Source organism: Arthrobacter sp. 10T419, from assembly GCF_056394105.1.
On the sequence record NZ_JBFTHF010000005.1, the window covers coordinates 171163 to 273255 of the forward strand.

At 67.6% G+C, this 102093-nt stretch carries 99 protein-coding genes, 1 tRNA gene, 1 other RNA gene and 1 riboswitch (1 of these 102 only partly in view); of the genes, 69 read left to right on the forward strand and 32 right to left on the reverse strand.

The features are described 5' to 3' along the window. From AC1DBD_RS10830 to ssrA, 12 genes are all read left to right on the forward strand, one after another. Positions 1 to 288, forward strand: the final stretch of a protein-coding gene (locus tag AC1DBD_RS10830; RefSeq protein ID WP_441417294.1) for a type II secretion system F family protein. Its footprint begins 567 nt before the window's first position; only the last 288 of its 855 coding nucleotides appear in the window; its start codon lies off the left edge, out of view; the stop codon is at positions 286 to 288. Between the two features lie 5 nt (positions 289 to 293). Continuing rightward, positions 294 to 1226 (forward strand): type II secretion system F family protein, encoded by a 933-nt coding sequence (locus AC1DBD_RS10835; RefSeq protein WP_441417853.1) that lies wholly within the window; start codon positions 294 to 296, stop codon positions 1224 to 1226. Between the two features lie 169 nt (positions 1227 to 1395). Further along, positions 1396 to 1644 (forward strand): hypothetical protein, encoded by a 249-nt coding sequence (locus AC1DBD_RS10840; protein ID WP_441417854.1) that lies wholly within the window; start codon positions 1396 to 1398, stop codon positions 1642 to 1644. Positions 1645 to 1740: 96 nt separating this feature from the next. Then, entirely contained in the window at positions 1741 to 2151 is a 411-nt protein-coding gene (locus tag AC1DBD_RS10845) for a TadE family protein (RefSeq protein ID WP_476982121.1), read from the forward strand. After that, positions 2132 to 2572, forward strand: coding sequence for a hypothetical protein (locus AC1DBD_RS10850; protein ID WP_476982082.1), 441 nt, complete (start codon positions 2132 to 2134; stop codon positions 2570 to 2572). Before AC1DBD_RS10845 ends, AC1DBD_RS10850 begins: the two co-directional genes overlap by 20 nt. A 56-nt stretch (positions 2573 to 2628) precedes the next feature. Then, positions 2629 to 3039: a pilus assembly protein TadG-related protein gene (locus AC1DBD_RS10855; protein WP_476917219.1), complete on the forward strand. Its 411-nt coding sequence runs from the start codon at positions 2629 to 2631 to the stop codon at positions 3037 to 3039. An 89-nt stretch (positions 3040 to 3128) separates the two neighbouring features. Then, entirely contained in the window at positions 3129 to 4244 is a 1116-nt protein-coding gene (gene prfB / locus AC1DBD_RS10860) for a peptide chain release factor 2 (RefSeq protein ID WP_441417296.1), read from the forward strand. 197 nt (positions 4245 to 4441) lie between these two features. After that, positions 4442 to 5236, forward strand: a complete 795-nt coding sequence (gene ftsE / locus AC1DBD_RS10865; protein ID WP_441417297.1) for a cell division ATP-binding protein FtsE — start codon at positions 4442 to 4444, stop codon at positions 5234 to 5236. Beyond that, entirely contained in the window at positions 5233 to 6147 is a 915-nt protein-coding gene (ftsX, locus tag AC1DBD_RS10870) for a permease-like cell division protein FtsX (RefSeq protein WP_441417298.1), read from the forward strand. Before ftsE ends, ftsX begins: the two co-directional genes overlap by 4 nt. Positions 6148 to 6172: 25 nt before the next feature. Continuing rightward, complete coding sequence (locus AC1DBD_RS10875; RefSeq protein ID WP_476908569.1) at positions 6173 to 7579, forward strand: peptidoglycan DD-metalloendopeptidase family protein; 1407 nt, start codon at positions 6173 to 6175, stop codon at positions 7577 to 7579. Between the two features lie 39 nt (positions 7580 to 7618). Next, the gene (gene smpB / locus AC1DBD_RS10880) at positions 7619 to 8089 is read left to right on the forward strand and encodes an SsrA-binding protein SmpB (RefSeq protein WP_441417300.1); all 471 of its coding nucleotides are present in this window, start codon (positions 7619 to 7621) and stop codon (positions 8087 to 8089) included. 128 nt (positions 8090 to 8217) lie between these two features. Then, positions 8218 to 8586, forward strand: a transfer-messenger RNA (tmRNA) gene (gene ssrA / locus AC1DBD_RS10885). 100 nt (positions 8587 to 8686) lie between these two features. Here the strand turns inward: ssrA and AC1DBD_RS10890 are convergent. Together AC1DBD_RS10890 and AC1DBD_RS10895 are read right to left on the reverse strand one after the other, a co-directional pair. Next, the gene (locus AC1DBD_RS10890; RefSeq protein ID WP_261375082.1) at positions 8687 to 8821 is read right to left on the reverse strand and encodes a hypothetical protein; all 135 of its coding nucleotides are present in this window, start codon (positions 8819 to 8821) and stop codon (positions 8687 to 8689) included. Positions 8822 to 8872: 51 nt separating this feature from the next. Next, the gene (locus tag AC1DBD_RS10895) at positions 8873 to 9244 is read right to left on the reverse strand and encodes a hypothetical protein (protein ID WP_476982083.1); all 372 of its coding nucleotides are present in this window, start codon (positions 9242 to 9244) and stop codon (positions 8873 to 8875) included. A 110-nt stretch (positions 9245 to 9354) separates the two neighbouring features. On the opposite strand from AC1DBD_RS10895, the gene AC1DBD_RS10900 reads away from it, so the two are divergent. Then, positions 9355 to 10773, forward strand: a complete 1419-nt coding sequence (locus AC1DBD_RS10900; RefSeq protein ID WP_476982084.1) for an MFS transporter — start codon at positions 9355 to 9357, stop codon at positions 10771 to 10773. Here AC1DBD_RS10900 and AC1DBD_RS10905 read toward each other — a convergent pair. The 10 genes from AC1DBD_RS10905 to AC1DBD_RS10950 all read right to left on the reverse strand — a co-directional run bounded on the left by AC1DBD_RS10905 (position 10770) and on the right by AC1DBD_RS10950 (position 20156). Next, on the reverse strand, positions 10770 to 11141 hold the full coding sequence (locus AC1DBD_RS10905; RefSeq protein ID WP_476925240.1) for a fluoride efflux transporter FluC: 372 nt from the start codon (positions 11139 to 11141) through the stop codon (positions 10770 to 10772). The genes AC1DBD_RS10900 and AC1DBD_RS10905 overlap by 4 nt on opposite strands. Beyond that, entirely contained in the window at positions 11138 to 11587 is a 450-nt protein-coding gene (locus tag AC1DBD_RS10910) for a fluoride efflux transporter FluC (RefSeq protein WP_476925239.1), read from the reverse strand. The genes AC1DBD_RS10905 and AC1DBD_RS10910 overlap by 4 nt, the downstream gene beginning before the upstream one ends. Beyond that, on the reverse strand, positions 11588 to 12301 hold the full coding sequence (locus AC1DBD_RS10915; protein ID WP_175321885.1) for a metal-dependent transcriptional regulator: 714 nt from the start codon (positions 12299 to 12301) through the stop codon (positions 11588 to 11590). A gap of 10 nt (positions 12302 to 12311) precedes the next feature. Beyond that, entirely contained in the window at positions 12312 to 13607 is a 1296-nt protein-coding gene (locus AC1DBD_RS10920) for an Nramp family divalent metal transporter (protein ID WP_476982085.1), read from the reverse strand. A gap of 95 nt (positions 13608 to 13702) precedes the next feature. Continuing rightward, positions 13703 to 14494: a class I SAM-dependent methyltransferase gene (locus tag AC1DBD_RS10925; RefSeq protein ID WP_476925236.1), complete on the reverse strand. Its 792-nt coding sequence runs from the start codon at positions 14492 to 14494 to the stop codon at positions 13703 to 13705. 72 nt (positions 14495 to 14566) lie between these two features. Next, positions 14567 to 15994, reverse strand: coding sequence for an aminotransferase class V-fold PLP-dependent enzyme (locus AC1DBD_RS10930; RefSeq protein WP_441417308.1), 1428 nt, complete (start codon positions 15992 to 15994; stop codon positions 14567 to 14569). A gap of 34 nt (positions 15995 to 16028) precedes the next feature. Then, positions 16029 to 16142, reverse strand: a riboswitch (SAM riboswitch). 89 nt (positions 16143 to 16231) lie between these two features. Then, a complete protein-coding gene (gene hisN, locus AC1DBD_RS10935) occupies positions 16232 to 17044 on the reverse strand; it encodes a histidinol-phosphatase (RefSeq protein WP_175321887.1) in 813 nt (270 codons plus the stop codon). 68 nt (positions 17045 to 17112) lie between these two features. Continuing rightward, on the reverse strand, positions 17113 to 18228 hold the full coding sequence (gene rsgA, locus AC1DBD_RS10940) for a ribosome small subunit-dependent GTPase A (RefSeq protein ID WP_441417309.1): 1116 nt from the start codon (positions 18226 to 18228) through the stop codon (positions 17113 to 17115). Continuing rightward, a complete protein-coding gene (aroA, locus tag AC1DBD_RS10945; protein ID WP_476982086.1) occupies positions 18212 to 19600 on the reverse strand; it encodes a 3-phosphoshikimate 1-carboxyvinyltransferase in 1389 nt (462 codons plus the stop codon). Before aroA ends, rsgA begins: the two co-directional genes overlap by 17 nt. 7 nt (positions 19601 to 19607) lie before the next feature. Beyond that, positions 19608 to 20156: a DoxX family protein gene (locus tag AC1DBD_RS10950; RefSeq protein WP_441417311.1), complete on the reverse strand. Its 549-nt coding sequence runs from the start codon at positions 20154 to 20156 to the stop codon at positions 19608 to 19610. Between the two features lie 190 nt (positions 20157 to 20346). Here AC1DBD_RS10950 and AC1DBD_RS10955 point away from each other — a divergent pair, with 190 nt between their 5' ends. Continuing rightward, positions 20347 to 21264, forward strand: a complete 918-nt coding sequence (locus tag AC1DBD_RS10955; protein WP_476982087.1) for a sigma-70 family RNA polymerase sigma factor — start codon at positions 20347 to 20349, stop codon at positions 21262 to 21264. Then, entirely contained in the window at positions 21261 to 21533 is a 273-nt protein-coding gene (gene rsrA / locus AC1DBD_RS10960; RefSeq protein ID WP_441417313.1) for a mycothiol system anti-sigma-R factor, read from the forward strand. Before AC1DBD_RS10955 ends, rsrA begins: the two co-directional genes overlap by 4 nt. Before the next feature lie 101 nt (positions 21534 to 21634). On the opposite strand, the gene AC1DBD_RS10965 is transcribed toward rsrA, so the two are convergent. The 5 genes from AC1DBD_RS10965 to AC1DBD_RS10985 all read right to left on the reverse strand — a co-directional run bounded on the left by AC1DBD_RS10965 (position 21635) and on the right by AC1DBD_RS10985 (position 27910). Then, positions 21635 to 21709, reverse strand: coding sequence for a 50S ribosomal protein bL37 (locus tag AC1DBD_RS10965; RefSeq protein ID WP_104061284.1), 75 nt, complete (start codon positions 21707 to 21709; stop codon positions 21635 to 21637). A gap of 95 nt (positions 21710 to 21804) precedes the next feature. Continuing rightward, entirely contained in the window at positions 21805 to 22416 is a 612-nt protein-coding gene (locus tag AC1DBD_RS10970; RefSeq protein WP_476982122.1) for a PadR family transcriptional regulator, read from the reverse strand. Then, positions 22416 to 23243 carry a DUF4097 family beta strand repeat-containing protein gene (locus tag AC1DBD_RS10975; protein WP_441417314.1) on the reverse strand — a complete coding sequence of 276 codons (828 nt, stop codon included), beginning with the start codon at positions 23241 to 23243 and terminating at the stop codon, positions 22416 to 22418. The genes AC1DBD_RS10970 and AC1DBD_RS10975 overlap by 1 nt, the downstream gene beginning before the upstream one ends. 157 nt (positions 23244 to 23400) lie before the next feature. After that, positions 23401 to 24000, reverse strand: a complete 600-nt coding sequence (locus AC1DBD_RS10980; protein ID WP_441417315.1) for a GDSL-type esterase/lipase family protein — start codon at positions 23998 to 24000, stop codon at positions 23401 to 23403. A 94-nt stretch (positions 24001 to 24094) separates the two neighbouring features. Beyond that, positions 24095 to 27910 (reverse strand): multifunctional oxoglutarate decarboxylase/oxoglutarate dehydrogenase thiamine pyrophosphate-binding subunit/dihydrolipoyllysine-residue succinyltransferase subunit, encoded by a 3816-nt coding sequence (locus AC1DBD_RS10985; RefSeq protein ID WP_476982088.1) that lies wholly within the window; start codon positions 27908 to 27910, stop codon positions 24095 to 24097. Between the two features lie 268 nt (positions 27911 to 28178). Here AC1DBD_RS10985 and AC1DBD_RS10990 point away from each other — a divergent pair, with 268 nt between their 5' ends. The 6 genes from AC1DBD_RS10990 to AC1DBD_RS11015 all read left to right on the forward strand — a co-directional run bounded on the left by AC1DBD_RS10990 (position 28179) and on the right by AC1DBD_RS11015 (position 35119). Then, a complete protein-coding gene (locus tag AC1DBD_RS10990; protein ID WP_476982089.1) occupies positions 28179 to 29651 on the forward strand; it encodes a GuaB1 family IMP dehydrogenase-related protein in 1473 nt (490 codons plus the stop codon). A gap of 266 nt (positions 29652 to 29917) precedes the next feature. After that, entirely contained in the window at positions 29918 to 31279 is a 1362-nt protein-coding gene (locus AC1DBD_RS10995; protein ID WP_441417318.1) for a hemolysin family protein, read from the forward strand. Continuing rightward, a complete protein-coding gene (locus AC1DBD_RS11000; RefSeq protein ID WP_441417319.1) occupies positions 31276 to 32337 on the forward strand; it encodes a hemolysin family protein in 1062 nt (353 codons plus the stop codon). The genes AC1DBD_RS10995 and AC1DBD_RS11000 overlap by 4 nt, the downstream gene beginning before the upstream one ends. Positions 32338 to 32442: 105 nt before the next feature. Further along, positions 32443 to 33360 (forward strand): metal ABC transporter solute-binding protein, Zn/Mn family, encoded by a 918-nt coding sequence (locus tag AC1DBD_RS11005; protein ID WP_441417320.1) that lies wholly within the window; start codon positions 32443 to 32445, stop codon positions 33358 to 33360. A gap of 64 nt (positions 33361 to 33424) precedes the next feature. Beyond that, positions 33425 to 34240, forward strand: a complete 816-nt coding sequence (locus AC1DBD_RS11010) for a metal ABC transporter ATP-binding protein (RefSeq protein WP_441417321.1) — start codon at positions 33425 to 33427, stop codon at positions 34238 to 34240. Beyond that, positions 34241 to 35119, forward strand: coding sequence for a metal ABC transporter permease (locus tag AC1DBD_RS11015; protein ID WP_476908575.1), 879 nt, complete (start codon positions 34241 to 34243; stop codon positions 35117 to 35119). It begins immediately after the preceding gene. A 70-nt stretch (positions 35120 to 35189) separates the two neighbouring features. Here AC1DBD_RS11015 and AC1DBD_RS11020 read toward each other — a convergent pair whose 3' ends face one another. Further along, complete coding sequence (locus AC1DBD_RS11020; RefSeq protein ID WP_476982123.1) at positions 35190 to 35747, reverse strand: Fur family transcriptional regulator; 558 nt, start codon at positions 35745 to 35747, stop codon at positions 35190 to 35192. Positions 35748 to 35793: 46 nt separating this feature from the next. On the opposite strand from AC1DBD_RS11020, the gene AC1DBD_RS11025 reads away from it, so the two are divergent. After that, on the forward strand, positions 35794 to 36450 hold the full coding sequence (locus tag AC1DBD_RS11025) for an MBL fold metallo-hydrolase (protein ID WP_476982090.1): 657 nt from the start codon (positions 35794 to 35796) through the stop codon (positions 36448 to 36450). Positions 36451 to 36463: 13 nt separating this feature from the next. On the opposite strand, the gene cds1 is transcribed toward AC1DBD_RS11025, so the two are convergent. Further along, a complete protein-coding gene (cds1, locus tag AC1DBD_RS11030; RefSeq protein ID WP_441417324.1) occupies positions 36464 to 37558 on the reverse strand; it encodes an L-cysteine desulfhydrase Cds1 in 1095 nt (364 codons plus the stop codon). 48 nt (positions 37559 to 37606) lie between these two features. On the opposite strand from cds1, the gene AC1DBD_RS11035 reads away from it, so the two are divergent. The 4 genes from AC1DBD_RS11035 to AC1DBD_RS11050 all read left to right on the forward strand — a co-directional run bounded on the left by AC1DBD_RS11035 (position 37607) and on the right by AC1DBD_RS11050 (position 40575). After that, positions 37607 to 38497, forward strand: a complete 891-nt coding sequence (locus tag AC1DBD_RS11035; protein ID WP_476982091.1) for a sulfurtransferase — start codon at positions 37607 to 37609, stop codon at positions 38495 to 38497. A 208-nt stretch (positions 38498 to 38705) separates the two neighbouring features. Next, positions 38706 to 39017 (forward strand): hypothetical protein, encoded by a 312-nt coding sequence (locus AC1DBD_RS11040; RefSeq protein ID WP_476982092.1) that lies wholly within the window; start codon positions 38706 to 38708, stop codon positions 39015 to 39017. Positions 39018 to 39314: 297 nt separating this feature from the next. Then, positions 39315 to 39980, forward strand: a complete 666-nt coding sequence (locus AC1DBD_RS11045) for an RNA polymerase sigma factor (RefSeq protein WP_476982124.1) — start codon at positions 39315 to 39317, stop codon at positions 39978 to 39980. Then, entirely contained in the window at positions 39907 to 40575 is a 669-nt protein-coding gene (locus AC1DBD_RS11050) for a hypothetical protein (protein WP_476982125.1), read from the forward strand. Before AC1DBD_RS11045 ends, AC1DBD_RS11050 begins: the two co-directional genes overlap by 74 nt. 798 nt (positions 40576 to 41373) lie before the next feature. Here AC1DBD_RS11050 and AC1DBD_RS11055 read toward each other — a convergent pair. Beyond that, positions 41374 to 42765 (reverse strand): HNH endonuclease, encoded by a 1392-nt coding sequence (locus AC1DBD_RS11055; protein WP_476982093.1) that lies wholly within the window; start codon positions 42763 to 42765, stop codon positions 41374 to 41376. 244 nt (positions 42766 to 43009) lie between these two features. Here AC1DBD_RS11055 and AC1DBD_RS11060 point away from each other — a divergent pair, with 244 nt between their 5' ends. From AC1DBD_RS11060 to AC1DBD_RS11075, 4 genes are all read left to right on the forward strand, one after another. After that, positions 43010 to 43501 carry an RNA polymerase sigma factor gene (locus AC1DBD_RS11060; protein WP_476982094.1) on the forward strand — a complete coding sequence of 164 codons (492 nt, stop codon included), beginning with the start codon at positions 43010 to 43012 and terminating at the stop codon, positions 43499 to 43501. Next, complete coding sequence (locus AC1DBD_RS11065) at positions 43498 to 44583, forward strand: CU044_5270 family protein (RefSeq protein WP_476982095.1); 1086 nt, start codon at positions 43498 to 43500, stop codon at positions 44581 to 44583. The genes AC1DBD_RS11060 and AC1DBD_RS11065 overlap by 4 nt, the downstream gene beginning before the upstream one ends. A gap of 85 nt (positions 44584 to 44668) precedes the next feature. Further along, a complete protein-coding gene (locus AC1DBD_RS11070) occupies positions 44669 to 45829 on the forward strand; it encodes an NAD(P)-dependent alcohol dehydrogenase (protein WP_476982096.1) in 1161 nt (386 codons plus the stop codon). Next, positions 45826 to 46254, forward strand: a complete 429-nt coding sequence (locus tag AC1DBD_RS11075; protein WP_441417334.1) for an HIT family protein — start codon at positions 45826 to 45828, stop codon at positions 46252 to 46254. The genes AC1DBD_RS11070 and AC1DBD_RS11075 overlap by 4 nt, the downstream gene beginning before the upstream one ends. 40 nt (positions 46255 to 46294) lie before the next feature. Here the strand turns inward: AC1DBD_RS11075 and hrpA are convergent, their stop codons facing one another. After that, positions 46295 to 50302 (reverse strand): ATP-dependent RNA helicase HrpA, encoded by a 4008-nt coding sequence (gene hrpA / locus AC1DBD_RS11080; RefSeq protein ID WP_476982097.1) that lies wholly within the window; start codon positions 50300 to 50302, stop codon positions 46295 to 46297. A gap of 88 nt (positions 50303 to 50390) precedes the next feature. After that, entirely contained in the window at positions 50391 to 50558 is a 168-nt protein-coding gene (locus AC1DBD_RS11085) for a hypothetical protein (protein WP_175322851.1), read from the reverse strand. 81 nt (positions 50559 to 50639) lie between these two features. Between AC1DBD_RS11085 and AC1DBD_RS11090 the strand changes: the two genes are divergently transcribed. Next, positions 50640 to 51605, forward strand: a complete 966-nt coding sequence (locus AC1DBD_RS11090) for a GlxA family transcriptional regulator (RefSeq protein ID WP_441417336.1) — start codon at positions 50640 to 50642, stop codon at positions 51603 to 51605. Here AC1DBD_RS11090 and AC1DBD_RS11095 read toward each other — a convergent pair. Then, the gene (locus tag AC1DBD_RS11095) at positions 51602 to 51955 is read right to left on the reverse strand and encodes a protealysin inhibitor emfourin (RefSeq protein ID WP_476926303.1); all 354 of its coding nucleotides are present in this window, start codon (positions 51953 to 51955) and stop codon (positions 51602 to 51604) included. The genes AC1DBD_RS11090 and AC1DBD_RS11095 overlap by 4 nt on opposite strands. Before the next feature lie 39 nt (positions 51956 to 51994). Further along, complete coding sequence (locus AC1DBD_RS11100) at positions 51995 to 53041, reverse strand: M4 family metallopeptidase (RefSeq protein ID WP_476926304.1); 1047 nt, start codon at positions 53039 to 53041, stop codon at positions 51995 to 51997. 138 nt (positions 53042 to 53179) lie between these two features. On the opposite strand from AC1DBD_RS11100, the gene AC1DBD_RS11105 reads away from it, so the two are divergent. Then, positions 53180 to 54157 carry a cation diffusion facilitator family transporter gene (locus AC1DBD_RS11105; protein ID WP_441417339.1) on the forward strand — a complete coding sequence of 326 codons (978 nt, stop codon included), beginning with the start codon at positions 53180 to 53182 and terminating at the stop codon, positions 54155 to 54157. Between the two features lie 111 nt (positions 54158 to 54268). Continuing rightward, on the forward strand, positions 54269 to 54874 hold the full coding sequence (locus AC1DBD_RS11110; RefSeq protein ID WP_476982098.1) for a cysteine hydrolase family protein: 606 nt from the start codon (positions 54269 to 54271) through the stop codon (positions 54872 to 54874). Positions 54875 to 54932: 58 nt separating this feature from the next. Here AC1DBD_RS11110 and AC1DBD_RS11115 read toward each other — a convergent pair. Continuing rightward, positions 54933 to 55005 (reverse strand) — tRNA-Arg (locus AC1DBD_RS11115). Between the two features lie 170 nt (positions 55006 to 55175). Here AC1DBD_RS11115 and argS point away from each other — a divergent pair. The 26 genes from argS (at position 55176) to AC1DBD_RS11245 (ending at position 84388) form a co-directional block, all read left to right on the forward strand. Beyond that, positions 55176 to 56840 carry an arginine--tRNA ligase gene (gene argS, locus AC1DBD_RS11120; protein WP_476926305.1) on the forward strand — a complete coding sequence of 555 codons (1665 nt, stop codon included), beginning with the start codon at positions 55176 to 55178 and terminating at the stop codon, positions 56838 to 56840. Between the two features lie 5 nt (positions 56841 to 56845). Continuing rightward, positions 56846 to 58312 carry a diaminopimelate decarboxylase gene (lysA, locus tag AC1DBD_RS11125; RefSeq protein WP_476982099.1) on the forward strand — a complete coding sequence of 489 codons (1467 nt, stop codon included), beginning with the start codon at positions 56846 to 56848 and terminating at the stop codon, positions 58310 to 58312. Beyond that, on the forward strand, positions 58313 to 59629 hold the full coding sequence (locus tag AC1DBD_RS11130; protein WP_476982100.1) for a homoserine dehydrogenase: 1317 nt from the start codon (positions 58313 to 58315) through the stop codon (positions 59627 to 59629). Next, positions 59630 to 60736, forward strand: a complete 1107-nt coding sequence (gene thrC, locus AC1DBD_RS11135; RefSeq protein ID WP_441417344.1) for a threonine synthase — start codon at positions 59630 to 59632, stop codon at positions 60734 to 60736. Between the two features lie 2 nt (positions 60737 to 60738). Next, positions 60739 to 61725: a homoserine kinase gene (gene thrB / locus AC1DBD_RS11140; RefSeq protein ID WP_476893303.1), complete on the forward strand. Its 987-nt coding sequence runs from the start codon at positions 60739 to 60741 to the stop codon at positions 61723 to 61725. A 309-nt stretch (positions 61726 to 62034) separates the two neighbouring features. Continuing rightward, positions 62035 to 64134, forward strand: coding sequence for a transcription termination factor Rho (gene rho / locus AC1DBD_RS11145; protein ID WP_476982101.1), 2100 nt, complete (start codon positions 62035 to 62037; stop codon positions 64132 to 64134). Between the two features lie 233 nt (positions 64135 to 64367). Beyond that, the gene (gene prfA / locus AC1DBD_RS11150) at positions 64368 to 65441 is read left to right on the forward strand and encodes a peptide chain release factor 1 (protein WP_441417347.1); all 1074 of its coding nucleotides are present in this window, start codon (positions 64368 to 64370) and stop codon (positions 65439 to 65441) included. Positions 65442 to 65475: 34 nt separating this feature from the next. After that, positions 65476 to 66387, forward strand: coding sequence for a peptide chain release factor N(5)-glutamine methyltransferase (gene prmC / locus AC1DBD_RS11155; protein ID WP_476982102.1), 912 nt, complete (start codon positions 65476 to 65478; stop codon positions 66385 to 66387). Further along, positions 66384 to 67169, forward strand: a complete 786-nt coding sequence (locus AC1DBD_RS11160; protein WP_476908582.1) for an L-threonylcarbamoyladenylate synthase — start codon at positions 66384 to 66386, stop codon at positions 67167 to 67169. The genes prmC and AC1DBD_RS11160 overlap by 4 nt, the downstream gene beginning before the upstream one ends. Before the next feature lies 1 nt (position 67170). Further along, positions 67171 to 68079: a glycosyltransferase gene (locus AC1DBD_RS11165; protein WP_476982103.1), complete on the forward strand. Its 909-nt coding sequence runs from the start codon at positions 67171 to 67173 to the stop codon at positions 68077 to 68079. A 6-nt stretch (positions 68080 to 68085) separates the two neighbouring features. Further along, positions 68086 to 69060, forward strand: a complete 975-nt coding sequence (locus tag AC1DBD_RS11170; RefSeq protein ID WP_476982104.1) for a glycosyltransferase — start codon at positions 68086 to 68088, stop codon at positions 69058 to 69060. 101 nt (positions 69061 to 69161) lie between these two features. Continuing rightward, complete coding sequence (locus AC1DBD_RS11175; RefSeq protein ID WP_441417352.1) at positions 69162 to 71030, forward strand: polysaccharide biosynthesis protein; 1869 nt, start codon at positions 69162 to 69164, stop codon at positions 71028 to 71030. Continuing rightward, positions 71027 to 72052 carry an MraY family glycosyltransferase gene (locus AC1DBD_RS11180; RefSeq protein WP_476982105.1) on the forward strand — a complete coding sequence of 342 codons (1026 nt, stop codon included), beginning with the start codon at positions 71027 to 71029 and terminating at the stop codon, positions 72050 to 72052. Before AC1DBD_RS11175 ends, AC1DBD_RS11180 begins: the two co-directional genes overlap by 4 nt. A gap of 80 nt (positions 72053 to 72132) precedes the next feature. Then, positions 72133 to 72627, forward strand: coding sequence for a Cg1360 family ATP-synthase-associated protein (locus AC1DBD_RS11185; protein WP_441417354.1), 495 nt, complete (start codon positions 72133 to 72135; stop codon positions 72625 to 72627). After that, positions 72611 to 72964 carry a hypothetical protein gene (locus tag AC1DBD_RS11190; RefSeq protein WP_476908585.1) on the forward strand — a complete coding sequence of 118 codons (354 nt, stop codon included), beginning with the start codon at positions 72611 to 72613 and terminating at the stop codon, positions 72962 to 72964. Before AC1DBD_RS11185 ends, AC1DBD_RS11190 begins: the two co-directional genes overlap by 17 nt. 91 nt (positions 72965 to 73055) lie before the next feature. After that, positions 73056 to 73856: a F0F1 ATP synthase subunit A gene (atpB, locus tag AC1DBD_RS11195; RefSeq protein WP_175322872.1), complete on the forward strand. Its 801-nt coding sequence runs from the start codon at positions 73056 to 73058 to the stop codon at positions 73854 to 73856. 80 nt (positions 73857 to 73936) lie between these two features. After that, complete coding sequence (atpE, locus tag AC1DBD_RS11200) at positions 73937 to 74155, forward strand: ATP synthase F0 subunit C (protein ID WP_003804776.1); 219 nt, start codon at positions 73937 to 73939, stop codon at positions 74153 to 74155. Between the two features lie 53 nt (positions 74156 to 74208). Further along, positions 74209 to 74760, forward strand: coding sequence for a F0F1 ATP synthase subunit B (locus AC1DBD_RS11205; RefSeq protein WP_175322873.1), 552 nt, complete (start codon positions 74209 to 74211; stop codon positions 74758 to 74760). Next, complete coding sequence (locus AC1DBD_RS11210; RefSeq protein ID WP_441417356.1) at positions 74760 to 75584, forward strand: F0F1 ATP synthase subunit delta; 825 nt, start codon at positions 74760 to 74762, stop codon at positions 75582 to 75584. The genes AC1DBD_RS11205 and AC1DBD_RS11210 overlap by 1 nt, the downstream gene beginning before the upstream one ends. An 87-nt stretch (positions 75585 to 75671) precedes the next feature. Next, positions 75672 to 77309: a F0F1 ATP synthase subunit alpha gene (atpA, locus tag AC1DBD_RS11215; RefSeq protein WP_441417357.1), complete on the forward strand. Its 1638-nt coding sequence runs from the start codon at positions 75672 to 75674 to the stop codon at positions 77307 to 77309. 76 nt (positions 77310 to 77385) lie between these two features. Next, entirely contained in the window at positions 77386 to 78279 is an 894-nt protein-coding gene (locus AC1DBD_RS11220) for a F0F1 ATP synthase subunit gamma (RefSeq protein ID WP_441417358.1), read from the forward strand. 82 nt (positions 78280 to 78361) lie between these two features. After that, positions 78362 to 79816 (forward strand): F0F1 ATP synthase subunit beta, encoded by a 1455-nt coding sequence (atpD, locus tag AC1DBD_RS11225; RefSeq protein ID WP_138768903.1) that lies wholly within the window; start codon positions 78362 to 78364, stop codon positions 79814 to 79816. 1 nt (position 79817) lies between these two features. Further along, the gene (locus AC1DBD_RS11230) at positions 79818 to 80102 is read left to right on the forward strand and encodes a F0F1 ATP synthase subunit epsilon (RefSeq protein WP_104172348.1); all 285 of its coding nucleotides are present in this window, start codon (positions 79818 to 79820) and stop codon (positions 80100 to 80102) included. 10 nt (positions 80103 to 80112) lie between these two features. After that, positions 80113 to 80544 carry a DUF2550 domain-containing protein gene (locus AC1DBD_RS11235; protein WP_441417359.1) on the forward strand — a complete coding sequence of 144 codons (432 nt, stop codon included), beginning with the start codon at positions 80113 to 80115 and terminating at the stop codon, positions 80542 to 80544. Positions 80545 to 80549: 5 nt separating this feature from the next. Beyond that, on the forward strand, positions 80550 to 81899 hold the full coding sequence (locus tag AC1DBD_RS11240; RefSeq protein WP_476982106.1) for an alpha/beta hydrolase: 1350 nt from the start codon (positions 80550 to 80552) through the stop codon (positions 81897 to 81899). Next, positions 81881 to 84388, forward strand: a complete 2508-nt coding sequence (locus AC1DBD_RS11245) for a bifunctional lysylphosphatidylglycerol flippase/synthetase MprF (RefSeq protein WP_476982107.1) — start codon at positions 81881 to 81883, stop codon at positions 84386 to 84388. The genes AC1DBD_RS11240 and AC1DBD_RS11245 overlap by 19 nt, the downstream gene beginning before the upstream one ends. A gap of 154 nt (positions 84389 to 84542) precedes the next feature. On the opposite strand, the gene AC1DBD_RS11250 is transcribed toward AC1DBD_RS11245, so the two are convergent. The 3 genes from AC1DBD_RS11250 to nucS form a co-directional block, all read right to left on the reverse strand. After that, entirely contained in the window at positions 84543 to 84746 is a 204-nt protein-coding gene (locus tag AC1DBD_RS11250) for a cold-shock protein (protein WP_011692441.1), read from the reverse strand. A 303-nt stretch (positions 84747 to 85049) separates the two neighbouring features. After that, a complete protein-coding gene (locus tag AC1DBD_RS11255; RefSeq protein WP_476982108.1) occupies positions 85050 to 86279 on the reverse strand; it encodes an N-acetylglucosamine-6-phosphate deacetylase in 1230 nt (409 codons plus the stop codon). 34 nt (positions 86280 to 86313) lie between these two features. Continuing rightward, a complete protein-coding gene (nucS, locus tag AC1DBD_RS11260; protein WP_175322880.1) occupies positions 86314 to 87009 on the reverse strand; it encodes an endonuclease NucS in 696 nt (231 codons plus the stop codon). A gap of 92 nt (positions 87010 to 87101) precedes the next feature. Between nucS and AC1DBD_RS11265 the strand changes: the two genes are divergently transcribed. Next, positions 87102 to 87476 (forward strand): ATP/GTP-binding protein, encoded by a 375-nt coding sequence (locus AC1DBD_RS11265; RefSeq protein ID WP_476982109.1) that lies wholly within the window; start codon positions 87102 to 87104, stop codon positions 87474 to 87476. 62 nt (positions 87477 to 87538) lie between these two features. Then, positions 87539 to 88333, forward strand: coding sequence for an alpha/beta hydrolase (locus tag AC1DBD_RS11270; RefSeq protein ID WP_476982110.1), 795 nt, complete (start codon positions 87539 to 87541; stop codon positions 88331 to 88333). Between the two features lie 11 nt (positions 88334 to 88344). On the opposite strand, the gene AC1DBD_RS11275 is transcribed toward AC1DBD_RS11270, so the two are convergent. Continuing rightward, entirely contained in the window at positions 88345 to 89520 is a 1176-nt protein-coding gene (locus AC1DBD_RS11275) for an AI-2E family transporter (protein ID WP_441417859.1), read from the reverse strand. Between the two features lie 337 nt (positions 89521 to 89857). Here AC1DBD_RS11275 and AC1DBD_RS11280 point away from each other — a divergent pair, with 337 nt between their 5' ends. The 8 genes from AC1DBD_RS11280 (at position 89858) to AC1DBD_RS11315 (ending at position 99449) form a co-directional block, all read left to right on the forward strand. Beyond that, the gene (locus AC1DBD_RS11280; protein WP_476982111.1) at positions 89858 to 91681 is read left to right on the forward strand and encodes a DUF8094 domain-containing protein; all 1824 of its coding nucleotides are present in this window, start codon (positions 89858 to 89860) and stop codon (positions 91679 to 91681) included. 113 nt (positions 91682 to 91794) lie between these two features. After that, positions 91795 to 92805 carry a co-chaperone YbbN gene (locus AC1DBD_RS11285; RefSeq protein WP_476982112.1) on the forward strand — a complete coding sequence of 337 codons (1011 nt, stop codon included), beginning with the start codon at positions 91795 to 91797 and terminating at the stop codon, positions 92803 to 92805. Further along, complete coding sequence (locus tag AC1DBD_RS11290; RefSeq protein ID WP_441417367.1) at positions 92805 to 93905, forward strand: NADH:flavin oxidoreductase/NADH oxidase; 1101 nt, start codon at positions 92805 to 92807, stop codon at positions 93903 to 93905. Before AC1DBD_RS11285 ends, AC1DBD_RS11290 begins: the two co-directional genes overlap by 1 nt. A gap of 26 nt (positions 93906 to 93931) precedes the next feature. Further along, the gene (locus tag AC1DBD_RS11295; RefSeq protein ID WP_441417368.1) at positions 93932 to 94705 is read left to right on the forward strand and encodes an ABC transporter ATP-binding protein; all 774 of its coding nucleotides are present in this window, start codon (positions 93932 to 93934) and stop codon (positions 94703 to 94705) included. Beyond that, on the forward strand, positions 94687 to 96258 hold the full coding sequence (locus tag AC1DBD_RS11300) for a transporter (protein WP_476982113.1): 1572 nt from the start codon (positions 94687 to 94689) through the stop codon (positions 96256 to 96258). The genes AC1DBD_RS11295 and AC1DBD_RS11300 overlap by 19 nt, the downstream gene beginning before the upstream one ends. 52 nt (positions 96259 to 96310) lie before the next feature. After that, positions 96311 to 97093 (forward strand): glucosamine-6-phosphate deaminase, encoded by a 783-nt coding sequence (nagB, locus tag AC1DBD_RS11305; protein WP_476982114.1) that lies wholly within the window; start codon positions 96311 to 96313, stop codon positions 97091 to 97093. A gap of 71 nt (positions 97094 to 97164) precedes the next feature. Then, on the forward strand, positions 97165 to 97476 hold the full coding sequence (locus AC1DBD_RS11310; RefSeq protein ID WP_441417371.1) for a DUF3039 domain-containing protein: 312 nt from the start codon (positions 97165 to 97167) through the stop codon (positions 97474 to 97476). Between the two features lie 191 nt (positions 97477 to 97667). Beyond that, entirely contained in the window at positions 97668 to 99449 is a 1782-nt protein-coding gene (locus AC1DBD_RS11315; RefSeq protein WP_476893320.1) for a DEAD/DEAH box helicase, read from the forward strand. A gap of 96 nt (positions 99450 to 99545) precedes the next feature. Here the strand turns inward: AC1DBD_RS11315 and AC1DBD_RS11320 are convergent, their stop codons facing one another. The 3 genes from AC1DBD_RS11320 to AC1DBD_RS11330 form a co-directional block, all read right to left on the reverse strand. Continuing rightward, a complete protein-coding gene (locus AC1DBD_RS11320) occupies positions 99546 to 99893 on the reverse strand; it encodes a hypothetical protein (protein ID WP_476982115.1) in 348 nt (115 codons plus the stop codon). A gap of 80 nt (positions 99894 to 99973) precedes the next feature. Then, a complete protein-coding gene (locus AC1DBD_RS11325) occupies positions 99974 to 100633 on the reverse strand; it encodes an isochorismatase family protein (RefSeq protein ID WP_441417374.1) in 660 nt (219 codons plus the stop codon). Next, complete coding sequence (locus AC1DBD_RS11330; RefSeq protein ID WP_441417375.1) at positions 100634 to 101962, reverse strand: nicotinate phosphoribosyltransferase; 1329 nt, start codon at positions 101960 to 101962, stop codon at positions 100634 to 100636. Positions 101963 to 102093 lie beyond the last annotated feature (131 nt).

Sequence of the window (102093 nt, forward strand, 5' to 3'; positions counted from 1 at the left end):
GACCTCGGACGCCTGCTGGGCACGCTCGCCGAATTCCTGCGGGAAACCGCCCGGACCCGCAGCGAGCTGGAAGCCCGGCAATCCTGGACGGTGAACGCCGCCCGCCTCGCCGTGGCCGCTCCATGGATTGTCCTCGTGCTGATGGCGGGCCGGCCCGAGGCCGTGGCGGCCTACAACTCGCCCGTCGGCACAGTGGTTCTGGTCGGCGGCCTGCTGGTCTCGTTGTTCTCCTACACCGTCATGCTGCGAATCGGTGCCCTCCCGCAGGACGAGCGGGTACTCCGGTGAACGGGATGATGGCGAGCGCGGTGGTCTGCGGCGCAGTACTGGGTGCAGGCCTCTGGCTGTTCCTGGTGCGGCTTCCGTTCATGCGGCCCATGACCTTCGCGGAGCGCATCGGGCCGCAGCTGAGATCCCACAACCTGGAATCCCGGCTGCTGCGCACGGCTGCCGGCAACGTCACGCCGTTTGGCCCGCTCGAACGGATCCTGCGCCCGGTGATCCGGGACGGGGTCCGAGCGCTGGGCAGGCTGAACCCGGGTTCATCGGCGCTCAACCGTAGGCTCGCCCGGGCCGGCAGCAGCAAATCGTCGGTGGATTTCCGCGCGGAGCAGTTGCTCTGGGCCGCCGGCGGCTTCGTGGGGGCGGCGGGAATCGTGCTGCTGGGAGGAGCAATGGGTCGTTTCAATCCGCTCTTCGCCGTGCTGATCGTCGTCGGCGCCGGCCTGGCCGGGTTCCTCTTCCGCGACTATGTGCTGGGGGCGCAGGTCAAGAAGCGCGAGGCCCGGATGATGGCGGAGTTCCCCAGCGTGGCCGAACTTATGGCCCTGGCGGTCAGTGCTGGCGAGAGCGCCACCGGCGCCCTGGACCGGGTAGGCCGCCGAACGCAGGGCGAGCTGTCAAAGGAGTTCTCCCGGGTCCTGGCCGATACCCGGGCCGGGAAGCCATTGGCGGATGCCCTGCAGGAGTTCTCGTCACGAACCGAGCTGGGCCCGCTGGTCCGGTTCGTGGACGGCCTGATCGTCGCGGTGGAACGCGGGACACCCCTGGCGGAAGTCCTGCGCGCCCAGGCCCAGGACGTGCGCGACACCGCCAAACGCGAACTGATGGAGTCCGCCGGCCGGAAGGAGATCGGCATGATGGTTCCGCTCGTCTTCGGCGTGTTGCCACTGACCGTGGTGTTCGCCGTCTTCCCGGGGCTGGCGGCCATCAGCCTGGGGCTCTGAGCAAGACCTCTGAGCAAGACATGGAGAGGTCGTACGCAGTAAGCAGTAGGGCAGTAACCGCATCGGAACAGGGGCAAGCAGCGCAGCTCGACTGCGACATTCAAAACACAAAGGGGAAACGGTGAAGAGTATTGGTATCCGCACGTTGTTACTGGCTCACACGGCGGCCATACTGCTGTGGCTTTCCGCGGCCGCAGGAAGACAGCCAGGAATCCAGCCGAGCAAACAGCCAGGCAAACACCCCGGCCGGCAGAGCGGGCGGGCGCACGGTAGCCGGGATCTCGGGGAGCGCGGGGATGTCCCAGGCTGGGTAATGATCACCCTGATGTCGGCCGTGCTGGTCGCCGCACTGCTGGCGCTCGCAGGCCCCGCGCTGGAGGGGCTCTTCAACCAGGCCATGCAAAAAGTCGGGCAGTAGGCGGTGTATGCAGCCGGCGGCCGCGGCCCCGCCGACCAGTGTGTCGGCCCCGCCGACCAGTGTGTCGGTCCCGCCATCCAGTGTGCCGGTCCCGCCATCCAGTGTGCCGGCCCCGTCAACCAGGACGCCGGTCCCGCCGGCCGGGAACGCGGCTCAGCCGTAGTCGACTTCGTCCTGGTCGGCGGACTGCTCACGCTGTTCTTCTTGGGCATCATCCAGCTAGCCCTCGTCCTGCACGTCCGGAATACCCTGATCGACGCCGCGGCTTCGGGCGCCCGGTACGGCACCCTGGCGGACCGCGGCGCCGCCGACGCCAAGGATCGCACCACGCAGCTGATCGGGGTGGCGCTCACGCCGGAGTTCGCCCGGGACGTCAGCACCGCAGAGACCACCTACGCCGGCATCCGCACGCTGGAGGTAACTGTCCGCGCACCGCTTCCTGTCATCGGCTTGATCGGCCCCCGCGAACTACTGGAGGTGAAAGGCCATGCCGCCATCCAGCCGTAGCGGCGACGATGCCGAGCGGGGGAGCGCCGTCGTCGAATTCACCTTCCTGTCCCTCTTGTTGATGGTGCCGGTGGTCTACTTCATTATCACGATCGGTCAGCTCCAGGGCGGCTCCTTCGCGGTGGTCGGCGCAGCGGACCAGGCGGCCAAGGTCTACATTGCCCAGCCCGACGCCGCGAGCGGCCGGGCCGCCGCGGAACAAGCCGTGCAGCTGGCGCTCGCCGACTACGGCCAGCCGGCGGAAAACGCGAGCCTGGAAACCAGCTGCGTTCCCGCCGACTGCGCCGCTGCCGGATCCGCTGTCACCGTCACCGTGCGACTCACGGTGCCGCTGCCGTTCGTGCCGTTCAGCGACACCCTGAGGCTCGACGCCGGCCGGCTCAGTGCCTCCGCCACGCAGATCGTTGGGCGGTTCCGGTGACCACCCGCCCCGCCGTCGGGCCGGCGGGACGCCAGGACGGTGAGGACGGCCAGTTGATGGTGTTGATCATCGGATATGTACTGCTTGCCCTGCTGGTCACCACTGTGGTCGCGGCTGCGTCCAGCGTTTACATCGAACACAAGAAACTGCTGTCGCTGGCGGACGGGGCCTCCGTGGCGGCCGCGGACAGCTTCACCCTGGGGCAGCTGCAAAGCTCCTCCGGAAGCCCCACCGCAGTCCTCAGCGGCAGCCGGGTGCGCAGCACCGCCGCCGACTACCTGAACCGCAACGGCGCCTTCGCCCGGTTCAGCGGCCTGGCCGTCGGCCCCGCGACGGGCAGTCCCGACGGGTCCACCGCCGTCGTGGTCCTCAGCGCCGCCGTCCACCCGCCCATCGTGAACTTCCTGGTCCCGGACGGCATCCGGATCGAGGCGACGTCGACGGCGCGGTCCCGGCTGACGCGCTGACCGCACGCAAGCCCCGGGCCCGGGCGAGGTTCCCGGGCGCGACCACCGGGCCGGGGCGTCCGCGGCGGATAGCGTAGGCTTGAAAAACCATGGCAAACATTGATTTTCCCGCAGAAATCCGCGCGCTGCGCGCCACCTACGCCTCGATCGAGAACGTTTCGAACGTCGATGCGCTGAAGGAAGACATCGCCGAACTGAGCGAGCGCGCCGGCGAGCCGAACCTTTGGGACGACCCCGCGGCCGCGCAGGTCATCACCTCCAAGCTCTCGCACAAGCAGTCCGAACTGGAGCGGCTGAACAAGCTGGCCGCCCGGATCGACGACCTGGAAGTCCTCGTGGAACTGGGCCAGGACGAGGACGACGCCGCCTCGATGGGGGAAGCCGCCGCGGAACTCGAATCGATCCGCAAGGCCCTCAAGGACCTTGAGGTGGTCACGCTGCTCTCCGGCGAGTTCGACGAACGCGAAGCCGTGGTCACCATCCGCGCCGGTGCCGGCGGCGTGGACGCCGCGGACTTTGCCGAGATGCTGCTGCGGATGTACCTGCGCTGGGCCGAACGCCACGGCTACCCGACCACCATCATGGACACCTCTTACGCCGAAGAAGCCGGGCTGAAGTCCGCCACCTTCGAGGTCAAGGCGCCCTACGCCTACGGCACGCTGAGCGTCGAGGCGGGCACCCACCGGCTGGTCCGGATCAGCCCCTTCGACAACCAGGGCCGTCGCCAGACGTCCTTTGCCGCCGTCGAAGTCATCCCGCTGATCGAGCAGACCGACTCCATCGACATCCCGGACAACGAGATCCGCGTCGACGTCTTCCGCTCCTCCGGCCCGGGCGGCCAGTCGGTCAACACCACGGACTCCGCCGTCCGCCTGACCCACATCCCCACCGGCACCGTGGTGTCCATGCAAAACGAGAAGTCGCAGCTGCAGAACCGCGCGGCGGCGCTGCGGGTGCTGCAGTCCCGCCTGCTGCTGCTCAAGAAGGAGCAGGAAAACGCCGAGAAGAAGGCATTCGCCGGCGACGTAAAGGCCTCCTGGGGCGACCAGATGCGCTCCTACGTGCTCAACCCGTACCAGATGGTCAAGGACCTCCGCACCGAGCACGAGGTGGGCAACACCTCGGCGGTGTTCGACGGCGAGATCGACGACTTCATCGACGCCGGCATCCGCTGGCGGACCGACAACCGCAACGCCGAAGACTAGCAAGGCGCCCCGGCGGCCCGTGCCATAACCGGCCCGCCGGGCCCAAATCCCGCGACACGCCCCCGTGCTCCGGCCCCTGTGCTGTTACCCGTGCGTATAGTCGAGGGGCCGGTGCCCTACTTCCCCCAAAAGAAAGCCCGCGCCCCGGCAGCAGAACTGGTCTGAAAGATGCCCGGCTCCTGCAGGGTATTAGGGCCATGATCCGTTTCGAAAATGTCACCAAGGTCTACGACCAGAACGCGCGACCGGCGCTGGATTCGATCAACCTTGAGATCGACCGCGGCGAGTTCGCCTTCCTCGTGGGTGCCTCCGGCTCCGGCAAATCGACCTTCCTGCGCCTGGTGCTGAAAGAGGACCGCGCCTCCTCAGGGGCCGTCTACGTCGCAGGCCAGAACGTGGCGAAGATTTCCAGCTGGCGGGTGCCGCGGCTGCGCCGGGGGATCGGCGTCGTCTTCCAGGACTTCCGCCTGCTGCCCCAAAAAACCGTGTTCGCCAACGTTGCCTTCGCCATGCAGGTCATCGGCCGGAGCCGCAGCGTCATCCGCGAAACCGTCCCCGAAGTCCTCAAGACCGTCGGCCTCGAAGGCAAGGAAAACCGGCTGCCCCACGAACTGTCCGGCGGTGAGCAGCAGCGCGTGGCGATCGCCCGCGCCGTCGTCAACCGTCCCGGCATCCTGCTGGCGGACGAGCCCACCGGCAACCTCGACCCGACGACCTCCATGGGCATCATGGGCGTCCTCGACAAGATCAACCAGAACGGCACCACCGTGGTGATGGCCACCCACGACGACGACATCGTCAACGAGATGCGCAAACGCGTAGTGGAACTGCGCAACGGGGTCGTGATCCGTGACGAGGCCCGGGCCCTGTACACCTCGATGATCCCGGTAGTGGGACAATCCCGCCGGCTGCGGGACGCGAGCGGCCGCGAGCCGTCCGACGTCGGCGCCGCCAACGGCGAGGCCCAGCACGCAGGGGAGGGCAAGCTGTGAGACTCGCTTTTATCCTGGCCGAGATCGGCAGCGGCCTGCGCCGGAACCTGTCCATGGTGGTCTCCGTCATCCTGGTGACCTTCGTATCCCTGACTTTCGTGGGTGCCGCCGGCATGCTGCAGCTTCAGATCAACCAGATGAAGGGGTACTGGTACGACAAGGTCCAGGTCGCCGTCTTCCTCTGCAGCGACGGTTCGACGGCGCCAGGCTGCGCCTCCGGCCCGGCGACGCCGGAGCAGCAGGCCAACCTGCGCAAGCTGCTGCAGTCCCCGTCCGTGGCCCAGTACGTCAACGATTTCCAGTTTGAATCGAAGGACGAGGCCTACAAGCACTTCAAGGAGCAGTTCTCCAACTCGCCGATCGTTGACTCGGTCACCCCGGACCAGCTCCCGGCCTCCTTCCGGATCAACCTGAAGGATCCGGAAAAGTATGAGGTCATCAGCGAGAACTTCTCCTCGCAGGCCGGTGTGGAGTCCGTCATCGACCAGCGGCAGCTGCTGGAACGGCTCTTCTCCGCGATGAACGCCGCCTCCCTGGTGGCGGTCAGCGTTGCCGGTGTGATGATTGTCTGCGCCATCCTGCTGATAGCCACCACCATCCGGCTCTCCGCCTTCAGCCGCCGCCGGGAAACCGGGATCATGCGCCTCGTGGGCGCGTCGAAGATGGTGATCCAGCTGCCCTTCATCCTGGAGGGCGTGATCGCGGCCGTGATTGGCGCGGCCCTCGCCTCCGGCACGCTGTGGGCCGTCGCCCACTTCTTCCTCGGCGGGGTCCTGTCCAAACAGTATCCGGACACTGCCTTCATTTCCCCGGCCCAGACGCTGCTCCTGGCGCCGGCCCTGATCGGCCTTGGTGTGCTGCTGGCCGGCACCTCATCTCTCCTGACCCTCCGCCGCTACCTGAGGGTCTAGCTTTGCGCAACGAAGAGGAATGCTCATGAAACCGATGGTCCGACGCACCGATCCGGCCCGCCGTACCCTCCGCCGCGGCCGCCTGATCAGCGCCGCCGTGGTGCTCGTCCTCGCGGCCAACCTGGGCGCTTCGACCCCGGTGGCGTTCGCCGACACCCTCGAAGACCAGCAGGCTGCGCTCAGGGCTGAGGCCGAGCGGGTCCAGCATTCGTTGGAGTTCGTGGACGCACGCATCGCCAAAGCGGCAGGCGACCTGGTGCTCTACCAGGGCCAGCTTCCCGGTGCCCAGCAGGCGTTGCTTGACGCCCAGGGCCGTGTGGCCGGTGCGGTCAAGGAGGTTGAAGCCCTCGCTGCCCGCGTGGACCTGGCCCAGCAGAACAAAGCCAAAATCACCCAGCAGCTGGCGAATGACCAGAAGAAGATCACCGACACCCGCAAGCTGATCGGGCAGATTGCCACCCAGGCTTACAAGTCCGGCGGCGTGCCGTCCAACCTCTCGCTCTTCTTTGGCTCGAACAACGGCAGCCTGACCGACACCATCGACCTGGCGGACCAGGCGCTGCGCAGCCAGAACACCGCGATGGACAAGTTGACCCAGCAGAACGCCACGAACGTCAACTCCCAGGCGCGACTGCAGGCGGTGGAAGCCGAAATCGCGGACCTCAAGGCCAAGGCTGACGCGGCGCTGGTCCGGGAGCAGGCGGCACGCGACGAGGCGGCGGCCAAAAAGGCCACGGTGGACAAGCTGATCTCCGACACCACCCGGCTGAACAAACAGCTGCAGGCAGCCAAGCCCGCCATCCAAGGCCAGCTCGCGCAGGTCAAAGCCCGGCAGGACGCCGTGGCGGCCGAAATCGTCGAACGCGACCGGAAGCTGCGCGAGGCCTGGGAAGCTGAACAGCGCCGGATCGCGGCGGCCCGCGCCGCTGCGGCCGCCGCGGCGGCCCGGGCCCAGGGCCAGGTCGCGCCCCGGCCGGCGCCTTACGTCCCGGCCCCGCCGGGACCGGTGTCGGCCTTCGGCCTGCGCAGCCCGTTCAACGGCGTCCCGATCACCTCGGGTTTCGGCTGGCGCGCGACGCCGCCGGGCACCATCGACTTCTACGGCCAGGGCGGCTACATGCACACCGGCATCGACTTCGGCGCCGCTTGCGGCACCCCGGTCTACGCCCCGGCGGCCGGCACGGTCTTCTCGGCGGGGTGGGGGAACGACGGCGGCGGCAACCACGTGAAAATCTCGCACGGCGTTGTGCAGGGCAACTCGCTGACCACGATCTTCTACCACAACACCTCTGTGGTGGTCTCTGACGGCCAGCAGGTCAGCCAGGGTCAGCTGATCGCATACTCCGGGACCACCGGCAACTCCACCGGCTGCCACTCGCACTTCGAGACCTGGGTCAACGGCCAGGCAGTCGACCCGATGGGCCTGCTCTAAACTGGAACTGACCCGATCCATCGACTAAGGAGTTTTACCGTGCCTAAAGAAAGTGGCCGGAAGGTAGTGGCCACCAACCGCAAGGCCCGGCACGACTACCACATCATGGATACCTATGAGGCCGGTATCGCGCTCATGGGCACCGAAGTGAAGTCCCTCCGCGAGGGCCATGCCTCCATGGTTGACGGCTTCTGCACCTTCTACAACGACGAGCTGTGGATGGAGGGCATCCACATCCCCGAGTACCACCAGGGGAGCTGGACCAATCATGCCGCGCGCCGGCGTCGCAAGCTGCTGCTGCACCGCGACGAGCTGACCAAAATCTCGCACAAGATCCGCGAATCCGGCTTCACAATCGTGCCGCTGCAGCTGTACTTCGTGGACGGCCGCGCGAAGGTGGAGATCGGCGTCGCCCGGGGCAAGAAGGAATACGACAAGCGCCAGACGCTGCGCGAGCAGCAGGACAAGCGTGAGGCCCTGCGCGTGATGCGCGAGCGGAACAGGCGCTAGGCAAGGTGCACCAAACCCGCGGGAATGAATCCGGCGGGCCTTGCGTTATGATTGGTAGTCCGGGAAGGAACCGGCTGAACCCGCGAAGGCGGATCGGCGGGAACCTGACCGGTTTGATAAAAAAATACGGGGATGATCGGTTTCGACGATGTTAGTCGCGACAGGTGAAGCGGGCCGAGGATGCAGAATTATCTCGTAAACGCTGTCTGCAAACCAATAAGTGCCGAATCAAAACGCACTGACTTCGCTCTCGCTGCCTAAGCAGTAAGACAGTCCGTCAGCCCGAGGTTGCTATTGCCCCGGATCCTGGCGTCATTTAGATAGCCACTGCTGTTTACCTCCGTCATCGGGGTGAACGGGACTCTTTGATGACTGGGCCCGGATCAGCCAGCTGTTTGCAGCATGGCTGGGGCCGAGAAAATCCGACGCAAACTGCGCCCGGAGAAGCCCTGACAACACGACATCGGACGGGGGTTCAATTCCCCCCATCTCCACATAGGGAGCGCCGGCAACGGAGCTCCACCCCGTAGCAAAAGGCCGGAAGCATCAGCTTCCGGCCTTTTTGTTGTGCTCGACTTTGTTGTGCTGGACGGCGGGTTAGCGCTTCTTGATGTGCGCCACCGGATCGGTGTGCTCGTCCACGATGTGCTTGGCCTTCTTCTCGGCCCGTTTTTCCTTGATGGTTTTGACCGGCTTCTTCGTAAGGTGCCGGTGCGGCGACTTGTCAGGCATTTGCGCGCTCCCTAAAGGCGGGGGGCCCGGGATGAGCCCGTGCTTTTAAGGCTACGCCTCGGGCACCGCGACGTCCACGATGCCGATGAAGCGGCTGCCGACGCCCTCATATTCGCTGCGGACCAGCCCGGCCTCCAGGGCGGGCAGCTCGCGCGGGGCATGGTGGGCGCAGCAGACGAAGCTGAACTCCGGCCACCACTTTTTGGGCCGCGCCGTTTCGGAGAAGCCGCACACGGCACAGGTCAGCTGGACCCAGACCGGGCGTTTGCCCGTCCGGTTGGCCCTCGACTGGAGGAGCCAGGCCGGCGGGCTGTCCAGCAGGGCGCCGAGTTCGGCCTCGGACAGGCGGGACGGAATGCCGTGACGGTGTGCCATTTCCGGCGGAATATCAAGGGCCTGGGCAGCTTCACGTCTCGTAACCATCCTTTAACTTTACGGGATCCGGGCACACCGGCAGTCAGCCGGCCGCCGGTGCTAGGCTCATCCCAAACCCGGTGCCCGCCGTCCGGCAGGCAGTGAGGAAGGCAGCAGCCATGTCCGGCACCCCCGCCACAGCCCTGTCCAGCCTTGAGAGGCGCGTGCTGTACGTGGCGATCGTCGCGTCCTTCATCGCCTTCCTCGACGGTTCGGTGGTCAACCTTGCACTCCCGGCGATCAGCCGTGAACTCGGCGGCGGCCTGGTGGTCCAGCAATGGGTGGTGGACGCCTACCTGCTAACGCTGGGGGCGCTGATCCTGGTCGCCGGCTCCCTCTCGGACCAGTTCGGCCGGGTCCGGGTGCTGCAATGGGGCCTCGCCGGCTTCACCGCCACCTCCGTGCTTTGCGGCCTCGCCTGGAGCGGGGAGTCGCTGATTGTGGCGCGCGGCCTGCAGGGCGTCGCCGGAGCACTGCTGGTGCCCAGCTCGCTGGCCCTGATCGTGACGGTGTTCAGTGGCCCGGCCCAGTCCGCCGCGATCGGCAAGTGGTCCGCGTGGACCTCCGGGGCCATCGTGGCGGCCCCGGTGCTTGGCGGCATCTCCGTGGATGTGTTCACCTGGCGGGTCATTTTCTTCCTCAACATCGTCCCGGCGGTTGCCGTGTGGCCGGCCCTGCGCAAGCTGCGCGAACTGGATCTGGGACGCGCGCCCGGCAGCACGATCGACGTCACGGGTACCGTCCTGGCGATCATCGGCCTGAGCGGCGTCGTGTACGCCTTTATCGAACGCGGGAGCCTCGGCTGGGGCGCCCCGCAGGTCTGGCTGCCGCTGGTCCTTGGGATTGCCGGCCTGGCCGGGTTCCTGCTCCACGAGCGGCGGACCCCGGCGCCGATGATGCCGCTGCGGCTTTTCGCCATCCGCAACTTCGGCTGGGGCAACGTCGCCACCACGGTGATCTACGGGGCGTTGAACCTTGGGTTCTTCGTCCTGGGGCTTTTCCTGCAGCAGGTCGCCGCTCTGGGGGCCACCGCAGCCGGCATCGCCCTGCTGCCCTCCACCTTGATCCTGCTCCTGCTCTCCGCAAAGATCGGGGCTCTCTCCGGCCGCTTCGGTCCGCGCTGGTTCATGACGGCCGGGCCGCTGCTGTGCGCGGCGGGCTTTTTGATGATGCTGGGGATCGGCCTGCCGCTGGATTACTTCGGAGAGGTCTTTCCCGGGCTGGTGGTCTTCGGACTCGGTTTGGCCGTGACAGTGGCGCCGCTGACCTCCGCGATCCTGGGTGCCGTGGATCCTGAAGAAGCAGGGATCGGCTCGGCCGTCAACAACGCCGTCGCCCGCATCGCGGGCCTGGTGACCATCGCCTTTGCCGGGCTCATCACCGGACCGGTGATCACGACGTCGGGCCTGCACGGCACGGCGGCGGTCACCGCCGCGCTATTCGTCGCGGGCGCTGCGGCGTCCGCCGTCGGGATCAGGAACCCGCCGAGGGAACCCGCGGACAGTGAGGGAGGGGACGCCCCTACCCAGCCGGCTTAGCCGGCCAGCGCGACGCCGACGGCGGCCGCCGCCAGCCCCGCCGCCAGGTTCGCGGCCACGTTCAGGGCGGCGGCCCGGTAGCGCGCTTCGCTGACCAGCCGGATGGTGGCCGTGGTCCAGGAACTGAACGTGGTCAGGCCTCCGGCCAGACCGCTGGCGACCGCCGTCTGCCACTCGGGGCCGAGCCCAAGGCGCGGCGTCACCCCGAGGGACAGCCCGATGATGAAGGATCCGGCCACGTTGACGGCCAGGGTGGCCCAGGGCCAGTGCGGGTGGGGTCCAGGCCGGTGGGCGAACCAGGAGTCGACGGCGAACCTGGCCAGGGCGCCGGCCACTCCGAAGACACCCACCAGCAGGGCGGCGGTCACTGTGCCCTGCCGCTCAGGTCGGCCAGCGCTTTGCCCGATTTCCAGCCGGCCGCCGCCGCGCCGAGCCCCAGGACCAGCGACAAGCCGAGGTAGGCGAGCCACACGGCGTGGAAGCCGCCGCGAATCTGCTGGTCGACGGCGAGGGCCAGCGCGGAAAAGGTGGTGAAGGAGCCAAGGAGCCCCGGGCCGAGGCCCGCCCGGAGCCAGAAAGCTGTCCGCGGCCGGGCAATCCAGATGGTGGTCAGGGCGGCCAGGACAAAGCTCCCCAGGACGTTGATCGCAAGCGTGGTCCACGGCACGGCGCCTGCCGCCTCGGGGAAGACCAGCCCCGCGCCGTAGCGCAGCTCGGTTCCGATCAGGCCGCCGACGGCGACTGCCGCCCATGCCCGCCAGCCGGGAACCGCCGCGACCGTCGCCGGGCGGCGCTCCGCATCCAACGCTTCCATTCAGCGCCCCTCGACGCTGCAGCCGGAATGGGCCGCGTCGCTGTGCACCCAGAGTGCGGAGGCCACCTCGTCGGCGAGGTCGATTTCGCGCAGCTCGCCGCGGGCGCCGATGCGGACCACGAGCGGGCCGCCGAAGGGCTTCCGGCCCAGGACCTCGACGTCGGAGTCCAGGTCGATCTGTTCGGCGGCGAGGTAGCGCAGCAGCTCGGGGTTTTCGTCGCTGATCCGGGTGATCCGGCCGGTGTGGCCGTCGTCGAGCTCGCTCATCCGGTAGGCCGGCGGCATCAGGACCGAGCCGTCCGCGGCCGGAATGGGGTCGCCGTGCGGGTCGCGGACCGGATTGCCCAGCTTGGCGGACATCCGCTCGATGAAGGTGTCCGAGACGGCGTGTTCAAGCAGCTCGGCCTCGTCGTGGACCTCGTCCCAGCGGTAGCCGAGCTCCTGGACCAGGAATGTCTCGATCAGCCGGTGCCGCCGGACCATGGAGAGGGCCAGACGCACGCCGTCCTCGGTCAGGGTGACGGCACTGTACGGCTTGTGGTCCACCAGGCCCTGGTCCTTGAGCTTGCGGACCATCTCGGAGACCGAGGAATTCGCGACGCCCAGCCGCTGGGCCAGCTGGGTGGAGGTGATGGGCTTGTCCTGCCACTCCGTGAAGGAGTAGATGACCTTGACGTAGTCCTCAATGGAGGAGGAGGGCGGACTGGTCTTCACAGCCCCAAGCCTACCGTCCGGCGGCGCCGGTGAAGGTGAGCCACAGCAGGACCAGGTTCAGCGCCACCACCAGGATCACGCTGACGACGGCGGCCACCCGCAGGGTCATGCCGTCCGCGAACCGGCCCATCAGGGGCTTGCTGCTGGTCAGCACCACGAGCGGGACCAGCACGAACGGAATCCCGAAGCTGAGCACAACCTGGCTGAGCACCAGCCCCCAGGTGGGGTCGAAGCCGACGGCCAGCAGGACGACGGCGGGGACCAGGGTCAGCACCCGTCGCGTCATCAGCGGAATGCGGATCTTGAGCAGGCCCTGCATGATGGTTCCGCCGGCGTAGCAGCCCACCGAGGTGGAGGCCAGGCCGGAAGCAAGCAGGCCGACGGCGAAGACCACGCCGACCACCGGGCCGAGGTTGGCGGTGATGGCGGCGTGGGCACCCTCGATCGTGTCGGTGCCGTCTTCACCGCCCAGCGTGGACGCGGCCAGCAGCAGCATTCCGATGTTGACGATCCCGGCGACGGCCAGCGCTGCGACGACGTCCCAGCGCGTGGCTTTGATCAGCCGGGCAATGGCGTGCGGCGGGACATGCAGATGCGGATCCGGGCGGTGCCGGTCCCGGGAGAGCGCCGAGTGGACGTAGATGGCGTGCGGCATCACCGTGGCACCGAGCATGCTCGCGGCCAGCAGCACCGTGTCCGGGCCCTGGAAGCCAGGCACAAGCCCGGCCACGACCCCGCCCGGATCCGGCGGGCTGATGAACAGTCCGGCCAGGAACCCGACGGTGATGATGCCCAGCAGGAACATGATGACGAACTCGAAGGGGCGCTGCTGGTTGCGGCTCTGCACGGCGAGCAGGGCCATCGAAATGCCGCCCACAATGACGGCGCCGAGGGGGAGCGGAAGGCCGAAGAGCAGGTACAAGGCGACCGCGCCGCCCACCACCTCGGCGAGGTCGGTGGCTGCGGCCACAATCTCGGCCTGGACCCAGAAGGCGCGGCGCCAGGCCGGCCGGAGCCGCTCGCCGAGGATCTCCGGGAGGCTCTTGCCGGTGACGATGCCGAGCTTGGCGGACTGGTACTGGACCAGCACCGCCATGACGTTGGCGGCGACGAGGACCCAGACGAGCAGATAACCGTACTGTGCCCCGGCCGTCAGGTTGGCGGCGACGTTGCCGGGGTCCACATAGGCGATGGCAGCCACGAACGCCGGGCCGAGCAGGCCTAGCAAGGCCCGGCGGCTACCCCTGATCCTGCGGGCAGGCGGTTTCCCCGCGGGCAGGGGTTCGTGTCCGGCTACGTCCAGCACTGGGGGCTCCCAAGAAGTTCCTGAGTGCCTACAAATATAAGTTAGGCACACCGAAATAATAGGCGGCGCGACGTGGTCAGTGCAATGCGGGAACCTCAGGCTTTGACGGCCCGCCAGCTTTGCGTCAGGTAGGGAAGCGGCAGGAGCTGCCCGGCAGTGTGTCCGAGGTGCTCGTGCAGGTACCAGTCGAGGTTAGCGAGCACCTTGGCCCGGGTGCTCTCGCCTGCCCGCAGGTAGTAGCTGCGGGATTTGGTCAGTTCCATGACGTCCTGCGTGGTTACTGGATCCTCCCAGCGGGTGAGATGACTCTCCAGCCCGATGAATTCCGGTCCCAGCGGCGGCGTGAAGTGGGGCTTGTGGACGTCCCCCGCATGCATGATCCGGGACAGCCTGTGCACCCAGGGGACCGAGGTGTCGAGCTGGTTCCAGATCAGGCCGAGAACGCCGTGCGGCCGCAGGATCCGGGCCGCCTCGGTACTGGCCAGCAGGGGATCGCACCAGTGCCAGGCCTGGGCCACCGTGACCAGGTCGAAGGCCCCCGAAGCCAGCCCGGTGTGTTCGGCGGTACCCTCGACGGCGGCGACTCCCGGGAGGGCGCGGCGCAGCTGGTCGAGCATGTCCGGGGACGGATCGACGGCCACGGTCCTGAGCCCCCGTTGGACCAGGAGCGCCGTGAACTTACCGGTCCCGGCGCCCAGGTCGGCGGCGTCGTGGGCCCCGGCCGGGATCAGCCAATCGGCAGAATCCGCCGGATAGCCGGGCCGGACGCGGTCGTAGTGCTCGCCGCCGTCCTGGAAGCTCTGCCCGAGCTCCCGCCGCCGCTGGTGCTGCAGTTTTGGGCCACCCTGCAGTCCGGGGTGGTGCAGTTTGGGGCCGCCGCGTGCCACGTGCGATCTCCTTCGGCAGCTCTGGTGCGTACCTGTCGAATTTACCGCACGCGGCCCGGGCTGCGCTGCCGGTCAGTCGACGGAGCAGGGGGCTGCGCCAGCGGTGCCAGGCGTGTTCGGCGCCCAGTGCGGATAGCTGCGCGTGTCGTTGGCCGGCACCCAGCGTCCGGCGTCCACGACGTAGTCCCAGCCCAGGCCGTTCCGCCGCAGCTCCTGGAGCCCGGCGAGCAGCCGCTGCGCGTCGTTGAGCCGTGAGCCGAGGCCGAAGCTGGCCCGGAGCGAACCGGCGGGCAGGCCGAGCCGTTTTAGCAGCGGGTGGGCGCAGAACCGGCCGTCGCGCAGGCCTATGCCGTGCTCCGCGGACAGGTATGCGGCGACCAGGCCTGCGTCGTAACCGGCGACCGAGAAGTTGACCACGCCGATCGTCCCGGGGCCGCCTTCCCGGCCGGTGTCCTCGAAGATGTGGTGGACCGTTACGCCGTCGATCCGCTCCAGCCCCTCGACCAGGAAGGAACGGATGGCGTCCTCGTGGGCGTGCCACTGCTGCTCGTCCAGCGCCTCGATGACCTGGCTGGCGCGGGCCAGCGCGGCCGCGCCCAGGACATTGGGGGAGCCGCCCTCGTGGCGGGCCGGCCCGGTGGTCCAGCTGACGGCGTCGAGCCGTGCGTCCCGTACTGCGCCGCCGCCGGCCAGGTGCGGGGTGCCGGCGTCCAGCCAGTCCGGCCGGCCCACCAGCACGCCGGCGCCGAACGGGGCGTAGAGCTTGTGGCCGGAGAAGGCGAGGTAGTCGACGTCGTCCGCGGCGATGTTGATGCGGCGGTGCGGGGCCAACTGGGCCGCATCGACGGCGATCCGGGCGCCGAATTCGTGCGCCAGCGCGGCCAGCTCACGGATCGGCAGGATTTCGCCGGTGACGTTGGACGCGCCGGTCACGGCGAGCAGGCTTACTCCGCCGAGGGCGAGTTCCGCCCGGAGCCGCTCCACGGTGCCGGCGAGGGTGGGCGCCGCGACGACGCTGCGGTGCGGGACGTTTTGCCAGGGCAGCAGGTTGGCGTGGTGCTCGATGTCGAGGTAAAGCACCTCGCCGGTGTGTCGGCCGTCGTCGACGGGCAGGCAGCCGGCCAGCAGGTTCAGTGCGTCGGTGGTGTTCCGGGTGAAGATCACGGAGTCATCCGGACGGCCGCCGACGAACCCGCGGACGATGTTCCGGGCGTTTTCGTACACCGAGGTACTCAGTTGGGAGGCGTAGCCGGCGCCGCGGTGCACGCTGGCGTAGTACGGCAGGATCTCGTTCAGGTAGGCGGACACCACGGACAGCGCCGGGGCGGAGGCTCCGTAGTCCAGGTTGGCGTACCGGACCTGGCCGCCCTGGATCAGGGGGGCCAGGATTTCGGCGCCGGAAACCGCGGACAGTGGCCGGCGGGCGGCGTCGAAGCGTGCGTCGGTGAACTCCGGGCCGCCGGCGCTGGTGGTGTGGGTGGGGATGGTGGCAGTCGTCATGGGACCTCGCTCGAAAAGGACCCCGCACACAGGGGATCCGCGCTTGCCGGGTCCGCTCCGGACCGGCCAGGTCGTCACCCGGGGCACCCCGCCGCGAATGGAGGGTTGCCGGCCAGCAAACCGGGGTTTTGCGCTGGCACTCGTGACCTGCTTCGAGCCTAGGACATGGCCGGTCGCACGGAAAAGGGAGGGCGGAATATGAAGCGTAGTGTTACGGGCTGCCTCGGGCGTGGCCGGCTAGAGCAGGTCGTCGAGGCCCGGGTTGAGGCGCTTGAGGACTTCGGAGTGCAGGATCGAGTTGGTCGCCAGCGCGTTGCCGCCGAAGGGGCCGTCCTCTCCCTCGAGCGAGGTGAAGCGGCCGCCGGCCTCCGTCACGATCGGGACCAGCGCCGCCATGTCGTAGAGGTTGAGTTCGGGCTCGCAGGCGATGTCGACGGCGCCTTCGGCCACGAGGCAGTAGGACCAGAAATCGCCGTAGGCGCGGGTACGCCAGACCTCCTCGGTGAGTCCGAGGAACTCGTCGAGGTTGCCGCGCTGCTTCCAGCCGCCGAGGCTCGAATAGGACAGTGACGCATCGGCGAGCCGGGAGACGTTGGAGACCCGCAGCCGGGTCGCGGCGGCCAGTGAGCGGCCCATGTAGGCGCCGGCGCCCTTGGCGGCCCACCAGCGCTTGCCCAGTGCGGGGGCGCTGACGACGCCCACCACGGGTTCGCCTTCGTCGACGAGGGCGATCAGGGTGGCCCAGACCGGGACGCCGCGGACGAAATTCTTGGTGCCGTCGATCGGGTCGATGATCCAGCGGCGCGAACCGTGGCCGGAGCTGCCGAACTCCTCGCCCAGGACGGCGTCGCGCGGGCGGGAGCGGGACAGCTGCCCGCGGATGGCTTCCTCGGCGGACTTGTCCGCGTCGGTGACGGGGGTCAGGTCCGGCTTCGTCTCGATCCGAAGGTCGAGCGCCTTGAAGCGGCTCATGGTCTGGGAATCTACGGAATCTGCCAGTACATGGGCAAGGCGCAGGTCATCGTTGTAGCTCGAAGCTGGTTGGCTCATGCTTCCAAACTACCGTCAAAACGCGCCGCGGGCAGGGAGGCCACGTCGCTGCCGCCAAGTAGACTCGGCTATGAGACGCTGCCGAGTTCCTTGGTGTCCTGCGCTTCCAGCCGCGGATCGGTGCCCAGCAGCCGGCGCAGCGAGGCGAGCCGGGCAGGGCCGGACGGGCCCGCGTGGCCGCCCTGCACCCAGGCGTCCACGCCGCAATTGACGGCGGTGGCGTCGTGCTTGCAGCCCCGCTCGCAGTCATCGGTGCCAGGAGCCAGGTCCGGGAAGGAACGCAGGATCCGGTCCGGGTCCACATGGGCCAGGCCGAAGGAGCGGATGCCCGGGGTGTCGATGATCCAGCTGCCCGCAGGCGCATCACTAACCTTCAGCGCCAGCGCGGAGGAGGAGGTGTGGCGGCCGCGGCCGGTGACCGCGTTGACGCCGCCGGTGGCCCGTTCGGCGCCGGTGAGTGCGTTCACCATGGTGGATTTGCCGACGCCGGAGTGGCCCAGCATGACGGTGACCTTCCCGTCGAGGTAGTCCCGCAGCTGCGACACGGCGGCCTTATCCAGCCGGGCGGACAGGCCGTCATCGGAGCGGGCGTCGATGCCGGAGGCGGCCGAATCCGCGGTCTTGGAGATGATCACCGGGAAATCCAGGTGCTGGTAGTTGGCCAGCAGCTCGGCGGGGTCCTTGACGTCGGCCTTGGTGACGAGCAGCAGCGGTTCGATGCCGGCGTCGTAGGCGGCCACCAGCGCGCGGTCGATGAAGCCGGTGCGGGGTTCCGGGTTGGCTGCGGCCACGACAACGACGAGCTGGTCGGCGTTGGCGACGACGGCGCGTTCGATCGGGTCCGTGTCGTCCGCGCTGCGGCGCAACAGCGTCCTGCGGTCCTGGATCTTGACCAGCCGGGCCAGGGTGTCGGGTTCGCCGCTGACGTCCCCGACGAGCGAGACGAAGTCCCCGGCAACTACCGGGTTGCGGCGCAGCTCCCTGGCCCGCGCCGCGATGATCTTGCGTTCGTCGGCGGTGCCCTCGCCGACGACGGCGGTGTAGCGTCCGCGGTCCACGGTGACGATCCGGCCGGTGACGGCGTCGTCGTAGCTGGGCCGGTCCTTGGTGCGGGGGCGGGAGCCCTTTTTGTTGGGGCGGATCCGGACGTCGGATTCGTCCCAGGAGTCAGTGCTGCGTGCCACCGGCGGCGTCCTTGTCTGCGGTGCTTGCCTGGCTGAGCATGGCCCCCCACAACTGCGGGAAGCCGGGCATGGTCTTGGCCGTGGTGGCGATGTCCTCGACCTCCACGTCCGGGACGGCGAGACCGAGGATTGCGCCCGCGGTGGCCATGCGGTGGTCCGCGTAGCTGTGCACGACGCCGCCGTGCAGCTTCGCCGGCCTAATGATGAGTCCGTCGGCGGTCTCTTCGGCGTCCCCGCCAAGGCGGTTGATTTCCGCGACGAGGGCGGCAAGCCGGTCGGTTTCGTGGCCCCGGAGGTGGGCGATGCCGCTCAGCCGGGAGGGGCCGGTGGCCAGGGCACAGAGGGCCGCCACGGTCGGGGCGAGTTCGCTGGTTTCGTCAAAGTCGCCGCCCTTGATCTCCGGGCCGCCGCTCACGGTCAGGGTGCCGTGCTCCAGCGTCACGGTGGCGCCCATGGTGGCCAAGATGCCGCGCCAGAGATCGCCGACCTGGGTGGTCCCGGCCGGCCAGTTGGGGATCCGCACGGTTCCGCGGGTGGCGAGGGCCGCGGCGAGAAACGGCCCGGCATTGGAGAGGTCCTGTTCGATCCGCTGGTCGAAGGCGCGGATCGGGCCGGGGGAAATAACCCAGTGGTTCGGCACCGAGTCATCGACCGCCACGCCCACGCCGCGCAGCACGGCGACCGTCATGTTGATGTGGTCCAGGCTCGGTACGGGCTTTCCCACGTGTTCGAGGTGGAGTCCCTCGGTAAAGCGGGCTCCCGCGAGCAGCAGGGCGGAAACGAACTGCGACGAGGCGCTGGCGTCGATGACGAGGTGGCCGCCGCGGACTTCTCCCGTGCCCTGGACGGAAAACGGCAACGACGACGCCGGTCCGCCGTCGGGGGCGCTGACGGCGACGCCGAGACCGGTCAGTGCCTCGATGATGGTGCCCATCGGCCGGTTGCGGGCGTGGGGATCGCCGTCGAATGCTGAGCGGCCGCGGTGCAGCGCGGCGACCGGAGGCACGAAGCGCATCACCGTGCCGGCCAGGCCGCAGTCGATTGAGGTGTCAGCGGCAGCGGCATCCGGGGCGATGGGGGTGATGTCCAGGTCCGGGCCGTAGGCGCCGTCGCCGGGCACTTCGGTGATGGTGGCCCCCAGCTGCCGGAGGGCCTCGATCATCAGGGCCGAGTCCCGGGAGTGCAGCGGAGCACGGAGCCTGGACGGACCGTCCGCGAGGGCGGCCAGGATCAGGTACCGGTTAGTCAGGGACTTGGAGCCGGGAACGGTGACGGTGGCGTCGACGGGACGCTCGGCGAAGGGCGCACGCCAATGCGGACCGCCGCCGGCCGGAAGGGAAGGGGCTGCAGCGGTGGGGGTGGTGCCAGTCATTGCCGTCTTAGGCCCCGACAGCGTGGTCGACGGCCTTGCGGACCGCCTTGTCAGCCTTCTTCAGCTTCTTGCCGGTGGTCTTCCGGGCGTCCGCGGCGAGGTGTGCGGTGGTCTTCCGGGCGTCGGCGGCGAGGTGCTCTGCACGCCAGGCCAGGCTCGGCTTGCCCGCGGTGTCCACGGAAGCCAGCAGCACCCCGCCGGTCAGTGAGACGTTCTTCAGCAGCTGCTTGCGCCGGGCGTCGCGACCTTCCTTGGACGAGATGTCCGCGCTGCGCCATTCAACGTAGCCATTGAGCGCCGAGATCACAGCGAGCACGGTGGCGGCCAGGCGGGAGGCCTTGCCGAGGGCCAGGCACACGCCGGCACCCACCTGGGTGCCGCCGATCACGCGGGCCAGGACTTTCTCGTCGGCCTGGAAGGGGAGGGACTCAGCCGCGCGGCGCAGCAGGGGAGACAGCTGTGTCGCAGTGTCATCCGCATTCTTTAGCTTGTCCATGCCTGCGAGCACGAAACTGGAGGCGAGCATGGGGCGGGCGAGAAAGCGGACAAAGGACATGAATTTCCTCCTGGATGGACGAACCGCGGACGCTGTGCGGGAGAACCGGTTCTAGTCTTGCACTTTTGCGGAATATTTGCCCGTTGTGCGGGGTTGTGCATGACAGATTCCAGCCGAAATGGGGGCGGGAAAACCAGCGCAATAACTATGGGCACGGCCGGTCATCCGGCCAGTGCAGGAAGGCGGAGGTTTGGTTCTGGTTAAAGAATCCGGGCTGCTGGATGAAGCCGCCGCGGACCCGTGGGCCGCGGCCCTGACGGGGGCTTTGAGCACCCGCCGGAAGGTGACAGTAGACTTGAACGCAATGAGCACCATGGATCCGGCCGTTGCGGCCATGCACGAGGTTGCCGGAAACGACGACGCCAAGCCCACCAAGGCAGCCACCGCCACTAGTACGGCGCAGGCGACAGCCGCGGACGAGGCCATCGCGGAACGAACAGCCGTGGAAACCGTAGCGGCGGACGGCACCGGCCAGCCGCTGGACACGACTGCCGAGACCACCGACGAGCGCCGCATCCGCTTCGAGCGCGACGCGATGCAGTACGTCGACCAGCTTTACTCCGCGGCCATGCGGATGGCGCGGAATCCCGCCGACGCCGAGGACCTCGTCCAGGAGGCGTACACGAAGGCGTTTTCCGCCTTCCACCAGTACAAGCCCGGAACGAACCTCAAGGCATGGCTGTACCGGATCCTCACCAACACGTACATCAACCTGTACCGCAAGCGCCAGCGTGAACCGCTGCAGTCGAACTCGGACACCATCGAGGACTGGCAGTTGGCCCGCGCCGAGTCGCACACCTCGACCGGCCTGCGCTCGGCGGAGGCTGAAGCGCTGGACCATCTGCCGGACTCGGACGTAAAACGGGCCCTGCAGTCGATTCCGGAGGAGTTCCGGCTCGCCGTCTACTTCGCCGACGTCGAGGGCTTCGCGTACAAGGAAATTTCAGACATCATGAACACCCCGATCGGGACCGTCATGTCCCGGCTGCACCGCGGCCGGAGAATGCTGCGGGACATGCTGGCCGACTACGCGGCCGAGCGGGGATTCAAAGCCGCGGGCGATCCCGCCGCAGCGGCCGAAAGCAACAATCAGGAGAACAGGAAATGAGCGACTGCCAGGGACTGGGCGACTGCGACGACACCCGGATGCAGCGCATCTACGAGTACCTCGACGGGGCCCTGACACACGACGACATCGCTGAGATCAAGGACCACCTCGACGAGTGCCCCGAGTGCCACGAGCAGTATGACCTCGAGTGCGTCATCCGCGTGATGGTGAAGCGCTCCTGCACGGAGGCCGCGCCCGAGAATCTCAAGAATTCCATCCTCGACCGGATCCACTCGATCCGCGCGGTTGAGGCCGACGCGGAGGCCTGAGCGCCGCCGGGCCCCGCGAAGGGCCAAGAAACAGCGAAAGACCCCGGGAACCGTGAGGTTTCCGGGGTCTTTCGCTTAAAGCTTGATATCCAAGCCTTGGCTTAGGCGTTGGGGCGCTTACCGTGGTTCGCGCCGCCACGCTTACGGTCACGACGTTTACGTGCACGTTTGCTCATAGCTGGCCTCCTTAATCTTGGTACTCAAAAGAGCTGCCCTCAAGTCTCCCACATTGGCGGACCGGCCGCGAACCGGGCGGCCGCCGTCGTGCGGCTCAGCCCTCCAGTGAGTTCCGGATGGAGATCCGGGCCTGGTCCAGGACCGTCTTGACGGTTTCAAGGGTGACTGGGGTGACCGGCCGGGCTGCGGCGTGGCGGCGCAGCTCGACCCGCATATCGTCCCGGAAGGACTGCACCAGCATTTCGGCCTCCCGCAGCCTGCGGTCGCTTTCCTTGGAGTAGCGCGCCCCGGCGGGGGAGGCGGCACTGCGGGCCGTGGAGCGGGCCGCCTCGGCCGTGGCGGCAAGGTCCGCGCGCAGCCCCTGCATGTTCACCCGGATGTCCTGCCGCAGCTTATCGGCCAGTCGCCGGACGGAGGCGGAAATGTCGTCCTCCACGTCGGCCAGCTCCTCCCGCCGCCTGTTGAGTTCCACCAAACCGGCCGGGGTGATGCTGTAGTTGGTGCGCCGGCCCTCGGTGTGGGTGGCGACGAGCCCCTCCTCCTCCAGCTTGGCGAGCCGCGGATAGATGGTCCCGGCACTGGGGGAGTACGTGCCGCCGAAGCGATCGCTGAGTGCCTTGATCAGCTCGTAGCCGTGCTTGGGGCCCGACTCCAGCAGGGCCAGCAGGTACAGCCGCAGCGCGCCGTGGGCAAAGACGGGCGGCATCACAGCCCCGCTTCGGTGTCCGTGCTGGGCTGGCGGTGGAAGATCGAGGTCTTCCCCGATACCGAGTTGGTCCGGACCAGCATGAGCTTGGCATCGGGACCGGCGATGGTCTGCACGGATCCGCCGGGCTGGGCGTACCGCTGGTCGTCGATCACCACCGCGCCGCTGGCCGACTTCGCGATGATGTCCACGCCGACGTCGTGCGGCAGCCGGATGGTGACATCGCCGGAGACCGAGTTGGCGCCGAAGTCCTGGGTGAAGCCGTGCAGGTCGAAGCTCAGGTCCCCGCTGACGGTGTTGGCGCGGATGTTGCTGAATTCGCCAGAGGCGGTGACTTCGCCGGAGACGCTCTTGGCGGTCAGCACGCCGTGGTGGTTGCGGGCGATCACCTCGCCGCTGACGGTGCTGACGGCCAGTTCACCCGCGGTGCCGTCGGCCAGCACCGAGCCGGAGACGGTGTTCAGCCGGGTGTGCCCGGTGAGGCCGGAGACCATGCCGTCGCCGCTGACAGTACCGGCCTCGACGTCCACACCGGCCGGCAGGGCAATGCTGATGACCACGCTGTTGCTTGAGTTGTTGTTGACCGTGCCCATCAGGTTCTTGAACCAGCCCTGCGGGCCGTGGAGCTGGTGGCGCACCTCGAGGCGGCCCTCGGTGAGGCTGATCGCCAGCGGATCGCCGTCGACCTCGGAGACCTCGATCCGGGCCACGTCCTCGTCGTGGGTGACGACGTCGAAGCGGCCGCGGACAATGCCGAGCTTGAGCGAGCGGACGCCGTCGACGTCGATCGTCTGGGGACCCGTAACGGTCCACGAATTCTGTTCCATGCTTCCTCCGGATGCGGGCGGGTGCGATCAGGCGAGCCTCGGTGCTTGCGATATATCGCGACTATGGAAACACGATATATCGCGCCCCCTGAGGGGTCAAGATATATCGCGACAGAATCTACCGTGGTCCGCCGGGCGGGACCGGACGGACGGCGGCCTACTCCGGCGCGTCGATCCCCAGCCACTGGAACCAGCCGCGGTGCAGCACGAGCCAGGCCATCAGTCCGTAACCGGCCTGGCCCGGCGTTCCGCCGTTGGCCGCGAGGTCCTGGCGCCACTGCTCGTGGTTCAGCAGCGGCGAGAAGGTGTCCACGTACAGGTGCTTGCGGCGCGTGGTGACATCGGCGAAGGCGGTGTTGAGCTCGCCCAGTCGGCGGTTCTGGGCGGGGTCCAGGGTCGGCGGCGGACCGACGACGAAGACCTCGATCTTGTTCTGCGAAGCGGAGTCAAGGATGTTGGCGAGGTTGAGCCGGCTGCGGGCCGTGGAGAGGCCGAACTCGATGTCCCGCCCGGACAAGCCGATCACCAGGCGGTTCTCGTGCTGCGGGCCGAACCGGCGGCCGGCTTCCTCGAGCCAGCGCTCAGCCAACCCTTCGGTGCCTTCCTGCGGGCACGGCAGCGAGTAGCTTTCCAGGCTGAGCCCGTCGTGGGGAGTGCGGGCGAGCACCCGTCCCAGCCAGCCCAGTGCCCGGGGGTCACCCAGGCCGGCCAGCAACTCATCTCCAACGGCTGCGATCCGCAGCTTCCGATCTTCCACGACTACCTCTTCATTCCCAATGCCGGTTCAAAGCCTTAAACGAAGCTGCCCGGCCGGAGTCGTGGTGTTCCACCTCCGGCCGGGCAGCCTGGTCTTACTTACGTGCGAATGCCTGCTTGAGCAGGGCATCCTGCTCGGCTGCGTGGCGCTTCATCGAACCTGCCGCGGTCGAAGCCGAGGCCGGCCGGGAGACGAGGCGCACGCGCCGGTCCAGCGCATCCGGCAGGTTCAGGCCGATGAACGGCCACGGTCCCTGGTTGGCGGGCTCGTCCTGGGCCCAGACAACGTCGGCGTTCGGGTACTTGGCCAGCTCGGCGGCGATTTCCGCTGCGGGCAGCGGGTAGAGCTGCTCGACCCGGATGATCGCAGTCGTCGTGTCGCCGGTCTTCTGCCGGGTGGACAGCAGGTCGTAGTACAGGCGGCCGGAGACCAGCAGGACGCGTTCGACGGCGTCGGCCTGCAGCTGCTCGTGCTCGGGGATGACCGGGCGGAAGGTGCCCGTGGTGAAGTCTTCCACCGAGGACGCGGCAGCCTTGAGGCGCAGGAGCTGCTTCGGGGTGAAAATGATCAGCGGCTTGCGCGGCCTGCTGTACGCCTGGCGGCGGAGCAGGTGGAAGTGCGAGGCCGGCGTCGTGGGGTTGGCCACGATCATGTTCTCCTCAGCGCAGAGCTGCAGGAAGCGTTCGATCCGTGCCGAGGAGTGGTCCGGGCCCTGGCCCTCGTAGCCGTGCGGCAGCATGAGCACCAGCGACGAGCGCTGGCCCCACTTCTGCTCGGCCGAGGAGATGAACTCATCGATGATGGTCTGCGCGCCGTTGACGAAGTCACCGAACTGCGCTTCCCAGAGCACCAGCGCGTCCGGGCGCTCGACGGAGTAGCCGTATTCGAAGCCCATGGCCGCGTATTCGGACAGGAGCGAGTCGTAGATCCAGAGCTTGGCCTGGTCGTCGGAGAGGTGGGCCAGCGGCATCCACTCATCGCCGTTGGCGCGGTCGTGGAAGACGGCGTGGCGCTGCACGAAGGTGCCGCGGCGCGAGTCCTGGCCGGCGAGCCGGACCGGGACGCCCTCCATGCTGAGCGAGCCGAAGGCCGCGAGTTCGCCGAAGCCCCAGTCGATGCCGCCTTCGCGGGACATCTGCTCACGCTTCTCGAGCAGCTGCTTGAGCTTGGCGTGCACCGTGAAGCCCTCGGGGAATTGGACGTGCGCCTTGCCGATCCGGGCCAGCATCTCGGTGGAGATCGCGGTGGATTCCGGGGCGCCGATGCCCGAGTCGGACTGCTGGGCGGAGGGCCGTTCCAGATCGGACACCGCGGCGGAATCTGCGGTGATGATCGGGATCGGGGACGTCTGCGCGGCGTGGGTCTCGGCGAAGACGCGCTCGAGGCGTTCCTGGTAGTCGCGGAGCAGCTGCTCGGCTTCTTCCTCGGTGATGTCGCCGCGGCCGATCAGCGACTCGGTGTAGAGCTTGCGGACCGACCGCTTGGCCTCGATCAGGTTGTACATCAGCGGCTGCGTCATCGAGGGGTCGTCGCCCTCGTTGTGGCCGCGGCGGCGGTAGCAGACCATGTCGATGACAACGTCCTTGTGGAACCGCTGGCGGAACTCGTAGGCGAGCTGGCCGATGCGGACCACTGCCTCCGGGTCGTCGCCGTTCACGTGGAACACCGGCGCCTGGATCATCTTGGCGACGTCCGTGGAGTAGGTGGAGGAACGCGACGAGGACGGCGCCGTGGTGAAGCCGACCTGGTTGTTGACCACCACGTGGATGGTGCCGCCGGTGCGGTAGCCGCGCAGCTGGGAGAGGTTGAGCGTTTCCGCCACAACGCCCTGGCCGGCGAAGGCGGCGTCACCGTGGACCATGATCGGCAGCACGGGGAAGGCCTCGCCCGCGTCCAGGCGGTCCTGCTTGGCGCGGACGATGCCTTCGAGGACGGAGTCCACGGCCTCGAGGTGCGAGGGGTTGGCGGCGAGGTAGACCTTGGTCTCCTTGCCGTTGTCCGAGGTGAAGGTGCCCTCGGTGCCGAGGTGGTACTTCACATCGCCCGAGCCCTGCACGGAGCGCGGATCCTGGGTGCCCTCGAATTCGCGGAAGACCTGGGCGTAGGTCTTGCCGGCGATGTTGGTGAGCACGTTGAGGCGGCCGCGGTGGGCCATGCCGATGGCTACTTCGTCGAGTTCGTCGTCGGCGGCGTCAGAGATGATGGCGTCCAGCAGCGGGATCAGCGACTCGCCGCCCTCGAGCGAGAAGCGCTTCTGGCCGACGAACTTCGTCTGAAGGAAGGTCTCGAAAGCCTCCGCCGCGTTGAGCTTGGAGACGATCCGGAGCTGTTCGTCACGGCTCGGCTTGGAGTAGGGGTGCTCCAGCTGGTCCTGGAACCACTTGCGCTCTTCGGGATCCTGGATGTGCATGTACTCGATGCCCGTGGTGCGGCAGTACGCGTCGCGGAGCACACCGAGGATGTCGCGGAACTTCAGCATCGGCTTGCCGCCGAAGCCGCCGGTGGGCCATTCACGGTCCAGGTCCCACAGCGTCAGGCCGTAAGTCAGGACGTCGAGGTCCGGGTGCTTGCGCTGCACGTACTCGAGCGGATCGGTGTCCGCCATGAGGTGGCCGCGGACGCGGTAGGAGTGGATGAGCTGCTGGATCCGGGCGACCTTGTTGATCTCGTCCGCCGGGTCCACCTGCAGGTCCGGGCTCCAGCGCACGGGCTCGTACGGGATGCGCAGGGATTCGAAAATCTCGTCGTAGAAGTTCTGCGCGCCGAGCAGGAGCTGGTGCACGAGCTTCAGGAACTCGCCGCTGCCGGCACCCTGGATGACGCGGTGGTCATAGGTGGAGGTCAGGGTGAGGACCTTGCTGATGGCGTTGTGCGCAATGATCTTCTCGCTGGCGCCCTGGAACTCGGCCGGGTAGTCGAGGGCGCCGACGCCGATGATGGCGGCCTGGCCCTTGGAGAGGCGGGGGACCGAGTGCACGGTGCCGATGCCGCCGGGATTGGTCAGCGAGACCGTGGTGCCCGAGTGGTCGTCCGCGGTCAGCTTGCCGTTGCGGGCGCGCTTGATCAGGTCCTCGTAGGTGTGCCAGAACTCGGAGAAGTTGAGGGTCTCAGCCTTCTTGATGTTCGGCACCATGAGCAGGCGGGTGCCGTCCGGCTTGGGCATGTCGATGGCGATGCCGAAGTTCACGTGCGCGGGCTGCACGGCCACGGGCTTGCCGTCGACGACGTCGTAGTAGACGTTCATCGAGGGGAACTGGGCCAGCGCCCGGATGACGGCGTAGCCGATCAGGTGCGTAAAGGAGACCTTGCCGCCGCGGGCGCGGGCGAGGTTGGAGTTGATGACCACGCGGTTGTCGATCAGCAGCTTGGCGGGGATGGCCCGGACGCTCGTCGCGGTGGGGACCTCCAGGCTGGTGACCATGTTGGCCGCGATGGCTTTCGCCGGGCCGCGCAGCACGGAGACGACGTCTTCTTCCGGCGCGGTGGGGGCCTTGACGTTCTTGGGCAGCTGGGCCGGGATGGGGGTGCCGGCGCCGGGCTCGGCGGTCTTCGAACCGTCGCGGGCGACGGTGGCCGGCGCCTTCTGGGATGCGGCTGCGGCGGGAGCGGGCGCAGCGGCAGGGGCCGGGGCGGCGGCCGGGGCAGCAGGGGCTGCCGGTGCCGGGGCAGCAGGAGCAGACGCGGCGGACGGTGCTACGACCGGAAGCTCACGGGTGGAAGGGTGCGCGGCGGCCGTTGCCGAGGCGCCGTTGGTCGAGGAACCGTCGCTGGCATCGAAGGACTCGAAAAGCGGCCACCACTTGGCGTCTACCGTGTTCTTGTCCTGCTGGTACCGCTCGTACAGTTCGTCAACGAGCCACTCGTTTCCGCCAAATTCCTCGGGTAGACGGTGGCTAGGCTGCTCTGGCACTTGAAATACGCCTCTTCCATGAGTTTGATTCCCGCTGGTTTCCACGGTGCCGCAGCACGTCAATCGAACCAGTTCTCCGCGTCCAGTGAACCCAGACCTTTGCCAGTCTAGTGACGATTCCGGCCAAACCGCCAATAAGGGTGACTCAAATCATCCACGAGCCGCAACGCCGTCCGATCCGGCCCGGCGGACCGCCCCCGGGCCGGAACTGCCCCGCCGCCCGAGTGCCTCTAGAATCACAACCGAGACCCTCTATGAAGGAGCAGCCGTGCGTTTTTTGAGTGAGCCGACCACCGACCTGACCTATTCGGACATCTTCCTGGTGCCATCCCGCTCCGACGTCACCTCGCGGCTGGACGTGGATCTGTCGGCGGACGACGGGACCGGTTCCACCATCCCGCTGGTCGTCGCGAACATGACCGCCGTGACCGGGAAACGGATGGCCGAGACGATGGCACGCCGCGGTGGCCTGGCGGTCCTTCCGCAGGACGTGCCGCTGGACGTGCTTCGGAGCGTCACGGCCTGGGTCAAGGCCCGGCACGCGGTCTTTGAGACGCCGGTCAGCCTGCGCGCCTCGAACACCGTGATCGATGCCCTGCACCTGATGGGCAAGCGTCCGCACGGCGCGGTGGTGGTTGTGGACGACGCCGGCGCCGTCGCCGGCGTCGTCCGGGCCGCGGACTTCGAGGGCCAGGACCGTTTCGCTTCCCTTGCCTCCGTGATGCGCCACCAGCCGCTCGTGCTCGACGCCGCGGAGTTCGACGCCGACGGCGCAGCTAATTCCGGCGCCATGGCGCTCTCCCTGCGCCGCGCCTTCGACGCCATGGACGCCGCCGGTACCGACTTCGCGCCCGTCCAGCAGGACGGTGTGCTGGCCGGCGTCCTGACCCGCAAGGGCGCCCTGCGCTCCACCCTGTACCGGCCCTCCCTCGACGACGGGGGTGCGCTCAAGGTGGCCGCCGCCGTCGGCATTAACGGCGACGTCGCCGGCCGGGCGTCAGAACTGCTCGCGGCCGGAGTTAACGTGCTGGTGCTGGACACCGCCCACGGCCACCAGCAGAAGATGTTCGACGCCCTGGCCGCGGTCCGCAGCCTGGACCCCGGAGTGCCGGTCGTGGCCGGCAATGTGGTCACCGCCGAGGCCACCCGCGAGCTGATCCAGGCCGGCGCGGACATCGTCAAGGTCGGTGTGGGACCGGGCGCCATGTGCACCACCCGGATGATGACGGCGGTCGGCCGTCCGCAGTTCTCCGCCGTGCTGGAGTGCTCGGCCGCGGCACGCGACGCCGGCGGCAGGGTCTGGGCCGACGGCGGAGTCCGTTACCCCCGCGACGTGGCGCTGGCCCTCGCGGCCGGCGCGAGCCAGGTCATGATCGGCTCCTGGTTCGCCGGGACGCACGAGAGCCCGGGGGACCTGCAACTGGACGCCAACGGCCGCCAGTTCAAGGAGAGCTTCGGGATGGCCTCGGCGCGGGCGGTGCAGAACCGCAACCAGCGCGAGGGCGCCTTCGAAAAGGACCGGAAAGCCCTGTTCGAGGAAGGCATCTCCACCTCCCGGATGTACCTCGACTCCGCCCGCCCCGGGGTGGAGGACCTGCTCGACATGATCACCGCGGGGCTGCGCAGTTCGATGAGCTACGCCGGTGCCGCCGATCTCGCGGCGTTCCGGGAGCGGGCCGTAGCCGGCATCCAGTCCGCGGCGGGCTACGAGGAAGGCCGCCCGGTGCCGCAGAGCTGGTGAACCGAAACCTGTAGACTGAAATTCTTATGGACAGTAAATCTAGGTGCCGGCCTGGGGGCTGTCAGCGCGGAACGGAATCCGTTCCCGCCCAGTCCACCCGCAGAGCCGGCAAACCCCGTTCACGCGCCCATCACTCTTCCGCTGCACGGAACGCATCGTTCCACGGACAGAGTGCCCTACAGGAAACAGGGTCGGCCGCGGCTGACCATCCTCCGCCGGGACGTTTCCCCCGGCCAGCTCTTCTCCGCTCCGAAGCGGGCCGCTAAATGGAGTGGCTACTGCTCGGAGCTGGACTGCTCCTCATCCTCGGCACCGGCTTTTTCGTCGCCGTTGAATTCTCCCTGGTTGCCCTCGACCAGGCCACCGTGCAGCGCGCCGTGGACAACGGCGACGCCGCCGCCGCGCCGCTGCTGAAGTGCCTGAAATCCCTGTCCACGCAGCTCTCCAGCTGCCAGCTCGGCATCACCCTGACCACCCTGCTCACCGGCTACGTGATGGAACCCTCGGTGGGCAAGTTGCTGGAGGGCCCGCTGGCCGCGCTCGGGCTGCCCGAAGCGGCCGCCACCTCGGTCTCGCTGGTCCTCGCAATGGCTCTGGCGACCCTGCTGTCGATGCTGATCGGCGAACTGGTCCCGAAGAACATGGCGATCGCACTCTCCTTCCCGGTGGGCAAGGCCCTCGCCCGGCCGCAGCTGGTCTTCACCGCAATCTTCAAGCCCGCCATCGTCGTGCTCAACGGCTTCTCCAACAAGGTACTGAATGTTTTCGGCCTCGAGGCCAAAGAGGAAATCTCTGGCGCCCGCACCCCGGCCGAGCTCGCCTCGCTGGTGCGACGCTCGGCCGCGATGGGAACCCTGGACGAACGGACCGCCAACTTCATCTCCCGCACCCTGAAGTTCTCCGGGCGGACGGCCGCGGACGTGATGACGCCCCGGATCCGGGTGGAGACCATTGACGGCCATCAGCCGGTCTCGGACATTGTGGAGGCAGCCAAACGCACCGGCTACTCCCGCTTTCCCGTGATCGGCGAGTCCTCGGACGACATCCGCGGTGTGGTGCACGTCAAGAAGGCCATCGCCGTTCCGGTGGACCGGCGCGCCAACCTTGAAGCCGGAGCCATCATGACGGAGGTGCTCCGCGTGCCGGAAACCATCCACCTGGACGGACTGCTTGCCGAACTGCGCGAAGGCAATTTGCAGCTCGCCGTGGTGCTGGACGAGTACGGCGGAACCGCCGGGATCGCCACCCTGGAAGACCTCGTGGAAGAAATCGTCGGGGAAGTGGCCGACGAACATGACAAGGTCCGCCCCGGGCTGCTGCAGAGCGCTTCGGGGGACTGGTACTTCCCGGGCCTGTTGCGCCCGGACGAACTCTCCGAACAGATCCCGGGCCTCACCGTGCCGGATGAGGCGGCCTACGAGACGGTTGGCGGCTACGTCATGAGCCAGCTCGGACGCATCGCGGCCGTGGGCGACACCGTCGACGTCGGCGGCGGAAAGCTCAGCGTCACCCGTATGGACGGACGCCGGATAGACCGCATCTGCTTCAAGCCCGCGCCGCCGGAGCACGAGCCGCACAGCGGCAACAACGGGCGCATTGACGCTGCCGGAAAGGCCGGTGCCGCATGAGCGACTGGCTGGGAATACTCTGGCTCGCGATACTGCTGCTGGGCAACGCGTTCTTCGTCGCGGCGGAATTCGCCGTCATGTCCGCCCGCCGCAGCCAAATCGAGCCCCTCGCCGAGTCCGGGTCCAAGCGGGCCCAGACCACGCTGCGCGCCATGGAAAACGTCTCGCTCATGCTGGCCTGCGCCCAGCTCGGGATCACGGTCTGCTCGCTACTGATCCTGCAGGTGGCCGAGCCGGCCATCCACCACCTCATGGCCGTTCCGCTGGAGGCGCTCGGTGTCCCGATGGAGATGGCCGACGTCGTGGCCTTCGCCATCGCGCTGCTGGCGGTCACCTTCCTGCACGTGACTTTCGGCGAGATGGTGCCGAAGAACATCTCCGTCTCGGTGGCGGACAAGGCGGCCCTGCTGCTGGCCCCGCCGCTGATCTTCATTGCCCGGGCGGTCAAGCCGGCGATCGTGGCCCTCAACTGGTCCGCGAACCACATCCTGAAGCTGATGCGGATCGAGCCGAAGGACGAGGTGACCTCCTCCTTCACGCTTGAGGAAGTCCAGTCGATCGTGCAGGAGTCCACCCGGCACGGCCTGGTGGACGACGACGCGGGACTGATCACGGGTGCGCTGGAGTTCTCTGAACATACTGCGTCCCAGGTCATGGTTCCGTTGGACAAACTCGTGATGCTCAAAGCCGCCACGACGCCGGAGGAGTTCGAGAAGGCGGTCAGCCGCACCGGTTTTTCCCGCTTCCCGATGCTCGACGACGAGGGCATGCTCTCCGGCTACCTCCACATCAAGGACGTGCTGTCGATACCGGAGGCCGGCTACCAGCACCCGATCGCGGAAAGCCGCATCCGCTCCCTGGCCAACCTGGCTATGGAAGACGAGATTGAGAAGGCGATGTCCGTCATGCAGCGCACCGGTTCACACCTTGCCCGTGTGATTGGTCCTGATGGGCACACCCAGGGCGTGCTGTTCCTGGAGGACGTGATCGAGCAGCTGGTGGGGGAGATCCGGGACGCCACGCAGGCAACCGGCTACCGCAGGCTCGGACAGGACTAGCGGAGGCAGGCAACACGGGTCTGACCCTAAATAGGAATGATTCCCATTTAGGGTTAGACTCGTTGTATTGCTAATGCTTCTCAATAACAGATCCGAGGTATTTCCGTGCGCCGTTCTGCCGCCGCTCTTCTCCTTGCCGGCCTCAGCACCCTCCTGCTGACGGCCTGCGGTCCGACCTCGGCCGGCGACCGGCCCGGTGCGGGCGATGGCGTCGTTGAGGTGGTGGCCTCCACCAGCGTGTACGGCGACATCGTCCGCAGCGTCGGCGGCGACAAGGTGCGGGTCACCTCGATCATCAGCCGGACCAGCCAGGATCCGCACTCCTACGAGGCCACCACGCAGGACAAACTGGCCGTCTCCAAGGCCGAACTGGTGGTGGAGAACGGTGGCGGCTACGACGATTTCCTGGACAAGCTGGCCGGGGACACCGGGCTGGACGGGAAGGACCTGCTCAACGCCGTCAAGGTCTCGGGGCTGGACTCCGGGAGCTCAACCGCGTTCAACGAACACGTCTGGTACAGCCCCGCCGCGATGAGCCGGCTGGCCGACGCGCTGGCGGAGAAGCTGGGCGCCCTCGAGCCTTCCTCGGCCGGAGACTTCCGGAACAACGCCGCGGCCCTGAAGAAGGAGCTCGGCGGACTGGAAACCCGGCTGTCGGCGCTCAAGGCCTCGGCGGCCCGCGGCGGCGTCGCCGTCACGGAACCCGTGCCGCTCTACCTGTTGGAAGCCGCGGGCCTGCAGAACCGGACGCCGGCCGAATACAGCGCCGCCATCGAAGCCGGCTCGGATGTTCCACCCGCCGTGCTCCGCTCCGCCATCGACGTCGTGAAGTCCGGCGGGATCCGTCTGCTGGCCTACAACCCGCAGACGGAGGGACCGCAGACCCGCGCGCTCAAGGACGCCGCCGTCGCCGCGGGTGTTCCCGTGGTGGACTTCAGCGAGACCCTGCCCGAGGGCAAAGGGTACCTGCAGTGGATGTCCGACAACGTGGACAACCTGGCCAAGGCCCTTGCCCGGGGCTAGCCCGGCCTAAGATAATCGCAACGGCGTGGGCACCTGGCCTAAGCAGAAATCGAGGAATACCCAGTTGACACCCGTAGTGAGCCTGCGCGGAGCCTCCCTCACGTTCGGCAACCGGACCTTGTGGGAGAACCTGGACCTGGATATCAGCCCCGGGGAATTCTTTGCCGTCCTCGGCCCCAACGGCAGCGGCAAGACGACCTTCCTCAAGGTCCTGCTCGGCCTGCAGGAACTGAGCTCCGGGACCGCCGTGCTGGACGGCCGGCCCATTGCCCGGGGCAGCCGGCGGATCGGCTACGTCCCGCAGCAGGAATCGTTCGACCCGGACACCCCGCTGCGTGCCCGGGACCTGGTGGGGCTCGGCGTCGACGGTCACCGCTGGGGGATCCGCCTCGGCGGGGCCAAGGTGAACCGCAGGATCGACGGGCTGCTTGCCGAGGTAGGTGCGCAGGATTACGCCAAGGTCCCGGTGGGAAAGCTCTCCGGCGGTGAGCAGCAGCGGCTGCGCGTGGCCCAGGCCCTCGCCACGGAGCCCAGGGTGCTGCTGTGCGATGAACCGCTGCTTTCGCTGGACCTGCATCATCAGCAGGCGGTCAGCGCGCTGATCAATAAGCAGTGCCACGAGCAGGACAGTGCGGTGATCTTTGTGACCCACGAGATCAACCCGATCATGGACTACGTGGACCGTGTGCTCTACCTGGCCGGCGGCCGTTTCCGGGTGGGCACGCCCGAGGAAGTCATGACCACGGAGGTGCTGTCGGATCTGTACGGCAGCCATGTGGAAGTGATCCGCGCCAACGGCCGGCTGATCGTGGTGGGCCTGCCGGACGCGACGACGCACCACCACGAGGACGCCCACTCGATCGCAGGGGAGGTGGGCTAGATGGATCTGGACAGCGTGCTCCATGCGATCTTCAACTTCGAGAACTACGGCGAACTACTGGTGCTGGTGCAGAACTCCATCTGGGCCGGCGCGGTGCTGGGCCTGCTCGGCGGCCTGGTGGGCACCTTTGTGATGAAGCGTGACCTCGCCTTCGCGGTGCACGGCATCTCCGAGCTCTCCTTCGCCGGCGCGGCCTTCGCCCTGCTGGTCGGCGCCGACGTGGTGTTCGGCTCGCTCGCCGGATCGGTGGTGGCGGCGCTGCTGCTGGGCCTGATGGGGGTCCGGGCCAGGGACAAGAACTCCACCATCGGGGTGCTCATGCCGTTCGGCCTGGGCCTGGGCATTCTTTTCCTCTCGCTCTACGAGGGCCGGGCCGCGAACAAGTTCGGCCTGCTCACCGGCCAGATCGTGTCCGTAGGCACCGTGCAGCTGCAGGTCCTGGCGGTTGCCGCCGTCGTCGTTATGCTGGCGCTGATCGCCATCTGGCGGCCGCTTACCTTCGCGAGCGTGGACCCCCGGGTGGCCGCCGCGCGGGGTGTCCCGGTGCGCGGGCTGGCGCTGGGCTTCATGCTGCTGCTGGGCGTGAGCGTGGCCCTGTCCATCCAGATCGTCGGCGCGCTGCTGGTACTGGCGCTGCTGATCACTCCGGCCGCCGCCGCACTGAGGGTGACCTCGTCGCCGCGGCTCGTGGTGCTCCTTAGCGTGGTCTTCGCGGTGACGGCAACGGTGGGCGGGATACTGCTGGCGCTCGGCGGACGGCTCCCGATCAGCCCCTACGTCACCACGCTGTCCTTCCTGATCTACGTGGTGTGCCGGGTGATCGGCGGCATCCGGGACCGGCGCGGTAACAACGGCCGGATGGTGCCGGAGACAACATGAGTAATGGGATTGCCGTCCGGGAGGCTGACCCTCGGCTGGGGACCCGGGTGACAGGGCCAACCGGCTTTTTCTAGCGGCCGGCCTGCAGGGCCGTGCAGTCGGGGCACAGCCCGAAGATTTCCACCGTGTGCTCGACGGCGGTGAAGCCGTGCTCGCTCGCGATCCGCGCCGCCCAGGCCTCGACGGCGGGTGCTTCCACTTCGACGGCCTTGCCGCAATTGCGGCACAGCAGGTGGTGGTGGTGTCCGGTGACCGCGCAGCGCCGGTAAACAGCCTCGCCGTCGGCGTTCCGCAGCACGTCCACCAGGCCGTCGTCGGCGAGGGACTGCAGGATCCGATAAGAGGTGGCGAGCGACACCGAGGTGCCCCGCTCCTGCAGGATGCGGTGCAGCTCCTGGGTGCTGACGAAGTCGGCCAGCTCGTCCAGCGCGGCGCTGACGGCCAGCCGCTGCTTAGTGACGCGTTGCTCTTTGCCCGGTTCCTTGCCCGCCGGCTGTTCCTTGCTGGCGGCGGCGGCTGCGGCCTCGGCCGGTGCCTGGCTGCCGCCGGTTGTGGCGCCCTGGGACATGGGGGAACTCGCTTCGCTGGGGGTCTTGCTGCGGGTAGTGGCAGGCTCCCAGATTACCAGCCGGGCCACGTGGACACCGCTTCGCAAGGCACCATAGGCTGGCCGGATGAAGCTGACGAAATTCACCCACGCCTGCGTCCGTCTCGAAAAGGAAGGCCGCGTGCTGGTGCTGGATCCGGGGACTTTTTCCGAGGCTGAGCAGGCCCTCGCCGGCGCGGACGCAGTCCTGATCACCCATGAGCACGCGGACCACGTCGACGTCGACGCAGTCACCGACGCCCTGCTGGAGAACGAGGAGCTGCAGCTCTTCGCTCCCGACGGCGTTGCGTCCCAATTGCGCGGCAAAGCGCCCGCGGCTGCGGAACGAATCAACACTGTGGCAGCGGGGGAAGACTTCGAGACAGCCGGTTTTGCCATCCGGAGCTTTGGCGGCCAGCATGCCCTCATCCATCCGCAGATCCCGGTGGTCGCCAATGTCGGTTATTTGGTCGACTCCAACGTCTACCACCCGGGCGATTCCTTCGCGATCCCGGACGGCGTCGACGTGCAGACCCTGCTGGTGCCGATCCACGCCCCGTGGAACAAGGTGGGTGAAGTGGTGGACTTCGTGATCGGCGTGCGCGCGCCGCGGGCTTTCCCGATCCACGACGCCCTGCTGAACGACACGGGACGCGGCCTGGTGGAAGGGCACGTCACGAGGATCGGCGCCAGGTACGGCACCGAATACCGGCATCTCTCCAGCGGCGAATCGGTGGAGGTGTAGGTTCCGCTACCGGTTAGGCGGGCCAGGTTCCGCTGGCGAAGAACTCGCGGAGGGTGGCCTCGTGCGGTGCCGGATCCAGGCCCTGTTCCTGCAGCCACTCCGGGCTGTAGTAGTTGCCGGAGTAGCGGTCGCCGGCGTCGCACATCAACGACACCACGCTGCCGCGGCGCCCCTCGGCGATCATCTCGGCGATGAGCTGCCACACGCCCCAGAGGTTCGTGCCGGTGGACGGGCCTGCGTGCAGCCCGGCGTAATCGCGCAGGTGGCGCATGGCCGCCACCGAGGCGGCATCCGGCACTTGGATCATGTGGTCGATCACGGCCGGCACGAAGCTCGGCTCCAGCCGGGGCCGGCCGATGCCCTCGATCCGGGACGGCAGGCCGGTCGCACCAGCTGTAGCGCCGTCGTCCCGGCTGGCTATCCAGCCGGGGAAGAACGCGGAATTCTCCGGGTCGACGACGGCGAGGCCGGTGTCGTGCCGTTGGTAGCGCAGGTAGCGGCCGATCGTCGCGCTGGTCCCGCCGGTGCCGGCGCCCACGACGATCCAGCGGGGGACCGGGTGCTCTTCGAGCGCCAGCTGGCCGAAGATCGACTCGGCGATGTTGTTGTTGCCCCGCCAGTCGGTGGCGCGCTCTGCGTAGGTGAACTGGTCCATGTAGTGGCCGCCGGTGCTGCTGGCCAGGTCCTCGGCCGCCGCGTAGACCTCGGAGGCGTGGTCCACCAAGTGGCACGAGCCGCCGAACTGTTCGATCAGCGCGATCTTCTCGCGGCTGGTGGTCCGGGTCATGACGGCGATGAACGGCAACCCCAGCAGCTGCGCAAAGTAGGCCTCTGAGACGGCCGTGCTGCCGCTGGAGGCTTCCACGATGGTGGTGCCTTGGCGGATCCAGCCGTTGACTAGGCCGAAGAGGAACAGCGAACGGGCGAGCCTGTGCTTGAGGCTTCCTGTGCGGTGGGTGGATTCGTCTTTCAGGTACAGCTGGACGCCCCAGTGCTCCGGCAGGGGTACCGAATAGAGGTGGGTGTCGGCTGATCTGTTGTTCTCGGCATTGATCCGGCGGATGGCTTCGTCGGCCCAAACCCGGTCCTGCTGGCGCACTCTTGTCACCGCACCAGCCTACCCGCGGCGGTGCCGCTCCAGCGTTAGAGTGGGCGGATGGACACCTTGATGACTGTGGCCCAACTCAAGGAACGGATGGACTCCGGCGCGCGGACGGTGCTGCTGGACGTCCGCTGGGCGCTTGGCGACCCGCACGGCCGGGAGCATTATCTGGAGGCGCACCTGCCCGGCGCGGTCTTCGTGGACCTCGCTACCGAGCTTGCCGGCCCGGCCGATCCCAGCCGGGGACGCCATCCCTTGCCGCCGCTGGAGCAGTTCCAGGAGTCCGCGCGCGGCTGGGGCGTCCGGGACGGTGACGTGGTGGTGGCCTATGACGACACCGGCAACCTTGCCGCGGCCAGGCTCTGGTGGATGCTGCGCAACGCAGGCTTCCCGACGGTCTGCCTGCTCGACGGCGGCCTGGTCGCCTGGCGCGCGGAGGGATTCGACGTCGAGAACGGCGAACCCGATGTGGAGGCGGGTGACGTCGTGCTCTCCGACGGGGCCATGCCGGTGATCGGCGCGGCTGAGGCAGCCGCATGGTCCGGCAGCGGCCTCTTGCTGGATGCCCGTGCCGGGGAGCGGTACCGGGGCGAGATAGAACCCGTGGACCCCCGCGCCGGACACATTCCCGGCGCCGTGAGTGCACCCACCACCCGGAACCTGGCGGCGGACGGCAGGTTCCTCCCGGCAGCCACGCTTCGCGAACGTTTCACCGGCTTGGGCGTGCAGGCGGGTCTGCCGACCGCCGTGTACTGCGGCTCCGGGGTGACCGCGGCCCACGAGATTGCGGCGCTGGAGATGGCGGGCTTCCCCGCGGCCCTGTACCCGGGCTCGTTTTCGGAATGGTCTAACGATCCTTCCAATGCCGTGGTGACCGGCGCTGCCGCCGACGGCGGCGCGGGGGCGGATGGCGGTGTCCAGGCCGCGACTACGCAGGGCAACTAACTAGGCCAACTGACGGTACCGGCCGGGCGGTTTCTCACCAACGTCGCGACAGGTCTGTCGTGAAACTACCCGGCTGTCCTGCGGAGAAGCCGGCGGCCGGCCCATAGCGGCCGGTTCGAAGGGGACGACATCCGGTCTCATTCTGCCGCTCGGCCTTGCTGTAGGCTCACGAAACTATCGACAACTTGGGGGAATGATGGATAAGAGAATGAAGACCGGTATCGCGGCCCTTGCGCTCACGCCACTTTTTGCGCTCGGCATCTCGACCGCTCTCGGGCCATCTGCCTCGGGTGCGTCCGACGTGGCATATGAAAAAATGGATCACCCAGAGTGCTACAACGAGACGAAGCTCAACGATCCGAATGACTTTTGCTACAAGACGATAGGTCCGTGGAATAGCACTAAGTCTTCAGACGAAGAAGTCCGCTCCCTGGTATCCGTAGAACAGATGGTTGCGGCCGGTAGGACTGTCGACGAGATCCAGCGCTACTACCCCGACTCCACGACGATCTCCAAATAGCTCTCTCAAGGCCTGCCAGACACCATCCGGGGCTGCACGGCTATAAAGGGGGCCCGCAGATGGGCACACGAATCATCCCGGCCGCGCCGAATGTCGTTCGCGCGGACCAGGTGGCGGTGGCTTGCCTAACTGACCTGCGCCTCTCAATCCAGTACCTCCTGCTCAGGAGCTCGCCGGAGCCCGCACCCATCGTTGTGGGAGCGGCTCTGCAGGTTGTGCCACACGACGAGAGCGCGAAGAGAATTCCACGAGCGGGAACTTTCCTGTAAGGACCGGACACTACTAGGTATGAACCAAATGGGGGAACAAGATGATGAGCTGTGGAAGAGATGCGTAGACGGTGACTCCGGCGCTCTCGGTGTCTTGTTCGACCGGCACTCAGATGCGGTTTTCCGCTACTGCCTGAGCAGGACAGGATCGTGGCACGACGCCGAGGAACTCGTCTCCATCACATTCCTGGAGGCATGGCGGCAACGCAGGGGCCTAACGCTCCAGCGGGATTCCTTACTTCCCTGGCTGCTTGGGGTAGCCACCAACGCGGCCAGAAACAAAGCCCGCTCCATCCGAAGGCATGAACAGTTCCTGGGCCGGCTTCCGCATTCATCGGTTGTTCCGGACCATTCCACCGCGGTGGATGAGCGGATGGACACCGAACGGCAAGTCAGGGAGTTACTCGCCCGAACTGCGGGCCTCACCGACGGGGAACGGGACGTAACCCTGCTGTGCCTCATGAACGGGCTCACCTACGAGGAAACCGCCTCATCACGGGCATCCGGATCGGCACCGTCCGTTCCCGAGTCCACCGGGCCAAGAAGAAACTCCGTGCCGCCGCCCCGCACCTCCTCGACCACGCCGGGGACTCCGCAACCATCCTGGAATCGAGGCTGTCATGAATCTTTCAGACGTTCGCTATCCTGCCGATACGAAGGCGGCGGTCCGAAACCTACTCATTCAAGAAGCTAAACGGGAAGCAAAACCAACCCCTTGGTGGCGCAAACCGGCTGCGCTCACCTTCGCCGGCTTGGCTCTGGCCGGCACCACCGGCGCCGGCGTCTACGTGGCCTTGGCGCCTGTCGAAGACAAACGGGACATTCGTTGCTACTTCCACGCCGAGCTCAGCACAACGTATCCGGTCGCCGGCGCTCCGGGTGTCACGAGACCGCCGTACATCAGCACCGGCATCTTCGTCACCGGATTCGACTCGAAGAACAACCCCAACCCCGACGACAAGAACGCAGGAATGCAACAGGTCGCCGACCCCATAAACCAGTGCAGCAGGTTATGGGACATGGGTGAGATGAACCCGGGCGGAATCACCGATGACCTCATCCCCGATGGTTTCGTGGCCCCTCCTCCTGGACCGCCCGGGGACCGTCCAGTCCCCGAAGGGGCGGACAAAGACCAGAACGGCAAATCTCTCTGGCCGGATCCAGCCACCAAGGTAATCGGCAACTACGTCCCTCACCTCACCGAGTGCGTGGTTGAGAGCTCTGTGGCGGTCATCCCGGGCCCAGCCGAGGTCTGCGCCGAACTCGGCATTCCTGCGCTCGAAAAGTAGCCGGTACCCTCCCCACCAACGAATGAAGGAGCCCATGAAAACTTCGACCACAACACTTACCGTGGCAGCCCTCGTGGCCGCCGTCCGCCTCTCTACGGCAGCATCAACACTGACGGACGCAGTAGCATCCCCAGGCGACTCAGCGACGAACGGTACGACCGCCAAGATCCACAAGCCGGGATGCTTAGGGTCGTCGACCCCATTGCGGCCTGCACCGATCTCTGGGACAGGAACTTCATGAACCCCGGTTGCATCACCTCAGACCTCATCCCGGCCGGGGTCACCGCTCCGCAGGGAACGGCCGGCGGCTGGAACGGAAAAGACCTTGATGCCGAAGGCAACCCACTCCTTGCAGGGCCATCCGAGCACCACACCGGACACTACGTTCCCCACCTCACGAAATGCGTTGTTGAGGGAACCGCCAGCGTCATCCCAGGCCCACCCGACACCTGCACCAACCTCGGGGTGCCCTCTCTGCTGAGATAAAGCGCTCAATGCACCTGTCGGAGGACGGCATAGGTCCGCGAGCTGCTTCACTTCAAGGCCCCGGCGGGGCCCATCTACAGCGATCGGCGCATCGAACTCCGCATGACTCATCACCACTTTCTGTTGATGTTGCGACGTTGGTGAGAAACCGCCCACCTAACCAAACTTGGCACCGGACCTCATCTCAGCGGCGCTGGACCAATTCAGCCCGGACGCGGGCGTGCGCTAGGCCGCAGGCGCACTGCCGGGCCGAGTCCCACCGCAACTCTCGTCAGGCGCTCCAGCTTGGCGCCGCGTCTTAGCTTTCTGCTCCTAAGCGGCTTTCTTGGAGTCGCCGCCGTAGCCATGTCCCCTCGGGCGTGGCGGCCCGCTGGCGTCCGTTCCCGGCAGTGGCGGAGCGGTTGAGTGGTAGCTGTGGCCGGTGGGTGTTGTGAGTTGGAGGGTGTGGCGGGGTCCGGGGCGGGGCTGGGCGTTCCAGCCGGGGGTTTCTTTGGTGTGGTTGCAGGCTTCGCAGAGTCCGGCGCCGTTGCCCAGGCTGGTGGTGCCGCCGTTGTGCCAGGGGATGATGTGGTCCAGGTGGCGGATCGGGGCGTCGCAGTACGGCGTGCGGCAGGTGTGGTCCCGGGCGTGGATGAAGCGGCGGTGCCCTGGCGGGAAGAGCCGGGCGCGGGAGTCCATCCCGATGAGTTCGCCGGTGCCTGGTGCGGTGTAGAGGCGCCGGAGCCAGGCGGTGAAGGCGCCCGCACCTCCGGTGCCGCTCGCCGCACCTACAGGGCCGGTCTCCGGGGCTGCACCACCGAAGTCTTTGAGTAAACTTCTGGCCCACCCGGCGGGGACAACACCGTAGCCGGGCAGCGTCGCGGGTTCGCTGTCGCCCTGGAGCAGGGTGCGGTCGGTCATGACGAGCTGGATTTCGACGCCGCTGATCCCGCCGGCCCTGCCGGTGGTGCGTTCGACCAGCGTGTCGGCCATCAGTTGCCCGCGGGAGCGGGGGTCCCCGGCGGAGCGCAGGGCCTCGGCGGCCCGGGTCAGGGCCGCGTGGACGGCGACCCCTGCCGCGACGGGCAACAGCGCCGTGAGGTAACACATCGTATCGGGTGCGGGGCGGAGGCTGACATGGCGCTCTCCCTCGGCGTGGGCGGCACGCTCGGTGACCGTGCGCGGGTCCCGCCGGTACGCCGCGGCCCTGGCCGCGGCGGCAAGGGCCCGGTCCCCGGCGCCGTCGAAGGTTCCGGTGTCGGCGGAGAGTTCCTCGTCCACGGCGGCCCGGTCGGCGGACGAGAGGCAGGCGGTCTCCCGGACCAGGAGGGTGGCGCGCCATTCGTTGAGCTGTCCGGTTTCCAGGGCCGCGAGGGTGTGCGGCATTTCGATGACCAAAGCTTTCGCCAGTCCGAGGAGCCGTCCGCCCTTGGCCGGGGATTCCCGCCGGGCGAGGGCGATCTGGGCCGCGACCCCGGCGCCGAGCTGGTCTGCGGGCATCCCCGCGGAGGCCTGCTCACGGCGCTGGGCCAGGTCGAAGGCGACAGAGAGCCGGGCCTGCAACGCTGCCGCGGCGGACTTGAGATCCTCAAGCTGGCGCAGCCAGTCGATGACCACCGCACTGTCGGCGGCCGTCATGGCGCTGGCCAGGCTGCGGTCCGATTCCCGGGCCGCAACACCAAGTGCTGCATCCAGAGCCACGTCGGACCCTTGCTTGCCGTCCATGATTCAAGTCTCTGTCCGGGGTACGACATTATTAGCGTGGCATCTTCCGGGTTCCTCCAACGGCCGGTCGCTTCGCCGCACTGCGCAGGGGCCGCCGACGCCACCGAGCCAGAAAGGGCCGTCGCGGGCGGCCGCGACGCACGAGGGTAGCCAGCAAATTGTTGAGCCCTGTCGTTACACTTTCGGTGATGCCGGACATTAACGGGGTATGAGCTTGCAAGCAGTCCGGAGAGATCCCGGCCATGTGGAACGGGAAAAGCGTTTTTTGGCGGCGCATACGGCCAGCCATGACCGCATCTACCGCTATTTTCGACGGAGAACAGCGGACGCCGCCACCGCAGAAGATCTCTGTTCCGAGGTTTTCAGGATCGCCTGGGAGAAGCTGGCCGGCAGCGGCGAACTGTCCGTCATGCTGCTTTTTGGCGTGGCTAAGAATGTCCTCAGGAACCACGACCGCTCTGCGTCCCGGTCCGCAGACCTTCTCGGTGCTCTCCGGGCCGAACGCCGGGACGCAGCCCCCGCCCAGGACTCGCACGTCCAGGAGGCCCTCGAGCGGCTCAGCCCGGACGAACGCGAAGTTCTGCTCCTGACCTACTGGGATGGTTTCACGTCCCAGGAAGTCTCCGACCTGCTCAATACGAGTGCCACGGCCGTCAGGATGCGACTTCACAGGGCACGCAAGGCGTTGAGCCACCTCATTCAGACACAGCCACAGGTAGAGGGTGCAGAGCTATGAAAACGAAGTCAACCGCAGACCGGATCCGGCGTCAGCTCTCATCCATTGATCCGGCGGCACGCATCACCGACGACGAATTGGCCCGGAGCCGCGATCGCTCCCTGGCGGCCATGCAGCCGGCCGCCGCGATGCTTCCGGAGGCCGACGGCATCGCCCTTCCGGGCGAAACGTCCACCTACCCGGTGCCAACGAAGCTTTCCGGCAGGCGTTCGCGTCGGGCACGGATCCTTCTAATGTCAGCCGCAGCCGCTGCGGTGGTCGCTGCGTTGATCGCGGGAGATGTCATCGGCCTTGCTGGCTGGAGAGGCGGAGCCACCGCCCAGGCCGCGGAGGTTCTCAACAATGCTGCCCGAATGACCATCAAAACGACTGATCCGGAGGTCAAACCCGGCCAGTACCTGCGGATCAAAAGCACCAATGTTTGGGCTTCGTACACCTCGGAGCAGGACGGATCCGAGTATCGATGGCTCGATACGGAAAAATCCGACATGTATATCCCCGCAGACAGGTCTGGGGAGTGGGTGTGGCAACGCTCAGGACGCGTCCCCACAACCTTCTTTGACGCGAAGTCAAAGGCGTACGCCCAGAAACAGGACATTCAGCCTTCGCCCGAGCTGCTGCGCGCGCGCAACGGGGCGTTCTACGGAAGCCCCGGCTCGTGGACTGCCGCGGACCTGTCGAAGCTGCCCCGCGATCCCTACCGGCTGCTGAACAGCCTCTACAAACAAACCTTGGGGCGGGGCCAGTCCGTTGACGGTGAAGCGCTCGTGTTCATAGCGGACCTTCTGAGGACCGGGCTGGTGCCTGCCGACCTGCGGGCCGCGCTCTACAAGGCCGCGGCCATGATCCCCGGGGTGACGGTCACCGAAAGCCAAGCCAACCTGGACGGCCGCACCGGGGTGGCCATCGGACGCCTCGAGGACGGCCCGGCTCAAACACGCCAGGAGCTCATCATCGACCCCGAGACGGGGCTGTTGATCGGCGAACGGTCCGTCCTCTCCCAAGCCCAAATCGGATTTCCGGCAGGAACAGCAACGACCTGGACCGCGATTGAAACGTCCGTCAGCAACACGGCACCCTAGCTCGTGCAACTTCCAGCCGCGCGGAACGCGCCGGGCCGCCGGCCCCAAGTGGCACCGCATCCACTCCCAGGGGTAGCGTCGGACCATGACTCCAGGACGCCCCGTACCGCCGCCCCTCGCCAAGCCGCTTCCCGACCTCAACGATGCCAGCAACGCCGGCCCCGACCGTCCCACGCTCGCCGCCGCCTACGGCGCCACGGCCAGCGACAGCGGACTCGTTCCGCTGACCGTGGCCCGGCGCGCCCCCAAGGAGGACGACGTCGAGATCGCCATCGAGTTCTGCGGCCTCTGCCACTCGGACGTGCACGCCACCCGCGGCGAATGGGGAACCCAGAACTACCCCCTGATTCCGGGACACGAAATCGTCGGCCGGGTCACCCGGGTGGGCTCCGCCGTCGACGATTTCACCGTTGGTGAGCGCGTGGGCGTCGGTTGCATGGTCGATTCCTGCCGTGAATGCGACAGCTGCCTCGACGGCCTCGAACAGTACTGTGAAAACGGCATGACCGGAACCTACGGCGCCAAGGATGCCCGCAACGGCAACGCCATCACCCAGGGCGGCTACTCCACCGCGATCGTCGTGGACCGCAACTATGTCCTGCGGGTCCCGGAGGGCATGGATCCGGCCGCCGCGGCGCCCCTGCTCTGCGCCGGCATCACCACCTACTCCCCACTGAACCACTTCGAGGTGGAGGAGGGCGACGTCGTCGGCGTTGTCGGGCTCGGCGGCCTCGGCCACATGGCGGTCAAGATCGCCAAGGCCATGGGCGCGGAGGTGACGGTTTTCACGACGTCGGAGCAGAAGTTCACGGCGGCCCGCGAGCTGGGTGCCGACCACGTCGTCCTGTCCACGGATCAGGAGGCCATGGAGTCAGCGGACCGCAGCATCGACGTCATCATCGACACCGTCGCCGCGCCGCACGACCTCAACCCGTACTTCCGCACCCTTCGCGTGGACGGGGCGCTCTTCCAGCTGGGCCTGCCCTCGGAAGCTATGCCGCCGGTCAACCCCGGTGCGCTGATCCGGCGCCGGATCGCCTATGCCGGCTCGCTGATCGGTGGAATCGCCGAGACCCAGGAAATGCTGGATTTCTGCGCCGAGCACGGCGTGGTGTCCGACGTCGAGGTGGTCCGTGCGGACCAGTTGAACGAGGCCTATGACCGCATGGTGGCCGGCGACGTAAAGTACCGATTTGTTCTGGACACCAGCACCCTGGGGTCCCCGGCGGAAAAGGCTGATGTATGAGCACCCTGTTCACCAAGATCATCAACGGCGAGATCCCGGGCCGCTTCGTCTGGCGCGAGCCGGATGTTGTCGCATTCCTGACCGTGGGCCCGCTGGCCGACGGGCACACGCTCGTGGTTCCCACTGAAGAGGTGGACCGCTGGACGGACGCCTCGCCGGAGGTGCTGGGCCGCGTCATGGAAGTTGCCCGCAAGATCGGTGCGGTCCAGGTGGACGTGTTCGACGCCGCCCGGGCCGGCCTGATCGTGGCCGGCTACGAAATCAACCACCTGCACGTGCACGTCTGGCCGTCCAACTCGATGGCGGACTTTGATTTCGGTTCGGTCGACCAGCACCCGGACCCGGCCCGGCTGGACGCCAACGCGGAGACGCTGCGCGAGGGCCTGCGGAAGGCCGGCCACGCGGAGCACGTCCCGGAGGCCTAACTTCCAGGAACTGGCGCCGGCGCAGCACTCCCCAGGGGCTCTACGCCGGCGCCAGCGCTTTGTTCAGCACGGTCCGGATCCGCTTTTCGGACACCGAATAGGCGGTGCCGAGTTCGACGGCGAAAAGGCTCACCCGCAGTTCCTCGATCATCCAGCGGACCTGGGTTAACTCCGTGCCGATCCGCCGGCCGGGCAGCAACGCGGAGACGGCGTCGTCGTAGTCGTCCTCGAGGGCCTGGATGACCGCCATGTGCTGCGCGTCGCGCTGGACGTTCCCGGGAAGCTTTTCGAGGCGCTTCTCGATGGCCGCGAGGTAGCGGGGCAGCTGGCTCAGCTGGGCGTAGCCCGTGCGTGCCACAAAACCGGGGAAGACAAGCTGCTCCAGCTGGGCCTTGACGTCGTTGAGGGCGCTGATCAGGGCCAGGCTGGTGGTTCCTTTGAGCTGCTTCTCGATGCGCCGTGTGCTGGCGAGGATCCGCTCGACGACGGCGGTCACCGTGAAGACCGTGTCGATCAGTTCCGCCCGGACCTGCTCATACAACGCCTTGAACGCCGCCGCATCCCACGGCAGCGCGGCCGGGGTGAGCTTGTCGATCGCGGCCAGGGCGCAATCCGCGATCAGGGCCGAAACGGAGCCGTGCGGGTTTTGGCTGAACGTCAGCTTCTCGGTGTTGTTCAGGTGCTCCAGGACATAGCGGTCCGGCGGCGGGACTTTCAGGGCGAGCAGCCGGATGACCCCGCCGCGCATGGCCTGTTCCTGCTCGCCGGAGGTCTGGAAGAGCCGCAGGGCCACGGAGGCGCCCTCGTCGACCAGTGCGGGGTAGCCGGTGACGGTGTGGCCCTTCACGGTGCCCTGGACCTGGCGCTGCACGGTGCCGAAGGTCCACTCCTTCAGGCCGGACAGCTCGGTGAAGCCAGCCGGAGCCGGGGCGAGCTGCGTCTGTTCGGCGGGAGCCCCGGAGGATCTGCCGTTCGCCCCGCCGCCGGCGGTGCCTGCCGTTGTCGCCTTGGGCGCCGTCGTGGCCGGCGTGGCCCCGAGGGACTCGGCGATCGCGCGCCGGGTGGCCGGTGCCAGCTTTTCCTGGAGCACCGCGAGGTCTTTGCCCTCGTCGAGGACCTTGCCGCGGGAGTCGACCACGCGGAAGCTGACCCGCAGGTGCGCCGGGACGGCGTCCCAGTTCCACGACCCCGGCGGGATGACCTGGCCGCGGAGCCGGCGCAGTACGAGTTCGAGTGAGGGCTCCAGCTCATCCGCCGCGGGATCGAAATCGGCCTCTAGCGCCGCCACGGCCTGGCGGGCGACGTCCGGTGCGGGAACGAAGTTCTTCCGCACCTGCTTGGGCAGGGACTTGATCAGGGCCGTAACCAGTTCCACCCGCTGGCCGGGAATCAGCCAGCGGAACGCGGCATCGTCCAGCTGGTTCAGGAACAATACGGGGACCTCGGCGGTGACGCCGTCGGACGGGTTCGGCGGGGAGCCGGGCGCCACCGGATGGAACTCGTAGCTCAGCGGCAGTTCGAAGCCCTTGTGCAGCCAGGTCTTCGGGTACGCCGAATCGTCGAGCGCGTCGGCGTCCTCGCTGATCAGCAGCGACTGGTCGAAGTCCAGCAGCGTGGGGTCCTGCTGGCGGGCTTCCTTCCACCACTTGTCGAAATGGCGCTCGGAAACCACGCCCTTACCGATCCGCGCGTCGTAGAACTCGAACAGGGTCTCGTCGTCGACCAGGATGTCGCGGCGCCGCATCCGTGCCTCGAGCTCTTCGACTTCCTGGAGCAGGGCACGGTTGCGGTGGAAGAACTTGTGGTGCGTCTGCCAGTCCCCCTCCACCAGGGCGTGGCGGATGAACAGCTCGCGGGAGAGCTCCGGATCCACCCGCCCGTAGTTGACCCGCCGGTTGGGGATGATCGGCACACCGTAGAGGGTGACTTTCTCATGCGCCATCACCGAGCCCATCTTCTTGGACCAGTGCGGTTCGCTGTAGCTGCGCTTCACCAGGTCCGGCGCCACCTGCTCGGCCCAGAGCGGATCGAACTTTGCGGCCACCCGCGCCCAGAGCCTGCTGGTTTCGACCAGCTCGGCAGCCATCACAAACGTGGGGGACTTCTTGAACAGCGCCGAGCCGGGGAAGATCGCAAAGCGGCTGCCGCGGGCGCCCGCGTACTCGCGCTTGCGTTCGTCGAGGATGCCGATGTGGCTCAGCAGCCCGGACAGCAGGCTGATGTGGATGCCCTCGTGGTTGCCCACCGGGTCGGTAAGCCGCTTGTTGTCCAGGCTGATGCCCAGCGGCCGGGCGAGCTGGCGCAGCTGGGCGAAAAGATCCTGCCATTCGCGGACGCGCAAATAGTTGATGAACTCGTTGCGGCACAGCCGGCGGAACGCGGTCGAAGAGAGTTCCTGCTGCTTCTCCTGGAGGTAGTTCCAGAGGTTCAGGAAGCCGGTGAAGTCCGAGTTCTCGTCCCGGAACCGCGCGTGCTTCTCCGCGGCAAGCTGCTGCTTGTCCGTCGGGCGCTCGCGCGGATCCTGGATGGTCAGCGCCGCGGCCAGGATCATGACCTCGCGGACGCAGCCGCGCTTGCCGGACTCGACAATCATCCGCCCCAGCCGTGGGTCCACCGGCAGCTGGGCAAGCTGCTGCCCGACGGCGGTGAGCCCGCCGCCGCGGCCGCCGGCGGGCCGGCGACCGGCCCGGGTCCCGGCGTCGTCCGCTGCTTCCGGCTGCCGTGCGGCGCTCAGGGCGCCGAGCTCGCGGAGCAGGGTGACGCCGTCGTTGATGGCTCGGGAGTCCGGCGGCTCCACAAACGGGAAGTTCTCCACGTCCTTCGGACCGCGGGCCACACCCATGGCCGTCATCTGCAGGATGACGGCGGCAAGGTTGGTGCGCAGGATCTCCGGGTCGGTGAACAGCGGCCGGGATTCGAAGTCCTCCTCCGAGTACAGCCGGATGGCGATGCCGTCGGAGACACGGCCGCAGCGGCCGGAGCGCTGGTTGGCAGAGGCCTGAGAGACCCGCTCGATCGGCAGGCGCTGGACCTTGGTGCGGTGCGAGTAGCGCGAGATGCGTGCGGTGCCGGTGTCGATGACGTACTTGATGCCGGGCACTGTGAGCGAGGTTTCGGCAACGTTGGTGGCCAGCACGATCCGGCGCTTGCTGCCGGGGTGGAACACCTTGTGCTGCTCCTGCAGGCTCAACCGGGCGAAGAGGGGAAGGACCTCCGTGCCGGCCAGCCGCCGGTTCGCCTGGATGCGCGCGTTGAGCGCCTCGGCGGCGTCGCGGATTTCGCGTTCCCCGGAGAAGAAGATCAGGATGTCGCCCGGGGCCTCGAGGGCGAGTTCGTCGACGGCGTCGCACACCGCGTCCAGCGGGTCGCGGTCCTCCTCGAGCTCGTCGTCGGAGGAATTGTCCGCATCATCGCCAGCTGCGCTGGGGCCGCCGGCGGGCTGGGAGAGCGGCCGGTAGCGGATTTCCACCGGGAAGGTGCGGCCGGACACCTCGATGATGGGGGAGGGCTCCTCCTCGCTGCCGAAGTGCTTGGCGAAGCGCTCCGGATCGATGGTGGCCGAGGTGATGATGATCTTCAGGTCCGGGCGCTGGGGGAGGATCCGCCTGAGGTAGCCGAGGATGAAGTCGATGTTGAGGCTGCGTTCATGCGCCTCGTCGATGATGATCGCGTTGTACTTGCGCAGCAGTTTGTCGCGCTGGATCTCGGCCAGCAGGATGCCGTCGGTCATCAGCTTCACCTTGGTGGAGCGGCTGACCTCGCCGGTGAAACGGACCTGGAAGCCGACTTCCTGGCCGATCTCGACGCCGAGTTCCTCGGCGATGCGCTCCGCGACCGTGCGGGCGGCGAGCCGGCGCGGCTGGGTGTGGCCGATCAGGCCGTTTTCGCCCAGGCCAAGCTCGAGGCACATCTTGGGGATCTGGGTGGTCTTACCGGAACCGGTCTCGCCGGCGATGATGGTCACCTGGTTTGCGGCGATGGCGGCCATCAGGTCCTCGCGGCGCTCGGAGACCGGCAGCTCGGCGGGGTAGGAAATATGCAGTGTCATGGCTGAAAACAGTCTACTGGCCCAGCAGCCGGACATAGGTTTGCCCGGTCCCTGGGCGGGGCCGGGCAGCGGTTGGCGGGGGAGCGGGCTAGAAGAACCGCAGCGTGTAGCTGGTGCTGGGGAGGTCGTGGGCCATCCAGTACTCTTCCGAACGGACGGGCGGGTTGTGGCCCAGACCGTCTTTGCGGAGAGCCCGGAGGGTGGCTGCGACGGCGGCGAGGATCAGGACGATGAGGGCGATTCCGATGAGTTCCATACCTCCATGGTTCTCCGGTGGGGGATGCAAAAAAAGTGGCAGAAATGCCCAAAAGGCTATAATTTCTGCCACACTGGAGACATGATCAATTCAGTGGCGATGATCGTGGTTCCCAACTTCTCGGTCTTCGAGTTCGGCACCGCATTCGAGGTGTTCGGCGTCGACAGATCGGACCGCGGCACCGGCGTGCCGGCCTTCGACTTCCGGGTCTGCACGCCGGAGCCCGGCGACGTTCCCATGAAGTCAGGCCTGTCGATGCACGTGCCGCTCGGGCTGGAGGCCGCCGCGGACGCGGACCTGGTCATCATGACCCCGTTCGGCAAGGACTCCGATGTCCCCGAGTCCGTGCTGGAGGCGCTGCGGGCGGCGCACGCGCGGGGAGCCTGGGTCATGTCGATCTGCTCAGGCGCCTTCGCCCTGGCCCGGGCAGGGCTGCTGGACGGGCGCCGCTGCACCACGCACTGGCACTACTCGCAGGAGCTCGCCAGCCGTTACCCGGCCGCGCTGGTTGATGAAAACGTGCTCTATGTAGAGGACGGGCGGATCATCACGAGCGCCGGCACGGCCGCGGGCATCGATGCCAGCCTGCACCTGGTCCGGGTGGAGCTGGGCGCCAACGTGGCCGCGAGTATCGCCCGGGACATGGTGGTTCCGCCCCACCGCGACGGCGGCCAGGCCCAGTTCATCGACCGGCCCATGCCCAGGTGCGGCTCGCAGCCGATGGAGGAGTTGCTGCGGTGGATGGTCCGGAACCTGGACGAGGAGCACTCCGTCAACGAGCTGGCCGCCCGCGTGCACATGTCGCCGCGGACCTTTGCGCGGCGGTTCCGGGCCGAGACCGGTGCGACCCCCGCGGCTTGGCTGAATTCGCAGCGGGTGCTGCGGGCGCAGGAGCTGCTCGAGACCACGGATCTGAACATCGACGAGATCGCCCGGGAGGCCGGGTTCGGCCACTCGGTGCTGCTGCGGCACCACTTCGCCAAGGTGCTGGACACCAGCCCGCAGTCCTACCGGCGGACGTTCCGCGGGCACCTGGCGGCGGTCTAACCGGGCTGCCCGTCCGGGCGGTCCCGGGTCTCGGCACCGCCCGACGCCGGTTCCGGCTGAGCCAGCGACTCCGCAGCGGCGCGCATGCTGTCCACCAGGGTCCGCCAGGGTCCGACGAGGTCCCGCTCCGGCAGGGTGGCGCGGCGCTGGCCGGCCCGGATCCGGTAGACGAAGCGGTCCGGCTGGGGAATTCCGCCGGGCTCGGCTGCTGCCGGGCCGGGCAGGTCGTCCCAGGGGCAGGCCTCGATCAAGGGCTGCCACTGGTCCCGGTCATCCGGCGTCACCGCCTGCACGCTCCAGACGCGCTCCATCCCGGCAACGCCACCGCTGCGCTGGACGGTTATCTTCACTGGCTTGACTCCACTGGGTGATCCTTAGGCAGGCGCTGGTTACAGCCTCACTTTGACAGTTTCCCATGCCCGCCGGACGGCGTCATGCTCCGCCGACTCGGCACCGTACAGCTCCTTCGCGGATGCCGCGGTGGCCTTCGCGAAAGCCCCGAAGGTCGCGGCCGCGGGCAGGGAGCCTCCGGTCAGGGTGTCGTACCAGATGCGTCCGGGAGTCTCCCACGCATTACCGCCCAAGGCCGTCGCGACCAGGTAGAAGGCCCGGTTGGGGATGCCCGAGTTCAGGTGCACTCCGCCGTTGTCCGCGCTGGTGTGGACATAGGAGTCCATCGAGTCCGGTTGCGGATCCTTGCCCAGCACATCGTCGTCGTAGGCGGTGCCCGGGGCCTTCATGGAGCGCAGCGCCGTTCCCTGCACCTGGTCGGTGAAGAGGCCTTCGCCGATCAGCCAGCTCGCCTCGGTTGCGGACTGCTGCTTCACGTACTGCTCCACGAGGGCGCCGAAGACGTCCGAGAGCGATTCGTTGAGGGCTCCCGCCTGGTTCCGGTAGGCGAGCCCGGCGGTGTACTGGGTGACGCCGTGCGCCAGCTCGTGGCCGATCACGCTCAGGGAGGCCGTGAAGCGGTTGAAGACCTGGCCGTCGCCGTCGCCGAAGACCATCTGCTTGCCGTCCCAGAACGCGTTGTCGTAGCGCTGGCCGAAGTGCACCGTGGCATCCAGCGGCAGGCCGTTGCCGTCAATCGAGTTGCGGCCGAATGCCTCGGCGTAGAGCCGGTGCGTGTGGCCCAGGCCGTCATATGCCTCGTCCGCCGCCGGGTCGCCGGTGACGGGTTCGCCTTCCTTGCGCACCAGAACACCGGGCAGGTTCTCCGAGGCTTTCGCGTCGTATACGGTCCGCTGCGGCGGCCCGGGCGTGAGCTGCCGCAGTCCCGGGGGTGCCGCGGGCACCGGCGCCGCGCGGGATGCCTGGAAGCTCTTGACGTGCTGCAGGGCTTCTTTGGCGGCACGGGCTGCGATCAGCAGCCGTGGTTCATGATGCTGCGCTGCCAGCCGGCGCAACAGGTAGGGAGGGATGATGGAGCAGTACATGTGAGACCCCTTTGCTTCTGCCGATGCGAACAGCCTACGAGGGGCCACCGACATTTGGCAGGGCCGGACGCGGCGATCTTCCCCTCCGGGGTCCGCTGGATGGTCCGCGTCCGGCTGCCCGTTGGATACGGTAGGCCAATGGCGCAAACGGAGAAGAAAAAGAAACCCGGCTCGACCCTGCTGACGGTCATCATCGCCTTCGTGGCCAATATCCTTGTGGCTGCGGCGAAGTCGGTGGCCGCCGTCCTCACCGGATCGGCCTCCATGACCGCCGAGGCGGCCCACTCCTGGGCGGATACCGGAAACCAGGTGTTCCTGTTCTTCGCGGAACGGCGCTCGGCCAGGCCGCGGGACAAGAGCCACCCCATGGGTTACGGACGGGAAGCCTACGTCTGGTCGATGTTTGCGGCGTTCGGGCTGTTCACTGCGGGTGCCGTGGTGTCCATCATGCACGGCATCCAGCAGATCATTGCGCCGGAGCCGGCAGCCGACTTCGCAGTGGCCTACGTGGTCCTGGCCGTCGCTTTCGTCTTCGAGGGAATCTCCTTCATCCAGGCGTTCCGGCAGACCCGGAAGGCGGCGCACGAACTGGAACGGCACACCCTCGAGCAGGTCCTGATCAGCTCCGATCCCACCCTGCGGGCCGTCTTCGCGGAGGACGCCGCAGCACTCGTCGGCCTGGTCGTGGCCTTTGCCGGCGTGTTCTTGCACCAGGTCACGGGCTCGCCGCTGCCGGACGCGATCGGTTCGATCATCGTCGGTGTGCTGCTGGCCGTCGTCGCCGTCGTGCTGATCGACCGCAACCGTCGTTTCCTGGTGGGCCAGGGCGTTACCCCGGACATCGAACAGTCCATGGCCCGCCGGGTGCTGGAGCACCGGGACATCGCCCGGCTCACGTACCTGCACCTGGAATTTGTCGGCCCGCGCCGGCTCTACCTGGTCGCGGCCGTGGACCTGCAGGGCGACCACCCGGAACACGAAGTGGCGGTGGCGCTGCGCCGGATAGAGCGCGAACTGGAGGACCACGAAACGGTGGAGGAAGCCGTGCTCACCTTGTCCACTCCGGACGAAGCCGCCCTGGACTTCGACGCCGGACAAAGCCGAGCCGGCGCCTGACCCGCGGCTAAAGCCGGACCAACTGCCCTTGTCCTGCGCGGGGCCGGCGGATACTGTGACCTCGACCGCCGGCAGCGCCGCCGGCGTTCCACCGCCGATCAGGAGGATGCCTTGAAGTTTGATCCGAACACCACCGCCCTTGTGCTCATCGAGTACCAGAACGACTTCACCTCCGACGGCGGCGGGCTGCATGACGCCGTCCGGCCGGTCATGGAAAAGACGGACATGCTCGCCAACACGGCCCGGGCTGTAGAGGCAGCCCGCACGGCCGGCGTCATTGTCATGCATGCTCCCATCACGTTTGCCGAGGGCTATAACGAACTCGGCAAGCATCCGTACGGGATCCTCAAGGGGGTCGTGGACGGCGGCGTCTTCGTGAAGGGAACCTGGGGCGCGGCCATCATCGACGAGTTGGCGCCGGCAGAGGGCGACATCGTGATTGAAGGCAAGCGGGGCCTGGACACCTTTGCCAGCACCAACCTGGACTTCATCCTGCGCAGCAAGGGCATCACCACCATCGCCCTGGGCGGTTTCCTGACTAACTGCTGCGTCGAATCAACCATGCGCAGCGGCTACGAGAACGGGTACCAGGTCGTGACGCTGAGCGACTGCGTCGCTGCAACATCCGTTGAGGAACACGACAACGCGATCGCGTACGACTACCCGATGTTCTCCACCCCGATGACGGCCGAGGAATTTTCCAGCGGGCTGTCCTGAGCTTTGCCGATGAACGCAAAAACCCCGCCGTTTCGCTGAAACGGCGGGGTTTTGTCTGTGCCCTCGATTGGAATCGAACCAACGACCTTCTGCTCCGGAGGCAGACGCTCTATCCCCTGAGCTACGAGGGCAATCAGGGATCCTGCCGTTACCGGCTGGACGTCCTAGAGCTTAGCAGGAAGGTGGGCTCCAATGGAAAATCGCCGGGCCGGGAAAGCCGGCAACCTGCCCGGGAACCCGGCAGGCCAAGATGACGGCCGCAAAATTCCGCGGGACAGCGGGCCACCGGTAGGCTGGAACTGTGACCCCAGAAGAACTCTCCCTCGCCATATCCGCCTGCCTGAAGGACGCCGTCACCGCCGGTGAAATCGCCCTTGCCGCCGCCGACATTCCGGACTCGGTGCGCGTGGAGCGGCCCAAGAACAGGGACCACGGCGACTGGGCCACCAACATCGCCCTTCAGCTGGCAAAGCCGGCCGGCACCAACCCGCGCCAGCTCGCCGGGCTGCTGAGCGCCCGGCTGGCGTCAATCGAGGGAGTCTCCGCCGTCGACATCGCCGGACCGGGGTTCCTCAACATCACCGTCGACGCTGCCGCCGCCGGTGCCCTCGCCAAGGCCATTGTCGAGGCGGGCCCCGCGTACGGCACGAATACGGCGCTCGCGGGCCGCACGGTCAACATGGAGTTCGTCTCGGCCAACCCCACCGGCCCGCTGCACATCGGCCACACCCGCTGGGCCGCCCTGGGCGACTCGATCGCCCGTGTCCTGCGGGCCTCCGGAGCGGATGTCACCGCGGAGTACTACATCAACGACGCCGGCTCGCAGATGGACGTTTTCGCGCACTCGGTGCTGTCCCGGCTGCACGGGCGCGGCGTTCCGGAGGGCGGCTACCCGGGCGAATACATCGCCGACCTCGGCCACGAGGTCCTGACGCAGCACCCGGACATCCGCGAACTCACCGACGTCGCCGCGCTGCCGGTGATCCGCGGCGCTGCCTATAAGGCGCAGCTGCACGACATCCAGCAGACCCTCGCCGAGTTCGGCGTCGAGTTCGACGTCTTCTTCTCCGAGCAGGAGCTGCACGACGCCGGCGCCATCGCGGACGCCGTCGCCCGCCTGCGGGAACAAGGCCACGTCTACGACGACGGCGGCGCGGTCTGGCTGCGCACTACGGACTTCGGCGACGACAAGGACCGGGTGATGATCCGCGCGAACGGCGAGCCGACGTACTTCGCCGCCGACGCGGCGTACTACCTGTCCAAGAAGGACCGCGGCTTCACCGAGAAGATCTACCTGCTCGGCGCTGACCACCACGGCTACATCAACCGGCTCAAGGCGATCGCGGCCGCGGCCGGCGACGATCCCGAGGTCAACATCGAGGTGCTGATCGGCCAGCTCGTCTCCGTCAACGGCGCCAAGCTGTCCAAGCGGGCCGGCAACATCATCGAGCTCAAGGACCTGATCTCCTGGCTGGGCAAGGACGCCGTCCGATACTCCCTGGCGCGCTTCCCGGCCGATTCTCCGCTGACCCTGGACCCGGAACTGCTCAAGAAGCACAGCAACGAGAACCCGGTCTTCTACGTCCAGTACGCCCACGCCCGCTCCCGTGGCGCCGCGCGCAACGCCGTAGCCGCCGGTGTCGAGCGCCGGGTGGAGGGCGAAGACGCCTTCGACGCGTCCCTGCTGGACCATGCGACGGAAAACGAGCTGCTCTCGCACCTCGGCAGCTACCCCTCGATCGTGGCCAAGGCGGCCGAGCTGCGCGAACCGCACCGCGTCGCCCGCCACCTCGAAGTCATCGCCGGGGCCTACCACCGCTGGTACGACGCCTGCCGTATCGCGCCGCTAGGCGAGGAAGCCATCACCGATTTGAACCGCACCCGGCTGTGGCTCAACGATGCCACCAGCCAGGTGCTCGCCAACGGACTGGAACTGCTGGGCGTCTCGGCGCCGGAACGGATGTGAACGCCATGACCGCGAACCAGAACAACAGCGTTTCAGCTTCCCCGCTGGCCCCGGACTGGCTGGCCGTCCCGGAGAACCTCAACGCCTTGCACAAGCCGATGTGGGCCGCCGGTGTTGAGCGCAACGAGGGTGGCGAACTGGCCATTGACGGCGTCACCGTCAGCGAACTCCAGCGGCAGTTCGGCACGCCGCTGTTCGTGATGAGCGAGACTGACTTCCGGGCCCGCGCCCGGGCTTTCCAGGATGCCTTCAACGAGGCCTTCGCGGACATCTGCGGGGGAGTGGACGTCTACTATGCCGGCAAGTCGTTCCTGTGCACCGCCGTCGTCCGCTGGGTCGAGGAGGAAGGGCTCCGGCTGGACACCGCCTCCGGCGGTGAGCTCGCCGTGGCGGCCCGCGCCGGCATCCCCGGCGCCGCCGTCGCGCTGCACGGCAACAACAAGTCCGACGGCGAGATCCACCGCGCCCTCGACATGAAGCTGGGCCGGATCGTCATCGACAGCCTCGCCGAACTGGAACGGGTCGCGGCGATCGCGGCGAACCGCGGCGAAACGGCGAAAGTCATGCTGCGGCTGACGCCGGGCGTGCACGCGCACACCCACGAATTCATCGCCACCGCGCATGAAGACCAGAAGTTCGGACTCTCGATGGCCGGGGACTCGACCGACCAGGCCGGGCTGTCCGCCGCGGAGGAAGCAGTTGCGGCCGCCGCCGGGCATGACAGCATCGAACTGCTGGGCCTGCACTGCCACATCGGCTCGCAGATCTTCGAACCGGACGGCTTCGCCCTGGCCGCGGAAAAGTTGCTCGGCTTCCTCGCCGCGATGCAGTCCAAGTATTCGATCGTGCTGCCGGAGCTGGACCTGGGCGGCGGCTACGGCATCGCCTACACCCCGGTGGACACGCCGCGGCCGCCGGCGGAAATCGCCCGGGCGATGGCCGCCGTCGTCCGCACCAAGGTGGCCGAGCTCGGCATCGCCGCACCGCGGATCTCGATCGAGCCCGGACGGGCGATCGTGGGCACCAGCACCTTCACGCTCTACGAGGTGGGCACCCTGAAGACCGTCCGGGTGGATGCGCCGGAAAACGGCGCAGAAAACGTTACGTACCCGCGCCGCTATGTGTCGGTGGACGGCGGCATGAGCGACAACGCCCGCCCGGTGCTCTACGACGCGGATTATTCGGCGGTTCTGGCGTCCCGCAGCTCCGACGCGGCCCCGCAGCTGTCCCGAGTGGTGGGCAAACATTGCGAGAGCGGCGACATAGTTGTTAGAGATGTATATCTGCCCGAGGACGTGGCAGCCGGTGATCTGCTCGCTGTACCGGGGACCGGCGCCTACTGCTGGGCCCTGTCAAGCAACTACAACTATCTGGCCCGGCCGGGCGTTGTCGCGGTACGCGATGGATCAGTCCGGCTCATTGTCCGCGGCGAAACCGAACAAGATCTGCTGAACCGCGACATGGGAGTCTGAATGACGGAATTGCGAACCCTGAAAGTGGCCCTGCTGGGCTGTGGCAACGTCGGGGCTCAGGTTGCGCGGATTCTCATTGACGACGCCGACACGCTGGCGTCCCGCGCCGGGGCCCGCCTCGAACTGAGCGGCATCGCCGTGCGCAACCTCGACGCCCGGCGCGACGTCGAACTGCCCCACCAGCTCTTCACCACCGACGCCGACGCGCTGGTCAAGGACGCCGACCTGGTAATCGAACTGATGGGCGGGATCGAGCCGGCACGGAGCCTGATCCTTACCGCGATCCGGCACGGCGCGTCCGTCGTGACCGGCAACAAGGCCCTGCTCGCCCAGGATGGCCCGACCCTCTACGAGGAGGCGGACAAGGCCGGCGTTCAGCTCTCCTACGAGGCCGCCGTCGCCGGGGCCATCCCGATCCTGCGCCCGATCCGGGACAGCCTCTCCGGTGACCGGATCACCCGGGTGCTGGGCATCGTCAACGGCACCACCAACTTCATTCTGGACCAGATGGACACCACGGGCGCGCAGTTCGCCGACGCCCTCGCCGAGGCCCAGCGGCTGGGGTACGCCGAAGCGGACCCCACCGCCGACGTCGAGGGCCTTGACGCCGCCTCGAAGGCCGCGATCCTCGCCTCGCTCTCCTTCCACACGCGGTTCGCGCTCGAGGACGTCTACTGCGAGGGCATCAGCTCCGTCACGGCCGCGGACATCGCCGCGGCAAAGGACGCCGGCTTCGTGATCAAGCTGCTGGCGATAGCAGAGAAGCTCACCGATCCCGAGGGCAAGGAGGGCGTGTCCGTCCGGGTCCACCCCACGCTGCTGCCGCGCGAGCACCCGCTGGCGGCCGTGCACGGCGCGTTCAACGCCGTCTTCATCGAGGCGGAGAACGCCGGCGAGCTGATGTTCTACGGCCAGGGCGCCGGCGGCACCCCGACGGCGTCGGCCGTGCTGGGAGACCTCGTCTCGGCGGCCCGCCGGATCGTCCTGGGCGGTCCGGGACGCACCGAAACCACCACCGGCCACGTCCCCGCGCTGCCGATCGACGCGGCCATCACCAGCTACTACATCGGCCTCGACGTGGCGGACCAGCCCGGTGTCCTGGCCCGGATCGCGCAGCTCTTCGCCGAACACGGCGTGTCCATCGAAATCATGCGTCAGACCATCCACCGCGACTCGGCCTCCAAATCGGAGTCGGCGGAGCTGCGGATCGTCACGCACCGTGCGAGCGAAGCCGCACTGGCAGCAACCGTCGAGGCCGTCAAGGGCCTGGACGTCATCAATTCCGTCACATCCGTACTGCGGGTAGAAGGGGTCTAAGTGGCTCACCAATGGCGCGGAGTCATCCGCGAATACGCCGAACGCCTGCCCGTCACCGAGGCCACCAAGGTCATCACCCTGGGTGAGGGCGGCACCCCGCTGGTGCACGCGCAGAAGCTCTCCGAGCTCACCGGCTGCACCGTCTACCTCAAGGTCGAGGGCATGAACCCGACCGGATCCTTCAAGGACCGCGGTATGACCATGGCCATGACGGCGGCGGTCGCCTCCGGTGCCAAGGCCGTGGTCTGCGCCTCCACCGGCAACACCTCCGCCTCGGCCGCGGCCTACGCGACGTCGGCCGGACTGCAGTGCGCCGTGCTGGTGCCCGAGGGCAAGATCTCGATGGGCAAGCTCAGCCAGGCGATCGCGCACGGCGCCACCCTGCTGCAGGTGGACGGCAACTTTGACGACTGCCTGGACATCGCCCGCAAGCTGGGGGAGTCCTACCCCGTGTTCCTGGTCAACTCGGTCAACCCGGCCCGGATCGAGGGCCAGAAAACCGGCGCCTTCGAGGTCGTCGACGCGCTCGGCGACGCCCCGGACATCCACGTGCTCCCGGTCGGCAACGCCGGCAACATCAGCGCCTACTGGAAGGGCTACAAGGAGTACGCAGCGCCCTACGACTCCGCCACCGCCGGCACCCTAACCGCAGTCGCCACGAAGACGCCGGTGATGTGGGGCTTCCAGGCCGCCGGCGCCGCCCCGTTCGTCGCCGGCCACCCCATCACGGAGCCGGACACCATCGCCACCGCCATCCGGATCGGCAACCCCGCGTCCTGGGACACCGCCGTCGCCGCCCGGGACGAATCCGGCGGTGTGATCGAGGCCGTCACCGACGAGGAAATCCTCTCCGCGCACCGCTGGCTCTCCGCCCGCGAGGGCGTGTTCGTCGAACCCGGCTCCGCCGCCGGCGTCGCCGGCCTGATCAAGAAGCACGCCGCGGGCGAGGTTCCGGAGGGCAAGACCATCGTCATCACGGTCACCGGCCACGGCCTCAAGGACCCGCAGTGGGCCTTGCGCACCGAGGACGGCAGCGACGTGCAGCCGGTCAAGGTCGCCAACGACGTCGTCACGGTGGCCGCCGAACTGGGACTGGAAGAAAAATAGCATTGGAAACCACCCTCACCGTCCCGGCCGAATCTCCCGCCGACATTCCGGCAGTTCCGGCCGGGCAAGTAGTCACCGTCCGGGTCCCGGCCACCAGCGCCAATCTCGGCCCGGGCTACGACAGCCTGGGCCTGGCCCTGTCGCTGCACGACACGCTGACGGTGGAGACCCTCGAGAGCGGCGAGCTTGAATTCGAGCTCAGCGGCGAGGGCGCGGATACCCTGCCCCGCGATGCGAGCCATCTGGTGGCCAAGGCCCTCACGGAAGCGCTGCACCTGCTGGGCTTCCGCCACGAGGGGTTGCGGATCACCGCGGACAACGTCAACCCGCACGGCCGCGGCCTCGGATCCTCGGCCGCTGCCGTGGTTGCCGCCGCCAGCGCCGCGAACGCCCTCGTCCCGGCGGCATCGCGGCGCAGCAAGGATTGGATCCTGCAATTCACCAGCCGGCTGGAGGGCCATCCGGACAACGTCGCACCCGCCATTTTCGGCGGACTGGCGCTGTCCTGGCAGGACAGTGACCAGTACAGCAGCACCTGCGCGACGGTCGACGCCGGCATTGTCCCGGTCGTCGCGGTGCCGGACTTCGAGCTCTCCACCGAGGCCGCCCGGGCGTTGCTTCCGGCCTCCGTGGGGCACCACGCCGCCGCGATGAACTCGGGCCGCGCCGCCCTCCTGATCCACGCGCTGACGCAGAAGCCTGAATTCCTGCTGCCCGGCACCGAGGACTACCTGCACCAGAGCTACCGGGCGCAGGCCATGCGGCCCAGCGCGGAGCTGATCGCTGCGCTGCGGCGCGCCGGCCATGCCGCCGTCGTCTCCGGCGCGGGACCCACCGTGCTGGTCCTGGCCGCGGGGGAAGAGGAAGCGGCCGACGTCGTCGAGTTCATCGGAGCTTTCACCGCGGACAACACGCCGGAGGTCGCCTGGCGTGTGATGAAGCTGGCTGTAGACACTGAGGGTGCTAAAGTGGAAGTGCACCGGCGGTAATCACGCAAGCTTTTTATAAGACCGCGATGTTGGCCAAGTTGCCCTCTCTCATCTTTCACTGCGCAATATTTTCCGGTGCCACCTGCTTTCGGTCTGACGCAGGAAGCTGCAGAATTCCTCTGTACCCCTGAAGTGTCAGCCGGCCGTTCCTCAATTTCGGGGCGTGTCTTGGTGTAGCAGTAACCGGCCCTGCCGGCCGAAATCCAACCGGCAAGGCCGAAATCCCGGCTGCAGATCTGAACTGCAGCCCAGATCAAATCACCGCGTCCAGCTCCTAGCCTGGACGCCGTCGAGGGGGAAGGATCCTTCGTGACCGAAACCACTGAGCTGTCTTCAGCTGTGGAAACATCATCTTCTGCTGCCGCAACGGCAGCACCCGCCAAGAGCAGCGGCCTCGCCGGCCTGAAGCTCGCCCAGCTCCAGGCCCTGGCCAGCCAGCTGGGGATCTCCGGCGGCTCCCGGATGCGCAAGGGTGATCTGGTGACCGCCATTTCCGCCCACCGTGCCGGTACCCCGGTCAGCAAGGCACCCGAACGCGCCGCCGAAAAGGCGAGCGACAACGGCTCTGTTGCCCACGCCTCGGCCCCGGCCGTGGCTCCCGCAACTGACGGAGCCGAGGCTCCGGCCCAGGAAAACCCGCGGGCCCGGACCCGGGGCCGCAGCCGCCGCGCAGGCAGCGACGGCGTCATCACCACCCCTGCTGCTGAGGCACCCGCCGCCGCGGTAGAGGCGCAGTCCGCCGCTGCCCCGGCGCAGGCACCGTCCGCCCCGGCAGAGCAGGGCACTGAAGGCAGCGACCGCACCCGCCAGCCGCGGACCCGCAACCGCCGCCGCGGCGAGGCAGCAGCCCAGGCCACCGGCCAGGGCGAAGCCCAGCCGGCAGCAGCCGTGGAAGCCCCGGCCGAGCAGGCCTCGGTCGAACAGCGCCAGGAACGCCAGGCCGAACAGGGCAGCGACGACGGCCAGCGCCGCGACAACACCCGCGGCCGTGGCAACCGTGAGGACAACACCCGCGACAACACGTCCGGCACCCGCGAAAACACCCGCGACAACGACGATTCCGACGGCGGCAGCCGCCGCAACCGCCGTAACCGTCGTGACCGCAACGATCGCAACGACCGCTCCGGCGGCCAGGACAACCGCGACAACAACCCGCGCAACGACCGTTTCCGCGACCGCAACGAACGCCGCCGCGGCCGTTCCCAGGGACCCGACGTCGACGACGTCGAGGTCACCGAGGACGACGTCCTGCTGCCCGTCGCCGGCATCCTGGACGTGCTGGAGAACTACGCGTTCATCCGCACCTCCGGCTACTTGCCGGGTCCGAACGACGTCTACGTCTCGCTCGCCCAGGTCAAGAAGTACAACCTGCGCAAGGGCGACGCCGTCGTCGGCGCCATCCGCGCCCCGCGTGAAGGCGAAGACCGCAGCAACCAGCAGTCGGCCCGCCAGAAGTTCAACGCGCTGGTCCGCGTCACCTCGGTCAACGGCAAGACCCCCGAGGAACTCAAGGACCGCGTCGAATTCGCCAAGCTCGTCCCGCTGTACCCCTCCGAGCGCCTGCGCCTCGAGACGGACCCCAAGAAGATCGGCCCCCGCGTCATCGACCTGGTCGCCCCGATCGGCAAGGGCCAGCGTGGCCTGATCGTCTCGCCGCCGAAGGCCGGCAAGACGCTCATCCTGCAGTCCATCGCCAACGCCATCACCACCAACAATCCTGAGGTCCACCTCATGATGGTGCTCGTTGACGAACGCCCCGAAGAAGTCACCGACATGCAGCGCACGGTCAAGGGTGAGGTCATTGCCTCCACCTTCGACCGCCCCGCCGATGACCACACGACCGTGGCCGAACTTTCCATCGAGCGTGCCAAGCGCCTCGTGGAAATGGGCATGGACGTTGTGGTCCTGCTGGACTCTATGACCCGACTGGGCCGCGCCTACAACCTGGCCGCGCCCGCCTCCGGCCGCATCCTGTCCGGCGGTGTCGACTCCGCCGCGCTGTACCCGCCGAAGCGTTTCTTCGGTGCAGCCCGCAACATCGAAAACGGCGGCTCGCTCACCATCCTGGCCACCGCGCTCGTCGAGACCGGGTCCAAGATGGACGAGGTCATCTTCGAAGAGTTCAAGGGCACGGGCAACATGGAACTGCGCCTGTCCCGCCAGCTCGCGGACAAGCGCATCTTCCCGGCCGTGGACGTCAACGCGTCCGGTACCCGCCGCGAAGAGAACCTGCTGTCCCCCGAGGAAGTCAAGATCATGTGGAAGCTGCGCCGTGTCCTCTCCGGACTCGAAACGCAGCAGAGCCTTGAGCTGCTGACCAACAAGATCCGGGAGACCCAGAGCAACGTCGAGTTCCTCATGCAGGTGCAGAAGACGACGCTTGGTGCGAAGTCCGATAACGACAAGTAGCTGCATTAACCGCTAGATTCTGGCGGTCCCGCGCGCTAACGCCGCACGGATTTTCCGCCCCCGCCCCTCCGCCGGGTGGCGTTCGATCTACGATCGCACGCCACCCGGCTCCGGCAGGCCCGAAGCCACTCCCGGGGCGGAAAAATCCGTGCGGCTTCGTCGTTAAGTCGCCAGCCGCGGTCCAGTTTTGTTGTCGTAACTAGACTTGGTTCCAAGTCGAAAGAGGTTTTGAAATGTTTGAGTCCGTACAGGGGCTGTTGGATGAGCATGCTGCTATCCAGGCCCAGCTTGGGGATCCTGCTGTTTATGCTGACCAGAAGCTGGCCCGGAAGCTGGGGCGGCGGTCGGCGCAGTTGAACGGCATTGTGGAGGCCTACCACCGCTGGGAAAGCATCAGCGACGACCTGTCGGCCGCGAAGGAAATGGCCGGCGAGGATCCGGAGTTCGCCGCTGAGGTGCCCGAGCTTGAGGCTGCCCTGGAGACGGCCGCGGCCAAGCTGCGCCGCCTGCTCATCCCGCGCGACCCGGACGACGCCCGCAACGTGATCCTTGAGGTCAAGGGCGGCGAAGGCGGCGACGAGGCTGCCCTGTTCGCCGCGGACCTGCTGCGCATGTACAGCCGTTACGCGGAATCCCGTGGCTGGAAAACCGAGATTATCTCCGCCACCGAATCGGACCTGGGCGGCTACAAGGACGTCCAGATGGCCGTCAAGGGCAACTCCAACGATCCTGCCGAGGGCGTGTTCGCGCGGCTGAAGTTCGAAGGCGGTGTGCACCGGGTGCAGCGCGTGCCGGTGACCGAGTCGCAGGGGCGTATCCACACTTCTGCCGCCGGCGTCCTGGTTCTCCCCGAAGTGGACGAGCCCGAAGAGCTCGAAATCAACCAGAACGATCTCAAGATCGACGTCTACCGTTCCTCCGGCCCTGGCGGCCAGTCGGTCAACACCACCGACTCGGCCGTGCGCATCACCCACCTTCCCACCGGGATCGTGGTGGCGATGCAGAACGAGAAGTCCCAGCTGCAGAACCGTGAAGCCGGCATGCGCGTGCTGCGCGCCCGCATCCTGGCCCACCAGCAGGAGCAGATCGACGCCGAGAACTCGGCCCAGCGCAAGTCGCAGATCCGCACCATGGACCGCTCCGAGCGCATCCGGACCTACAACTACCCGGAAAACCGGATCGCCGACCACCGCACCGGCTACAAGGCGTACAACCTGGACCAGGTCATGAACGGCGACCTGGAGCCGGTGATCCAGTCCGCCATCGAGATGGACGAACAGGCCCGCCTCGACGCCATCGGCGACTAGTACGGATCGTCCGCCCCGATGACACCTGAGCCTGATGACTTCTGATGCTGCGCTGAGCCTCGCCGACGCCGTCCGCGAGGCCACGGCCGTGCTGGCCGCCGCCGGCGTGCCGAGCCCGAAGGTCGACGCCGAACTCCTTGCCGGCCACCTGCTTGGCGTCGGCCCGGGCCGGCTCCGCGCCATGGTCCTCGGTGACACGCCGGCGCCGGCAGGCTACGCCGAGCTGGTGGCCGAGCGGGCGCAGCGTATCCCGTTGCAGCACATCACCGGCGTGGCGCACTTCCGCTACCTCCAACTGGCCGTCGGGCCCGGCGTATTCATCCCGCGTCCGGAAACGGAATCCGTCGTTCAGCTGGTAATCGACTGGCTGGCGGCCCGGTCCGAAGACACGGAACGGCTGCACAGGCGGCCCAAGGTCGTCGACCTCGGAACCGGGTCGGGGGCGATTGCCGGCTCGATCGCGCATGAGGTTCCCGACGCCGAGGTCCACGCCGTGGAGTTCAGCGAGTTTGCGCACGCCTGGGCGGCCAAGAACCTGCTGCCGCTGGGCGTCCACCTGGTGCGCGGCGACCTGCGGGACGCGTTGCCCGAACACAACGGCAGCTTCGACGTCGTCGTGTCCAACCCGCCCTACATCCCGGCCGAAGCGGTACCCAACGAGCCCGAGGTGGCGCTGCATGACCCGCCCGAGGCGCTCTATGGCGGGGGAGCGGACGGCATGGAACTCCCGACGGCGGCGGCGGCCTCCGCGGCCCGGCTTCTCGTGCCAGGTGGCTACTTCGTCATGGAGCACGCCGAGGTCCAGGCCGGCTGGATCGCCGCGATGCTGGAACGTTCCGGACACTGGTCCGGAGTGACGACGCACCTGGACCTCAACGGACGCGAACGCGCCACCAGCGCCGTCCGCAAACCCGAGGCCGTCAGTGATGAAAGGATAGGCCAGTGACGACTAGCTACGATTGCGCGGACGCGGAGCAACGCGCCGCAGGACTTGAACACGCCCAGCGGGCCATCCGGGAACACAAGTGCGTGGTCCTCCCCACCGACACCGTGTACGGCATCGGCGCCGACGCGTTCTCGCCGCAGGCCGTGACGCTGTTGCTCGCGGCCAAAGGCCGGAGCCGGCAAATGCCGCCGCCCGTACTGATCCCCAGGCTGAACGCCCTGGACGGCCTGGCCACCGATGTGCCGGCCGAGGCCCGCCGCCTGGCCGAGGCGTTCTGGCCCGGGGGGCTGACCCTGATCCTGCACGCACAGCCCTCGCTCGACTGGGACCTTGGCGAAACCAAGGGCACAGTGGCCCTCCGCCTCCCGGACGACGACGTCGCCCAGGACCTGCTTACCCTCACCGGACCGCTGGCGGTCTCCTCCGCCAACCGCACCGGCCAGGCCGCCGCACAGAGCGCCGCCGACGCCGAGGCGCAGCTCGCGGAGTCGGTGGAGGTCTACCTCGAAGGCGGGCACCGGCCGGTCGAAGGCAACGGGGCCGAGCCGTCCACGATCATTGACGCCACGGCCCTGCCGCTGCGCGTGGTCCGCCAGGGCGCCATCAGCCTTGAGCGCCTGCGTGAAGTTGTCCCGGGCGTGCTCGGGGCCGGCGAACAGCCGGCCGCCGAAGCGGAGCCGGATGCCGAAGCGGGGCCGGCCGCCGTGCCGGCTGACGCCGCGACCGGGGAGACACCCGGCCACACTGTCCCCACCGCCTCCGACGACCCTCCGAGGAACTGACATGCAGCCCAAAGTCGCCGTCGCGGCCGTAACCTTCGACCGGCACGAGGAACTTGCCCTCCTACTCAAAGGCCTTGCCGCGCAGACTGCGCCGATCCACTCGATCGCGCTCGTGGACTCCGGCACCGTTCCGGCCACAGAGGTCGTCGCCGCCGGGGGAGCGAACATCAACTACCTGCGCTCCGAGGCAAACCTCGGCGGAGCCGGCGGCTTTGCCTACGCGATCCTGGCCGCCATGGCCAGCGGCGCCGAGTGGATCTGGATGATGGATGACGACGGCCACCCCGAGGACGGCAACTGCCTCGCCGGGCTGCTGAAGACGGCCGAGGAACACCAGCTCGACATCGTCAGCCCGCTCGTCGCCGCCACCTCAGACCCGAACCGGCTGTCCTTCAACTTCCGGATCAACGGCCTGCTGACCAATGATCGCGCCAAACTGGCGCCAATGGGCTACCTGCCGGACATGGTGCACTTCTTCAACGGGGCCCTGATCCGCACCGAGGTCTTCTACAAGATCGGCATTCCGGACGTGAAGTTCTTCATCCGCGGCGACGAGGTCGACTTCCTCTCCCGGGTGAAGAAGGCCGGCTTGAAGTACGGCACGCTGGCCACCGTTGCCGTGCAGCACCCCGCCACCTGGACCGAGATGAAGCCCGTCTTCGGCGGATTCATCACGCCCGTCATCCCGGAAGGCGAGTTCAAGCGCTACTGCTATTTCCGCAACCGGGGCTACCTGACCCGCAAGTACCGGAACCTGCGCTGGTTCGGAGCTGACATGGTCGGCTTCCCGTACTACTTCCTGAAGACCGGGGACCTGAAGGGCCTGGCGCACTGGTTCGGTGCCTATTCCACCGGTTTCCGCGGCAAGGGCTTCGGCTCTCCCGCGCAACTGATGTCCACCAACAGCTAGGCTGCCGTGGAGAACCTGTACGCCGTCGTCGTCACCTACAACCGTGCCGACTTCCTGCAGAACCTGCTCGATTCCTTCGCCCGCCTCAGCACCCCGCCGGCGCGGATCATCGTGGTGGACAATGCCAGCAGCGACCACACAGCCGAGGTCGTCTCCCGGGCCAGGGCCGCTGGCGGCCCACCGATCGAGTACGAACGGCTGCCGGAAAACGTCGGCGGCGCGGGCGGCTTCTCCCGCGGCGTCGACCTGGCGCTGGAAGCCGGTGCCGGGTGGCTCTGGCTGATGGACGACGACGTCGAGGTCCTCCCCGGAGCGGTGGAGGCGCTGGAGAAGTTCACCCCGGAGTATTCTTGCCTGATCGGCCGCCGCTACGACGCCAACGGCAAACCCTTCTTCTGGCAGCACCACTTCGTCGAGGCGCTCGGCGTCTTCCTCCCCGTCTCGCGCGACGTCTTCAAGCATTCCGAGGTCTTCCGCACCAACGTCGGAAACTTCGAAGGCATGCTGATCAAGGCCTCGGTGGCGCGGACCATCGGGCTGCCCGATCCACGCTTCTTCATCACCTGGGACGACCTAATTTACGGCTGGCTCGCCGCGCAGCAAACACCGGTGGTCTACGTCAACGCCTTCGTCATCAAGAAGGTACGCGCCCAGCGCCAGGTGGACCTGGGCCTGCGCCACCTCAATGACTCCAGTGACCTCAGCCGACGCTACGTGATGCGCAACCGCGGGCACGTCGCGCAGTACCTCCGGGCCTACGGGAAGTTCAGCCGGCTCGGTTTTGGGGCCGGCACGGCACTGACCTTCCTGAAGGAAATTGCCCGCCTGGTGCTCGTCGAGCGGACCCTGAAGGGGACCGGCGCGCTCTGGCGAGGATGGCGCGAATCGCGCGCCATCCTCGCGGACCGCAGCTGGAAACCGATGCCGCCGCTTTTGCCGGCCGGGGCCGCTGACTCAGGCAGCGGAGCCGAAAGAGATTAGTATCGTTTTAGGCTCCGCCGCTGTCCGACAGTTTTGCGGCGGGGTATTTTTTGAAACAGGCGCATGGCCGCCGTGGTAGTGGAAGTCGGTTGCAATCTCTGTTGAGTACGAAATCTGAAGCGCGCGGATCTGCCGCAGCACGGGAAGAGAAGCCCGCCCTCTGGATCTGGATCCAGCTGTTCCTCGACTCCATGTCCTGGATCGTGGCGGTCGTCCTGGCGCTGCTGCTGCGCTACGAGATGGGTATCCGGGCGGAACAGTTCCTGGGCGCCTTCTTCATCGCTGCGCTCGCCGTCATCGCGCAGATCGTCGCCGGCTACGCGCTGGCCCTCTACCGGGGCCGGTACCCCTTCGGCAGTTTCCAGGAGGCGCGGGCACTGGTCTTCGTCACCGTGATTGTGGCCGCCTCGATCACCGTGACGCTGCTGGTGCTGTACGGGGCCATCAACATCGGCCGCAGCGTAGGCCTGATCGCCTTCCCCTTCGCCTGCCTCTTCATGGGCGCGGCACGCTACGCCAAGCGGCTCTACGTCGAGGGCAAGACCCGGCCCGGCGACGAGGCGCAGAACACCCTGATCTACGGCGCGGGGTTCCTGGGCAACTCGCTGCTGACCCGGATGCTGCAGGACCCGGATTCCCCGTACTTCCCGGTCGGCCTGATCGACGACGACCCGGCCAAGAAGCACCTGCGGCTCTCCGGAGTCCAGGTCCTTGGCAGGGGAGAGGACCTCCCGGCGATCATCCGCAGGACCCGCGCAAGGGTGCTGGTCCTGGCGTTCGCCAATGTCGAGGCCGCCGTCGTGCGCCGTATCTCGGACGCTGTGGCCGGCATGAATATCCGTGTTCTGGTGTTGCCTCCGCTGCGCGACATGCTCGGCGGCGGGGCGCCCGACGGGTTCTCGGACTTCCGCGACGTGGCGGTCGAAGACCTGATCGGCCGCCGGCCGGTGGACATCAAAGTCGACGAAATCGCCGGGTATATCAAGGGCAAGCGGGTGCTGGTGACCGGCGCGGGCGGCTCAATCGGTTCGGAACTCTGCCGCCAGATTGTCCAGTTCGCCCCCGCGGAACTCATCATGCTCGACCACGACGAGACCGGGCTGCAGCAGACACAGATCTCCATCACCGGCCGGGGGCTGCTGGCCGGCCGCGACACGGTGCTGGCCAACATCCGCGACGGCGAAGCCCTGCAGGACATCTTCGAAGACCGCCGGCCCGAGGTCGTGTTCCACGCCGCCGCCCTGAAGCACGCACCGCTGCTGCAGCAGTACCCCGTCGAGGCCTGGAAGACGAACGTCTGCGGCACCCTGAACGTGCTGCGCGCCGCCCGGCACGCCGGCGTCTCACACTTTGTGAACATCTCCACCGACAAGGCAGCCAACCCCACCACCGCCCTGGGCCACTCCAAGCGCGTCGCGGAGAAACTGACCGCCTGGATGGCCGGCCAGACCGGCAGCAAGTTCGTATCCGTCCGCTTCGGCAATGTGATGGGCAGCCGCGGCTCAATGCTCCCGCTCTTCACCGAGCAGATCCGCGTCGGGGGCCCGGTCACCGTCACCGATCCCGAGGTCACGCGGTTCTTCATGACGATTCCCGAAGCCTGCCAGCTGGTGATCCAGGCCGGTGCGATCGGCTCGGGCGGCGACGTCATGATCCTGGACATGGGCGAGCCCGTGAAGATCCTCGACGTCGCCCAGCGGATGATCGCCATGTCCGGCAAAAAGGTCGACATCATCTACACCGGCCTGAGGCCGGGAGAAAAGCTGCATGAAGAGCTCGTCGGCACCGGCGAACTGGACCAGCGTCCCCTGCACCCGAAGATTTCGCACACCAAGGCCACCGAGCAGGATCCGGCCAAACTGGACCTGAACGTCTGGCTGGCCCGCTGCGAGGCCGAGCAGGGCATTAACATCGCCGACATCCCGGACGACGAGGCCGATGAAGCGGGCTCGATCCGGGTCGCGTCATGATGCCGCTCGCCATCCTGGCCGGAATCACCCTGCTGGCCAGCCTGCTGCTTCCCTTCGCGGTGAAACCGTGGCTGGTCCGGATGGGCGTCGTCGACATTCCCTCCGCCCGCTCCTCCCACCATAAAGCGACCATCCGGGGGATGGGGATGGCTGCCGCGCTGGCCACCGCCGTCGGCTACCTCGCCGCGGTGCTCCTAAACCTCGTCACCGTGGACCGTTCGGTTTTCGCGGTGGTGCTGGGGATCATTGCGGCCAGTGCCGCCGTGGGCTGGATCGAGGATCTGCGCGGTCTGTCCATCGGGGCACGCGCCGCCGCCCAGCTGGGAATCGGTGCCGCCGGCTCCGCTGCGCTGATCGTCCTGACGTCGCAGTCGTTCTGGTGGCTGCCGCTGGCTGCGGTGGCAATCGCGGCCTACGTCAACATCGCGAACTTCATGGACGGGATCAACGGGATCTCCGGCCTGCACGGCGTCACCGCTGGCGGCGCCTACGCGCTGGCCGGCATGCTGGCCGGACAGCCCTGGCTAACCGCCGGGGGCACGGTGCTCGCGATGGCCTTCCTTGGCTTCCTGCCCTGGAACCTCGGCCGTGGTTCGGTGTTCCTGGGCGACGTCGGCAGCTATCTCCTCGGTGCCTCGATCGCGGCCCTCGCCGTGGCGGGCTTCCTGAGCGGCGTCTACGTCGAATACGTCCTCTCGCCGATCCTGGTCTATGCCGCGGACACCGGCTATACCCTGCTGCGCCGGATCAAGGCGGGGGAGCGCTGGTACGCGTCCCACCGCGAGCACGTTTACCAGCGGCTCACCGACGTCGGCGTCTCCCACCTGCAGGCGGCAGCCGTGGTCACGGTCTGCACCATCGCCGTCATCGTCCTCGGTTTCGTCGCCGCCACGGCCCCGCTGCCCGTCGTCGCCCTCTGTGTGGCCGGCAGCCTGCTGGTGCTCGGACTGTATCTGGTCTCGCCGGACCTGATCCGTCGGTTCCGGCACCGTCCCAAGGTCACCCGCATCCCGGTGGCCTAGCCCTGTTCTATCTCGTGTAGAATTCAGGGGCGGCTTGTCGCCGCGTTCCTGCCCTTACCCCCTGCGACGATTGGGATCCCATGAGCTCCAACGCCGAGTCCGGACGCACGTCCGGCAGCGGCTCCGTTGGCGGCTCCGGTCCCACCAGGTCGCTGTGGCTGAAGCTGCTGGCACTCAGTTCGGCGGCGGCGGGGGCGGCCCTGCTGCTGACCGCGGTTCTGGCCTTCGCCTTCAACGGCGGCTACGGTGCCTTGTCCAGCCTCTTCGGCGGCGCGCTGGTGATGGCGTTCTTCGCGATCAGCCTGGCGATCGGACATTTTGTCGGCCGCAACAACCCGTCCGGAGCCATCGGCATGTTCGTTGCCACCTACTTCGTGAAAGTGGTCGGCTTCGCCGTGGTGCTCTTTGTCCTCGGAGCGCCGGCCTGGCTGCACGAACGCTGGTTCCTGATCGGCGCCGTCGTCTGCGTGGTCGCCTGGCAGGCGGCGGAGATCATCGGGTTCGGCAAGGCACGGCTGCAAATCTACAACGACCCTGACCCGCAGGAAGGCGGCACCCATGCCCAGCCGCGATGATGCAGGCAACAACGAAGGTAAGAACCTTCCCAAAAACCCGGCCCGGACCCCCAAAACCACAGGTGGCGCCCCCGGTGTCTCGCAGGACGGCAACGACGGCGGATACAACGCCGGAATAGCCGTCTTTAGCTACATTGTTGGCGGAATCATCGTCTGGAGTTTGATAGGGTGGGGTCTGGATAATCTGTGGGGAACCCGCTGGATTGTGCTCGCAGGCGCCCTGCTTGGAGCTGCGGGAGGGTTCTATCTTTCTCATATGCACGGTCTCACCAGTCACCGGAATTCGGCTGGCGGAGACGGCGCTGCAGGTGGCCCGTCGAAGGACGCGGAACAGTAATGCCAAAAAATTTCACAGGGGGAATGGCTGACAGAAATGCGGCCGCTCCCCGCCCAACGCCCAATGATGGACACTGCAGAGAGGAAACGCGTTGATCGCGCTTGCGCTCCCGGCCCAAGATTCAGGAGAGTTCACTCCTCCTGGAATTGAACAATTGCACCTGCCGGCTATCCTGCCCTGGGGTCAAGCCGAAGGATTCTCCAAGCAGATGCTGCTGGTGATCCTCTCGGTCGTCATTATCGCCACATTCTTTGTGATTGCTGCGCGTAAGCAGCAGCTCGTTCCCGGCAAGCTGCAGTTCGCAGGCGAGGCAGCCTACGGCTTCGTCCGCAACGGCATCGCCAAGGACATCATCGGCGGCAAAGACTTCATGAAGTACGTCCCGCTGCTCTTCAGCCTCTTCTTCTTCATCCTCGTGAACAACATCTACGGCGCGATCCCCGTGATCCAGCTGCCGAGCTTCTCGCACGTCGGCGGCGCCTACGTGCTGGCAGCGATCGTGTACATCACCTGGATCGCCATCGGCGTCAAGAAGAACGGCCTGAAGTACTTCAAGCTGGCCACCGTGCCGAGCGGCGTACCCATCTACATCCTTCCGATCGTTATCCCGATCGAGATCATCTCCAACTTCCTGGTCCGGCCTGTCACGCACAGCCTCCGTCTGTTCGCCACCATGCTGGCCGGCCACCTGATCGTGATGATCGCCGGTTCCGGCATCGAGTTCCTCGTCATGCAGGAGAACGTCCTGCTGAAGGGCGCCTCCGTGCTTGTCCTGGCCGGCTCGATTGCGATGTACATGCTGGAGGCGCTGATCATGGCGCTGCAGGCGTACGTCTTCACGCTGCTGACCGCGATCTACATCGAAGGCGCACTGCACGCCGACAGCCACTAAGGCACCCACAAACTTCCCCTCGCGGGGATGAAGCAACCCAAACAACCTGCCACACGGGTGGCATCTTGAAAGGAAGAAAAATGGAAGGCTCCATCAACGGCTCCCTCAACCTCATCGGCTACGGCCTCTCCGCCATCGGCGGTGGTATCGGTGTGGGTCTCGTGTTCGCTGCTTACATCAACGGTGTGGCACGTCAGCCGGAAGCACAGCGCGTCCTGCAGCCGATCGCATTCCTCGGCCTTGCGCTGACTGAAGCCCTCGCCATCCTCGGCCTGGTCTTCGCATTCGTTCTCAAGTAAACCTTCAGAACCCAGCGAACATCCAGAACCGAGTAGATAAGGACGGGTGAAATATGAAGCAGCTGATCATCTCAGCCGCCACCGAGGGCGAAACCAACCCCCTCGTTCCCAATATCTGGGAAATGTTTGTCGTCCTCGTGGGCTTTGCTGTCCTCCTGTTCATCGTGACTAAGTACGTCGTCCCGATGTTCGAGAAGAATTTCGCAGAGCGCGCCGAGGCCATTGAAGGCGGCATCGCCAAGGCCGAAAAGGCGCAGGCAGAGGCTTCTGCAGCACTCGAAGAGTACAAGCAGCAGCTCACCGACGCCCGCACCGAGGCCAACCGCATCCGCGAGGAAGCCCGCGCCGAAGGCGCCCAGATCCTGGCGGATCTGAAGGAGAAGGCAGCTGCTGAGTCTGCCCGCATCACCGCCCAGGCACACGCGCAGATCGAGTCCGAGCGCCAGGCGGCCGTTGTGTCGCTCCGCGCCGAGGTCGGCACGCTGGCTACCACGCTGGCAGGCCGCATCGTCGGCGAGGCGCTCAGCGATGACGCGCGTTCGGCCCGTGTGGTTGACCGTTTCCTGGCAGATCTGGAGAACCAGAACGCAGGTGCAGCTAAGTAATGGCAGGTGTATCGAGCGAATCGCTGACCGCGGCACTCGTCGCGTTGGAAGCCAAGCTTCCCAACGCGTCGCTGCAGTTGGCTACGGAACTCTTCGGAATCCTGGGAACGGTGGACAGCTCGGCTGGCTTGCGCCGTGCCCTGACTGACCCGTCCCGCAGCGGTGACGAAAAGTCGGCGCTGGTCAAGCAGCTCTTCAGCGGCAAAGTCTCCGCTGATGCTGTGGAGATCGCAAGCGGGCTGGCCAGCTCACGCTGGGCGTCGGCTCGTGACATCGGCGATGCACTCGAGACTCTTGCCGCTTCGGTGGTAATTGCCGTTGCTGAAAACAAGTCGGCCGTCTCTGCCTCGGGCATTGGCGGACTGGAAGCGCTGGAGAACGATCTGTTCTCCTTCAACCAGGCCGTCGATTCCAGCCACGAGGTGCAGCGTGCTCTGTCCGAGCCGCAGGCGAGCCAGGCTGCCAAGGTTGCCCTCGCCGAAAAGCTCGTGCCCCGCGCCAGCGTGGAAGCGAAAGTCCTCATCGGACAGGCAGTTTCGCAGCCCCGCGGCCTCAAGGTCACCAAGCTCGTCAGCCGTTTTGCCGAGCTTGCGGCCAAGCGCCAGCAGCGCTGGATTGCTACCGTCAGCGTCACCCGTCCGCTGACGGAGACCCAGACCAGCCGTCTGCAGGCAGGGCTCAACGCCCTGTACGGCCGTGAGCTCAAGATCAACATGAACGTTGACCCGGCACTGATTGGTGGCCTGCGGATCCAGATCGGCGACGAAGTGGTTGACGCTTCGGTTCTCGCCCGTCTGGGCCAGCTCCAGCGTCAGATTGCTTAGTTAGCCGGACAAGCACAACTTACCGACAAGAAACCCCGGTCATCGTGAGCAACGATGATCACGAAAACAGGAGAGCAGGGACTGCAGATGGCCGAATTGACCATCAACGCCGACGACGTCCGTATTGCGTTGAACGAGTTCGCGGCGTCCTACGAACCCGGAAACGCAGAGCGCGTAGAGGTTGGCCGTGTAACGACCGCAGGTGACGGCATCGCCCGTGTTGAGGGCCTTCCCTCGGTCATGGCGAACGAGCTGCTTCGCTTCGAAGACGGCACGCTGGGCCTGGCCCAGAACCTCGACGTCCGCGAGATCGGTGTCATCGTCCTCGGTGACTTCACCGGCATCGAAGAGGGCCAGGAAGTCCACCGCACCGGACAGGTTTTGTCCGTTCCGGTTGGCGACGCCTTCCTCGGCCGCGTGGTTGACCCCCTGGGCCAGCCCATCGACGACCTTGGCGAGATCAAGGCCGAAACCACCCGTGCCCTGGAACTCCAGGCGCCCGGCGTGACCCAGCGCAAGTCGGTCCACGAGCCGATGCAGACCGGTCTGAAGGCTATCGACGCCATGATCCCGATCGGCCGCGGCCAGCGTCAGCTGATCATTGGCGACCGCCAGACCGGCAAGTCGGCCATCGCCATCGATACGATCATCAACCAGAAGGCCAACTGGGCTTCCGGCGATGTCACCAAGCAGGTGCGCTGCATCTACGTGGCCATCGGCCAGAAGGCGTCCACGATCGCGGCTGTCCGCCAGACGCTCGAGGACAACGGCGCACTGGAGTACACGACCATCGTGGCTTCCCCCGCGTCCGACCCCGCCGGATTCAAGTACCTGGCACCGTACGCCGGCTCGGCCATCGGCCAGCACTGGATGTACGGTGGCAAGCACGTCCTCATCGTGTTCGACGACCTCTCCAAGCAGGCTGAGGCCTACCGTGCGGTGTCGCTGCTGCTGCGCCGCCCGCCGGGACGCGAAGCCTACCCGGGCGACGTCTTCTACTTGCACTCCCGTCTGCTTGAGCGTTGTGCCAAGCTTTCCGACGAGCTGGGCGCAGGTTCGATGACCGGGCTGCCGCTGATCGAGACGAAGGCGAACGACGTGTCCGCCTACATCCCGACCAACGTCATCTCCATCACCGACGGCCAGATCTTCCTGCAGTCGGACCTCTTCAACGCCAACCAGCGTCCCGCCGTCGACGTGGGTGTCTCCGTGTCCCGCGTGGGTGGCGCCGCACAGGTGAAGTCCATGAAGAAGGTCTCCGGTACCTTGAAGCTGGAACTCGCCCAGTACCGCGACATGCAGGCATTTGCGATGTTCGCGTCGGACCTCGACGCGGCTTCCCGCCAGCAGCTGACCCGCGGCGCCCGCCTGATGGAACTGCTCAAGCAGGGCCAGTACTCGCCGTTCCCGGTCGAGGACCAGGTTGTCTCCATCTGGGCCGGCACCAACGGCTACCTCGACGACGTTCCGGTTGAAGACATCAACCGCTTCGAGACCGAGTTCCTGGAGCACCTCAAGCACAAGTCCTCCATCCTGACGACGCTGGCCCAGACCAACGTCATGGACGATGACACGGCAGAGGCGCTGAAGACCGCGATCGTGGACTTCAAGAAGGGCTTCTTCGGCGAGGGCGACAGCCTCCTGGTCGGTGCAGGGCACGAGGAGTACGCCCCGATCGACGAGGACAAGGTCGACCAGGAAAAAATCGTCAAGCAGAAGCGCTAGTTTCGCTGGCAGGGACTGCCGGAACCCCAGCGGGTTCCGGCAGTCCCGGCCACCGGGATCTTAGGAAAGGATAAGTATGGGAGCCCAGATCCGGGTCTACCGCCAGAAGATCAGCTCGACGACGTCGATGCGCAAGATCTTCAAGGCGATGGAACTGATCGCTACCTCGCGCATCGGCAAGGCCCGCGCACGCGTAGCGGCTTCACTGCCTTACGCAAACGCGATCACGCGTGCCGTTTCTGCTGTCGCAAGCCAGAGCGAAATCGACCACCCGCTGGTTACCGAGCCGGAGCAGATCCGCCGCGCCGCCGTCCTGGTCATCACCTCCGACCGCGGCCTTGCAGGGTCCTACTCGGCAACCGTGCTCAAGCAGGCCGAAGGCCTCACCGAGTTGCTCCACGAGGAAGGCAAGGAAGTCAAGACGTACGTCATGGGCCGCAAGGCACAGGCATACTTCGACTTCCGTAACCGCCCCTACGAGCGGGTGTGGACCGGCAACACGGACGCACCGCAGTTCGAGACGGCGCGGGAAGTCGGCGAAGCATTGCTGGCAGACTTCGCAACGGCCTACGAAGAGGGCGGCGTCGACGAGATCCACGTCGTTTACACCCGCTTCAAGTCCATGGTGACGCAGGAGCCGACGGTTATCCGCCTGCTCCCGCTCGAGGTCGTCGAAGAGCAGGCCGCATCCGAGTCGGAGCTCCTGCCGCTTTACGAATTCGAGCCGGAAGCTGAGCAGGTTCTCGATGCCCTGCTGCCGCGCTACATCGAGTCTCGTATCTTCGCCGCAATGTTGCAGGCAGCAGCTTCCGAGCTCGCAGCCCGCCAGCGGGCGATGAAATCCGCCGGCGACAACGCCACGGACCTCATCAAGAAGTACACGCGTCTGCGCAACACTGCCCGCCAGGCTGAGATTACGCAGGAGCTTTCCGAAATCGTGGCAGGCGCCGACGCGTTGAACGCGTCCTAGCCCGCCCGGTCCGGACCCAGCTTTACCTGCACCAAAGAACAAACTTAACCGCCCACGCCATCTACTGAGTGAAGTGAGAGAGATGACTGCCACTGCTACCGAACACGTAGCCGCAACGTCCGGTGCCACCGGCCGTATTGCACGTGTTATTGGCCCGGTTGTCGACGTCGAATTCCCGGCTGACGCAATCCCCTCGATTTACAACGCACTCACCACGGAGATTACTCTCAACGGTGAGACCAAGACCATCACCTTCGAAGTTGCGCTGCACCTCGGCGACAACCTCATCCGCGCCATCTCCCTGCAGGCAACCGACGGCCTGGTCCGCGGCACCAACGTGGTTGACACCGGTGCCCCGATCTCCGTCCCCGTCGGCGACGGCGTCAAGGGCCACATCTTCAACGTGCTGGGCCAGCCCCTGGACGTGACCGAGTCCGAGCTGCAGATCAGCGAACGCTGGCCGATCCACCGCAAGGCACCCGCCTTCGCGACCCTCGAGGGCTCCACCGAGATGCTGGAAACCGGCATCAAGGTGATCGACCTTCTCACCCCGTACATCAAGGGTGGCAAGATTGGCCTGTTCGGCGGTGCCGGCGTCGGCAAGACCGTGCTGATCCAGGAAATGATCACCCGTGTTGCCCGCAACTTCGGTGGCACCTCGGTGTTCGCCGGTGTTGGCGAGCGTACCCGTGAAGGCAACGACCTCTGGGTCGAAATGGAAGAGGCCGGCGTCCTCAAGGACACCGCGCTTGTCTTCGGCCAGATGGATGAGCCGCCGGGAACGCGTCTGCGCGTGGCCCTGTCCGCGCTGACCATGGCGGAGTACTTCCGCGATGTGCAGAACCAGGACGTGCTGCTCTTCATCGACAACATCTTCCGCTTCACCCAGGCAGGTTCCGAGGTTTCCACCCTCCTCGGCCGCATGCCTTCGGCCGTGGGCTACCAGCCCAACCTGGCTGACGAAATGGGCCTGCTCCAGGAGCGCATCACGTCCACCAAGGGCCACTCCATCACCTCGATGCAGGCCATCTACGTTCCCGCAGATGACTACACCGACCCGGCCCCGGCCACGACCTTCGCACACCTCGACGCGACCACGGAACTTTCCCGTGAAATCGCTTCCCGTGGTCTGTACCCGGCCGTTGACCCGCTGACGTCGACCTCGCGCATCCTGGATCCGCAGTACATCGGACACGACCACTACAACACGGCCGTCCGGGTCAAGCAGATCCTGCAGAAGAACAAGGAACTCCAGGACATCATCGCCATCCTCGGCGTCGATGAGCTCTCCGAAGAGGACAAGATCGTCGTGTCGCGTGCACGCCGTATCCAGCAGTTCCTCTCGCAGAACACCTACACGGCGAAGCAGTTCACCGGCGTGGAAGGCTCCACCGTGTCCATCAAGGACACCGTTGAAGGCTTCACGGCGATCTGCGACGGCGACCTCGACCACATCGCAGAGCAGGCGTTCTTCAACGTCGGCGGCCTGGACGACGTCGAGCGCCAGTGGGCCAAGATCCAGGAACAGACCAAGTAATATGGCTGAGCTTGAGGTTGAGATTGTCGCAGCGGACCACTTCGTGTGGTCCGGAGCGGCCAAGATGGTCAAGGCCCGCACCAGCGATGGTGAAATCGGAATCCTGCCCGGCCACTCGCCCCTGCTGGCGATTCTGGCCGAAGGTGAACTGGCGATTGAGCCGGTGTCCGGTGACCGCATTGCTGTAGTTGTCGACGGCGGGTTCTTCTCCGTCGACAACAACAGGGTCGTCATTGTTGCTGACAACGCCCAAATGGGCGACGCGGCTACTGCGGGGATCCGCTAGCCCGACCTTGATGAACGTTACTGGTTTTCCGTTCATCGTCCTGGCAACCGTGTTTGCGTTGCTGGTCTTTGCACTGTGCCTTTCCGGGGTGCGCCGCTTCAATCTGCGGCGCGCCCTGGGCACGGTGGACGCCTCTATCTGCATTGCTGGAAACAGCTGGCAGATGGGGGTTTGTCGTTATCAGGACAACGACCTGGAATGGTTCCGGCTTGCCTCGCTGAGCGTGCGGCCGAAACATACCTTCCGCCGCAGCTCCCTTGAGCTGCTGGGGCGCCGCGAGCCCACCGAAGTCGAACTCGTCAAGGTGCAGCCGGAAACCGTGATCGTCGAACTGCGCTACGAGGGCCGCGACGTGCTGCTCGCGATGAGATTCGATGCCTACACCGGCCTCTCCTCGTGGCTTGAGGCCGGTCCGGTCATCGGCGTCGGCACCTGGCGCTAGTCCCGGTGGGTTTCGCCGAGGGCATCCGGATCGACGACGGCCCGGTCCTATGGGCCGCGTGCGCCGCCGGGGTTGTTGGGATGCTGTACCTGATCCGGCCGCACAGCGGCTGGAAGCGCGCGCCCGGTCGCCAGGCTTGGGCCGTGCCGCCTGCTGCCCTCCTACTTTCCCTCGCGCTGGTGCTCGGCGTTCACTGGCTCCTCGTTTACCCCTTCGCTCTCTTTCCGGACGTGCTCCCGCCCGAGGTCCTCGCCTGGTCCGTCCCGGCCGTCACCGCGCTGCTGCTGGCGCTCCACCGTGGCTGGACCGTGTGGCGGTCCCGTCCACGTCCGGCCCGCCGCCGCAGGGTGGCCGTGACGGCAGCCGCGGCCGCCTTTGCCGGTGTGCTCGCGCTTTCGGCGATCCAGATCAACGCTTACTTCGGGCTGAACCACACCGTGAGCGACCTCACCGGGACCGCCGTCGCACGGATCCCGGCTCTGGAAGCCGGACTCCAGCGCCAGGCCGGGGAGCCCGCCACCGTCGGCCTGGCCGGGTGGACACCGCGGGCAACCCTTCCCGCGGGCGGCCTTGTCCGCAAGGCCTCTATCCCGGGCACCGTGTCCGGCTTCCGCAGCCGGGATGCCTACGTTTATCTGCCGCCCGCCTACCAGGCCTCACCGCGCCCGGCACTTCCTGTGCTGGTGCTCTTCTCCGGCCAGCCCGGAAGCCCTGCCGACTGGGTCACCGGCGGCGCCCTGCGGAGCCGGATGGACCGCTTCGCGTCAGCCCACCACGGAGTGGCCCCCGTGGTCATCGTGGTCGATCCCAACGGCACCCCCAACGGCAACGTCCTCTGCATGGACAGCCAAATCGCGCAGGCGGACACCTTCCTTGCCGAGGATGTGCCCGGATGGATCCGCGCGACGTTCGATGTGGACCCGGATCCGCGGAAGTGGGCGGCCGGAGGGTTCTCCTTCGGCGCCACCTGCGCCGTCCAAATGGCGACCCGGCACCCTGACGTTTACAGCGCGGCACTGGCGTTTTCGAGCGAGCAGGAGCCCGCCCTCGCCAAGGAGCGGCATAAGACCATCGAGGCGTCGTTCGGCGGCGACACCGCGGCCTTCGAACGGCAGACGCCGCTGCACCTCATGCAGCAGCGCCGCTTTGACGGCAACGCCCTCTACTTCGGAGCCGGCGAGCGGGATCCCGAGTTCATCGAGTACATGGGCGTGCTGGCTAGTGCCGCCCGCTCGGCCGGGTTCTCCGTCGACGAGCAGGTGATTCCACGCACGGGCCATTCCTGGACGGTCGCTGCCAAGGGACTGTCCGCCGGCCTCGACTTCCTGGCCCCGCGATGGGGGATCAAGAAGTGAGGAACGCCATTCGCCGGATCGGGCGTTACCTGCAGGGGATTCCCTTCTCGCTGGCCTTTCTGGCGGCGTTCCTGGGAGTCGGCGCAGCTACCGGCAGTTTCCTGACCGGCCCGCCGGAAGCACTGCTTGAGGTGGCCTCGGTCAGTGCCCCCGGGTTGCAGGGCGGACTGTGGTGGACCATGTTCAGCTCGCTGTTCTTCGCGACCAACCCCCTGGCCTACCTCGCGGCATCGCTGATGGTTCTGGGGCTGCTGGGCCTCGCCGAACGGCAGCTCGGAACCCTGCGCACAGCCGTCTTCTTCTTTGCCGGGCAGTTCGCCGCGGTGACGCTGTTCCTGCTCGTCACCCAGCTCGCTCTCTTTGCGGGCGACGGCTGGCTCGGCCCGATGGCCGGGGACCGGCTGATCGGCCCGTACGCGGCTATCCTTGCCGTCGCCCTCGCGGCCGGCGCCCTCCTGCCGGCGCTGTGGCAGCGGCGGCTGCGGACCGCCGTCGTCTCCGGGTCGCTGTTGCTCGTGCTGTATGTGGGGCACGCGGAAACGGTGGTGGGCCTGTCCGGCGCCCTGTCCGGACTCATGGCCGGCTGGTGGATCCAGGGAGACAAGGGGACGCTCCACCGCCACCGCTCCACCGGCCGGGAGACCCGCAACCTCCTGGCGCTGACGGTGGCGATCTTCGCCGTGGGCCCCATCATCACGGCCGCGGTGCGAAGTCCCACCGGGCCGCTGGCACTGCTGCGGGACGTGGTGCTGAATCCGCTGCCCACGCTGAACCAGCTGGAGCAGAACTGCGGAGGCGGCGTCGACATCACCTGCCTCAGCGCCGGGCGGGAGGGGTACGCCGGACCCCTCGGCCTGGCCCTGGCCGTGGTGCCGGTGGTGCTGCTGCTGATTTGCGCCGACGGCATGCGGCACGGGCGCCGGCTCGCACTGCGGATCGCGATCCTGGTGCAGCTGGGTGTTACCGCCCTGGCAGCCGTTTACCTGGCCCTGTTTGCCCGGATTCCGCACTATCCCGGCCGGCCGCACACGGCCATAATGGGTTCCGGCTTTGTCCACGTCCTGCCACTCGTGGCAGTGCCGCTGGGCCTGGTGCTGCTGCTGTTCGCCAACCGGCGCCTGTTCCGGGTGGAAACCACGCGGCGGGCCCGCCGCATCCTCGCGCTGACGGTGGCGGGGACCTTCCTGGTGCTCGCCGGGGGCTATGGCGCCGCATGGTTTGCCTCGGGCGGGTTGGAGCGCGACGGCGGCTGGCTGGGACTCGCCGCGGAGCTCGCCCGGCAGTACCTGCCGCTGCCCATTCCCGGCATCTACAACCGCGTGTTCCAGAACCGCAACGCGGCCGAGGCTTTCCTGTTCGCCTCCTCCGGCATCATCTTCTGGGTCGTGGCGCTGGCCGGGGTCTGGCTGGTGCTGCTGCGCCGCCACCACGGCACGGATGCGGGGGCCGAGGACCGGGAAAGGGCCCGCGGCCTCATCCGGCAAGGCGGCGACTCACTGTCCTGGATGGCGCTCTGGGCACCCAACACGTACTGGTTTGCACCCGAGGGCCGCGGGGGAGTGGCCTACCAGCAGCACGGCAACGTCGCGCTGACGGTGGCGGGACCTTTCGGCCCGGCATCGCACCGCGAGGAAACTGCCGCGCTGTTCCTGTCCTACTGCACCGAGCACGCGCTGATCCCGTGCTTCTATTCCTGCACGGACGAGCTGTGGCCCCTGCTTCAGGGCCGCGGCGTCCGCAGGGTTGCGGTGGCGCTGGAGACCCGACTGGCGGTCCGCGAACTGGAGTTCAAAGGCAAGGAATGGCAAAACGTCCGGACGGCGCTGAACCGGGCGGCCAAGACCGGCGTCCGTGCGGTCTGGGGCCGTTATCGGGAATTCCCCCCTTCGCTGCGTGCCCAGTTGAGCGAGGTCTCAGAAGAGTGGGCGGCCGGCAAGTCGGTCCCGGAGATGGGATTCACGCTGGGCAGCCTCGACGAGCTCGAAGACGAAGAAGTGCTGTGCTGCGTTGCCGTGGACGCCGAGGACCGCGTGCACGGGGTCACCAGCTGGCTGCCGGTTTACGACGGCGGACGGGTGGTGAGCTGGACGCTGGACGTCATGCGCCGCCGCGGTGACGCCTTCCCCGGCGTGATGGAGTTCCTGATCGCCTCTGCCGTGCTGGAGCTGCGGGACTCGGTGGAAGTGATCTCGCTCTCCGGCTCCCCGCTCGCCAGGGAGGGGGCGCGGGGAGACGGCGACGGAGGGCCGCGCGACAGCGAGGGGCTCGCCGGAATTCTGGACGTGGTGGGCCGTGCGCTGGAACCGGCTTACGGATTCCGTTCCCTGGCCACGTTCAAATCGCGGTTCAAACCGGATTACCGCACGCTCTACCTGTACTACCAGGATCCGTTGCAGCTGCCGGCGATGGGGCGCGCTTTGAGCCGCGCTTACCTTCCCGACCTTTCAGTCCGCCAGAGTGCGCGTCTGCTCCGCACGCTGGTGCGCTAATTCGGAGCCGGTGCCATTATCCGCCTGCCGTTTAGGGGAATCCCCGCAAACAATGCTGCCGCCGGAGGGGTCAAACGCAAAGAAATGATCCCCGGCAATAATGCCGGGGATCATTCGTGCAGCGGTACTGCCGGAAGCAGTATTGCCGGAGAGATTAGACCAGCGTGACGCCGGTAGCCTGGGGGCCCTTGGCGCCCTGGCCGATCTCGAACTGAACGCGCTGGTTCTCGTCGAGGGTCTTGAATCCGCCGGTCTGGATCTCGGAGTAGTGAACGAAGACATCGCCATCGGAGTCATCCGGGGTGATGAAGCCGAAGCCCTTTTCAGCGTTAAACCACTTGACGGTTCCCTGTGCCATTTAATTCTCCTCATTGTGGATCTTGAAGAAGTCCGGCGCACTTTGCACCGGGCTTGGTCACTCTGCGAGAAGAACCTTGGCTTCCGCCCGGATTGACCGGGCCTTGGCGGCAGGAGCTTCACGCTCGCAACATGTCTTGCGAGCATGAAAAACACCTACACAAAGACTGGTACAAGAATTTCATGCCGCCTGCGTCAGGTCAACGGGCCCGGCGCATAATTCCAGAAATTTTATGTAAAGAGTTCATGAACGAGATCCCGGCCGCAGAAAGCGTTCGGAACCGCCGCTGCGCCGAAAGACACATTAGGAAAGCGGTGCCAGCCATTCCCCGCAGCGCATTACGCGGTAAAGGCCGAGTCCGGAATTGACGACGACGGCGTCGGCCCGAAGCCCGCCGCGCAGGGAGCCCAGTTCGGCGCCGAGCCCGAGGACCGCGGCGGGGACCGCCGTGGCCGAGCGGACGGCGTCGGGCAGCGGCACACCGGCGGCGACGGTGCGGCGGACGACGTCGAGCAACGTGGCGGTGCCGCCGGCGAGGGCGCCGCCGGCGTCGAGGCGGGCGACGCCGGCCGAGACGGTGACGGCGGAGCGGCCCAGGCTGTACGCGCCGTCGGGCAGGCCGGCGGCGGCCATCGAATCGGTCACCAGCGCGATGTTCGCGGCGCCGGCCAGTTGGAACACCGTGGCGACCATGGCCGGGTCCAGGTGCGTGCCGTCGGCGATCAGTTCAAGCACGGCCTCGCCGGATGCGGCGCTGCGCAGGCACGCGGCGACAGGGCCCGGTGCCCGGTGATGCAGGGGCGGCATGCCGTTGAACAGGTGGGTCACCGTGGGCCGCGTGCCGCGCACGGACGACGAGGTGCGCAGTGCCGCCGCCGCCGAGCGGAGCGCCGCCGCGGCGGTGGCGTCGTCGCAGTCGGTATGGCCCAGCGAGGGGACCACCCCGTGCCCGGCCAGCATCGGGACGAGTCCGTCCGCTCCGGAAAGCTCGGGGGCGAAGCTCATCGTGGCGAGGGTGCCGCGTGCGGCGGCTACCAGCTCGGCGACGAGTCCCGGATCGGGATCGCGCAGGAAGTCCGGGTCCTGCGCACCGCACCGTGCCGCGGCGAGGAAGGGGCCCTCCAGATGGATTCCGGCCAGCAGGCCCTCCTCGCTCAGTCCGGCGAGCAGGGCGATTCCGTGCAGCAGCGACTCCCGGGAGGCGGTCACGAAGCTGGCGAGCAGGGTGGTGGTCCCGGAACGGTGCAGGAAGTCGATGGCACGCCGCGCCGGGGCCTCCGCGCCGCCGGGGAAGTCGCCGCCGTACGCGCCGTGGCAGTGCAGGTCCACCAGTCCCGGAAGGATGAGGGCGCCGGGCGGCAGCTCCGGGGCCGGCGCGTCACCGAACCCGGCGGTCCCTGGGCTGAATCCGGCGGCGGGGCCGGCGTACGCGATCCGTCCGCCCGCCACGGCCAGGACGGCGTCGTGCTGCACGGCACCATCGCTGACCAGCGTGCCGTAGAGCAGGTGGCGGCCGGCCGGGGTGAGGTTCATGCTCAGAGTCTAGGGCGGGTCAGCCGGGAGGGCCCTAGAAGAGCCGGGACTCGCTGTCGTCGACGCCGCGCATGGCGTCGTAGTCCAGGGTGACGCAGTCGATGCCGCGGTCGTTCGCCAGCACCTTGGCCTGCGGTTTGATCTGCTGGGCGGCAAAGATGCCGCGCACCGGCGCCAGCAGCGGATCGCGGTTCAGCAGCTCAAGGTAGCGGGTGAGCTGCTCGACGCCGTCGATGTCGCCGCGGCGCTTGAGTTCGATCGCCACCGTGGCGCCGTTGGCATCGCGGGCCAGGATATCCACCGGGCCGATCGCGGTGAAGTATTCGCGGCGGATCAGTGAGAAGCCGGCGCCGAGGGTCTCGATCTGCTCCGCGAGCAGCCGTTGCAGGTCCGCCTCGACCCCGTCCTTGATCAGTCCGGGGTCCTGGCCCAGCTCATGGGAGGTGTCATGCAGCTGTTCGTGGATGTTGATGATGAGCCGGTCGTCGGTCTTCGCGGACTGCACGGTCCACTGCTCGATGACGCCGACTTCGACGTCGACCTCGTCCGGCGTGGAGACGCGCAGGCTGGCCGGAGGACTCATCCAGTTCAGCGGCTTGTAGGATCCGCCGTCCGAGTGGACCAGGACCGAACCGTCGGCTTTGACCAACAGGAGCCGGGTGGCGAGCGGAAGATGGGCTTTGAGCCGGCCGACATAATCAACGGAGCAACGGGCTATGACTAAACGCACCCGGTCAACACTACCGCCTGATGCGGTGCTCCCGGGAGCCGCGGCGGCCGCCTGGTGGCGGGGGAGCGGCCGGGCTGGGGCAGAATGGAGTCATGCCCCGTTCCAACCGACCCCGCCGAGCCGCGTCGGGCCACACCCCCGCAGGGAAGGGCGCAGGGAAGGGCGGAGGGAAGGGCGCCGGCAAGCACGCCGCCGGACCCGCGCCGGAACTGGACCTGGAGCGCGCCCGGACCGGGATCGCAAGGCGGGAGAGCGCCCCCGACGGCGAATGGATAGTCCGCTCGATCTCCGCCAGTCGGGCCGGAAAGACCTACATCTGCCCCGGATGCTTCACCGCCGTGCCGCCGGGCACCGCGCACCTCGTCGTCTGGTCCGAGGACCACATCTTTGGCGCGGCCGCCGGCCTGGCCGAGCGCCGGCACTGGCACTCGAACTGCTGGACCTCGCGCAGCTACCGGTACCGCTGAGCAGCTTCGCAGGGGGCCAACTGAAACGGCCAACCGTGCCCGGTTTCGCTAAGCTGGAGGGCATGACTTTCGACCCGGCGTCCTATGTGTTCAGCCAGCCCACCGCGCCCACCGCAATCCGTGCATCGACCGTGCTGCCGGCGCACCGCGAAAACGTGGAACTTCGCACCGCGGACGGACACCGGCTGGTTGGCGAACTGGCGCTTCCCGAGTCGGGGGAGATCAAGGCAACCCTGATTACGCTGCACCCGCTGCCGACCCACGGCGGCTTCATGGACTCGCACGTCTACCGGAAGGCGTCCTACCGCCTTCCGGCCCTCGCCGGCATCGCGGTGCTGCGGTTCAACACCCGCGGGACCTCTTCACCGCGCGGAACCAGCCAGGGTTCCTTTGAGGAAGGCATCGGCGAACGGCTCGACGTGGAGGCGGCGGTGCGCTTCGCCGTCGAGCGCGGGCTGCCCAACCGCTGGCTGGTCGGCTGGTCCTTTGGCACCGAACTCGCACTGATGTACGGCGCCACCGAACCTGTGGCCTCCGAAATCGAGGGCGCCATCCTGCTCTCGCCCCCGCTGCACCGCGCCACGGACGTCCATCTCAAGGAGTGGGCCGCCTCCGGCAAGCCACTGAAGGTCCTGGTTCCGGAGCACGACGACTACCTGCAGCCGGTGGCCGCCGCCGAGCGTTTCAGCCTGGTGCCGCACGCCGACGTCGTGGGCGTCGACGGCGCGAAGCACCTGTGGGTGGGGGAGAAGTACGCCGGCCGGGTGCTCAACGAGATCGTGGCCGAGGTGCTCCCGGGCGGCAGCAGTGCCCTGCCCGAGGAGTGGGCAGGGCCGGTGGCCACCGCCCACGCCTGAGCCGGTAAACGCTAGTGCTTGTCCTGGCGGACGATGAAGATTTCCTTAACCAGCAGCATGATCGCCGCGGCCGTGGGGATGGCGATCAGGGCGCCAAGCACTCCTAGGACGCTGCCGCCGGCGATCACCGAGATCACGGCGACCGCGCCGGGGACTGCGACTGCCTTCTGCATGATGCGCGGCGAGATGAAGTACGCCTCGAACTGCAGGTAGGCGAAGTAGCAGATCGCGAAGACGACGGCCGTCTGCCAGCCCGCGGTGAGGGCGATCAGGGTGACCAGGACGCCGGCGATCATGCCGCCGACCAGGGGGATGAAGGCGAGCAGGGCCACAACGAACGCGAGCAGCAGGGCGAACGGCACCCCCACAATCGACATCACAATGAAGGCGAAGGTGGCGTTCAGCAGCGCCACGCAGACCTGGCCGATCACGTAGTTGCCGACCGATCCGGTGATCTCCTCGGACAGCGCCTCGACGCGCGCGCGGCGGGACCGCGGGGCGAGCCGGTAGCCCCACTTCTTCATGGCCGGCATGGCCGAGAGGAAGTAGAGGCTGAGGACCAGGACGATCAGGGCGCCGAACAGGCCGTTCGCCACGGTGGAGCCGAACCCGACGACGCCGCCGAAGATGCCGCTCATGGCCTCCGGGTTGTTGACGAACTTCTCGAGTTCCTGGCTGATCCGGTCGCGCACGCCGAACTGGCTGTCCACCGTGCGGAAGAAGTCGGAGTCGATGAAGTCCTGGATCCAGTGCGGCGCTTCCTGGACGACCTGCGTCACCTGCTGGACGATGGTGGGGATCAACGTGGCGAAGAAACCGGTGACGGCCAGCGCCAGCACGGCGACGGAGACCAGGATTCCGGCCGGCCGCGGCACCTTTTTGCTTTCCAGCCAGCGCACCACGGGATCCAGGCCGAGCGCAATGAACAGTGCGGTGACGATCCAGAGCAGCAGCTGGGTGGTGTTGGAGCCGATCCAGTAAACCAGCAGGGCCGCGCCCACGCCGACCGTCCCCATGAAGCCGACGTACAGCGGGTGCTGGGACGACATCCGCGGACCGGGAGCGCCGAACTTTGCGGTGCTCTCGCTGTCCGGGGCGGGTGCGGCTTCCTCGTCGTGTTCGGGCGGCATCTCGAAACGCAGGCGCGGCTGGGCGCCGGGCAGCGGCTGCCGCAGGCGGCGCGCCATCGAAATCAGGAAGCCCGCCGCGGCCGCGCGCGGCGTCGAGGGCTGCGGGGCCGGCTCGTGCGGGCCGTGTGGCTGGCTGGCGGATTCCTGGCTTGCGGGGTGTCCTGCGGGGGACACATCCGTGGGTTCAGTCACTGCGTTGAAGGCCCTTTTTCTCGGAAAATTCCCTGCAAAACCGCGGTTGCGGGCCGGGTGTGATGATCACCGCAAACACTATCAGCAGCCTTGCGAACTGGCGGGCCAGCAGCGCCTCATGAGGCCGCTGAGGGGCTTGACAAAGACCCCGATCTGACTCTCAGGTAACAAAACGGTTACTCTTAAAGCTACGTGTCCGCTGATGATAGGTAATATTTTGCGTTTCAAGACTGCAGTCGCACTTGTGCTGCTCGGCCTCCTGACACTGCTGGCCGGAATCGGCCAGAAGACGGTTTGGGCTCCGGCCGAGACCGTCACCGCCACCGCACCCACGGGCGGCACCGCCGCCCCGTTGACCGTCTTCGACGAGAAACTGCGAACCCTGCACGGCGGCACGGTGAAGATCCACGTCAAGGGGGAGGGCAACTTCATCCTCGCCGCCGGCCGGCCGGACGACGTCGATGCGTGGGTTGGGAAGACCGCCCACAACACCGTTTCCGGTGTCTCGGACGACGGCAAGTCGCTGAAGCTTGACCACGCCGACGGCGACGCCAAGGCGCCGTCCCCGGCAGGCTCCGACCTGTGGGTCACGACGGAGAACGCCAATGGCGAGCTGGACTACTCCTGGACGGCGCCGGCGGACGGGGACTGGGCGCTGCTGCTCGCCTCGGACGGCTCCAAGCCCGCCCCCTCGTCGATTTCGATGACGTTCCCGAACGACACGTCCACTCCCTGGGCCGTTCCGTTCATGGTCCTGGGCGGCCTGCTGATCCTGGCCGGCGCTGCCTTGCTCCTGATCAAGCCGGCGCGGGACAACAAGGGCAACGCCGGCGACGGCGGTGCAGCCGGCGGCTCCGGCGGGGGCACTCCGAAGGGCAGCTTGTTTGCACAGCGCGCGCGGGCTAAGGCTAAGGCAAAGGTCGCTGCCACGGAAGCCGGCGGTGCCCCGGGCGCCGCCCCGGCCCGCGACAGCAGTGTTGAACGCGTTGTTGCCCCGTCAGCCTTCCGCCGCCGCTCCGGCGTTGCGGTAGCGTTGCTGACCGCCGCCGCGGTAGCGGGCACGGGCGTCGCGGCGCAGGCCAGCCAGGCTCCCTCGCCCTCGCCGAGCAGTTCCTCGCCCTCGGCTGCAGGCCAGGATGCCGATGCTCCGGTCCTGCTGGACGCGCAGTTCCGGCGCATCCTTGAGCAGGTCGCCAGCGCCGTCGACGCCGGCGACGCGGCCAAGGACGCCGCCAAGCTCACGCCCCGGGTAGGGGCGACCGAGCTTGAGGTGCGCAAGCAGAACTACAAGATCCGTTCCAAGGTGGGGAGCTACGAGCCCCGGATGCCGGTGCGCGCCACGAAGCTCCTCACCACAGTGGTCAGCAACAAGCGCGACTGGCCGAGGTCCGTCATGGCGGTGACGCAGGGCGACGGCAACGTGGTCCCGCAGCTGCTGACCCTCGTGCAGGCCTCCCCGCGGGAGAACTACAAGCTGGTCGGGGCTACCCCGCTGCAGCCGGGCACCACCTTCCCGGGTATCAACCGCGGGGGCACCGAAACCCTGGCGGCCTCGGACAAGTCCGGGCTGCTGTACAGCGGCCAGGAGGCGCTGTCCGGGCTGGCCGACCGGCTGACCAAGGCTGACTCCAGCTTCAAGGACAAGCTCACCGAGGGGCAGTCCTCGCCGTACATTGCTGACACTCTGGCGTACCAGAAGGACGTGGTGAAGTCGGGCACGAACGGCAAGTTCAGCTTCAGCCACAAGGTTGTTCCTGAGGACACCGTGGTGTTCCGCACTGCCGACGGCGGCGCCCTGGTCCTGGGCCGTCTGGACTTCGCCTTCGACGGGACGCCGAAGAACTCCGGCGACAAGCTGACGATCGGTAACGACGCCGCGGCCCTGGCCGGAGGCAAGGAGACGAGCACGGGTATGGTCCTGAGCTTCGCCGAAGCCGTGGCCGTCTACGTCCCGCCGACCGGCTCCAAGGATCCGATGAAACTGGTTGCCGCCACCCGCGGCCTGGTCGGGGCAAAAATCAAGTAGCCTCCAGCCGGACACTGTCCGTCCGGCACCCCGGCCGGAGCCACACCGCAACGACCGGGCCGCAATCGCGGCCCGGTCGTTGCTGCGTGGGGCGTAGTGGATAGAGTGGAGCTATGACTTCGCCAGCTTCCCGCCCGGTCCCTCCAGCTGCAGCCAACCCGCTCAATCTGCGGGGCGCCGTCGACCTCTCCTCGCTGAAGCAGCGCCCCGCGCCGCCGGCGGGCGCCGGGGCGGGCCGGCCGCCGGCCCCGGGGGCTGCCGGCACGGCCCCCGGTGAACCCGGGGGCGGTTCCGCCGGTGCGCCGCTGCGCGTGGACGTCACCGAGGCCAACTTCCAGGAGCTCGTGGACCTTTCCGCCCAGGTTCCGGTGGTGATTGCGCTGTGGGCCAACTACTCGTCCGGGTCCGCGCAGCTCGTGGATGTGCTGGAGCAGATCGTCGAAAGCTACGAGGGCCGGCTGGTCCTCGGCGCCGCCGACATTGAAGCCTTCCCGCAGCTCGCGCAGGCGTTCCAGGTGCAGGCTGTTCCGACCGCCGTCGCGCTGGTCAAGGGCCAGCCCGTGCCGCTGTTCCAGGGCGGCGCCGAGGAGCAGCAGGTGCGCAGCCTCTTTGACGAACTCCTCAAGGTTGCGGGGGCCAACGGCGTGACCGGCCGGATCGGAGCCGGCGGACCCGGGGCCGCCGAGCCCGAGGCTCCGCCGCTGCCACCGCTGCACCAGAAGGCGTTCGACGCCATCGAGGCCGGCGACTACGCCGGCGCTGCCGCGGCTTACCGGCAGGCGCTGACCGAGATGCCCGCCGACGCCGAGGCCAAGGCCGGTCTGGCGCAGGTCGAGCTCATGGGCCGCCTGCAGGCACTGTCCGCCGCGGAAACGGACGCACTCCGCGGCCGTGCCGCCCAGGAGCCGGACAGCCTGGAGGCCCAGCTCGCCGTCGCCGACCTGGACATTGCCGGCGGCCACGTCGAGGACGGCCTGGGCCGGATCGTGACGTTCATCGGCCGGAACTTCGGCCCTGAACGGGAAACCGCCCGGGTGCGCCTGCTGGAGCTTTTCGACGTGGTGGGAACTTCCGATGACCGCGTCGCCAAGGCCCGGCAGAACCTCGCGCGGGTGCTGTTCTAGTGGGCTCCGCGCTGTTTACCCCGCTGGAGCTGCGCTCGCTGCGGCTGGAGCACCGCGGCTGGGTCTCGCCGATGTGCCAGTACAGCTGCGAACCCGACACCGGCGAAGGCGTGCCCAACGACTGGCACCTGATGCACCTCGGCTCCTTCGCCACCGGCGGAGCCGCCCTCATCCTGACCGAGGCGGCCGCCGTTAACGCGGCCGGGCGGATCAGCCCCCGGGACGCCGGGCTCTACAACGACGCCCAGGCCGAGGCATGGGAGCGGATCGTCTCCTTCGTGCACCGCCACGGGTCCGCGAACGCCAAGATCGGGACCCAGCTGGCGCACGCCGGGCGCAAGGCCTCCTCCTACTGGCCGTTCTCCGGCAAATCCGGCACCGTGCCCGCCTCCGAAGGCGGCTGGAACACCCTGGGCCCGGGCACCGGCGCCTTCGACGGCTACGCCCCGCCGTCGGCCATGACAGAGCAAGAGATCGACGGCGTGATCGCCGACTTCACCGCCGCCGCCGTCCGGGCGGTCGGCGCCGGCTTCGACACGATCGAGATCCACGGCGCCCACGGCTACCTGCTGCACCAGTTCCAGAGCCCGCTGGTCAACGACCGGACCGACAGCTGGGGCGGGGACGAGACCGGGCGCAACCGGTTGACCCTGGCAGTGATCGACGCCGTCCGGGACGTCATCCCGGACTCGATGCCGCTGCTGCTGCGGATCTCCGCCTCCGACTGGGCCGACGGCGGCATCGACGCCGAAGCCTCGGTGCGGTTGGCCCGCGCCGCCGGCGAACACGGGGTGGACCTCGTGGACGTCTCCAGCGGAGGGGCCGTGGCGCACCAGTCGATCCCGGTCGGCCCCGGCTACCAGACCGGATTCAGCGCCCGGATCCGGCGCGAAGCCGGTGTACGGACCGGGACTGTGGGGCTGCTGACCTCGGCAGGACAGGCCGAGCACGCCGTCGCCACGGGGCAGGCCGATGGCGTGTTCATCGCCCGTGCCGCGCTGCGGGACCCGCACTGGTGGCTGCGTGCCGCCTTCGAACTGGGCCACGAGCTGGCTTGGCCGCCGCAGTACGAACGGGCCATCCCGCGGCACACGTTTTAGGCGGCCGCGGCGGTTAGTCTAACGTCATGACTTTCGAACAACCGCACGTCCCGGCGCTGGCCCTGCGCGGGCTGGCCAAACGCTTCGGCACCAAGATCGCCGTCGACGGCATCAGCCTCGACGTCCCGGCCGGCTCCTTTTACGGGATCGTCGGCCCCAACGGCGCCGGCAAGACCACAACGCTGTCGATGGCCACCGGGCTGCTGCGGCCGGATTTCGGCACCGCACTGGTCCACGGGGTAGATGTCTGGCAGCACCCGCTGGAGGCCAAGAAGCTGATGGGGGTGCTGCCGGACGGGGTCCGGCTCTTCGACCGGCTGACCGGCGAGCAGCTGGTGACCTACGCGGGCCTGTTGCGCGGCATGGACCGGGAGGTGGTGGCGTCGCGGGTGGCGGAGCTGCTCGCCGCACTGGACCTCAGCCAGGACGCCGGCACGCTGGTGGTGGACTACTCCGCCGGCATGACCAAGAAGATCGCCCTCGCCTCGGCGCTGATCCACGCGCCCCGGCTGCTGGTGCTGGACGAGCCGTTCGAATCGGTGGACCCGGTCTCCGCCGCCAACATCCGTGACATCCTGGACCGCTACGTCGCGTCCGGGGGCACGGTGATCGTTTCCAGCCACGTCATGGACCTCGTGCAGCGGATGTGCGACCACGTCGCCGTCGTGGCCGCCGGCCGGGTGCTGGCCGCCGGCAGCGTGGACGAGGTGCGCGCGGGCGAGTCGCTTGAGGACCGCTTTGTCCAGCTGGTGGGCGGCCGCAGCCATACGGAAGGGCTGGAATGGTTGCGCACCTTCTGAGGCTCAAGCTCACCCTGCTGCGCAACAGCCTCCGGCGCAGCCCCTGGCAGTTGGTGGGCCTGGGCATCGGGGCGCTGTACGCCCTGGGCATTGTGGGGCTCGGCGTCGCCGGGCTGTTGCTCCTGCGCCAGGCCGACGTCGCGACGGCGCAGACGGTGGTGGTGCTGGGCGGCGCCGCCGCGGTCCTGGGCTGGGCGGTCATTCCGATTGTGGCGTCCGCCGCGGACATGACGCTGGACCCGGCCAGGTTCACGACCTTTGCCGTGCCGATGCCGCAACTGCTGGCAGGACTGGCGCTGGCCGGGCTGATCGGCATTCCGGGGGCGGCGACGACGCTCGTGGCGCTAGCCACCGTGGGCACCTGGTCCCGTGGCTTCCTGGCCGCGGCCGGTGCCCTGGCCGGCGCGGTCCTCGGCGTGCTCACGTGCGTCGTGCTCTCCAAGGTGGTCACTGCCGGCACGGTGAGCCTGGCCAGTTCCCGGCGCTTCAAGGACGTCAGCGCGGTGGCGTTCCTGATCCCGCTGGTGTTGATGGGGCCAATTGTGGCCGGCGTCGCCCGCGGAATCGCCGGCAACGCCGGGTTTGTGACTGAGCTGGCGCGGGTCCTCGAATGGACGCCCGCCGGGGCAGCCTGGGCCCTCGGTGGAGAGCTTGCCGCCGGCCACTTTGGTCCGGCCGCGCTCAAGCTGCTCATCGCCGCCGCCACCCTGGCTGCCCTTGCCTTGTGCTGGAAGTTCCTGCTGCAGCGCGCGCTCGTCACACCGCCCTACGCCGGGACCGCCAAAAAGAAGGCATCAGGGCTGGGGCTGTTCGCCCTGGTTCCGGCCACCCCCACGGGGGCCATTGTTGCGCGCTCGCTGAGCTACTGGCTGCGCGATCCACGCTACGCCGGCGCCCTGGTGGTGGTGCCGCTGCTGCCGGTGCTGCTTTTCTTCCAGGCCAGCCAGACAGGGTTCTACGGGATCCTGCTGTTCGTCGGTCCGCTGACCGCCTTCCTGCTCGCCTGGTCCATCGCCTCGGACGTCTCCTACGACAGCACGGCCTTTGCCCTGCACGTCTCGGCCGGCGTGCGCGGCCTGCACGACAGGCTCGGAAGGGCCGTGGCGTGCCTGGTCTTCGCTTTGCCCGTCGTGTTGGCCTTCAGCGTCCTGCCGATGTTCTTCACCGGCGACTGGTCGCTGTTGCCCGGCATCCTGGGCCTGGCCCTGGGGGTGCTGTTCACCGGGCTGGGTCTGTCCTCTGTGGTCTCGGCGCGCTACACCGTGCCCGTGCCGCTGCCCGGCGACAGCCCGTTCAAGAAGCCGCCGGGCAACGTGGCACAGACCCTTGCCGTGCAGTTCGGCGGCATGGCGGTGCTGCTGCTGCTGGTGAGCCCGGAGCTGGCGCTGGTGACGCTGCAGCTCGCGGGCGGCAGCGCCGTGCCGGGCTGGATCTGCCTGCTCCTCGGCCCGGTGCTGGGCTTCGCGCTGTTCATCGCCGGGGTGCGGCTGGGCGGCAAATGGTTTGATTCGCGCACCCCGGAACTGCTGGCGCAGCTGGCCGTCAACCGCTGACCGGGTCTGACGGCCCGGGCCCGTGCGGGCCGGAGTGGGATAGCCTGCCGTCATGGAAGTCGTGATCCTTGCCGGCAGCAGGCCGATTGCCGCGCTCGCCGCCGACGCGATCGAGGCCCTGCTGCGGCGCAAGCCCGACGCCGTCCTGGGCCTGGCCACCGGATCGTCGCCGCTGCCGGTGTACGAGGAGCTCGCACAGCGGCATGAGCGCGGCGGCCTCGACTTCAGCCGTGCCCGGGCCTTCATCCTGGACGAGTACGTCGGGCTCCCGGCGGGGCACCCCGAGTCCTACCGCGAAGTCATCCGGCGCGAATTCACCGGCCGCGTGAACATCAGCCCGGACAACGTCCGCGGACCCGAGGGGGAGGCCGGCGACATTCCCGCGGCCTGCCGGACGTACGAGGACGCGATCCGGGCCGCCGGGGGAGTGGACCTCCAGCTCCTCGGGGTGGGCACGGACGGCCACATCGGCTTTAACGAACCGGGGTCCTCGCTCGCGTCCCGGACCCGGATCAAAACCCTGGTCGAGCAGACGCGGCGGGACAACGCCCGCTTTTTCGGGAGCCTGGCTGAGGTGCCGCACCACGTCCTCACCCAGGGCCTCGGGACCATCCTGGACGCCCGGCATGTGATCCTCCTCGCCACCGGCGCGCAGAAGGCACAGGCCGTCCGCGACTTCGCCGAGGGACCGGTGGCCGCCATCTGCCCGGCGTCGGTCCTGCAGTTGCATCCCCACGTCTCCGTCCTCCTGGACGAGGCGGCGGCCTCCTCGCTCCGACTCGCCGATTACTACCGGCACAGCTTCGACGGCAAGCCGCGCTGGCAGGGCATGTAACGACGGCAATCCGTCCCACGCTGGAATCCGCCGTCGAGATTCCGTCCGTACCAGCGGCTAAGATGGATGTCATGACCAGCATGACGGATCCCCTCGAAAACGACCCGATGCGTGAGCTCTCCGGAGCCGGGACGTCGACGGCTACGATTGAGCGCGAGGAACTGCGCCAGGAAGTGGAGCCGGGCGACCGGGAGCGCTTCTCGCACTACGTGCGCAAGGAAAAGATCATGGAATCCGCGCTGTCGGGCGAACCCGTCATAGCCCTTTGCGGCAAGGTGTGGACGCCGGGCCGGGATCCGAAGAAGTTCCCGGTCTGCCCGGAGTGCAAAGAGGTCTACGAGGGCCTCCGCCCGGGCGGCGACGGCGGAGACTCCGGGAAATAGGGCCATCGAATTAGGCCACCCGCAGCCGGCTGGGTCCGTTGGGGCTGCCGGCGCCGTGCCGGCGCTGCCGCCCCGCGCTGCGGGATCCGCCGCGTTCCTGCTGTCCGGTTCATCCGAAAAAGATTGGTGTTTTTGTGCTTAATTGGGTTTCTCCGGAACCGGCTGACGTGCGCGGAGGGGAGGACTCCTAAGTGACAGAGACACTCTTTGGCGGACCCGTGCTGCCGCCCGCGTATCCCGAGCGGGCCGCGTGGGGTACCGCCCCGAAGCTGCGCGCCTGGCAGCAGGAAGCACTGGACAGCTACTTCGGCAGCCACCCCAAGGACTTCCTGGCGGTCGCCACCCCCGGAGCCGGCAAGACCACGTTCGCTTTGCGCGTGGCCTCGATGCTGATCGAGGCCGGCGTGGTGAACCGGGTGACGATTGTGGCCCCGACAGACCACCTCAAGCGCCAGTGGGCCGACGCTGCCGCGAAGGTCGGCATCGCGATCGACCCGAACTTCAAGAACGCTGACGGCCAGCACGGCCGCGGCTTCATCGGCGTCGCGGTCACCTACGCCCAGGTGGCCAGCAAGCCGATGCTGCACCGGGCCAAGACCGAGGCGGCGCGCACGCTGGTGATCCTCGACGAAATCCACCACGGCGGCGAAGCGCTGTCCTGGGGTGACGGCCTGCGCGAGGCCTTCGATCCCGCGGCCCGGCGCCTGTCCCTGACGGGTACCCCGTTCCGTTCGGACACCTCGCCGATCCCGTTTGTCGAGTACGCCGAGGACCGCGACGGCATCCGCCGCTCCAAGGCCGACTACACCTACGGCTACGGCAAGGCCCTCCGCGACCATGTGGTCCGCCCGGTGATGTTCATGGCCTACTCCGGCCAGATGCGCTGGCGGACCAGCGCCGGGGACGAGATGGCCGCCTCCCTGGGCGAAGCCGCGGTCACCAAGGACATCACGTCCCAGGCTTGGCGGACGGCATTGAACCCGGCCGGCGAATGGATCCCGGCCGTGCTGGCCGGGGCGGACAAGCGCCTCAGCGAGGTGCGGCGCACCGTGCCCGACGCCGGCGGCCTGGTGATTGCCACCGACCACGACGACGCGCGGGCCTACGCCGGCCAGTTGAAGAAAATCACCGGCGAATCACCCACCGTCATCCTCTCCGACGACGCGAAGGCCTCCAGCAAGATCGAGGAGTTCTCCGCCGGCGACAAGCGTTGGATGGTTGCGGTCCGTATGGTCTCCGAAGGCGTGGACGTCCCGCGGCTTTCCGTCGGCGTCTACGCGACCTCTACGTCGACCCCATTGTTCTTCGCCCAGGCCGTGGGCCGCTTCGTGCGTGCCCGCAAGCGCGGCGAGACGGCCTCGGTGTTCCTGCCCTCCGTGCCGCAGCTGATGGCGCTGGCGAACTCCATGGAAGCCGAGCGCGACCATGCCCTGGACCGGCCGGAGAAGGAAGACGCCGACGGGCTGTTCAATCCCGAGGACTCGCTGATGGACGAGGCGAACCGCGAGGAGAAAGCCTCCGACACCCTGATGAAGGGCAAGTTCGAGGCGCTCGACTCGCAGGCCTCCTTCGACCGCGTGCTGTTCGACGGCGGCGAGTTCGGGACCGGCGGCGAGGTGGGCTCGGAGGACGAGCTGGACTTCCTCGGGATTCCCGGCCTGCTCGACGCCGAACAGGTCGGCACCCTGCTGCGCCAGCGCCAGCATGAACAGCTCAACCGCAAGAACAAGCGGGCCCCCCAAGCCGCCGCCGAGGCCGTGCCGGCCGTGCCGGACCACCGAATGCTGATGGACCTGCGCACCGAGCTGGCCAAGAACGTCGCGGCCTGGTCCGCCCGGACCGGGACCCCGCACGGCGTCATCCACACCAAGCTCCGGACCGTGTGCGGCGGCCCGGCCGTCGCCCAGGCCAACGAAGAGCAGCTGCAGACGCGGCTGCGGAAGCTTCAGGACTGGTTCATCGGCCGGAAGTAGCCGCCGGAAGCTGCGGCCGCGCCGGCCCGCAGGGCAAAACACGCCACAAAAAAGGGACCGGGGTAACCGGTCCCTTTTAATGCCGCCGCCCCTGCCTTACTGGGCGGCGCCGCAGGTCTGGGAGAATTTCTGGCCGGCCGCGGTGTACTCGGCCTTCAGCTCCTCAAGCTTGGCCGAGTCGGAGTCCTTCTTCGCGGCCTCATCCAGGTAGTCCAGGATCGACTGCAGCGGGGCCTGCAACTCCTCGGAGGCCTTCGCCTCGATGGGCCGAATCTGGTTGGCCAGCCGCGTCATGCCGAACTTGTCCGAACTGGACGTCGGCGACGAGGTGATGGTCTTGATGCGGGCGCAGGTTTCCTCACTGGTCATCTGCGGGGTGGCAGTGCAGGCGGCTGCACCGAGCAGGGTACCGGCAGCGATCAGGACGGTCAGGGTCTTCTTCATGGTGTACTCCGGGAATTTACGGGTCCGACGTTACTGGCAAGGATTTCGAGTCTACTGTGCGGCTCGAGGCGGCGACGAGCTCAGGCGATGTCGACGCCGCCGAACTCCATCTCGGCGAAGGCGTCGTCGAGATCCTCGGCGATCCCCACCGTGAGCCCGCGCGGCACGGTGACGGAGTAGCCGGCCTGGACGGCATCCAGGGCGGTGGCCTTCACACAGTGGTCGGTGGCGATGCCCACGACCACCACTTCCTCGACGTCGTGGCTCTGCAGCCAGTCGTCCAGGCCGATGGCATCCTCGCCAGCGGCGAGATCACTGCCGGCTGCGGCACCGGCGTCGACGGCGCCGCCCATCGGCAGCGAACCGGGCGCACGGTCGCCGGTGGGGACGGCGTCGTCCGGGGCCAGCAGCCCCTCGAAGCCCGAGTAGGCCGCGGTGAACTGTCCCTTGCGGAAGTAGGCCTGGATGTATTCGGTGTCCAGGTCCGGGTGCAGCTCCGCGCCGCGGGTGCCCGCGACACAGTGCGGCGGCCAGCTGTCGACAAAGTCGGGCTGCTCCGAGAAGTGCGCGCCCGGCTCGATGTGCCAGTCCTGGGTGGCCACGACGTGGTCGAACTGCCCGTGGTGGGCGTCGACGTATTCGCTGATCTCGGCCGCCAGGGCCGCTCCGCCCTCGACCGGGAGCGCCCCGCCCTCGCAGAAATCGTTCTGCACGTCAACGATGATCAAGGCACGTGACATTCAGTCCTCCTCGTAGATGGTGGGGATGGCTGCTTCGCCGCGCTGGAGCCGGTTGACCACGGCCGGGAGCTCCTTCATGCTGTCGGCGTGGCGCTGCCGCGCCCGAACGACGCCCTCGGGCCCGGTCCAGCCGGGCAGCAGCTCGCCGTTCTTGATGAACTGCTGCAACAGCTGCCGGTCGTTGCCGTCGTCGTCCGGGTGGTGCCCGATGCCGACGATTTCCTGGCTGGCGGTGCCGCGCTCGTTGAGCCTGCGCAGCGCGTATTTGCGCCCGCCCTTGCTGGTCTTGTTCTTGGCCGCCTTGGCTACCGGAACGAACGCGCCGGAGTCGTCGGTGCGGCTGACCAGCTTGTAGACCATGCTCGCCGTCGGAGCGCCGGAGCCGGTCACCAGCGAGGTGCCGACGCCGTAGGAGTCCACCGGGGCGGACTGGAGTGCGGCAATGGCGAATTCGTCGAGGTCCGAGGTGACGATGATCCGGGTGTTCTCGTTGCCCAGCTGGTCGAGCAGCTGCCGGACCCACTGCGCCTGCGCCACGAGGTCGCCGGAATCCAGCCGGACCGCGCCCAGCTTGTCGCCGGCCAGTTCGACGGCGGTCCGGACGGCCGCTTCGACGTCGTAGGTGTCCACGAGCAGCGCGGTGCCGGCACCCATCGAGGCGATCTGCGCCTCAAAAGCCTCGCGCTCGGTGTCGTGCAGCAGGGTGAAGGAGTGGGCGGCGGTGCCCACCGTCTTGATCCCGTAGCGCCGGCCGGCCTCGAGGTTTGAGGTGCTGTCGAAGCCGGCGATCACGGCGGCGCGTGCGGCCGCGACGGCGGATTCCTCCTGCGTCCGGCGGGAGCCCATTTCGACGCAGGGCCGGGTGCCAGCGGCCGTGATCATGCGGGAGGCCGCGGACGCGATGGCGCTGTCATGGTTGAGGATCGAGAGGATGTACGTTTCGAGGATGCAGGCCTCGGCGAAGGTGGATTCGACGATCAGGATGGGGGAGTTGGGGAAATATGCTTCGCCCTCGGCGTAGCCCCAGATGTCGCCCGAGAAGGAGAAATTGGCCAGGTACTCCAGGGTTTCCTCGTTGACCACCTTGGTCCGGCGCAGGAAGTCGATCTCGGCGTCGCCGAAGCGGAAGTCCGCGATCCCCTCCAGCAGCCGGCCGGTGCCCGCCACGATCCCGTAGCGCCGGCCGTCCGGCAGTCGCCGCGCAAAGGCTTCGAACACCGACTTGCGGTGGGCGGCGCCGGAATGCAGGGCGGCCTGCAGCATGGTCAGCTCGTAGTGGTCGGTGTACAGGGACGTGCGGGGATGGTCCCAGCCAGCTGAGGTGCTCACAAATTCACTCTAGTCCCCACCGGCTCCCACGTCTCGCTTCGCTTCGCCGCGGGGCCCTCGCCGGTGTGGGCCCACCCACCGGCTCCCACGTCTCGCTTCGCTTCGCCGCGGGGCCCTCGCCGGTGTGGGCC

Excerpts from the sequence above, each read along its gene's own strand:
- AC1DBD_RS10875 (WP_476908569.1), top strand. The coding sequence starts at position 6,173 with ATGAAACCGATGGTCCGACGCACCGATCCGGCCCGCCGTACCCTCCGC.
- AC1DBD_RS10970 (WP_476982122.1), bottom strand. The coding sequence starts at position 22,416 with ATGCCGCCCGTCTTTGCCCACGGCGCGCTGCGGCTGTACCTGCTGGCC.
- AC1DBD_RS11165 (WP_476982103.1), top strand. The coding sequence starts at position 67,171 with ATGCAGCCCAAAGTCGCCGTCGCGGCCGTAACCTTCGACCGGCACGAG.
- AC1DBD_RS11015 (WP_476908575.1), top strand. The coding sequence starts at position 34,241 with ATGGATCTGGACAGCGTGCTCCATGCGATCTTCAACTTCGAGAACTAC.
- AC1DBD_RS10975 (WP_441417314.1), bottom strand. The coding sequence starts at position 23,243 with ATGGAACAGAATTCGTGGACCGTTACGGGTCCCCAGACGATCGACGTC.
- AC1DBD_RS11275 (WP_441417859.1), bottom strand. The coding sequence starts at position 89,520 with ATGGCGCGCCGCCTGCGGCAGCCGCTGCCCGGCGCCCAGCCGCGCCTG.
- AC1DBD_RS11310 (WP_441417371.1), top strand. The coding sequence starts at position 97,165 with ATGACCAGCATGACGGATCCCCTCGAAAACGACCCGATGCGTGAGCTC.
- rsrA (WP_441417313.1), top strand. The coding sequence starts at position 21,261 with ATGAGCGACTGCCAGGGACTGGGCGACTGCGACGACACCCGGATGCAG.
- hrpA (WP_476982097.1), bottom strand. The coding sequence starts at position 50,302 with ATGACACTGCATATTTCCTACCCCGCCGAGCTGCCGGTCTCCGAGCGC.
- ftsE (WP_441417297.1), top strand. The coding sequence starts at position 4,442 with ATGATCCGTTTCGAAAATGTCACCAAGGTCTACGACCAGAACGCGCGA.
- AC1DBD_RS10910 (WP_476925239.1), bottom strand. The coding sequence starts at position 11,587 with ATGGAAGCGTTGGATGCGGAGCGCCGCCCGGCGACGGTCGCGGCGGTT.
- AC1DBD_RS11250 (WP_011692441.1), bottom strand. The coding sequence starts at position 84,746 with ATGGCACAGGGAACCGTCAAGTGGTTTAACGCTGAAAAGGGCTTCGGC.
- AC1DBD_RS10950 (WP_441417311.1), bottom strand. The coding sequence starts at position 20,156 with ATGTCCTTTGTCCGCTTTCTCGCCCGCCCCATGCTCGCCTCCAGTTTC.
- AC1DBD_RS11065 (WP_476982095.1), top strand. The coding sequence starts at position 43,498 with ATGAAAACGAAGTCAACCGCAGACCGGATCCGGCGTCAGCTCTCATCC.
- AC1DBD_RS11100 (WP_476926304.1), bottom strand. The coding sequence starts at position 53,041 with ATGTACTGCTCCATCATCCCTCCCTACCTGTTGCGCCGGCTGGCAGCG.
- AC1DBD_RS11325 (WP_441417374.1), bottom strand. The coding sequence starts at position 100,633 with ATGTCACGTGCCTTGATCATCGTTGACGTGCAGAACGATTTCTGCGAG.
- AC1DBD_RS10855 (WP_476917219.1), top strand. The coding sequence starts at position 2,629 with ATGGTGTTGATCATCGGATATGTACTGCTTGCCCTGCTGGTCACCACT.
- atpD (WP_138768903.1), top strand. The coding sequence starts at position 78,362 with ATGACTGCCACTGCTACCGAACACGTAGCCGCAACGTCCGGTGCCACC.
- nagB (WP_476982114.1), top strand. The coding sequence starts at position 96,311 with ATGGAAGTCGTGATCCTTGCCGGCAGCAGGCCGATTGCCGCGCTCGCC.
- AC1DBD_RS11000 (WP_441417319.1), top strand. The coding sequence starts at position 31,276 with ATGAGCGACTGGCTGGGAATACTCTGGCTCGCGATACTGCTGCTGGGC.
- hisN (WP_175321887.1), bottom strand. The coding sequence starts at position 17,044 with ATGAGCCAACCAGCTTCGAGCTACAACGATGACCTGCGCCTTGCCCAT.
- AC1DBD_RS11180 (WP_476982105.1), top strand. The coding sequence starts at position 71,027 with ATGATGCCGCTCGCCATCCTGGCCGGAATCACCCTGCTGGCCAGCCTG.
- AC1DBD_RS11285 (WP_476982112.1), top strand. The coding sequence starts at position 91,795 with ATGACTTCGCCAGCTTCCCGCCCGGTCCCTCCAGCTGCAGCCAACCCG.
- lysA (WP_476982099.1), top strand. The coding sequence starts at position 56,846 with ATGACCGCGAACCAGAACAACAGCGTTTCAGCTTCCCCGCTGGCCCCG.
- prfB (WP_441417296.1), top strand. The coding sequence starts at position 3,129 with ATGGCAAACATTGATTTTCCCGCAGAAATCCGCGCGCTGCGCGCCACC.
- AC1DBD_RS11235 (WP_441417359.1), top strand. The coding sequence starts at position 80,113 with ATGAACGTTACTGGTTTTCCGTTCATCGTCCTGGCAACCGTGTTTGCG.
- AC1DBD_RS10900 (WP_476982084.1), top strand. The coding sequence starts at position 9,355 with ATGTCCGGCACCCCCGCCACAGCCCTGTCCAGCCTTGAGAGGCGCGTG.
- AC1DBD_RS11230 (WP_104172348.1), top strand. The coding sequence starts at position 79,818 with ATGGCTGAGCTTGAGGTTGAGATTGTCGCAGCGGACCACTTCGTGTGG.
- AC1DBD_RS11105 (WP_441417339.1), top strand. The coding sequence starts at position 53,180 with ATGGCGCAAACGGAGAAGAAAAAGAAACCCGGCTCGACCCTGCTGACG.
- AC1DBD_RS11050 (WP_476982125.1), top strand. The coding sequence starts at position 39,907 with ATGAATCTTTCAGACGTTCGCTATCCTGCCGATACGAAGGCGGCGGTC.
- AC1DBD_RS10835 (WP_441417853.1), top strand. The coding sequence starts at position 294 with ATGATGGCGAGCGCGGTGGTCTGCGGCGCAGTACTGGGTGCAGGCCTC.
- AC1DBD_RS10995 (WP_441417318.1), top strand. The coding sequence starts at position 29,918 with ATGGAGTGGCTACTGCTCGGAGCTGGACTGCTCCTCATCCTCGGCACC.
- AC1DBD_RS11255 (WP_476982108.1), bottom strand. The coding sequence starts at position 86,279 with ATGAACCTCACCCCGGCCGGCCGCCACCTGCTCTACGGCACGCTGGTC.
- AC1DBD_RS11295 (WP_441417368.1), top strand. The coding sequence starts at position 93,932 with ATGACTTTCGAACAACCGCACGTCCCGGCGCTGGCCCTGCGCGGGCTG.
- AC1DBD_RS11245 (WP_476982107.1), top strand. The coding sequence starts at position 81,881 with ATGGGGGATCAAGAAGTGAGGAACGCCATTCGCCGGATCGGGCGTTAC.
- AC1DBD_RS11185 (WP_441417354.1), top strand. The coding sequence starts at position 72,133 with ATGAGCTCCAACGCCGAGTCCGGACGCACGTCCGGCAGCGGCTCCGTT.
- AC1DBD_RS11265 (WP_476982109.1), top strand. The coding sequence starts at position 87,102 with ATGCCCCGTTCCAACCGACCCCGCCGAGCCGCGTCGGGCCACACCCCC.
- AC1DBD_RS11040 (WP_476982092.1), top strand. The coding sequence starts at position 38,706 with ATGAAGACCGGTATCGCGGCCCTTGCGCTCACGCCACTTTTTGCGCTC.
- AC1DBD_RS11045 (WP_476982124.1), top strand. The coding sequence starts at position 39,315 with ATGGGGGAACAAGATGATGAGCTGTGGAAGAGATGCGTAGACGGTGAC.
- AC1DBD_RS11210 (WP_441417356.1), top strand. The coding sequence starts at position 74,760 with ATGGCAGGTGTATCGAGCGAATCGCTGACCGCGGCACTCGTCGCGTTG.
- atpA (WP_441417357.1), top strand. The coding sequence starts at position 75,672 with ATGGCCGAATTGACCATCAACGCCGACGACGTCCGTATTGCGTTGAAC.
- AC1DBD_RS11280 (WP_476982111.1), top strand. The coding sequence starts at position 89,858 with ATGATAGGTAATATTTTGCGTTTCAAGACTGCAGTCGCACTTGTGCTG.
- prfA (WP_441417347.1), top strand. The coding sequence starts at position 64,368 with ATGTTTGAGTCCGTACAGGGGCTGTTGGATGAGCATGCTGCTATCCAG.
- AC1DBD_RS10895 (WP_476982083.1), bottom strand. The coding sequence starts at position 9,244 with ATGGTTACGAGACGTGAAGCTGCCCAGGCCCTTGATATTCCGCCGGAA.
- AC1DBD_RS11270 (WP_476982110.1), top strand. The coding sequence starts at position 87,539 with ATGACTTTCGACCCGGCGTCCTATGTGTTCAGCCAGCCCACCGCGCCC.
- AC1DBD_RS10890 (WP_261375082.1), bottom strand. The coding sequence starts at position 8,821 with ATGCCTGACAAGTCGCCGCACCGGCACCTTACGAAGAAGCCGGTCAAA.
- AC1DBD_RS11085 (WP_175322851.1), bottom strand. The coding sequence starts at position 50,558 with ATGGAACTCATCGGAATCGCCCTCATCGTCCTGATCCTCGCCGCCGTC.
- AC1DBD_RS11130 (WP_476982100.1), top strand. The coding sequence starts at position 58,313 with ATGACGGAATTGCGAACCCTGAAAGTGGCCCTGCTGGGCTGTGGCAAC.
- aroA (WP_476982086.1), bottom strand. The coding sequence starts at position 19,600 with ATGACTGGCACCACCCCCACCGCTGCAGCCCCTTCCCTTCCGGCCGGC.
- AC1DBD_RS11220 (WP_441417358.1), top strand. The coding sequence starts at position 77,386 with ATGGGAGCCCAGATCCGGGTCTACCGCCAGAAGATCAGCTCGACGACG.
- AC1DBD_RS11190 (WP_476908585.1), top strand. The coding sequence starts at position 72,611 with ATGCCCAGCCGCGATGATGCAGGCAACAACGAAGGTAAGAACCTTCCC.
- atpE (WP_003804776.1), top strand. The coding sequence starts at position 73,937 with ATGGAAGGCTCCATCAACGGCTCCCTCAACCTCATCGGCTACGGCCTC.
- AC1DBD_RS11320 (WP_476982115.1), bottom strand. The coding sequence starts at position 99,893 with ATGAAGAAGACCCTGACCGTCCTGATCGCTGCCGGTACCCTGCTCGGT.
- AC1DBD_RS11070 (WP_476982096.1), top strand. The coding sequence starts at position 44,669 with ATGACTCCAGGACGCCCCGTACCGCCGCCCCTCGCCAAGCCGCTTCCC.
- AC1DBD_RS10850 (WP_476982082.1), top strand. The coding sequence starts at position 2,132 with ATGCCGCCATCCAGCCGTAGCGGCGACGATGCCGAGCGGGGGAGCGCC.
- AC1DBD_RS11025 (WP_476982090.1), top strand. The coding sequence starts at position 35,794 with ATGAAGCTGACGAAATTCACCCACGCCTGCGTCCGTCTCGAAAAGGAA.
- AC1DBD_RS11205 (WP_175322873.1), top strand. The coding sequence starts at position 74,209 with ATGAAGCAGCTGATCATCTCAGCCGCCACCGAGGGCGAAACCAACCCC.
- AC1DBD_RS10930 (WP_441417308.1), bottom strand. The coding sequence starts at position 15,994 with ATGACGACTGCCACCATCCCCACCCACACCACCAGCGCCGGCGGCCCG.
- AC1DBD_RS11090 (WP_441417336.1), top strand. The coding sequence starts at position 50,640 with ATGATCAATTCAGTGGCGATGATCGTGGTTCCCAACTTCTCGGTCTTC.
- AC1DBD_RS11035 (WP_476982091.1), top strand. The coding sequence starts at position 37,607 with ATGGACACCTTGATGACTGTGGCCCAACTCAAGGAACGGATGGACTCC.
- AC1DBD_RS11055 (WP_476982093.1), bottom strand. The coding sequence starts at position 42,765 with ATGGACGGCAAGCAAGGGTCCGACGTGGCTCTGGATGCAGCACTTGGT.
- AC1DBD_RS11300 (WP_476982113.1), top strand. The coding sequence starts at position 94,687 with ATGGTTGCGCACCTTCTGAGGCTCAAGCTCACCCTGCTGCGCAACAGC.
- prmC (WP_476982102.1), top strand. The coding sequence starts at position 65,476 with ATGACTTCTGATGCTGCGCTGAGCCTCGCCGACGCCGTCCGCGAGGCC.
- AC1DBD_RS11075 (WP_441417334.1), top strand. The coding sequence starts at position 45,826 with ATGAGCACCCTGTTCACCAAGATCATCAACGGCGAGATCCCGGGCCGC.